The 109698-nt window shown below is 67.5% G+C and carries 104 protein-coding genes, 1 tRNA gene and 17 pseudogenes (2 of these 122 cut by a window edge); 52 read left to right on the forward strand and 70 right to left on the reverse strand.

Annotated features, from left to right (window positions below):
* Together ACFJIX_RS29090 and ACFJIX_RS29095 are read right to left on the reverse strand one after the other, a co-directional pair.
* A protein-coding gene (locus ACFJIX_RS29090) for an ATP-binding domain-containing protein (protein ID WP_377156316.1) crosses the window boundary here: on the reverse strand, positions 1 to 822 show its 5' portion. 303 nt of this gene lie to the left of the window's left edge; only the first 822 of its 1125 coding nucleotides appear in the window; it begins with the start codon at positions 820 to 822; its stop codon lies off the left edge, out of view.
* A 60-nt stretch (positions 823 to 882) separates the two neighbouring features.
* The gene (locus ACFJIX_RS29095; RefSeq protein ID WP_377156317.1) at positions 883 to 2301 is read right to left on the reverse strand and encodes a protein kinase; all 1419 of its coding nucleotides are present in this window, start codon (positions 2299 to 2301) and stop codon (positions 883 to 885) included.
* A 532-nt stretch (positions 2302 to 2833) separates the two neighbouring features.
* Between ACFJIX_RS29095 and ACFJIX_RS29100 the strand changes: the two are divergent.
* The 5 genes and pseudogenes from ACFJIX_RS29100 to ACFJIX_RS29120 form a co-directional block, all read left to right on the forward strand.
* Positions 2834 to 3100, forward strand: a pseudogene (locus ACFJIX_RS29100) (alpha/beta fold hydrolase); the annotation flags it as partial.
* Between the two features lie 19 nt (positions 3101 to 3119).
* Positions 3120 to 3704: an alpha/beta hydrolase gene (locus tag ACFJIX_RS29105; RefSeq protein ID WP_377162134.1), complete on the forward strand. Its 585-nt coding sequence runs from the start codon at positions 3120 to 3122 to the stop codon at positions 3702 to 3704.
* Positions 3705 to 3793: 89 nt separating this feature from the next.
* Entirely contained in the window at positions 3794 to 4408 is a 615-nt protein-coding gene (locus ACFJIX_RS29110; protein ID WP_377156319.1) for a Dps family protein, read from the forward strand.
* Positions 4409 to 4430: 22 nt separating this feature from the next.
* A complete protein-coding gene (locus ACFJIX_RS29115; protein ID WP_377156320.1) occupies positions 4431 to 5315 on the forward strand; it encodes an exodeoxyribonuclease III in 885 nt (294 codons plus the stop codon).
* A gap of 154 nt (positions 5316 to 5469) precedes the next feature.
* Positions 5470 to 7041, forward strand: coding sequence for a hypothetical protein (locus ACFJIX_RS29120; protein ID WP_377156321.1), 1572 nt, complete (start codon positions 5470 to 5472; stop codon positions 7039 to 7041).
* A gap of 103 nt (positions 7042 to 7144) precedes the next feature.
* Here ACFJIX_RS29120 and ACFJIX_RS29125 read toward each other — a convergent pair whose 3' ends face one another.
* A complete protein-coding gene (locus tag ACFJIX_RS29125; RefSeq protein WP_377156323.1) occupies positions 7145 to 8056 on the reverse strand; it encodes a LysR family transcriptional regulator in 912 nt (303 codons plus the stop codon).
* Between the two features lie 210 nt (positions 8057 to 8266).
* Here ACFJIX_RS29125 and ACFJIX_RS29130 point away from each other — a divergent pair, with 210 nt between their 5' ends.
* The 6 genes from ACFJIX_RS29130 to ACFJIX_RS29155 all read left to right on the forward strand — a co-directional run bounded on the left by ACFJIX_RS29130 (position 8267) and on the right by ACFJIX_RS29155 (position 12705).
* Positions 8267 to 8620: a cyclophilin-like fold protein gene (locus ACFJIX_RS29130; protein ID WP_377156325.1), complete on the forward strand. Its 354-nt coding sequence runs from the start codon at positions 8267 to 8269 to the stop codon at positions 8618 to 8620.
* Between the two features lie 71 nt (positions 8621 to 8691).
* Positions 8692 to 9246 (forward strand): alpha/beta hydrolase, encoded by a 555-nt coding sequence (locus tag ACFJIX_RS29135; RefSeq protein ID WP_377156326.1) that lies wholly within the window; start codon positions 8692 to 8694, stop codon positions 9244 to 9246.
* The gene (locus tag ACFJIX_RS29140; protein ID WP_377156327.1) at positions 9135 to 9791 is read left to right on the forward strand and encodes an alpha/beta hydrolase; all 657 of its coding nucleotides are present in this window, start codon (positions 9135 to 9137) and stop codon (positions 9789 to 9791) included. Before ACFJIX_RS29135 ends, ACFJIX_RS29140 begins: the two co-directional genes overlap by 112 nt.
* Positions 9788 to 11011 (forward strand): MFS transporter, encoded by a 1224-nt coding sequence (locus ACFJIX_RS29145; RefSeq protein WP_377156329.1) that lies wholly within the window; start codon positions 9788 to 9790, stop codon positions 11009 to 11011. Before ACFJIX_RS29140 ends, ACFJIX_RS29145 begins: the two co-directional genes overlap by 4 nt.
* Positions 11012 to 11240: 229 nt before the next feature.
* Positions 11241 to 12038, forward strand: coding sequence for a hypothetical protein (locus tag ACFJIX_RS29150; protein ID WP_377156331.1), 798 nt, complete (start codon positions 11241 to 11243; stop codon positions 12036 to 12038).
* A 37-nt stretch (positions 12039 to 12075) separates the two neighbouring features.
* Positions 12076 to 12705 (forward strand): hypothetical protein, encoded by a 630-nt coding sequence (locus tag ACFJIX_RS29155; RefSeq protein WP_377156333.1) that lies wholly within the window; start codon positions 12076 to 12078, stop codon positions 12703 to 12705.
* Between the two features lie 79 nt (positions 12706 to 12784).
* Here ACFJIX_RS29155 and ACFJIX_RS29160 read toward each other — a convergent pair whose 3' ends face one another.
* The 3 genes from ACFJIX_RS29160 to ACFJIX_RS29170 form a co-directional block, all read right to left on the reverse strand.
* The gene (locus ACFJIX_RS29160; RefSeq protein ID WP_377156335.1) at positions 12785 to 13198 is read right to left on the reverse strand and encodes a hypothetical protein; all 414 of its coding nucleotides are present in this window, start codon (positions 13196 to 13198) and stop codon (positions 12785 to 12787) included.
* Positions 13199 to 13328: 130 nt separating this feature from the next.
* Entirely contained in the window at positions 13329 to 13496 is a 168-nt protein-coding gene (locus ACFJIX_RS29165; RefSeq protein WP_377156337.1) for a hypothetical protein, read from the reverse strand.
* Positions 13497 to 13532: 36 nt separating this feature from the next.
* Positions 13533 to 14228 (reverse strand): LysR family transcriptional regulator, encoded by a 696-nt coding sequence (locus ACFJIX_RS29170; protein WP_377156339.1) that lies wholly within the window; start codon positions 14226 to 14228, stop codon positions 13533 to 13535.
* A 146-nt stretch (positions 14229 to 14374) separates the two neighbouring features.
* Between ACFJIX_RS29170 and ACFJIX_RS29175 the strand changes: the two genes are divergently transcribed.
* Positions 14375 to 15124, forward strand: coding sequence for an SDR family NAD(P)-dependent oxidoreductase (locus ACFJIX_RS29175; protein WP_377156341.1), 750 nt, complete (start codon positions 14375 to 14377; stop codon positions 15122 to 15124).
* A gap of 136 nt (positions 15125 to 15260) precedes the next feature.
* Entirely contained in the window at positions 15261 to 16391 is a 1131-nt protein-coding gene (locus tag ACFJIX_RS29180; protein ID WP_377156343.1) for an SDR family NAD(P)-dependent oxidoreductase, read from the forward strand.
* Here the strand turns inward: ACFJIX_RS29180 and ACFJIX_RS29185 are convergent.
* Together ACFJIX_RS29185 and ACFJIX_RS29190 are read right to left on the reverse strand one after the other, a co-directional pair.
* Positions 16354 to 17217 carry an alpha/beta fold hydrolase gene (locus tag ACFJIX_RS29185; RefSeq protein ID WP_377156345.1) on the reverse strand — a complete coding sequence of 288 codons (864 nt, stop codon included), beginning with the start codon at positions 17215 to 17217 and terminating at the stop codon, positions 16354 to 16356. The two genes, ACFJIX_RS29180 and ACFJIX_RS29185, sit on opposite strands and share 38 nt — an antisense overlap.
* A 74-nt stretch (positions 17218 to 17291) precedes the next feature.
* Entirely contained in the window at positions 17292 to 18293 is a 1002-nt protein-coding gene (locus tag ACFJIX_RS29190) for an alpha/beta fold hydrolase (protein ID WP_377156346.1), read from the reverse strand.
* A 228-nt stretch (positions 18294 to 18521) separates the two neighbouring features.
* Here ACFJIX_RS29190 and ACFJIX_RS29195 point away from each other — a divergent pair, with 228 nt between their 5' ends.
* From ACFJIX_RS29195 to ACFJIX_RS29205, 3 genes and pseudogenes are all read left to right on the forward strand, one after another.
* Positions 18522 to 19595 carry a LysR family transcriptional regulator gene (locus ACFJIX_RS29195; protein ID WP_377156348.1) on the forward strand — a complete coding sequence of 358 codons (1074 nt, stop codon included), beginning with the start codon at positions 18522 to 18524 and terminating at the stop codon, positions 19593 to 19595.
* A gap of 163 nt (positions 19596 to 19758) precedes the next feature.
* Positions 19759 to 20253, forward strand: a complete 495-nt coding sequence (locus tag ACFJIX_RS29200; protein WP_377156350.1) for an Ohr family peroxiredoxin — start codon at positions 19759 to 19761, stop codon at positions 20251 to 20253.
* Between the two features lie 85 nt (positions 20254 to 20338).
* Positions 20339 to 21776, forward strand: a pseudogene (locus tag ACFJIX_RS29205) (catalase).
* An 82-nt stretch (positions 21777 to 21858) separates the two neighbouring features.
* Here ACFJIX_RS29205 and ACFJIX_RS29210 read toward each other — a convergent pair.
* Together ACFJIX_RS29210 and ACFJIX_RS29215 are read right to left on the reverse strand one after the other, a co-directional pair.
* The gene (locus tag ACFJIX_RS29210) at positions 21859 to 22365 is read right to left on the reverse strand and encodes a hypothetical protein (RefSeq protein WP_377156351.1); all 507 of its coding nucleotides are present in this window, start codon (positions 22363 to 22365) and stop codon (positions 21859 to 21861) included.
* Positions 22366 to 22416: 51 nt separating this feature from the next.
* A pseudogene (locus ACFJIX_RS29215) lies at positions 22417 to 22897 on the reverse strand (carboxymuconolactone decarboxylase family protein).
* A 217-nt stretch (positions 22898 to 23114) separates the two neighbouring features.
* On the opposite strand from ACFJIX_RS29215, the gene ACFJIX_RS29220 reads away from it, so the two are divergent.
* From ACFJIX_RS29220 to ACFJIX_RS29245, 6 genes are all read left to right on the forward strand, one after another.
* Positions 23115 to 24095 carry a LysR family transcriptional regulator gene (locus ACFJIX_RS29220; protein WP_377156353.1) on the forward strand — a complete coding sequence of 327 codons (981 nt, stop codon included), beginning with the start codon at positions 23115 to 23117 and terminating at the stop codon, positions 24093 to 24095.
* Positions 24096 to 24265: 170 nt separating this feature from the next.
* Positions 24266 to 24745, forward strand: a complete 480-nt coding sequence (locus ACFJIX_RS29225; protein WP_377156354.1) for a carboxymuconolactone decarboxylase family protein — start codon at positions 24266 to 24268, stop codon at positions 24743 to 24745.
* Positions 24746 to 24843: 98 nt separating this feature from the next.
* Positions 24844 to 25599: an SDR family oxidoreductase gene (locus ACFJIX_RS29230; protein ID WP_377156356.1), complete on the forward strand. Its 756-nt coding sequence runs from the start codon at positions 24844 to 24846 to the stop codon at positions 25597 to 25599.
* A gap of 191 nt (positions 25600 to 25790) precedes the next feature.
* Positions 25791 to 26423, forward strand: a complete 633-nt coding sequence (locus ACFJIX_RS29235; RefSeq protein WP_377156358.1) for a glutathione S-transferase family protein — start codon at positions 25791 to 25793, stop codon at positions 26421 to 26423.
* A 13-nt stretch (positions 26424 to 26436) separates the two neighbouring features.
* The gene (locus ACFJIX_RS29240; RefSeq protein WP_377156360.1) at positions 26437 to 27198 is read left to right on the forward strand and encodes a CDGSH iron-sulfur domain-containing protein; all 762 of its coding nucleotides are present in this window, start codon (positions 26437 to 26439) and stop codon (positions 27196 to 27198) included.
* A complete protein-coding gene (locus ACFJIX_RS29245) occupies positions 27195 to 27926 on the forward strand; it encodes a peroxiredoxin-like family protein (protein WP_377156362.1) in 732 nt (243 codons plus the stop codon). Before ACFJIX_RS29240 ends, ACFJIX_RS29245 begins: the two co-directional genes overlap by 4 nt.
* A 175-nt stretch (positions 27927 to 28101) precedes the next feature.
* Here the strand turns inward: ACFJIX_RS29245 and ACFJIX_RS29250 are convergent, their stop codons facing one another.
* The 8 genes and pseudogenes from ACFJIX_RS29250 to ACFJIX_RS29285 form a co-directional block, all read right to left on the reverse strand.
* On the reverse strand, positions 28102 to 29289 hold the full coding sequence (locus ACFJIX_RS29250; RefSeq protein ID WP_377156364.1) for an alpha/beta fold hydrolase: 1188 nt from the start codon (positions 29287 to 29289) through the stop codon (positions 28102 to 28104).
* Positions 29290 to 29301: 12 nt separating this feature from the next.
* Positions 29302 to 29685 (reverse strand): OsmC family protein, encoded by a 384-nt coding sequence (locus tag ACFJIX_RS29255; protein WP_377156366.1) that lies wholly within the window; start codon positions 29683 to 29685, stop codon positions 29302 to 29304.
* Positions 29686 to 29794: 109 nt separating this feature from the next.
* Entirely contained in the window at positions 29795 to 30676 is an 882-nt protein-coding gene (locus ACFJIX_RS29260) for a glutathione S-transferase family protein (protein WP_377156368.1), read from the reverse strand.
* Between the two features lie 49 nt (positions 30677 to 30725).
* Positions 30726 to 31175: a cupin domain-containing protein gene (locus tag ACFJIX_RS29265; protein ID WP_377156370.1), complete on the reverse strand. Its 450-nt coding sequence runs from the start codon at positions 31173 to 31175 to the stop codon at positions 30726 to 30728.
* A 184-nt stretch (positions 31176 to 31359) separates the two neighbouring features.
* On the reverse strand, positions 31360 to 31803 hold the full coding sequence (locus tag ACFJIX_RS29270; protein ID WP_377162039.1) for a CocE/NonD family hydrolase C-terminal non-catalytic domain-containing protein: 444 nt from the start codon (positions 31801 to 31803) through the stop codon (positions 31360 to 31362).
* Between the two features lie 436 nt (positions 31804 to 32239).
* Positions 32240 to 32746: pseudogene (locus tag ACFJIX_RS29275) on the reverse strand (CocE/NonD family hydrolase); the annotation flags it as partial.
* 139 nt (positions 32747 to 32885) lie between these two features.
* Positions 32886 to 33320: pseudogene (locus ACFJIX_RS29280) on the reverse strand (hypothetical protein); the annotation flags it as partial.
* A complete protein-coding gene (locus ACFJIX_RS29285) occupies positions 33317 to 36142 on the reverse strand; it encodes an ATP-binding protein (protein ID WP_377156372.1) in 2826 nt (941 codons plus the stop codon). The pseudogene ACFJIX_RS29280 and the gene ACFJIX_RS29285, both read right to left, overlap by 4 nt.
* Before the next feature lie 136 nt (positions 36143 to 36278).
* On the opposite strand from ACFJIX_RS29285, the gene ACFJIX_RS29290 reads away from it, so the two are divergent.
* The 4 genes from ACFJIX_RS29290 to ACFJIX_RS29305 all read left to right on the forward strand — a co-directional run bounded on the left by ACFJIX_RS29290 (position 36279) and on the right by ACFJIX_RS29305 (position 40002).
* Complete coding sequence (locus tag ACFJIX_RS29290; protein ID WP_377156374.1) at positions 36279 to 37274, forward strand: LysR family transcriptional regulator; 996 nt, start codon at positions 36279 to 36281, stop codon at positions 37272 to 37274.
* A 99-nt stretch (positions 37275 to 37373) separates the two neighbouring features.
* Positions 37374 to 37991 (forward strand): glutathione S-transferase family protein, encoded by a 618-nt coding sequence (locus ACFJIX_RS29295; protein WP_377156375.1) that lies wholly within the window; start codon positions 37374 to 37376, stop codon positions 37989 to 37991.
* Positions 37992 to 38001: 10 nt separating this feature from the next.
* Positions 38002 to 39060: an acyltransferase family protein gene (locus ACFJIX_RS29300; protein ID WP_377156377.1), complete on the forward strand. Its 1059-nt coding sequence runs from the start codon at positions 38002 to 38004 to the stop codon at positions 39058 to 39060.
* A gap of 72 nt (positions 39061 to 39132) precedes the next feature.
* Complete coding sequence (locus ACFJIX_RS29305) at positions 39133 to 40002, forward strand: hypothetical protein (protein ID WP_377156379.1); 870 nt, start codon at positions 39133 to 39135, stop codon at positions 40000 to 40002.
* A 42-nt stretch (positions 40003 to 40044) separates the two neighbouring features.
* Here the strand turns inward: ACFJIX_RS29305 and ACFJIX_RS29310 are convergent.
* A pseudogene (locus ACFJIX_RS29310) lies at positions 40045 to 40463 on the reverse strand (acyl-CoA thioesterase).
* A gap of 168 nt (positions 40464 to 40631) precedes the next feature.
* On the opposite strand from ACFJIX_RS29310, the gene ACFJIX_RS29315 reads away from it, so the two are divergent.
* From ACFJIX_RS29315 to ACFJIX_RS29345, 7 genes and pseudogenes are all read left to right on the forward strand, one after another.
* Complete coding sequence (locus tag ACFJIX_RS29315) at positions 40632 to 40916, forward strand: hypothetical protein (protein WP_377156381.1); 285 nt, start codon at positions 40632 to 40634, stop codon at positions 40914 to 40916.
* Between the two features lie 68 nt (positions 40917 to 40984).
* Positions 40985 to 41524: a M20/M25/M40 family metallo-hydrolase gene (locus tag ACFJIX_RS29320; protein WP_377156384.1), complete on the forward strand. Its 540-nt coding sequence runs from the start codon at positions 40985 to 40987 to the stop codon at positions 41522 to 41524.
* A gap of 39 nt (positions 41525 to 41563) precedes the next feature.
* The gene (locus ACFJIX_RS29325; RefSeq protein ID WP_377162041.1) at positions 41564 to 42400 is read left to right on the forward strand and encodes a M20/M25/M40 family metallo-hydrolase; all 837 of its coding nucleotides are present in this window, start codon (positions 41564 to 41566) and stop codon (positions 42398 to 42400) included.
* Entirely contained in the window at positions 42397 to 43332 is a 936-nt protein-coding gene (locus tag ACFJIX_RS29330; RefSeq protein WP_377156386.1) for a LysR family transcriptional regulator, read from the forward strand. The genes ACFJIX_RS29325 and ACFJIX_RS29330 overlap by 4 nt, the downstream gene beginning before the upstream one ends.
* A 72-nt stretch (positions 43333 to 43404) precedes the next feature.
* A pseudogene (locus tag ACFJIX_RS29335) lies at positions 43405 to 44387 on the forward strand (Bug family tripartite tricarboxylate transporter substrate binding protein).
* Between the two features lie 11 nt (positions 44388 to 44398).
* Entirely contained in the window at positions 44399 to 45637 is a 1239-nt protein-coding gene (locus ACFJIX_RS29340; protein WP_377156388.1) for a CaiB/BaiF CoA transferase family protein, read from the forward strand.
* Positions 45638 to 45709: 72 nt separating this feature from the next.
* Complete coding sequence (locus ACFJIX_RS29345; protein WP_377162043.1) at positions 45710 to 46459, forward strand: enoyl-CoA hydratase/isomerase family protein; 750 nt, start codon at positions 45710 to 45712, stop codon at positions 46457 to 46459.
* A 380-nt stretch (positions 46460 to 46839) separates the two neighbouring features.
* Here ACFJIX_RS29345 and ACFJIX_RS29350 read toward each other — a convergent pair whose 3' ends face one another.
* Entirely contained in the window at positions 46840 to 47847 is a 1008-nt protein-coding gene (locus tag ACFJIX_RS29350; protein WP_377156390.1) for a hypothetical protein, read from the reverse strand.
* 80 nt (positions 47848 to 47927) lie between these two features.
* Here ACFJIX_RS29350 and ACFJIX_RS29355 point away from each other — a divergent pair, with 80 nt between their 5' ends.
* Positions 47928 to 48824 (forward strand): hypothetical protein, encoded by an 897-nt coding sequence (locus ACFJIX_RS29355; RefSeq protein WP_377156392.1) that lies wholly within the window; start codon positions 47928 to 47930, stop codon positions 48822 to 48824.
* 10 nt (positions 48825 to 48834) lie between these two features.
* Here ACFJIX_RS29355 and gcvA read toward each other — a convergent pair whose 3' ends face one another.
* The gene (gene gcvA, locus ACFJIX_RS29360) at positions 48835 to 49746 is read right to left on the reverse strand and encodes a transcriptional regulator GcvA (protein WP_377156394.1); all 912 of its coding nucleotides are present in this window, start codon (positions 49744 to 49746) and stop codon (positions 48835 to 48837) included.
* 157 nt (positions 49747 to 49903) lie between these two features.
* On the opposite strand from gcvA, the pseudogene ACFJIX_RS29365 reads away from it, so the two are divergent.
* A pseudogene (locus ACFJIX_RS29365) lies at positions 49904 to 50678 on the forward strand (SDR family NAD(P)-dependent oxidoreductase).
* A gap of 204 nt (positions 50679 to 50882) precedes the next feature.
* Here ACFJIX_RS29365 and ACFJIX_RS29370 read toward each other — a convergent pair.
* The 3 genes from ACFJIX_RS29370 to ACFJIX_RS29380 form a co-directional block, all read right to left on the reverse strand.
* Complete coding sequence (locus ACFJIX_RS29370) at positions 50883 to 51533, reverse strand: YceH family protein (protein WP_377156396.1); 651 nt, start codon at positions 51531 to 51533, stop codon at positions 50883 to 50885.
* Positions 51534 to 51549: 16 nt separating this feature from the next.
* Entirely contained in the window at positions 51550 to 52332 is a 783-nt protein-coding gene (locus tag ACFJIX_RS29375) for an SDR family oxidoreductase (protein WP_297525207.1), read from the reverse strand.
* A gap of 90 nt (positions 52333 to 52422) precedes the next feature.
* Positions 52423 to 52836 carry an OsmC family protein gene (locus ACFJIX_RS29380; RefSeq protein ID WP_377156398.1) on the reverse strand — a complete coding sequence of 138 codons (414 nt, stop codon included), beginning with the start codon at positions 52834 to 52836 and terminating at the stop codon, positions 52423 to 52425.
* A gap of 267 nt (positions 52837 to 53103) precedes the next feature.
* Here ACFJIX_RS29380 and ACFJIX_RS29385 point away from each other — a divergent pair, with 267 nt between their 5' ends.
* Positions 53104 to 54789 carry an electron transfer flavoprotein-ubiquinone oxidoreductase gene (locus ACFJIX_RS29385; RefSeq protein WP_377162045.1) on the forward strand — a complete coding sequence of 562 codons (1686 nt, stop codon included), beginning with the start codon at positions 53104 to 53106 and terminating at the stop codon, positions 54787 to 54789.
* Positions 54790 to 54895: 106 nt separating this feature from the next.
* Here ACFJIX_RS29385 and ACFJIX_RS29390 read toward each other — a convergent pair whose 3' ends face one another.
* The 12 genes and pseudogenes from ACFJIX_RS29390 to cysS form a co-directional block, all read right to left on the reverse strand.
* Positions 54896 to 55171: a hypothetical protein gene (locus ACFJIX_RS29390; RefSeq protein WP_377156400.1), complete on the reverse strand. Its 276-nt coding sequence runs from the start codon at positions 55169 to 55171 to the stop codon at positions 54896 to 54898.
* Positions 55172 to 55626: 455 nt separating this feature from the next.
* Positions 55627 to 56238 (reverse strand): hypothetical protein, encoded by a 612-nt coding sequence (locus ACFJIX_RS29395; RefSeq protein ID WP_377156402.1) that lies wholly within the window; start codon positions 56236 to 56238, stop codon positions 55627 to 55629.
* A gap of 71 nt (positions 56239 to 56309) precedes the next feature.
* Positions 56310 to 56588 carry a hypothetical protein gene (locus ACFJIX_RS29400; protein WP_377156404.1) on the reverse strand — a complete coding sequence of 93 codons (279 nt, stop codon included), beginning with the start codon at positions 56586 to 56588 and terminating at the stop codon, positions 56310 to 56312.
* Positions 56589 to 56591: 3 nt separating this feature from the next.
* On the reverse strand, positions 56592 to 57269 hold the full coding sequence (locus ACFJIX_RS29405) for a hypothetical protein (protein ID WP_377156406.1): 678 nt from the start codon (positions 57267 to 57269) through the stop codon (positions 56592 to 56594).
* 48 nt (positions 57270 to 57317) lie between these two features.
* The gene (locus ACFJIX_RS29410; RefSeq protein ID WP_377156408.1) at positions 57318 to 57959 is read right to left on the reverse strand and encodes an FMN-binding negative transcriptional regulator; all 642 of its coding nucleotides are present in this window, start codon (positions 57957 to 57959) and stop codon (positions 57318 to 57320) included.
* A 134-nt stretch (positions 57960 to 58093) separates the two neighbouring features.
* Positions 58094 to 58186: transfer RNA gene (locus tag ACFJIX_RS29415), tRNA-Ser, on the reverse strand.
* A gap of 69 nt (positions 58187 to 58255) precedes the next feature.
* On the reverse strand, positions 58256 to 59527 hold the full coding sequence (locus ACFJIX_RS29420) for an aspartate kinase (RefSeq protein ID WP_067269429.1): 1272 nt from the start codon (positions 59525 to 59527) through the stop codon (positions 58256 to 58258).
* Between the two features lie 38 nt (positions 59528 to 59565).
* Positions 59566 to 60324 (reverse strand): TilS substrate C-terminal domain-containing protein, encoded by a 759-nt coding sequence (locus ACFJIX_RS29425; protein ID WP_377156410.1) that lies wholly within the window; start codon positions 60322 to 60324, stop codon positions 59566 to 59568.
* Positions 60325 to 60437: 113 nt separating this feature from the next.
* Positions 60438 to 60944 (reverse strand): annotated as a pseudogene (gene tilS, locus ACFJIX_RS29430) (tRNA lysidine(34) synthetase TilS); the annotation flags it as partial.
* 92 nt (positions 60945 to 61036) lie between these two features.
* Positions 61037 to 62007 (reverse strand): annotated as a pseudogene (locus ACFJIX_RS29435) (acetyl-CoA carboxylase carboxyltransferase subunit alpha).
* Positions 62008 to 62009: 2 nt separating this feature from the next.
* A complete protein-coding gene (locus ACFJIX_RS29440; RefSeq protein WP_377156412.1) occupies positions 62010 to 62663 on the reverse strand; it encodes a DNA-3-methyladenine glycosylase family protein in 654 nt (217 codons plus the stop codon).
* A pseudogene (gene cysS, locus ACFJIX_RS29445) lies at positions 62663 to 64058 on the reverse strand (cysteine--tRNA ligase). The gene ACFJIX_RS29440 and the pseudogene cysS overlap by 1 nt, the downstream one beginning before the upstream one ends.
* A 153-nt stretch (positions 64059 to 64211) precedes the next feature.
* On the opposite strand from cysS, the gene ACFJIX_RS29450 reads away from it, so the two are divergent.
* The 5 genes and pseudogenes from ACFJIX_RS29450 (at position 64212) to ACFJIX_RS29470 (ending at position 67545) form a co-directional block, all read left to right on the forward strand.
* On the forward strand, positions 64212 to 64757 hold the full coding sequence (locus ACFJIX_RS29450; protein WP_377156414.1) for a tetratricopeptide repeat protein: 546 nt from the start codon (positions 64212 to 64214) through the stop codon (positions 64755 to 64757).
* 73 nt (positions 64758 to 64830) lie between these two features.
* Positions 64831 to 65406 carry a peptidylprolyl isomerase gene (locus ACFJIX_RS29455; RefSeq protein ID WP_377156415.1) on the forward strand — a complete coding sequence of 192 codons (576 nt, stop codon included), beginning with the start codon at positions 64831 to 64833 and terminating at the stop codon, positions 65404 to 65406.
* A gap of 12 nt (positions 65407 to 65418) precedes the next feature.
* A pseudogene (locus ACFJIX_RS29460) lies at positions 65419 to 65921 on the forward strand (peptidylprolyl isomerase).
* Positions 65922 to 65938: 17 nt separating this feature from the next.
* The gene (locus ACFJIX_RS29465; protein ID WP_377156417.1) at positions 65939 to 66757 is read left to right on the forward strand and encodes a UDP-2,3-diacylglucosamine diphosphatase; all 819 of its coding nucleotides are present in this window, start codon (positions 65939 to 65941) and stop codon (positions 66755 to 66757) included.
* Entirely contained in the window at positions 66754 to 67545 is a 792-nt protein-coding gene (locus ACFJIX_RS29470) for a zinc-dependent peptidase (RefSeq protein ID WP_377156420.1), read from the forward strand. The genes ACFJIX_RS29465 and ACFJIX_RS29470 overlap by 4 nt, the downstream gene beginning before the upstream one ends.
* A gap of 183 nt (positions 67546 to 67728) precedes the next feature.
* On the opposite strand, the gene clpA is transcribed toward ACFJIX_RS29470, so the two are convergent.
* Entirely contained in the window at positions 67729 to 70053 is a 2325-nt protein-coding gene (gene clpA / locus ACFJIX_RS29475) for an ATP-dependent Clp protease ATP-binding subunit ClpA (protein ID WP_377156422.1), read from the reverse strand.
* Entirely contained in the window at positions 70050 to 70415 is a 366-nt protein-coding gene (clpS, locus tag ACFJIX_RS29480; protein WP_377156424.1) for an ATP-dependent Clp protease adapter ClpS, read from the reverse strand. Before clpS ends, clpA begins: the two co-directional genes overlap by 4 nt.
* A 164-nt stretch (positions 70416 to 70579) precedes the next feature.
* On the opposite strand from clpS, the gene ACFJIX_RS29485 reads away from it, so the two are divergent.
* A complete protein-coding gene (locus ACFJIX_RS29485; protein WP_377156425.1) occupies positions 70580 to 70894 on the forward strand; it encodes a cold-shock protein in 315 nt (104 codons plus the stop codon).
* A gap of 225 nt (positions 70895 to 71119) precedes the next feature.
* Here the strand turns inward: ACFJIX_RS29485 and ACFJIX_RS29490 are convergent, their stop codons facing one another.
* Positions 71120 to 71989: an OmpA family protein gene (locus tag ACFJIX_RS29490; protein ID WP_377156427.1), complete on the reverse strand. Its 870-nt coding sequence runs from the start codon at positions 71987 to 71989 to the stop codon at positions 71120 to 71122.
* A 32-nt stretch (positions 71990 to 72021) separates the two neighbouring features.
* A complete protein-coding gene (locus ACFJIX_RS29495) occupies positions 72022 to 72429 on the reverse strand; it encodes a hypothetical protein (protein ID WP_377156429.1) in 408 nt (135 codons plus the stop codon).
* A 551-nt stretch (positions 72430 to 72980) separates the two neighbouring features.
* Between ACFJIX_RS29495 and ACFJIX_RS29500 the strand changes: the two genes are divergently transcribed.
* Together ACFJIX_RS29500 and ACFJIX_RS29505 are read left to right on the forward strand one after the other, a co-directional pair.
* The gene (locus ACFJIX_RS29500; protein WP_377156431.1) at positions 72981 to 73796 is read left to right on the forward strand and encodes a hypothetical protein; all 816 of its coding nucleotides are present in this window, start codon (positions 72981 to 72983) and stop codon (positions 73794 to 73796) included.
* Positions 73748 to 73945 carry a hypothetical protein gene (locus ACFJIX_RS29505; protein WP_377156433.1) on the forward strand — a complete coding sequence of 66 codons (198 nt, stop codon included), beginning with the start codon at positions 73748 to 73750 and terminating at the stop codon, positions 73943 to 73945. The genes ACFJIX_RS29500 and ACFJIX_RS29505 overlap by 49 nt, the downstream gene beginning before the upstream one ends.
* Before the next feature lie 148 nt (positions 73946 to 74093).
* Here ACFJIX_RS29505 and icd read toward each other — a convergent pair whose 3' ends face one another.
* The 3 genes from icd to hemN all read right to left on the reverse strand — a co-directional run bounded on the left by icd (position 74094) and on the right by hemN (position 77702).
* The gene (icd, locus tag ACFJIX_RS29510) at positions 74094 to 75347 is read right to left on the reverse strand and encodes an NADP-dependent isocitrate dehydrogenase (protein WP_279759129.1); all 1254 of its coding nucleotides are present in this window, start codon (positions 75345 to 75347) and stop codon (positions 74094 to 74096) included.
* 109 nt (positions 75348 to 75456) lie between these two features.
* Complete coding sequence (locus ACFJIX_RS29515) at positions 75457 to 76179, reverse strand: sulfite exporter TauE/SafE family protein (RefSeq protein ID WP_377156435.1); 723 nt, start codon at positions 76177 to 76179, stop codon at positions 75457 to 75459.
* A 20-nt stretch (positions 76180 to 76199) separates the two neighbouring features.
* Positions 76200 to 77702, reverse strand: a complete 1503-nt coding sequence (hemN, locus tag ACFJIX_RS29520) for an oxygen-independent coproporphyrinogen III oxidase (RefSeq protein ID WP_377156437.1) — start codon at positions 77700 to 77702, stop codon at positions 76200 to 76202.
* A 92-nt stretch (positions 77703 to 77794) separates the two neighbouring features.
* On the opposite strand from hemN, the gene ACFJIX_RS29525 reads away from it, so the two are divergent.
* Positions 77795 to 78601, forward strand: coding sequence for a cyclic nucleotide-binding domain-containing protein (locus tag ACFJIX_RS29525; RefSeq protein ID WP_377156438.1), 807 nt, complete (start codon positions 77795 to 77797; stop codon positions 78599 to 78601).
* Between the two features lie 97 nt (positions 78602 to 78698).
* On the opposite strand, the gene ACFJIX_RS29530 is transcribed toward ACFJIX_RS29525, so the two are convergent.
* The 10 genes and pseudogenes from ACFJIX_RS29530 to ACFJIX_RS29575 all read right to left on the reverse strand — a co-directional run.
* Positions 78699 to 78971: a hypothetical protein gene (locus tag ACFJIX_RS29530; RefSeq protein WP_377156440.1), complete on the reverse strand. Its 273-nt coding sequence runs from the start codon at positions 78969 to 78971 to the stop codon at positions 78699 to 78701.
* Between the two features lie 66 nt (positions 78972 to 79037).
* Positions 79038 to 80474 carry a cytochrome c oxidase accessory protein CcoG gene (ccoG, locus tag ACFJIX_RS29535; RefSeq protein ID WP_377156442.1) on the reverse strand — a complete coding sequence of 479 codons (1437 nt, stop codon included), beginning with the start codon at positions 80472 to 80474 and terminating at the stop codon, positions 79038 to 79040.
* A pseudogene (gene ccoP / locus ACFJIX_RS29540) lies at positions 80471 to 81374 on the reverse strand (cytochrome-c oxidase, cbb3-type subunit III). The gene ccoG and the pseudogene ccoP overlap by 4 nt, the downstream one beginning before the upstream one ends.
* Positions 81367 to 81540: a cbb3-type cytochrome oxidase subunit 3 gene (locus ACFJIX_RS29545; RefSeq protein ID WP_377156444.1), complete on the reverse strand. Its 174-nt coding sequence runs from the start codon at positions 81538 to 81540 to the stop codon at positions 81367 to 81369. The pseudogene ccoP and the gene ACFJIX_RS29545 overlap by 8 nt, the downstream one beginning before the upstream one ends.
* Before the next feature lie 12 nt (positions 81541 to 81552).
* Entirely contained in the window at positions 81553 to 82179 is a 627-nt protein-coding gene (gene ccoO / locus ACFJIX_RS29550) for a cytochrome-c oxidase, cbb3-type subunit II (RefSeq protein ID WP_377156446.1), read from the reverse strand.
* Positions 82180 to 82200: 21 nt separating this feature from the next.
* Complete coding sequence (gene ccoN, locus ACFJIX_RS29555; RefSeq protein ID WP_377156447.1) at positions 82201 to 83673, reverse strand: cytochrome-c oxidase, cbb3-type subunit I; 1473 nt, start codon at positions 83671 to 83673, stop codon at positions 82201 to 82203.
* A gap of 76 nt (positions 83674 to 83749) precedes the next feature.
* Positions 83750 to 83896, reverse strand: a complete 147-nt coding sequence (gene ccoS / locus ACFJIX_RS29560) for a cbb3-type cytochrome oxidase assembly protein CcoS (RefSeq protein WP_067269376.1) — start codon at positions 83894 to 83896, stop codon at positions 83750 to 83752.
* A 14-nt stretch (positions 83897 to 83910) separates the two neighbouring features.
* Positions 83911 to 84174 carry a hypothetical protein gene (locus ACFJIX_RS29565; protein WP_377156449.1) on the reverse strand — a complete coding sequence of 88 codons (264 nt, stop codon included), beginning with the start codon at positions 84172 to 84174 and terminating at the stop codon, positions 83911 to 83913.
* Positions 84168 to 86042 carry a heavy metal translocating P-type ATPase gene (locus tag ACFJIX_RS29570; protein WP_377156450.1) on the reverse strand — a complete coding sequence of 625 codons (1875 nt, stop codon included), beginning with the start codon at positions 86040 to 86042 and terminating at the stop codon, positions 84168 to 84170. Before ACFJIX_RS29570 ends, ACFJIX_RS29565 begins: the two co-directional genes overlap by 7 nt.
* A 19-nt stretch (positions 86043 to 86061) precedes the next feature.
* Positions 86062 to 86256: pseudogene (locus tag ACFJIX_RS29575) on the reverse strand (heavy-metal-associated domain-containing protein); the annotation flags it as partial.
* A 166-nt stretch (positions 86257 to 86422) separates the two neighbouring features.
* Between ACFJIX_RS29575 and ACFJIX_RS29580 the strand changes: the two are divergent.
* Entirely contained in the window at positions 86423 to 86782 is a 360-nt protein-coding gene (locus ACFJIX_RS29580; RefSeq protein ID WP_377156452.1) for a DUF192 domain-containing protein, read from the forward strand.
* A 132-nt stretch (positions 86783 to 86914) separates the two neighbouring features.
* On the opposite strand, the gene ACFJIX_RS29585 is transcribed toward ACFJIX_RS29580, so the two are convergent.
* Together ACFJIX_RS29585 and xseA are read right to left on the reverse strand one after the other, a co-directional pair.
* The gene (locus ACFJIX_RS29585; protein WP_377156454.1) at positions 86915 to 87499 is read right to left on the reverse strand and encodes a superoxide dismutase; all 585 of its coding nucleotides are present in this window, start codon (positions 87497 to 87499) and stop codon (positions 86915 to 86917) included.
* A 116-nt stretch (positions 87500 to 87615) separates the two neighbouring features.
* Positions 87616 to 88980 carry an exodeoxyribonuclease VII large subunit gene (gene xseA, locus ACFJIX_RS29590; protein WP_377156456.1) on the reverse strand — a complete coding sequence of 455 codons (1365 nt, stop codon included), beginning with the start codon at positions 88978 to 88980 and terminating at the stop codon, positions 87616 to 87618.
* Between the two features lie 328 nt (positions 88981 to 89308).
* On the opposite strand from xseA, the gene ACFJIX_RS29595 reads away from it, so the two are divergent.
* The 6 genes from ACFJIX_RS29595 (at position 89309) to ACFJIX_RS29620 (ending at position 94117) form a co-directional block, all read left to right on the forward strand.
* Positions 89309 to 90013, forward strand: a complete 705-nt coding sequence (locus ACFJIX_RS29595) for a MotA/TolQ/ExbB proton channel family protein (protein ID WP_377156458.1) — start codon at positions 89309 to 89311, stop codon at positions 90011 to 90013.
* Entirely contained in the window at positions 90010 to 90423 is a 414-nt protein-coding gene (locus ACFJIX_RS29600; protein ID WP_297530697.1) for a biopolymer transporter ExbD, read from the forward strand. The genes ACFJIX_RS29595 and ACFJIX_RS29600 overlap by 4 nt, the downstream gene beginning before the upstream one ends.
* Positions 90424 to 90460: 37 nt before the next feature.
* Entirely contained in the window at positions 90461 to 91699 is a 1239-nt protein-coding gene (gene lpxK, locus ACFJIX_RS29605; protein WP_377156460.1) for a tetraacyldisaccharide 4'-kinase, read from the forward strand.
* Complete coding sequence (gene kdsB / locus ACFJIX_RS29610) at positions 91696 to 92454, forward strand: 3-deoxy-manno-octulosonate cytidylyltransferase (RefSeq protein ID WP_377156462.1); 759 nt, start codon at positions 91696 to 91698, stop codon at positions 92452 to 92454. The genes lpxK and kdsB overlap by 4 nt, the downstream gene beginning before the upstream one ends.
* A 147-nt stretch (positions 92455 to 92601) precedes the next feature.
* On the forward strand, positions 92602 to 93255 hold the full coding sequence (gene adk / locus ACFJIX_RS29615; protein WP_377156464.1) for an adenylate kinase: 654 nt from the start codon (positions 92602 to 92604) through the stop codon (positions 93253 to 93255).
* Between the two features lie 103 nt (positions 93256 to 93358).
* Positions 93359 to 94117: a 3-hydroxyacyl-CoA dehydrogenase gene (locus ACFJIX_RS29620; RefSeq protein ID WP_088405199.1), complete on the forward strand. Its 759-nt coding sequence runs from the start codon at positions 93359 to 93361 to the stop codon at positions 94115 to 94117.
* A 137-nt stretch (positions 94118 to 94254) separates the two neighbouring features.
* On the opposite strand, the gene ACFJIX_RS29625 is transcribed toward ACFJIX_RS29620, so the two are convergent.
* The 15 genes and pseudogenes from ACFJIX_RS29625 to ACFJIX_RS29695 all read right to left on the reverse strand — a co-directional run.
* Entirely contained in the window at positions 94255 to 95052 is a 798-nt protein-coding gene (locus ACFJIX_RS29625) for a hypothetical protein (RefSeq protein WP_377156465.1), read from the reverse strand.
* 521 nt (positions 95053 to 95573) lie between these two features.
* The gene (locus ACFJIX_RS29630; protein WP_377156467.1) at positions 95574 to 96023 is read right to left on the reverse strand and encodes an ExbD/TolR family protein; all 450 of its coding nucleotides are present in this window, start codon (positions 96021 to 96023) and stop codon (positions 95574 to 95576) included.
* A gap of 12 nt (positions 96024 to 96035) precedes the next feature.
* Positions 96036 to 96464 carry an ExbD/TolR family protein gene (locus ACFJIX_RS29635; protein ID WP_377156469.1) on the reverse strand — a complete coding sequence of 143 codons (429 nt, stop codon included), beginning with the start codon at positions 96462 to 96464 and terminating at the stop codon, positions 96036 to 96038.
* A gap of 74 nt (positions 96465 to 96538) precedes the next feature.
* Positions 96539 to 97344, reverse strand: a pseudogene (locus ACFJIX_RS29640) (MotA/TolQ/ExbB proton channel family protein).
* 101 nt (positions 97345 to 97445) lie between these two features.
* Entirely contained in the window at positions 97446 to 97583 is a 138-nt protein-coding gene (locus ACFJIX_RS29645) for a hypothetical protein (RefSeq protein WP_377156471.1), read from the reverse strand.
* Position 97584: 1 nt separating this feature from the next.
* On the reverse strand, positions 97585 to 98085 hold the full coding sequence (locus tag ACFJIX_RS29650; RefSeq protein ID WP_377156473.1) for a hypothetical protein: 501 nt from the start codon (positions 98083 to 98085) through the stop codon (positions 97585 to 97587).
* Between the two features lie 585 nt (positions 98086 to 98670).
* Complete coding sequence (locus tag ACFJIX_RS29655) at positions 98671 to 99384, reverse strand: 2OG-Fe(II) oxygenase (protein ID WP_377156475.1); 714 nt, start codon at positions 99382 to 99384, stop codon at positions 98671 to 98673.
* 76 nt (positions 99385 to 99460) lie between these two features.
* A complete protein-coding gene (locus tag ACFJIX_RS29660) occupies positions 99461 to 100789 on the reverse strand; it encodes a TonB-dependent receptor domain-containing protein (RefSeq protein ID WP_377162047.1) in 1329 nt (442 codons plus the stop codon).
* Entirely contained in the window at positions 100743 to 101282 is a 540-nt protein-coding gene (locus tag ACFJIX_RS29665; protein WP_377156477.1) for a hypothetical protein, read from the reverse strand. Before ACFJIX_RS29665 ends, ACFJIX_RS29660 begins: the two co-directional genes overlap by 47 nt.
* Positions 101249 to 102145 carry a TonB-dependent receptor plug domain-containing protein gene (locus ACFJIX_RS29670; RefSeq protein ID WP_377156479.1) on the reverse strand — a complete coding sequence of 299 codons (897 nt, stop codon included), beginning with the start codon at positions 102143 to 102145 and terminating at the stop codon, positions 101249 to 101251. The genes ACFJIX_RS29665 and ACFJIX_RS29670 overlap by 34 nt, the downstream gene beginning before the upstream one ends.
* A gap of 518 nt (positions 102146 to 102663) precedes the next feature.
* Positions 102664 to 104610, reverse strand: a complete 1947-nt coding sequence (locus ACFJIX_RS29675) for a dipeptide ABC transporter ATP-binding protein (protein ID WP_377156481.1) — start codon at positions 104608 to 104610, stop codon at positions 102664 to 102666.
* 13 nt (positions 104611 to 104623) lie between these two features.
* Positions 104624 to 106106: pseudogene (locus tag ACFJIX_RS29680) on the reverse strand (ABC transporter permease).
* Positions 106107 to 106151: 45 nt separating this feature from the next.
* Entirely contained in the window at positions 106152 to 107135 is a 984-nt protein-coding gene (locus tag ACFJIX_RS29685; protein ID WP_377156482.1) for an ABC transporter permease, read from the reverse strand.
* Positions 107135 to 109388, reverse strand: a pseudogene (locus tag ACFJIX_RS29690) (ABC transporter substrate-binding protein). Before ACFJIX_RS29690 ends, ACFJIX_RS29685 begins: the two are co-directional and overlap by 1 nt.
* A 210-nt stretch (positions 109389 to 109598) precedes the next feature.
* Positions 109599 to 109698: the final stretch of an LD-carboxypeptidase gene (locus ACFJIX_RS29695; RefSeq protein WP_377156484.1), read on the reverse strand. It continues 911 nt past the right edge of the window; only the last 100 of its 1011 coding nucleotides appear in the window; its start codon lies beyond the right edge, outside the window — the gene reads right to left on this strand; it ends in the stop codon at positions 109599 to 109601.

A 109698-nucleotide genomic window follows, 5' to 3' on the forward strand; every position in this document is an offset into this window, starting at 1 on the left:
GTCCGTCTTTTCAAATCGCTCCTTCAGCTCGGCAATTGTCGCCTGAGTCCCGGAAAAAACTCCGATGCTGTCGTCCTTGAACGCAATCAACTGAACCCTTATCAACGTCTCCATTTCTGAAAACTGCTCATCTCGACTCTTCAATGACACCAACTTCGCCGTTGAAGTACCCTGAATCTTAGGGTTGTAATTCGCTGTTGCCTCAAGCCCAAGACTCCCATCCAAAGGTGGCATTAGCTTATCGGCAACTTGAGCAATCCGTTGCCCAATTCGAAAGTGACTCGTGAGAGTGTGCGGCGTTAAATTCAGCTTTTCGGCGACGGCAAGCCCGTCCTGTTCGTAAATACCTTGACGCCCATCGCCGCAAATACACACCTTATCACTGAGACAGAGCAGGAGCTCCAATTCACCCACCGAAAGATCTTGCGCTTCATCCACGAATATAGCGCTGTACACCTTTGATGTAGCCAACCTAGCATTCGCCTCTTTTAGTTTAGCGACAATCTCAGCCCGCCTTGCGTCATCGAATTGGCCATTCGTCGGACTGGCACCAAAACCAAGATGGTCAACAATATGACCACCTGCCCAAGAATGAAACGTCTTTACTTGATCTGCAGAAATCAAGCCACTCTTTCCAATCCCCGAGCGTATAAAATCCGAGAGCGCTCGACTGTAAGTAACAATCAGCACATTTTTCTCTCCCGTGCCGGCAATATACTGAGCCCGGAGAAGAAGAAGATTCGTCTTTCCAGATCCGGGTGGTCCCACTAGAGAATACCTCCCTTGAACAGGCAACTTGATGAACTCTGCCTGTTCTGGCACCAGCTCGTTCTTCGACCTCCACCAGCTTGTCCTCATAGTTCCCCCCTTGATTTTGCGCCCTTATATGGCGGCGTCATACAGCGTATCGACTGCCGCATTTGCCGCCTCGATTCGAGACAAAGCTGTAGCAATCAACTCCGCCAAGTTATTGGAGATGGCAGCCACCACCTCATCATCAGCCCCACCGATGGTGGCTTCAAAAACCGGCTTGAACTCCACGGCAATTGTCGAGTCAGCTGAACCGGGCGCCAAAAGCTTCGCTCCGATGAGAATATGCGCGCGCTTCTCGTATGGATTTGCGCCCCAATCGGCTCTGCAGACAAGGCCGAGTCCAATGAATTTATTAGGCGTGAGCAGAAAAACAATATCGGATCCAGCGCCCGCCCAATCCGCCTTCATTGCCAGCGGCAACTGATTACTGCAAGCCTCCAGCAATTCGGTTCTAACACGTTCGAAGATTCTCTTAAGGTAAGTAGAACGCTCGAAGTCAAGACGTGCGGCTGCAGCCTGTTGTGAATTACTACCCAGATGCGCCACACCCTTGGCCAGCCGACTTTTAAGAGCACTTAATGCACTGTTCGAATTATCAAACTGAAAATCTTCCCACCCCACAAGGGATAGCCTAGTATCCAAGTCTTTTGTCAAACATCGCAAAGCAACAGATTTCTCAAGTGCGAGCCTCTTTGTATCGGGATCCGAAAATGATAGGGGTTTAGTCAAGACTGCTCGAGCGACGAGCCAGCGGTTACCTAGCGCCACTTCGTGCTGGAACAGCGGCTCTTTCTTGATCAGATCGTGAAGCACGGCTCCCACCTGATAGAAGTTCAATCCTCGCCACAACTTTTGAGTGGGCTGATCGAGCCGGAAAAGATACTCGGGAGAGCTATATTGAGCGGTAGCTAAGAAGGGGCGTCGAGCTCCAGCATCCGTAACCGCAGCATCGTTCTCTTCCTGTAAATCAAATTCCCGCGCAACGCCAAGGTCAAGTAACGTGAGTCGCTTGTAGTCTGGCGAGACATGGATGTTCTCGGGCTTAATGTCACGATGGACAATGTTCAGACTCTCTAAGAATCTGACCGCTTCTACGAGCTGGCTCATAAGCGGGCCTACGGCATCGTCGGGCACGAGGCTCAAACATTTTGTTAGCTGGGGCCATTCAACGAATTCCATCTCGATGAATGCCGTGCCTTCAGCTTCCATCGCAAAGTATGTCTGGATTAGGCTTGGACACCCATGCCCAATTAGCCTCCGCTGCACATCCAACCGCCGCCTGCTAGCGGCAGCAGACTCACCTTGAAACAGCGCCGGGTCAAAAACCTTGACCGCGCGTAGTCCACCCTCGCGACGAACCTTGAACACAGCAGCGGACCCTCCCGCGTCAAGGAACTTCACGGCCTCTTCAGCCCCTCCTGTCGATACCAGAAAGCGCTGCAGGCGTCCCTCGAGATCTTGGATGATCTTTGCGTCTAGAGCTGGCATATGTCCCCCTTCCCGAAACATACCAGCAACTGGGAAATTTATGCCACCCCGTTCATCGGGGACTTCGATCTTGAAACTCCCAGTGCATTGGCATATTGGTCAGGACCTCGCTAACGGTCACCGTATAACGGAATTCGCGCACAAAACCCGACATCCCATTACCCTTGGTTTTCCCTAAGAAACCAAATGCGTAGTGAACTGCTGGCAGGGTGGGCAACAGGTTTGCATCGAAGAGGCGACTTCTGCACCGTCGCGCTCTGCCACGCGGTCGTGGCACGACCTGAGGCTTAGCAACGTCAGGCCCGTTGAGCGACTCCAACGTGACCATCTTTGTCGTAGCTAGAGTGCCCTGGCTTTGAACCGAATTTGCCTCTCCAGATCTCGCACGGATCGCGCCGCGACCACGGTTCCCCGCATCTGTTGATGCCTGCAAGACAACATGCCGGTGCTTCCCGCAGCCTATCCGTTGGCCAGTCACGTCCCTAGCATCGGCAACGCTGATCCAGCGATTGCCCCGTGCCTGAAGGACGCCATGATTTCCCAACAACATACCGCGCACGTCAACGGCGTGCGCCTGAACTACGCCGTCGCCGGACAAGGCGAGCCCGTGCTGCTCTGGCATGGCTTTCCGGGCACCTCACAGTCATGGCACAAGGTCGTGCCCCTGCTCGCCCGGACCCACACCGTGATCGTTCCCGACATGCGCGGGTTTGGCGATTCCGACAAGCCGGCTCACGGCTATGACGCGCACACGCTGGTCGGGGACTTCCGCGCGCTGCTGCGGGAACTCGACATCGGCCCCCTCCACATCGTGGCCCATGACATGGGGCGCACCGGCGGCGTTGGTCTGGGCCGGCCACCATCCCGACGAGGTGCGCACGCTGGCCTATCTGGACGAGCCCATCATCACCGCCGAGAGTCTCGCGCGACTGATGCAGTTCACGCCGGAAGGCACCGCACGCGGCGGGCTCTGGTGGTGGCCGCTGGCGTTCGCGCCTGGACTCGCGGAGACGCTGTTCTCCAGCCATGAACGGGAGGTGCTGTCCTGGTTCTATGACAACTACTGCGCCAACCCCGGCGCGGTCAGCCAGGCGGCGTTCGACGAGACCATGCGCACCTTCGCCGCGCCGGGTGGCGTGAGCGGTGTGCTCGGCGTCTACCGCGCGATCTTCGAGACGCAGGCGCAGACGGAGCGCTTCCTGCGCGACAAGGTCCGCGTCCCGGTGCTCGCGCTGGGCGGCGACGCGAGCTTCGGCGACAAGACCCGCGAGCTGCTGACGACCGTGGCCGAGAACGTCCAGGGCGGCGTGGTCGCCCACTGCGGGCACTTCATCCCCGAGGAACAACCCGATGAGCTGGTGCGCCTGCTGAAGGCGTTCTGGGACGGCGCCGCGCAGCGGTAGTCCGTCGCGCATCGGCCCGGCCGCCGCGCGCAATGCGGGATCGGCAATTGCCTGAGGCCGAGGTCTTTCCCACTGTTCTGGAGTTCCGCATGGCTACCAAGAAGAAGTCTTCCCCGAAGGCGGGTCGCGTCGACGCCGCCCACGCCGCCACGACCCCGACGATCGACAAGTCCGTCAAGACCCAGTCGCAGGAGACCCAGCGCTTCGGCGAGGTCATCAAGATGCCGCACGGGCTGCCCGAGGCGGTCGTCAAGAAGAGCGTGAACTCGCTCAACCAGGTGCTGGCCGACACCATCACGCTGCGCGACATGTACAAGAAGCATCACTGGCAGGTGGTCGGGCCGACCTTCAATCAGCTGCATCTGCTCTTCGACAAGCATTTCGAAGCCCAGGTCGAGCTGGTCGACCTGCTGGCCGAGCGCATCCAGATCCTCGGCGGCGTGTCGCTGGCGATGGCCGCGGACATCGCGGAGGAGACGCGCATCCCCCGCCCGCCGCGCGGCCGCGAGCCGGCCACCGTGCAGCTCAGCCGCCTCATCGAGGCCCACACGATGATCCTGACCTACGCGCGCGAGCAGGCCGAGAAGGCCAGCGACGCCGGCGACTCGGGGACGGACGACCTGCTCGTCAGCGACGTCGTGCGGACCAACGAGCTGCAGGTGTGGTTCCTGTCCGAGCATCTGGTGGCCGCCTCGCCGATCTGACGCCTCGTGATGCGGTGACGCCGTGATCGTCGCGACCTGGAACGTCAACAACGTCCGGAAGCGACTGGACCAGTTGCTCGACTGGCTGGCGCGGCGCCGACCCGACGTCGTCGCGCTGCAGGAGCTGAAGACGCCCACGGAGGACTTCCCGGTCGACGCCCTCCGCGAGGCCGGCTACGAGTCCGTCGTGGTCGGCCAGAAGACGTGGAACGGCGTCGCCCTCCTCGCCCGCGGGCATGCACCGCTGCCCGTGATGAAGGCGCTGCCCGGCGACGCCAAGGACCGACAGGCGCGCTACGTCGAAGCCGCCATCAACGGCGTGCTGGTGGCCGCGATCTACCTGCCCAACGGCAATCCGTTTCCCGGCCCCAAGTTCGACTACAAGCTGGCGTGGTTCGAGCGGATGCGCCAGCGCGCCGATGCCCTGTGGAAGGAAGGCCATCCAACAGTCCTCCTGGGCGACTGGAATGTCGTGCCCACCGACGCCGACATCTACAAGCCGGACACGTGGAGAGACAACGCGCTGCTGCAACCGGAAGCACGTGAAGCCTTCGCGGCCATCCTGGAACAGGGCTGGACCGACGCGCTGAAGACGGCGCACCCCAAGGACACACCGTTTACCTTCTGGGACTACCGCCGCAAGCGGTGGGAGCGGAATGCAGGTCTGAGGATCGACCACATACTGGTGAGCGCCGCGTTCAAGGTCGTGGCCGCCGGCGTCGACCGCGAAGAGCGCGGGACGGACAGCCCCGAGCGACCACGCGCCTGTGTGGGCGGAGCTCGCTGCGTCGAAGCCGAGGAGGAAGAAGACAAGCAAGGCCGCCGTTTGAAGGCAAGCCCTGACCCCGGCCTCTCAACATCCGTCGTTGGCGTTGACACCGCAGACTTCCAGCCTCCTGAAGGATGAATCTTCCAAGAGGCGAATGACGCCGTCGCCGTGTTCTCGAATGCCGCGACGGGCTCGGCATCTCGGCGCCCCGAAATCAGCAAACCACTGATGGACCGTGGGAAGCGCGGCCGAAAAGATGGCGGCGGACAGTCCCTTCCGCCGGAGATTCGACATGCCACGTCTTCCACGCACCGGCCACGACGCGCCTGCCATCGTCCCGGCCGCCGAGCGCGACGGGCAGATCGCCGGATCGCCGTTGCAGCACACGCCGGCCAAGGACGCCTGGTCCGCCCAACTTCAGGGCAGCGCGCGGATGCGCGAGGAACGCGCGCTGCACCAGCGCCTGTTCGGCGCCGCCGCTGAGGGGTCAGTGGCCCAACGCACCATCCACCAGTACAAGGACAGCGAATGGTGGATCCGAGAACGCGGCACGAAAGGCGGACACCCGCTGCCCGTCGACGACAGCAAAGGCGCCTTCTTCAACGACGTGACCGGCGTGAACGGAGCCACGTTCGAGGCTGTGCGCGCAGGGCTGGTCGACCGGATGATGGAAAGCGGCGGCTTGACGGAGCTGCCGCAGGAGCAGGGCGAGCTGGACAGCAGCTGGTCGCAGCTGTCCGCCAAGCTGGCCGCCTATGCCAAGGTGAACCTGAAAGCCATCGACGAGAACAAGAAGAGCGAGAAGGACCGCATGCTCACCGTCGGCAACATGTACCTCTGGTACGAAGGCGACGATCTGATGTCACGCAGCACGGCTCACGACGACATCAAGAATGAGAAGACCCTGGCCGGAGAGACTGAGGATTTCGTCTTCGATCTGATGGCGGCGAACAATCAGCTCGCGTTCATCGAGCAGCAGGACTGGTTGAAGAACGGCTACCACGTCTGCATCGAGATGAACTACTACTACAACCGTCCGATGTCGGATGACGGCGCGCTGAGCATGCACAAGGACACGGGCGGCGACAACCTGTTCGTCAACCTCGTCTTCGACAACGAGGAAGACACGCCAGCCACCGAGTGGACCCAGGACCGGGCGCCCATCGACGGCGCCAAGCGCGAGGTGATGACGGACCACTATGCGCTGCCCGACTCGATGCTGACCAACATCGACGCCGCCAAGCAGAAGCTCGGCGAAGCCGACAACCGGGCCGCCGGCAAGGCAAAGATCAAGGGCGGCGTGATGCCCCGTCATGCCTACGTCTCGTGGGTGGACGAACTGGTCTGGCATTCGACGCCGACCCTCGCGAACCGGACCCGCTTCGCCAAGGGCAACGGGAACTGCGAGTACGTGCGCCGCGTGCTCAACAAGACCGGCAAGATCACCGCCTACGGGATCTTCTTCGACGTGATGATCGCCTTGCGCGAGACCTTTCCCACCTCGGTGCTGCACAAGATCAACCTCGACGCGGCTCGCGTGGAGGCCAATCCCGAGGCCTTGCGCAAGTGGCTGGACGACAACATCACGTCAGAGGATGTGGCGAAGCTCAACCTTGAACTCGACGCGCTGATGGAGCTGGGAACGGTCAAGTCCAGCGGCCGGGCCGGCAACGAACTGGACGAAGACGGCGACAAGCAGACGAAGAAGATCTACAAGCCCACCGGCGTTGCCGGGCGCAGCCGCTCGAACAGCGCGGCCAGCAAGCTCCAGGCGGTGAAGGAGGCCGCGGCACGCCAGAAGTTCCGGTCGTTCATCCGCACGTGGGTGCGCATCATGAAAGGCGCCAAGCCCGACGGGTTCTAGGGCTTGTTCGTGCCGCGCAAGCCGCTCGGCGATCAGACCCCGGCAGAGATGTTCAAGCGATGTGTTGCATCGACAGGCTGAATCCGCCAGCGAAAGCGGTCATTCATTTCCTCGACATCGATCGACCGTCGAAGCGCAGGGCGTTCAAGACCAAAGAGAACGCAGGTGAAGGCTGGCGTCGGCTTGGATAGTAGAGGTGGTAGCCCGCAAAGGGTGGGCACCAATCCTCCAGCACGCGCACCAGGCGCCCCTCTTCGACGTGAGACCCCAGCTCATCCTCAGGCAGCAGGGTGATGCCCATACCAGCCAGCGCTGCGTCGACCTGCGGCGGGGCTGTGTTGAAGATCAACGGACCATCGACACGCACGTTCACCTGTTTGCCCTTCTTGGCGAAGTCCCAGACATACAGGCCACCCGAAGTGGGCATGCGCTGGTTGATGCAGCGGTGCTCAGTGAGGTCCTTCGGCGTCCTGGGTATGGGGTGTGAGGCAAAGTAGGCTGGAGAAGCCACAACGGCCATGCGCAGCGGTGGGCCGATGGGTACGGCGATCATGTCCTTGTCGATGGTGTTGCCCAAGCGCACCCCTGCGTCGAAGCGGTCGGCCACGATGTCCCTGAACCCATAGTTCATGTCGAACTCGAGGGTGATGTCCGGGTTCTCCTTCAAGAGCGGCATCAACTTCGGCAGCAGCACCGCATGCATGACTTGGTCACCACAAGTGATGCGCACTGTGCCGGCGGGCTTGTCTCGCAGTGCCGTCAGCGCATCCAGTTCGGCCTCAATCTCGTCAAAGCGGTGTCCTATGGCCTGAATGAGCCGCTCTCCGGCCGGCGACGCCGAGACGCTGCGGGTGGTGCGCGTGAGCAGCCTGATCTTCAGACGTTCCTCGAGCGCTCGAATCGTCTGGCTCAGCGCCGACTGGGTCACGCCCAACACCGCGGCACCCCGGGTGAAGCTGCCTTCACGAGCCACCGTGACAAAGGCCATCAGGTCATCGAGATTTCGCTTCGCCATGGTGCGCACACGTCGATTGATTAGAAATTCTAATAAGCATTATCGCTATTCATTATCTAGTCAGCAAAGCGGCCGATCAGCAAACTTCCAGGCATGCAACGCACCCCACGCACCGACACCCTTGGAAGATCGACGCGAGCATGCCTCGCGGCACTGGTCGGCCTGGCCGGGGGCCTAGGGTCATTCACAGCATCCCCGCAAGGAAAACCCATGAAAGTTCGCCTGACTGTCGACGGACAGGTCGCGATGGCCACGCTGGACGACACCGCCGTTGCGCGCGACTTCGCGGAGTTGCTGCCTCTGACCTTGACGCTGAAGGACTACGCACGCATTGAGCGCATTGCCGACCTGCCGCGCAGGCTCTCGGTGGTCGGCGCACCCGCCGGGCACACACCCACAGCGGGCGAACTGACCTATTACGCGCCCTGGGGCAATCTGGCCATCTTTCTCGAAGGCAACGTGCACGCGCAAGGGCTCGTGCGCCTCGGCCAGGTCGACAACGGACTCGCGGCGCTTCAGCGCCCCGGCCCGTTCAAGGTCCGCATCGAGCGAGCCTCTGACTGACGCAGGAAGCTCGGTCGCGGGGAGCTCATCCCCCCACCCACATCACCCTATCCCTCACAGGAGCCATATCCATGCACGCAATTCCGGAAGAAGGCCAAGCCTCTGATCGACGCGACTTCCTTGTCCAAGCAGCCTCCGGTGCCGCCGCCCTGGGCTTGCTGGTGGCAACCGGAGGGGCTCAAGCCGCACTACCCGCGGTCGCCGGAGCCGACAACTTCTATCGCAGTGACAAGGTCACGGCGCGGAAAGTCGTTTTCAAGAACCAGTACAAGATGAGCGTGGCGGGCAACCTGTTTATGCCCAGAGCTCTCGGGGAAGCTGTCAAAGCCCCCGCGCTCGTCGTCGGACACCCGATGGGCGCTGTGAAGGAGCAGAGCGCCAACCTGTATGCGACGAAGATGGCGGAGAGAGGCTTCGTCACCTTGTCCCTGGACCTGTCGTTCTGGGTGAAAGCGATGGCGAACCGCGCAACGCTGTCGCGCCGGACATCTACGCCGAGGATTTCAGTGCTGCAGTGGACTTCCTGCGCGCACAGAGCTTCGTCGACCGCGAGCGCATCGGCGCCATCGGCATCTGCGGCAGCGGCAGCTTCGTCATCAGCGCGGCCAAGATCGACCCGCGCATGAAGGCCATTGCCACCGTCAGCATGTACGACATGGGTGCAGCCAATCGCAACGCACTCCACCATTCGCAGACGCTTGAGCAGCGCAGACAGATCATCGCCGCCGCCGCAGCTCAACGCGACGGTGAGTTCGCAGGTGGCGCCACGCAATACACGAGTGGAACGGTGCACGAGCTCACCTCCGATACCCACCCCATCCAGCGTGAGTTCTACGACTTCTATCGCACGCCTCGCGGGGAGTACACGCCCAAAGGCGCTTCGCGGCTGACCACCACACATCCGACGCTGAGCAGCAACGCGAAGTTCATGAACTTCTACCCGTTCAACGACATCGAGACCATCTCTCCGCGGCCGCTGCTCTTCATCACTGGCGACCAGGCTCACTCCAAGGAATTCAGCGAGGACGCCTTCAAGCTTGCGGCTGAACCCAAGGAGCTGCACTACGTTCCGGGAGCGGGCCATGTCGACCTGTATGACCGGGTCCATCTGATTCCCTGGGACCGGCTGACCGCCTTCTTCAATCGGCACCTCGCCAAGGCCGGCGTATGACGGCTGCATCGCTCGACGCCGACGCACGCGGCGTGGACGGCAATGGTTCGGAAGCACGACCCGAAAGGTGGGCCGGGGTGTTTGCGATGTCTCTATGCGTCTTCGCACTCATCGCCTCCGAGTTCATGCCCGTCAGCCTGCTGACGCCGATGGCCGCCGATCTTGGCGTCAGTGAAGGTGTCGCAGGACAGGGCTTGGCCATCTCCGGTGCCTTCGCGGTCCTCGCCAGCCTGAGCGTGGCTTCCCTGGCCGGCCGGCGGGACCGTAAAGCGCTGCTGCTCGGCCTCACCGCGCTGATGTGCCTCTCCGGCGGCATCATCGCGCTCGCCGGGAACTTCGCTACCTACATGGCGGGCCGAGCGCTGATCGGCGTCGTTGTCGGTGGCTTCTGGTCCTTGTCCGCCGCCACGACGTTGCGGCTCGTTCCGACAAGCAAGGTGCCCAGGGCTCTTGCCATCCTGAACGGTGGCAACGCGCTGGCCACCGTGTTGGCGGCGCCTCTGGGCAGCTACCTCGGCAGCGTTGTCGGATGGCGAGGAGCCTTCTTCTGCCTGGTGCCGATCTCACTGCTCGCCCTGGTCTGGTTGTGGATCAGCCTACCCGCCTTGCCGGCGCAGGGTCAGGCAACCCGCAACGCGAACCCGGTGAGGCTTCTTCGCGTCGGTCGCGTTGCTCTGGGCATGCTGGCGGTCGGTGTCTTCTTCTCCGGGCAGTTTGCGCTGTTTACCTACCTTCGACCGTTTCTGGAGACCGTGACGCGAGTGCACGCTGCACAGCTGTCCGCCATCCTGTTGGTCATCGGCGTCGCGGGACTTGCGGGGACCCTGCTCATCGGCGCGGTGCTCAAGCACGGGCTGTACCGCACCCTGCTGGCCGCGCCGGTGCTGATGGCGGTGACAGCTGTGGGACTGGCGTTGTCCGGAACGGCAGTCCTCCCCGTCACAGGGCTACTTGCAGCATGGGGCTTCGTGGCGACGGCAACACCAGTGGGTTGGTGGATGTGGATCGCTCGCACGATGCCGAAGGACGCAGAAGCAGGCGGCGGTTTGATGGTCGCGGTGGTCCAACTGGCCATTGCATCCGGCTCGACCCTGGGAGGGGTGCTCTTCGACCATCACGGCCATCTCGGCACGTTCATCGCGAGTGCGGCTCTGCTGTTGGCCTCTGCGCTGCTGGTCTTCGTGACAGCCCGGGCCGACAGGCGTAGCGGCGCCCGATAGGGGCAGACGTTCCCGGTGCGCGCGCGGGCGGACGAATCAGCAATCGACCGATAGCCCGCGCGGTCGGCGCCCCCTATCGTGGCGCCTGCACGTCAACCCTAGCGAGGACGCGTCATGAAGCTCCACGAGGGCCACGCCCAAGCGGCGCCGCGCCAGCCTGCCGCCGACACGGCGCGCAAGACCGGGGGAAACGCCGACCCCGCAGGCTCGGATCGACCAGTCCCCCCGGATGGTCGCGCAGCGCAATGGCCTGCAGGCCCTCCGCGGTGATGCGGTGCGACGCCGGGAGACGCCGACCACGCAGGCTCGGGTCGACGAGTCGCCCCGGATGGTCGCGCAACGCGGCATCCTGCAGGCTCTGCGCGGCGACGCGGTGCAGCGCCGGGGCGCGCCGGTGATCCAGCGCTACGTGACCTTCGACAAAGCCCAGGAGCTACCCGTGGTCCTCGGGCACCAGGGCCCGGAGAGCTATGACCTCAGCACCTCGGAGAAGCTGCTCACGACACTCTTTGGCAACGAGCCGACGGACTCCAAGACCTTCGATACGCTGGGCCCCTTCCTGACCGAGGCGCAACACATCTGCTTCAACAGCGTCGGCAGCGCCGTCAATTGGATCCTGGCGCAGCGCGGGGTGCCGGAGAAATCCAGTGAGCCACGGGAAGAAAAAGAGGAAGAGAAGAAGACGGCGAGCGCGAAGGGCGGGGGCATCGTGTGGGCGTACCGGATGGAGGGCGCCCCCAAGAGCGACAAGCAGCGCTCCGACGTGGCGAAAAATGTCACGCCGCAAGCCGCCCTTGAGACGATCTTGTCCGAGATGGGCGAGAAGCTCGAGGGCCAGGAGAAGCTGATCGTCGGGCTGCGCGAGAAATGGTCCGAGGTTGCGCTGGAAGAAGCCCCCAAGAAACGCGCAGACCTGGCGACCAAGCTGCAGAAGCAGCTGCGGAGCAAGACGCTGGACATGAAGAAGCTCCTGCTGGACGTCTACGCGAAGAAGGGACCTGTTCGACGCCCAGTCCGCGACCGGTGAAATCTTCGCCTCGCGCATCTACCTCGACGGCACGAACATGATCCCGGCGGGCAAGGAAAGCGGCCGGGTGACCGGCCTGCACACGTGGTTCAACTTCAGCGTCGGCTCGGCAGACCACGCCTCGTATTTCGCCTCCACTTTCGGCAGCGACGGCAGCGGCATCGTGATCCGCTTCGCGCTGGAAAAGGGCCTCTGGCGCAAGTGGAAGACGGAGCAGACCGGCCCGCAGGAGCGCCGCCTCGGTCCGAGTTCGCCGAACACGACCACCACGCTCAACGACGTGGGCCAGCCGGGCGTGAAATACGAGATGTCCAGCCCGCAGACGAAGACGTTCTTCGAGGAAGTGGTGGTCAAGGACATCCCGGCGCAGGTGACTCCGCTCGCGCCGGTCAGCGGCGTCTGGAAGCCATCCGACGAGGACGTCGCGCGCACCGTGCAACGCTTGGCCAAGGCGCAGAAGAAACTCGAACAGGAACTCGTGGGTCTCGAGCCGTCGGCACCCGAGTTCGCGACCGAGCGGGCGCAGAACGCGACCGCCACGGAACAGCTCCAGAAAGAGTGGAAGGCGGGGCCGCTCGAGCAGATGAAGGCCCTCTACACGGCCATGAGCCTGACCAAAAATGCGCTCCATTCCGTGCGCCGGAAGAAGGGACCGCAGAACCAGTGAGCCGCCCTCGGGACGTGCGAGTGAATCCGGCGAGCCGGAGAGGGGCGTCAAAAGGCGTCCGATCACAGCCCCAACCGCCCTACTCCTGGCCACCGCGCGACGCGAGCCTGCACGACACCGCCTGTCTCTTCCTCCGATCCGACACCGTGCCTTCGAGCCTGTCCGACCGCGTGCGCAGACGCCAGTGACGTCCCTCGATGTCCTTGAAGGTCCAGCCTTTCAAGCCATCGCCTCGCACCTCGACCACGCCTACCCGTCGGCCCTGCTCCGTCAGCAGCACGCCCTCGGTCATCGGCGCGGTGACGAGCCGACAGGCTTCTCCATCGCAGCCTTCCGCCGCGCTGACCTGACGCCAGTGCATCAGCATGACCCATCCGGTCGCCCGGCAGTGCCATCTGGACTCGGGCATCTCGCCATGGGGAGCCGCCTGGAGGCCCGTCGCAGCCACCAACGCCGGCAGCCCCAGGGCACGAAGAATGGCGCGAGCGTTCATGCGAGTTCCTTCAGATCGATTGCGCCGTGAAGGCCATGTCTGAATGCTAGGAAGCCGTCCGCTCGTCCGGTAGGTCCGCCAGACTCAACACGTCGTTGAGCGGCGCACACCCGTCGACCGCGGTGCCGCATCAGTCCGGCGCCGTGCCGTCGAACCACTCGACGAGGAAGTCGATGAACCGCCGCACCCGTGCCGGCGTGTGCCGCCCGAAGGCGTGCAAGGCATGGACGGGCACCGAGGGCATCGGCAGCTCCGGCGCCGCCTGCAGCAGGCGCCCCTCGCTCAAGTCCTCGCGCACCGACCACGCGAGGATCTGGGGCGACGCCCAGTCCGCTCAACGCCGCCGTCCGCAGGACGTCGCCGAGTCCGTGTCGAACACCGGCGTCGGCTCGAGCTGCCGACCATCCCCGAGCACGATCGGCTGCGGTCGACCGTTCAGCACGTAGCGCAGATGCGCGTGGCGTGAGAGTTCGTCCACCGACGTGGGGCGACCATGCGCCGACAGATAACCCGGCGAGGCGACCAGCACCAGCGACATCCGCGCCAGCAGACGGGCATTCAGCCGGTCGTCCTCCACCTCGCCCACGCGGATCGCCACATCAATGCCTTCGCGGATCAGGTCGACGGGCCGGTCGGTGACGCTGAAATCCAGGTGCAGCGCGGGATGTCTGGGCGCGAACTCGCGCAGGATCGGCAGCGCCAGGACGCGGCCCAGGACCGCTGGCGCCGACACGCGCAGCGCGCCTTGCACGGTGTCGACGGCGCGCACGGCCTCGCCCGCTTCATCGAGCGCGCGCAGCAAGGGCGCGACACGCTCGAAGAAGGCGCCACCCTCCTGCGTGGGGATCAACGCGCGCGTCGTGCGTTGCAACAGACGGACGCCCAGGCGCTTCTCCAGGCGTCCCACGGCCTTGGATACCGCAGAGGGCGTGGCCCCGAGCGCGCGCGCCGCCGCGCTGAACGATCCCATCTGCACGCTGCGTACAAAGGCCAGCAAGCCCTGGGTCTGGTCGGGCGTCGGCATCACCATGGATTGCCCCCTTTCAGGAACAGCGCTTGTGCCTCTCCACCGGCTAGTGGACGGGCATCCCGCTGTCTAGAGTGATCGCCATGCCGCGCGGCCTCGAAACGTCCGCGGTCGTCCTCAAGCAGCACCACACCGGAAAGGAATCCCCCGTGAAGAAACTGGAAGGCAAAGTCGCCGTCGTGACCGGCGGCAACAGCGGCATCGGCCTGGCCACCGCGCAGGCGTTCGTCGAGGCCGGCGCGTCCGTCGTCATCGTCGGCCGCCGCGCGGACGCCGTCGACGCCGCACTGACCCGGCTCGGCCCGCGCGCCACGGGCGTCGTCGGCGACGTCGCCGACCTGGCGACGCACGACCGCGTGGTCGACCACATCGCGCGGACCCACGGCCGCATCGACCTCTACGTCGCCAACGCCGGGATGGCCGTGCTTCAGCCTTCGTCCGCGGTGACGCCGGAGGACTTCGATGCGCACTTCGCCACCAACGCGCGCGGCGTGTTCTTCGGCGTCACCAAGGCCGTGCCGCTGATGGCCGACGGCGGCGCCATCGTGCTGGTCAGCTCCATCGCCGGCACGAAGTACATGGAGAACCACGTCGTCTACGCCGGCAGCAAGGCCGCGATCGAGGCCTTCGCGCGCAGCTGGTCCATCGAGCTCAAGGACCGCCGCATCCGCGTGAACGTCATCAGCCCCGGCCCCGTCGACACGCCCATCCTCGAGAAGCTGGGCGTGGATCCGCAGAACAAGGCCGAGTTCGAGAAGACCGTGTCCGCGGCGATCCCGCTGGGACGATTCGGACGCCCCGAGGAACTCGCCCGCGCCGCGCTGTTCCTCGCGAGCGAGGACAGCAGCTTCATCACCGGCGTCAACCTGCTGGTGGACGGCGGCATGAGCCTGCTCTGATCCCAGACACCGATGGATACGGGGCCGCGCACGGACACCAGGCCGTGCGCGGCCCCGTTGCGTGTCACGACTGTGTTGCCGCGCACGCACCAATGCGAGCGCCTGCGACCAGGCCCCGACTTCCACAATTCCCGCCATGACAAACCCCTTGCAATTCCCACCTTCTCGCGTGGCCGCCGTTGAAGGCGCCAACGGCCTCAACGTCTTCGACGCCCGCTCCACCGCCGACGACGTGCTCGGCGACCTCGACCTGCGCGGACGTCACGTCCTGCTCACCGGCGCCTCGTCCGGCCTGGGCATCGAGACCGCCCGCGTGCTCGTCGCCCGCGGCGCGCGCGTCGTCGGCGCGGTGCGCTCGCCCGACCAGGCCGCCGCCGCGACCGCCGTCGTGCGCGAGGCCGCTCGCGATGGCGGCGGGCTCGACCTGGTCCCGCTCAACCTGGCCTCGCTGGCCAGCGTGCGCGGCTGCGCGCAGGCCCTGCTGCAGCGCGAGCAGCCCTTCGACGTCGTCGTCGCCAACGCGGGCGTGATGGCCACGCCCTTCGCCCGCACCGACGACGGCCTCGAGATGCAGCTGGCGACGAACCACCTCGGGCACTTCGTGCTGATCAACCGGATCGCGTCCCTGATGGGCACGGGCAGCCGGCTGGTCGTCGTCGCCTCGTCCTCGCATCGCGCGGCCGACGGCGACTTCGACGACCTCAACGTCGAGCGCTCGGACTACCACCCGCAACTCGCCTACGCCCGCTCCAAGCTCGCCAACGTGCTGTTCGCCGTCGAGTTCGACCGGCGCCACCGCGATCGCGGCGTGCGCGCCGCGGCGGTCCATCCCGGCACGATCCGCACCGGGCTGGGCCGACACATCGGCCAGGACGTCATGGATCAGGCCGTGGCGCAGATCAGCGCGAGCCTGACGGCGCAGGGCGAGCCGCCCTTCCAGTGGAAGAGCGTCGAGCAAGGCGCCGCGACGTCGGTGTGGGCGGGCTTCGTCGCGCCGGCCGACGAGGTCGGCGGCCGCTTATTGCGAGAACTGCCACGTGTCCGACGTCGTCGATGCGTCCGCGAGCCCGCTGGCCGAAGGCGTCAGCGCGATCGCACTCGATCCCGCAACCGCCGCGCGGATGTGGCGTCACAGCGAAGCGCTGGTCGGCGAACGCTTCTGAGCCCACGGCCCGGGACCTCGCGCATCGCGGGTCCCGGGTTCCCGAGGCACCGGGATCCGCGGCCCCTCACCCGCCGCGCGCCGCCTGGACGATCACCTTCGTGACCGTCTCCGGATGGCTGATCATCGGCACATGCGAGGCCGAAGGAATGGACACCGTGCCGCGTGAGTTCGCGCGTTCGGCCATCCACGCCAGCGCGGCCGACGGGATGTTCCTGTCGTCGGTGCCGAAGACGAAGTACGACGGCAGCGTCTTCCACGCCGAGCCGATCTCGCCGGTGGGCTCGTTCAGCGCGGCATCGGTGATCGGGCGTTGACCGACCGCCATCAGCAGCGCGTCGCCTTCCGGCACGTCCGCGGCGAACTGCTGCCAGAAGCGGTCCTGCCGGATGTAGAGATCCGAAGCGCCGCCGTCCTGCGGCACCGCCGCGGCCAGCGCGCCGCCCAGCGTGCTGCCGGGGAACTTGCCCGACAACGAGGCGCAGCTCTCGCCGGCGTCCGGCGCGAAGGCCGCCACGAACACGAGCGCCTTCACGTTGGGCTTGCCCACGGCCGCCGCGCTGATCACCGAGCCGCCGTAGGAATGACCGACCAGCACCACGGGACCGCTGATGCCGTCGAGCACGCGGGCCGTGTAGCGCGCGTCGCTGGCCACGCCGCGCAGCGGGTTCGCGATGGCCGTCACGGCGTAACCCTGGCCGCGCAGACGACGCGCCACGTGGTTCCAGCTGGACGCGTCGGCGAAGGCGCCGTGCACCAGCACGATGGTCGGGCGCGGCTCGGCGGTCTTGCCGGACGGCTCCGACCTGGCGCCCTTGGCGGTAGCGGCAGCTTCAGCGCGCAGCGGGAGGGCCAGCATCGCGGCCAGCGCCCCGAGCACCAGCAGCGCCGGGATCGAGAAGCCCCGCAGGATTTGGGAAGTGGTGTTCATGATCGTGAGGAAATGAGGAGAAGAAGAGACGCGGCAGGAGACTCGGCACGGCCGCCGGGGCGGCCGATGTCCGATCACGACTGGATGAAGCTCAGCAGGTCCGCGTTGAGCCGGTCCGCATGCGTCTCCGCCAGACCGTGCGGCGCGTCCGTGTAGACGATCAGCTTCGCGCCCTTGACGAGTTGCGCGGTGCGACGGCCGCCGACGTCGATCGGCACCACCTGGTCGTCGTCGCCGTGCACCACCAGCGTGGGCTTGTCGAACTTCTTCAGGTCCTCGCGGAAGTCGGTTTCCGAGAACGCCTTGATCGAGTCGTACACAGCCTTGTGGCTGCCCTGCATGCCTTGCAGCCACCAGTAATCGATCATCCCCTGCGACGGCTTGGCGCCCGGACGGTTGAAGCCGTAGAACGGGCCCGACGGGACGTCCTTGAAGAACTGCGCGCGGTTCTTCAGCAGCGCGGCGCGCGACTCGTCGAAGGCCGCGATCGGCACGCCGTCCGGATTGGTGGGGCCCTTAGCCATCAGCGGCGGCACGGCCGAAATCAATGCGATCCTGGCCACGCGCTTCGTGCCATGACGGCCGATGTAGCGCGCGACTTCGCCGCCGCCGGTCGAGAAGCCCACATGCACCGCGTTGCGCAGGTCCAGCGCTTCCACCACCGCCGCCAGGTCGTCGGCGTAGTGGTCCATGTCATGACCGTCCCACGGCTGGCTGGAGCGGCCATGGCCGCGGCGGTCATGCGCCACGACGCGGAATCCGCGATCGGCGAAGTACACCATCTGCGCATCCCAGCTGTCGGAGCTCAGCGGCCAGCCGTGGCTGAAGACGATGGGCTGGCCGGTCTTCGGCCCCCAGTCCTTGTAGTACAGCTGCACGCCGTCCTTCGTCGTGATGTACGACGAGGACCCGGCGGCCCCGCCGGAGCTCTGGCTGGAGCCCGAGCCGCCGGCGGCGGATGCGCCATGCGCGGCGGCCATCGTCAGCGCCGCCGCGGCCAGCGCGGTCGTGCCGCTGCCGATCAGCAGACGGCGGCGGGACGCGCCGCCGGACAGGTCGATTTCGTTCGTGATCATGGGTGGATTCCTTGTGGGTGATGGAGGGATCGCACATCGCCTGGCCCCGTCCTTCATCCGATGACGACGGAGCAGGCGTCGATGTGACGTGAGAAATGTAGGAATCCGGTCCGATCGCGGCCAGCCCTCGGCGAGTCGTCTCTGTGTTGCCCGACGAACACCAATCGCGGCGGCGGCATCCCGCATAGTGGCGCGGCCCAACGACACGCAGTACAGGTCCGAGACGCCATGTCAGCTCCCTCCTCCACCGCCTCTTCCTCGTCGACCCTGTCGGCCTCATCGACCTCATCGACCTCGCCGGACGCGCTCGCGTCCAGCTTCGCCACGAGCTATGCCGGCGTCGTCGCCTTCATGACCGTCGTCGCCGAGGGCAGCTTCGCCAAGGCCGGCGACCGGCTCGGCATCGGCCGTTCCGCGGTCAGCCGCGCCATCCAGAAGCTGGAGACCCAGCTGGGCGCGCGGCTGCTGAGCCGCACCACGCGCAGCCTGGCGCTGACGCGCGAGGGCGAGCTCTTCCACGGACGCTGCCAGCCCGGCGTGGCGCAGATCTCGCAGGCGCTCGAGGACCTGCGCGAGCTGCGCGACGGACCGCCCAGCGGGCGGCTGCGCATCTGCGCCACGGTCGACTTCGGCCGGCGCATCGTGGCGCCGCTGCTGCGCGAATTCAGCGCGCGTTATCCCGACGTCACGCTGGACCTGGTGCTCAGCGACGCGCCGGCGGACTTCACCTCGGACCGCGTCGACGTCGCCTTCCGCAACGGCCGCATGGAAGACAGCCAGATCATCGCGCGGCAGATCGTGCCGATGCAGCTGCTGGTCTGCGCCTCGCCGGCCTACGTCCGCGCGCGCAGCATGCCGACGTCGATCGAGGCGCTGGCGCAGCACGACTGCGTGAACTTCCGTGCCGCCTCGGGCCGGGTGTTCGAATGGGAGTTCAAGGTCCAGGGCGAGCTGCGCAAGTTCGCGCCGCAGTCCCGCATCACCTTCAACGATGCGGACCTCGTGCTGCAGGCTGTGCTGCAGGGCCAGGGGCTGGCGCAGCTCGCCGGCTACCAGGTCTGCCAGCTGCTGCGCGAGGGGCGCCTGCTCGTCTGCATGCCGGAGTACGCGCCCGACGACCGCGGCCACTACATCTGCTACCTCAGCCGGCAGCACCTGCCGTCGCGGATCCGCGTGTTCGTCGACCACATGACCGCGGCCATCCGCGCGTCGGAGCTGCAGTGCGCGGACGGTTTCCTCGACCTCGCGTCGCTGCCATCGGCGACATCCGCCGCCATTGGTGCGGCGCAGTCAACAGTGTGATGGCCCCGGGATGGCTGGCGCGTGGGCATCGCCGTTCCTAGCATTCATCGAACGCCCCGCACCGCCCGCCCCGCGTGCCCTGCATGCCTGCGTGCACGCCTGGCACTCGCTGCATTCCTCGCATTCCTCGCACTCCTCGCATTCCTCGCACCGAAACAACATCGTGACCGACCTGCGCCCTCCGCCGACCAGCCTGCTCGACGCCTACCGCGGCGCCGAGTTCCAAGCCCTGTATGTGACCACCGTCCGCGTCTCGGGCGGCGAGGCGCGCCACGCGCGCGCCTCCGGGTGCATCCGGTCGGACGACGGCGCGCTCGACATCGTGCTGCGCCTGCCCGAGGAGATGGGCGGCGACGGCGGCGGCACCAATCCCGAGCAGCTCTTCGCCGCCGGCTACGGCGCCTGCTTCCACGGCGCGCTGAACCTGCTCGCCGCGCGGCACGGCATCGCGATCGACGACTGCGCGGTGCACGTGACCGTCGCCTTCGGGCGCGATCCGGTCGACGGGCGGCACACCATCACCGCGGACCTCGTCGTGAAGCTGCCCGGCCACGACCGCACGTCCGCCGAGCGCCTGGTGCGCGAGACCGAGCGCATCTGCCCCTACGCCAAGATGGCCCGCGAGGGCATCGCCAGCACCGTCCGGGTCGAGACCTGACCCCCGGGTCCGATCCGTTTCCACCCCTGCCCCGCGACGGAGGCGGCCATGAGCGCTTCCGCCACGGGCTCTCAAGCAGCCCCACATGAAGAAACTCACCCACGCCAACGGCGCGCCGGTCGCCGACAACCTCAACATCGCCACGGCCGGTCCGCGCGGTCCCGCGCTCCTGCAGGACCTCTGGCTGATCGAGAAGCTGGCCCACTTCGACCGCGAGGTCATCCCCCGAGCGCCGCATGCACGCCAAGGGCTCGGGCGCCTACGGCCACTTCACGGTCACGCACGACGTCCGGCGCTTCACGAAGGCCCGGCTGTTCTCCGAGATCGGCAAGCGGACCGAGGTCTTCCTGCGCTTCTCGACGGTTGCCGGCGAGCGCGGCGCGGCCGATGCCGAGCGCGACATCCGCGGCTTCGCGATGAAGTTCTACACCGAGGAAGGCAACTGGGACCTGGTCGGCAACAACACGCCGGTCTTCTTCATGCGCGACCCGTTGCGCTTCCCGGACCTGAACCATGCGGTCAAGCGCGATCCGCGCACCAACCTGCGCAGCGCGCAGAACAACTGGGACTTCTGGACGCTGCTGCCCGAGGCGATGCACCAGGTCACGATCGTGATGAGCGACCGTGGCCTGCCCGACGGCCATCGCCACATGCACGGCTTCGGCAGCCACACCTTCAGCCTGATCAACGCGCAGGACGAACGGGTCTGGGTCAAGTTCACGCTCAAGACGCAGCAGGGCATCCGCAACCTGACCGACGCGCAGGCGGCCGAGATCATCGCCAACGATCGGGAGAGCGCGCAGCGCGACCTCTTCGACGCGATCGAGCGCGGCGACTTCCCGCGCTGGACGATGTTCATCCAGGTCATGACGGAGCAGCAGGCGGCGCAGAGCCCCTTCCACCCGTTCGACCTGACCAAGGTGTGGCCGCATGCCGACTACCCGCTGATCGAGGTCGGCGTGCTGGAACTCAACCGCAACCCGGAGAACTACTTCGCCGAGGTGGAGCAGGCGGCGTTCTCGCCGGCCAACCTGGTGCCGGGCATCGGCGTGTCGCCGGACAAGATGCTGCAGGCGCGGCTGTTCAGCTACGGCGATGCGCAGCGTTACCGCCTGGGCGTCAACGCGCATCAGATCCCGGTCAACGCGCCGCGCTGCCCGTTCCACACCTACCACCGCGACGGCGGCATGCGCGTGGACGGCAACAAGGGCCGCATCCCGGGCTACGTGCCCAACAGCATGGGCGAGTGGGAAGACAGCCCGCTGCAGTCCGATCCGCCGCTGGCGCTGCACGGCGAGGCCTGGCATTGGGACCACCGCGTGGACGAGGATTACTGGTCGCAGCCGCGGGCGCTGTTCCAGCTGATGTCGGCGGAAGAGCGTCAGCGCCTCTTCGACAACACCGCGCGCTCGATCGCCGGTGCGAGCGAGGCGGTGCGGCAGCGCCACGTCGTCAACTGCACGACGGTGGATCCGGACTACGGCGCCGGCGTCGCCGACGCCCTCGAGCGGATCGGGAAATGAAGGAAGCCCCGCCGAGGCGGGGCTTCGTGTCGCGCTGACCTCAGCCTCGGCTTCGGCCCTGGCTTCGGCCTTGGCTTCGGACTCAACCTCGGGCGATGAACCGGTCGGCGCGCGCCGCCTCGACCACGGCGGCCGGATCGCTCCGCAGCAGATCGAGCGGCCAGTGATCGTCGATCCAGCAATTGGGTTGGACGAACCAGTCGGCGACCTCGCGATCATCGAAGGCACCGTTGAGTTCGTCGAGCACCTGGCGGACGACGACGAGCACCTCGCCCGTGTCGGCGTCGAACTGGAACAGCGGCACCAGCAGCGCGCCGTGCCCGGCCACGACGACGATGTCGCGACCGACGATCCAGCGCGCCAGCCGGGAGATCGGCTGGTCGCAGCGCTCGCGCAGGTGCAGTGCGAGCGCGTTGGCCTCGATCAGCCCGCCGCTGCGGCGATAGCTCTGGACGAGGTCGTCGAGCCGCTGCGCCTCGATGCGGCGGAAGGCCGCCTCGACGAAGCAGCGCGCGCGCTCGCTCACTGCCGCGGCCGCGCCTGGCGCGAAGTCCGCGGGCGTGTGGAGGAAGAAGGGCCAGGCCAGCATCGGAGGCTCCTGCGTGGGCGGGGCCCGGCGAGGCTCGCCGGGCCGGTGCGCTTACTTGAGCTTGGCCTTGTCCAGACCGAAGGTCTTGTCCCAGGCACCCGGAGGAATGCGGAAGGCAACATTGGCGCGATTCCAGGCATTGATCAGCATCACGAGGTAGGTCAGGTCGACGATCTCCTGCTCGCTGAGCTGGGGTCCGCACGCGTTCATAGACGTCGTCGGGCACGCCGCCGTCGGGCAGGCGGGTGAGGAATTCGGTCCAGGCCAGGCTGGCGCGCTCGCGCGGCGAGAACAGCGCCGACTCGCGCCAGGTCGCGACGTGGTGCAGGCGCAGCTCGCGTTCACCGAGCAGATGAGCCTGCTTGACGTGCATGTCGACGCAGAAGCCGCAGCCGTTGATCTGCGAGGCGCGCAGCGCGATCAGTTCGTTGATCTCCGGTTCGATCGAGCCGGCGTGGGCGGTCTGCGCGAGCTCGACCAGTTTCTTGAACAGCTCGGGCGACTGCTTCATGTAGTTGATGCGTTCGGACATGGGTGCTTCCTTGGTGGAGAGGGACAACCGGTCCCGCCACCATCGGCGAGACGCAGACGGATGCTAGGAATCCCCCTCCCGCGCGGTAGCCCGCCGCGCGTCCCCACAGCGTTGCTCCGCCGGAACCAATGCGACGTCCGAGCGTGGATGTCACAACCGGGCGCCCTGCGTCGTCTTGTCGGTAGCGGCGATCTCTACCTCACGCCGCCCCACCGCCATGGATGACCCGTCCGCCCACGATCCGCTGTCCGCTTCCTTCTCGACGAGCTACGCGAACGTCGTCGCCTTCATGGCCGTCGTCGTCGAGGGCAGCTTCGCGAAGGCGGCTTCCCGCCTCGGCGTCGACCGCTCCGCGGTCAGCCGCAGCGTGAAGCGGCTGGAGGAGCATCTCGGCGTGCGGCTGCTGCGTCGCACGACGCGCAGCCTGTCCCTGACATCGGAGGGCGAGCTGCTGCATGACCAATGCCGACCCGGGATCGAGCAGATCGGCCAGGCCTTCGAGCTGCTGCGCGAGCTGCGCGACGGCCCGCCGCAGGGCACCTTGCGCATCGGCGCGGAGGTCGACTTCGGCCGTCGCGTGATCGCGCCGCTGCTGCCGGCCTTCCAGTCGGCGTATCCGGGCATCGGACTGGACGTGGTCCTCGACGACATGCCGGTCAACTTCATCGATGACCGCATCGACGTGCGCTTCCAGCGCGGCCCGCTGGCCGACGGCCACGTGGTCGCGCGACGCCTGATGCCGCTGGACCTGACCGTCTGCGCCACGCCGTCCTACTTCCACTGGCACGGCGTGCCGTTGACGCCCGAGGACCTGCGGCGGCACCGCTGCGTCGGGCGCCGTCTACCCAACGGCCGGCTGCAGGACTGGGAATTCAGCGTCCAGGGCCGGCTGCTGCGGCAGCGCGTGACGCCCCGCCACATCGTCAACGACGACGAACTGCTCGCGCGCGCCGTCGGCGAGGGCCTGGGCATCGGGCAGCTGCCCGGCCATCTGGTGCGCGACCGGCTGGCCGACGGCTCCCTGGTGCGCTGCCTGGAGGACCACGCCGTCGAGGACGCTGGCTACGAACTCTGCTACCCGCGCCGCACGCACATGCCAACCCGCGTGCGCGTGTTCATCGACCACATCGCCGCAGCGCTGCCCTCGCGCGGCGGCGGGATCGGACGCATTCGTGAATCGCAGGCAACAGTGCGTTGATGCCTGGCCGGCTACCGGCGCGGCGACGCGATCCCTAGCATCCGTTCCGTCGGTCACCGCACCGCGACGCACACCGGACCGATCGCCCGCGATCGCCCGGATCCCCGATTCCATCGGCCTCATCGAGCCATCGACCCCGTCGACCTCATCGGCCGTCACCAGGACCCATCATGACCCAGCGCATCAACTTCATGCAGCAGTCGCCCGAGCTCTTCAAGAAGTACATCGAGTTCAACAACGCCGTGAAGGCGGGCGCGATCGACGAGACGATCCGCAACCTGGTCACCGTGCGCATCTCCCAGCTCAACGGCTGCGCCTTCTGCCTGGACATGCACGTCAAGCAGGCCCGCATCGCCGGCGAGCGCGAACTGCGCCTGCACCACCTGGCCTCGTGGCGCGAGTCCACGCTGTTCGTGCCGCGCGAGCGCGCCTCGCTGGCCTGGGCCGAGGTGCTCACCCGCATCCCCGAGCAGGGCGTCTCCGACGAGATCTACGAGCGCGTGCGCACGCAGCTCAACGAGCAGGAGATCGTCGACCTCACCTTCCTGGTCATGTCCAGCAACGCCTGGAGCCGCCTGAACATCGCCTTCAAGGCGGTGCCGGGCGCGTCCGACGCGGCACTCGGCCTGGACAAGGCCGGTCTGGCCTGACCCGTTTGAATCAAAGGGGTTCCCACCCCTTTTCCCGCGGGCGCCGTCGCGGAAGCCGCCGCAAGCCCCGCCCTTTTTCCCACCAGCAGGAGTCTGAAATGAAAGTTGTCGTCATCGGCGGAACCGGCCTGATCGGTTCGAAGCTCGTCGCGCGCCTGAAGGCCGCGGGCCATGAGGTCGTCGTGGGCTCGCCCAACACCGGCGTGAACACGATCACCGGCGAGGGCCTCGATGCCGCGCTGGCCGGCGCGAGCGTCGTGGTCGACGTCGCCAACTCGCCGTCGTTCGCGGACGAGGCCGTGATGACCTTCTTCACCACCTCGGGCCGCAACCTGCTGGCCGCCGAAGCCAAGGCCGGCGTCAAGCACCACATCGCGCTGTCGGTCGTCGGCACCGAGCGCCTGCAGGCCAGCGGCTACTTCCGCGGCAAGCAGGTCCAGGAAGAGCTGATCAAGGCCGCGAAGATCCCCTACACGATCGTGCACTCGACGCAGTTCTTCGAGTTCGCCGGCGGCATCGCGCAGTCGTCGACCGTCGGCGACGAGGTCACGCTGCCCACCGCGAAGATCCAGCCGATCTCCTCGGACGACGTCGCCGACGCGATGTTCGACGCCACCGTCGGCCAGCCGCTCAACGGCACGCAGGAGATCGCCGGTCCGGAGGCCTTCCGGCTGCACGAGCTCATCGCGCTCTACCTCGACGCCAAGAAGGATCCGCGCCACGTCAAGGGCGATCCCGCCGCGCTGTACTTCGGCGCCGCGCTGGACGACGCGACGCTGGTCCCCACGGCCGGCAGGACGCCGCGCCTGGGCAAGGTCACCTTCCGCGACTGGCTCGCCACGCAGACGGCCTGAGTCCACCCATCAATGCCTCCTGCCCGTCGCGACGAAGATGACGGGTGTCAGTTCGTCGAGGCGGCTGTAACGGGCGTGCACTTTCCATCCGTTCGTGCACGGGACCAACCCACGCTGGCGCGGCGTCCCCGCAAATGCCGGTCAGCCACACGACGAATGCGCGGGCGGGAGGCACCCCCACGGAGTGCCCCATGAAGCTGTACTACTTTCCCGGCGCCTGCTCGCTTGCCGGCCACATCGTGCTCGAGTGGATCGCGCGTCCGTACGAGACCGTGCGCATGAGCCTGGCGAGCATCAAGACGCCGGACTACCTCGCCATCAATCCCGGCGGCACCGTGCCGCTGCTGACGCACGACGACTTCTCGCTGACCGAGAACGTCGCCATCCTCGGCTACCTCGGCGACCTGCATCCCGAGTCCGGCCTGCTGGGCGACGGCAGCGCTCGCGGACGGGCCGAGGTGATGCGCTGGCTGGCCTTCCTGAACTCCGACGTGCACAAGGCCTTCAAACCCATCTTCCAGCCCGGGCGCTTCCTGGAGGACGCCGACGCCGCCGGGCCGCTCGCAGAGAGGGCGCGCGTCCACGTGCGGCACTACCTGGAACGCCTGGATGCGCAGCTCGAGGATCGCGACTGGCTCACGGGTGAGCGCTCTGTCGCCGATCCCTACCTCTTCGTGCTGATCCGCTGGGCCTTGTCCAAGGGCATCGACCTCTCGGACCTCGGCAACCTGCGCGCGTTCCGCGCCCGCATGCACGAGGACCCGGCGGTGCAACGCGCGCTGGCGGCCGAGGAAGGCGAGCAGTCGCTGAAGTTCGTGCTCTGACGGGAGCGCCGCCATGGACACGCCCCTGCCCGCCCAGCCCGCCGCGCCGGCGCTCCCCGTGACGGCGCCGGAGACCGCGGCGCCCGCCGGGCCGCATCCGGTCGAGCGCGCCTGCAGCGCCTGGCTCGAAGTGCGCTTCGACGGCAACCGCTGCATCCATGCGCGGCAGTGCGTCACCGGCGCGCCGGCGACCTTCCTCGCGGACGTCGAGGGGCCGTGGATCCGGCCCGCGATGACGCCGTTGCAGGACCTGATCGCCGTCATTCGCAACTGTCCGTCGGGGGCCTTGAGCTATCGCCGCCTCGACGGCGGCGCGCCCGAACAGGCACCACCGGTCAACCTGCTGTCGGTGCGGGAGAACGGCCCCTACGCCGTGCGCGCGCGCATCGTCCTCGACCGCGACGAGACCACGCCCGTCGCCCCGATCGCCACGGCGATCGGCTACCGCGCCACGCTGTGCCGCTGCGGCCACTCCCGGCGCAAGCCCTTCTGCGACAACTCGCACCGCCGCATCGGCTTCGAAGCCACCGGTGAGCCGATCAGCGGCAACACGGCCGCGCTGGCGGTGCGGGACGGTCCACTGGAGATCTCCCCGCAGATCGACGGCCCGCTGGAGATCCGCGGCGCGCTCGAGATCATCAGCGGCACCGGCCGCACCGTCGAACGCTGCACCTCGGCCACGCTGTGCCGCTGCGGCGCCAGCCGCAACAAACCCTTCTGCGACGACAGCCATCTGCGCATCGGCTTCCGCAGCACCCACGAGGCATCGCCATGAACTCCCCGATTTCGCCCCCCGCTCCTTCCTCCACTTCGACGATCACTTCCATCCCCTCCTCCTCTTCCTCCTCTTCCTCTTCCTCTTCCATCCCGGCGCCCGCAACCACGGCGCCTCAAGCCACCTTCGGCAGTCCCTATGCGGCGCCCGATGCGGCGGCCGAGCTGCTGCGCTCGACCGGCATCGGCGTTCGTGCGCTGCGCGCCGGTGACGCGGCGCCGTATGGCGCGCTGCTCGACGCGCGCGGCGGGACGGTCGCGTTGCCGGACGCCTGGCGCAATGGCCCGGCGATCGTGCTCTTCATCCGGGGCGGCTGGTGCCGCGCCTGCAGCCTGCTGCTCCGCCACTGGCGCGAGTACGGCGACGAGCTGCGCGCGCTGAACACGACGCTGATTGCGGTCTCGCCGCAATCGCCGGAATTGACGGACCGCACCGTGGTCGACAACGGCGTGGACTTCGCCGTGCTGAGCGATCCGGAGCTGGCTGCCGCGAATGGTTTCGGCATCTCGTTCACCTTGTCGCCCGATGCGGTGGACCTGTACGCGGCCAACGGCATCGACGTGCCGGTGCTCAACGGCAATGGCCTGTGGGTGCTGCCTGTGCCGGCGACCTATGTGGTCGGCCCCGATGGCGTGATCCGCTACGCGCATATCGAGGGCGACCCCACGCCGGCACCGAAGCCGGAGGATGTGCTCTTCGAGGTGGAGGAGCGTTTCGGCTGGCAGTAACTCGTCGCAGTCCGCGACGGCCCATGACAGTCCGCCACTGCCTGGTGGCAGTCCGCCATTGCCTGGTGGCAGTCAGCGACTGGTTGGGGACGGAGATGCTTGGGGTTTTGCCGCTTGCCGGCAAGGCCCCATGCATCTGCGGCCAACGCCCCGGACTTCGCAGGCAAGGCATTCCTCAGCTGTCGATCGTCGGCTCACTGAACACCGCGCCTGCTTCCAGCGTGCGGTGAACCGGGCACCGCTGCGCGACCTCCACCAACCGTGCGCGCTGCTCGTCATCGAGCTCGCCCTCGATCGTGATGCGCCGGGAGAACTCATCGGCCGGCGTGCCGTCCTTTCGCTTGCGATGGCTCACGCCCGTGCGGATGCGTCCGATCTGCCATCCCTTGAGCTCGGCGAAGTGGCGGATCGTCATCGTCGTGCAGGCCGCAAGCGCCGACGACAGCAGGTTGTAGGGCGACGGTCCCGACCCGAGGCCGCCGACCGACTCCGGCTGATCCGCCAGCCACCGCGAGCCGCCCGACTGCAGTGCCAGCTGGAACTTGCCGAGTCCGGTTTCCTCTGCCTCGGCGTCGGGCGACGGTACTGCCATCGGCTGCGGATCGTGGAGGTAGCGGATCGCCCAGGCCGCGACGCAGGCGCTCGCGTGCACGGCATCGGCGTGGTCGCGCATCAGATGGTCCGCCTTGTCCAGCGAGACGAAGCTCTTCGAATGGTGGGCGGCCAGGAAGATGCGACTCGCGTTCTCGATGTCGACGACCTGGTCCATCGGGCTGTGCAGGATCATCAGCGGCACCTTCAACTCGGCCAGCCGCCGGCCGGCATCGTGCAGACGCAGGTCTTCGACGAAGGCCTTGCCGATGCGCACCGGAAACCCGCCGAGCAGCAGCTCGATCGCGCCGTGCTCGTCGAGCGCCCGCAGGTCCTGCGCGGTCGCATGGCCGAGCAGATGCGACGCGTCGAACGGCGCGCCGATCGTCGCCACCGCGCGCACCGACGGCATCCGCGATGCTGCCGTCAGCACCGCCGTGCCACCGAGGCTGTGCCCGATCAGCAGCGCCGCCGGCATGCCCGCCTCGGCCATCGCCTCGCCGGCGGCGACGAGGTCCTCCACGTTGAGCGTGAAGCTCGTGTCGTCGAAATGGCCATCGCTGCCGCCGACGCCCGAGAAATCGAAGCGCAGCACCCCGATGCCCTGCGCAGCCAGGCCGCGCGCCAGCGCGACCGCCGTGCGGCTGTCCTTGCCGCAGCTGAAGCAGTGCGCCAGCAGCGCCCAGCCGCGCACGACGCGCTCCGGCATCTCCACCTTGCCGGCCAGGCGCTGGCCGTGCGCGTTCACGAAACTGAAGCCGCGGGTCGGCATGTCGCTCGCGCCTCAGCCGAGGTAGGTGTCGATCGAGACGCCGCCCAGCAGCGTCAGCGTGACCGGCGTGCGTTCGGCGATCTCGGCGAGGCGCTCGCGCTGCGCCTCGTCCAGGCCCGCGATGCGCAGCGTGCGCACGACGCGGGGGCCGTCCTCCTCCTGCCGCCATTGCAGATCGACCTCGAGCGACTCGAGGGGCCAGGTCTTGCGGTCGGCGTACATGCGCAGCGTGATCGCCGTGCAGGCGCCGAGGCTGGCCAGCAGCAGGTCGTAGGGCGCGGGACCGGCGTACGCGCCGCCGAGCACTTCGGGCTCGTCCGCGACGAGCGTGTGCGCGCCGAGCTCGATGTGGGTGCGATAACGATCCTGCCCGATGCGGGCGATTCCGTGGGCCATGGCCGTGCTCCGAAAGAGTGGAAGGGAGAGAAGAAGGAAGGAACGAGACAGAGACAAGGAAGAAACCAGGAATGCGCGGGGCGGACCCGCGCCGCGGGTTCGCGAACGATCAGACGCGGATCGCGCCGTCGCCGAGGTAGCGGGTGAACAGCGCGAGCGGCATCGCCGCCTGACCGCGGTACTGCTCGTCGCTCCAGGAGATCACGACGTCGGCCTCGCCGACGACGACCTCGACCGCGCCGCGGCGGAGCTCCTGCGGCACGCCCTCGCCTTCGCGGTACTCGACGACGCCGACGATCTCCGCCAGCAACGAGCCCCTGCCCGGCGCCGGCAGACTCACGTCCGGCCGGCCCGGCGCAGGCACGCCGGCCAATCGTTCCTCGACCGCCAGCGCGGCGCGCACGCCCCGGTCCTCATGCAGCCGGCGCAGGAAGGCGGCCAGGTCCGGGAACTCCGCCAGGCCGATCTTGGTCGTCAGCGCCCAGCGCAGCATCACGAACAGGTAGGCGTCGGCGATCGAGCGCTCGCCGGTCAGCCAGGACAGGCCCGCGAGCTGGGACTCGATGCGCCCGAGCAGCGTGCGCACGCGATCGCGCGCGACGGCGGCGATGTCATCGACGTTCGCGTCGGCGTTCGCGACACCGAAGCGGAAGCGCTCCGGATAGAAGATCGGCGCGAAGGCCTTGTGCACTTCCGAGTTGAGGAAGGCCAGCCACTGCAGCGTCCTTGCGCGGCCGCTCGCACCGGTGCCGCCCCACAGGCCAGCGGCCGGGTAGACATCGGCGATGTGCGCCAGGATCGCCACGCTTTCCGTCAGGCACAGGTCCTCATCCAGCAGCACCGGCACGGTGCCCATTGGGCTCAGCACGAGGAACTCCGGCGAGCGCAGCCGCGACCGCGTCATGCGCACGGCCTCGTAGCCGCCGCCCGCCCACTCCAGCGCGATGTGGCTCGCCAGCGAGCCGGCGCCGGTCATGTAGTACAGCTTCATCATGGCCTCCTGCCCGTCGCGGGCCCGTCATGGCGTGCCGGGTGCGGCATCAGTGCGCGGGCAGCACGGCATCGACGCCCTGCTTCTTGACCAGGAAGACGACGAACTTCGCCGGCTTGGTCGTGCTGGCGTTGCGGCCGACGGTGTGGATGTCGGCGGGGCCTTCGTAAAAGGTCTCGCCGGGGCGCAGCGTCACTTCCTTGCCGCCCTTCACGCCCATCACGATCGAGCCTTCGAGCACGTAGATGAAGCCGTGCGCGTCATGGCGGTGGACCGGGTCGGCGCCGCCGGGCGGGTACTCGACCACCAGCATCAGGCCTTCCTGGCCGGGCAGGTTGCCGAGCGGCTTGTTCATCAGCGCCGAGACCTTGGGTTCGGGCGGGGCAGCGTGGGCGTCGTTGACGATCAGGCCGGTGGACAGCGTCGCGCAGAACGCGACGGCGAGCACGGACAGCACCGAGCGGCGCAGCATGCCGCGAGGGGAGCGGATTCGGAACATGGGCTTCTCCTTGGAATGGATGTCCCCATGCTAGGAATCGCGCGGCGGCGGCGGAAGCCATGCCGCGGTTCTCACCGTGTTGCCGGCGGGGCACCAATGCGGGCGTATCGGCACGCGCCGCCTGGTCCGCACACCTGCCCGCCAGTCCCCGTGGGCACGGGGACGCAGGGCAGGTGCCGCCTCGTCAGTGCGGGGAGCCGGCCAGCGGATCCGGCCGGCACGGCTGCATCAGCAGCGTGCCGCAGGCGGGGCGTTCCGCGGGGCCGCGCACGCCGTCGAGCACGCCCAGCCGCAGGACCGAGTCGTGGCGCGCGTTGTGCAGCACGTGGAGGCGTTGGCGCAGCGAGAACGGAGCGAAGACCATGCCGCCGGACTGCGCCGGCGTGTCGATCCACAGCCGCAGCCGCGATCCCTTGCGGAAGAAGTGGCCCATCTTCTGCACCTCGACGCGCGCGAGCACCGGCCGGTTGGGCAGCAGCGGGGCGATGTCCTGGGGCCGCTCGCCGTGCCACGGCAGCAGCCGGGTCGAGCGCGCCGGATCCAGCGTCCGGTTGGACAGCCGCAGCCATCCGCGTTGTACGTAGGTTTCCTGGCCGTCGGGCCGCAGCTCGGTGACGGTGACCTGCAGGTCCGCGTCGCCGCCGGTGGCCGCGACCCAGAGGTCCCGCGCTGCCGGGACCGTAGACCAGCAGGTCCTCGCCCAGCGGCGCGGAGGTGTAGGCCAGGCTCGTCGACTTCCAGTCCGCCGGCAGCGGCCCCCAGAACGCGTTGCCGAGGATGTCGTTCACCGCGACGCCCGTGCCCGGCGCGTCGAAGCCGTCGGCCGCGCCGCCGCCGGTCTGGTCCGCCAGCACGCCGCCCTCGGCGAGGTGGAAGTCGCGGATCCGCAGGTCGGAATCGCGGATCGCCTCGCGGTTGATCGTCCAGCCCGCCCGCGCCCACGCGCCGCTCTGCTGGTCCTTGGCCGCGCCCCCGGTCGTCTCCATCCACAGCGACAGCCGCGGCGTGTCGCGCTCGAAGCCGTTGTCGACGCCCTTCACGAAGCGGTCGACGAAGCGCAGCGCCGTCGCCTGGAAGGCCGGTGCATCGTAGAAATCATGCGCGCCGTTGGACTGCACGTGCCACAGCAGCTTCGGGTCCAGCCGCGCCTGGTAGTGGCTGCCGCGCGGCGTGAGCGCCTGGTCCTGGAAGGCTTCCGTCGACAGCACCGGCACGCGGATCCAGTCCATGCCGCGCGACAGGTCGAAGCCGTTCATGTATTCGTCGCGCAGCGGATGCGCGGTGAAGAACTGCATGATCGAATGCGGCTCCTCGTTCTCGAGGTTGCGGGCGACTTGGCGGACGCAGGCGGCATCGCCCTCTTCCTGCGCGGTGCGCAGAACGACGGTCTGCCACCACGCGCGGAAGACGACGCGGAAGCCGGTGATGAAGCCGGGCTGCGGCACGCCGCCGGGGTTGAGCGCCTCGCGGTAGTCGACCAGCGGCGCGCCGGGCACGATCGCGCGCAGGTGCGGCGGCTGGAACTGCGCCGTCGCCAGCTGCGACGAGCCGCTGTACGAGAACCCCATCATCCCCACGCGGCCGTTGGACCAGTCCTGCGCCGCGGCGAACTCGACCGCCTCCCGCGCCGTGCCGGCCCAGTTGCGGGCGGATGTATTCGAGCGTGCCGGTCGAGCAGCCGGTGCCGGCGGGATTCAGGCCCATCACGGCGTAGCCGGCCTCTAGCAGCTTGCGGTCCAGCGCCAGCCGCTGCGCGGTCTGGCCGCGCCGGTAGGGCATCCCGCCGATCGAGCCGGCGTCGTAGCCGTTGATGAAGAGGATCACCGGCACGCGTTCGGCGCCGGTGCGCTTGGGTAGCAGCACGCTGTAGCGCAGGCGCTCGCCGTCGGCGGTGGTGAGGTAGCCGGTGCGGCGCTCGGCCCAGAAAGGATCCACCGCAGGCGCGGCGGGGAACTCGAAGGCCGGCGCGGCCGGCAGGCCGGTGTCCGGATCGAGCGCCGGCGCGGATGCCGGCGCGGGCGTCGCCGCCTGCGCCCACAGCGCCGGCGTCGCGAGCAGTCCCGATGCCATCACGGCGGCGGTCGCCAGCCTTGTCTTCATGCGGATCGTCATCAAGATCGTCCTCCCTCGGTTCATCGTCGTCATCGTGATGGTGGTGATTCGTTGGACGGGCCGCGGCCCGCGGCGTCGAGCAGTTCCTGCGCCTGCGCGGCCTTGCCCTGCGACGCCCACAGCGCCGCGAGGCTGCCCGCCGCGCGGCGTTCCCATCCGCGCGTGCCCTGCTCCCGCGCCACGTCGACGGCACGGCGGTAGTGGCGCTCGGCGTCTTCCAGCCGGCCCGCCCGCTCGTCGCGCCAGCCCGCGGCGCGCCAGATCTCCGGCGCGCACCAGAGGCCCTCGCCGAGCGCGAGCCGCTCGACCAGCGCGTCGTCGAACCACTCCGCGCAGAAGGTCACCAGCATCTCGCGTCGCGGCGCGTCGTAGCCCGGCAGCTCGGCGCGGACCGACTCGATGTAGGCCGCGCGATCCGGCTCCTCGGCCAGCCGCAAGCCCTGCCAGAACCACTCCGCGTAGCGCAGCCAGCCGGTCAGTCCGCGGCGGCGGGCCTCGTCGGTCATCAGGCGGATCCAGCGCGCGGCGAGCTCATGTTCCCCAGCCCACAGGGCGACCACGCAGGCGCCGTAGAGCGCCGAGCACATCGATACCGAATGTCCCATCGCCTGCGCCCGGTCGACCGCCTCGGTGGCGAGGGTCAGCGCGCCGGCGGCGTCCCCCTGGATCCACGCGGTGCGGCAGAACAGCGCCTTCGTGGCGACGACCGAGTCCGGCCCGACGAGGTTGGCGTTGGTGCGACGCGGCGTCGCCGCGGCGAGCGCGGCCTCGCTGTGACGGCGCGACTCGTCGAAGCGGCCGCAGAAATGGTGGGCCATCGCGCAGACCCGGTGCGACAGGATCAGCGCCGCCGGGTCGGCCCAGGCCGTCGCCGTCGACGCCAGCGTGTGGGCGTGACGCAGGGCCGCGCTGTACTCGCCGCGGAACATGTCATGCGTGCACCGTCCCCACCGCGCCCGCAGCTCCAGCGCCGACGAGCCGATCGCCAGCGCGCCCGCGAGCGCGCGGTCGCAGGCGTCGTTCAGCTCCTCGACGCTGCCGCCGGTGTGCAGCAGCGCGGTGATCAGCACCGTGTAGAGCGAGGTCGCCGTCTCGACGTCGGGTTCGGCCTGCTCGTCGACCAGCCGCAGCGCGGCCTGCACCCAGTGCTGGTACTCGGCCACCAGCGACAGGTGGAACCACAGCGGCGCGGATGCGATGACCAGCGCATTCGCGGACTTGGCGTCGGTCTCCTGCACCAGGCAATGCTCCAGCGCCGAGCGCACGTCGTTGAGCCGCCAGGCGTGGCGATCGTCCCAGGCCTGCTCGCTGAGTGTCTGCAGGTCCGCGGTCGCCGTCTTCATCACTTCCACCATCACCGTCGCGTGACGGTGCAGCAGCGCGGCCCGTTCGTCGCTCTGCGCCAGCAGCGCCGACGCGTAGCTGCGCGTGGTGTCCAGCAGCCGGTACGGCGCGAACGCATCCTGGCTGTCGAAGAACACCAGCGACTTGGCCGCCAGCGCGATCAGGGTCTCGAAGGCCTCCTCCGGATCGGCGTCCAGCGCGACGCCCAGCGCCGACTCGACGTCGAAGCGCCCGCGGAACACCGACAGCCGCCGGAACATCGTCAGCTCGGGCTCGCTGAGCAGCGCGATGCTCCAGTCCAGCGCCGCCGCCAGCGTGCGATGGCGCGGCAGCGCGCTGCGGTTGCCGATGGAGAAGAGCCGGATGTGGTCGTCCAGGCGCAGCGCGAGCTCGCTCACCGACTGCACCGCCAGTCGCGCGGCCACCAGCTCGATCGCCAGCGGGATGCCGTCGAGCTGCCGCGCGACCCGCGCCAGCAGCGGCCCTTGCGCGTCCTGGAACGGTCCGGCGCCGGCCGCGCGCGCGCGGCCCACCAGCAGTTGCACCGCGGGCGCGCGCAAGGCTTCGGTGAGCGACGGCGCGTCCTCCGCCGGCACCGCCAGCGGCGCCAGCCGCAGCACCAGTTCCCCGGGCACGCGCAGCGCCTCGCGGCTGGTGGCGAGGATGCGCAGACCCGGCAGAGCGCCCAGCAGCCGCAGGACCGGCGCGGCCAAGGTCTCGATCACGTGCTCGCAGTTGTCGATCACCAGCAGCACGTCGCGGCCGACGATGGTCTGCGTGATCGCCTGGATGGTGTCGGGCATGTCCGGCGCGGCGCCCAGCGCCCGCGCCATCGTGCTGAGCACGTGGTCCTGCGAGATCAGCGGCGCCAGGTCGACGAAGGCCACCGGCACGCCCTGGCGCTGCTGGAGGCATTCCGAGGCGCGGGTCGCGACGCTGGTCTTGCCGATGCCGCCCGCCCCGACCAGCGTCACGAGCCGGTGGCCCTCGAGCGAGCCGAGCACCGTGTCCACGTCGGCGTCGCGGCCGATCAGCTCGGTCAGCAGCGTCGGCGGCGCGGCGAAGGTGCGCGACGCGGCGCGCAGCCGGACCGGGGCCGGCGCGGCGTCGCCCTCGACCGCCTCGCGCCGCACCCGCCCGTTGAAGCGGTAGCCGCGCTGCGGCACCGTGGAGATCCATTCATGGCAGCCGTCGAGCTCGCCCGGCTCGCCCAGCGCCTTGCGCAGCATGGACATGTGCACGCGGACGCTGGCCTCCTCCACCACCACGCCGGACCAGACGGTGGCCAGCAGTTCCTCCTTGGCGATGTACTCGCCGGCGCGGCGCACCAGGTGCAGCAGCAGTTCGAAGGACCGCGGACCGATGCGCACGGCCTGTGCGCCATCCGCCCCGGCGCCTGCCGGGTCGGTGCGCTCGAGACGACGTTGCATCTCCCAGAGCACGAAGGCGCCGAAGAACCAGCGGTAGTCGGCGGCCGGCGCGTCGATCGGCGCCGCGGGCGGTGCTTGCATGGCGGACGGACCTTGTTGTTGGGCGGCCGAGTATGTGCGGAACCGCGCACGGCGGTAAAGGCGGCGGCCCGGCTCCGGCCTCAGCTTTAACGCGCTTTAACTCGCCCTCGCGCGCAGCTTCGACCAGAGTTCGTCCATGACTTCACCGGTCCCCGCCATGATCCCGTCCGGCCACCCTGATCCCCTCGCGTCGAGCTTCGCCACGACCTACGCCGGCGTGATGGCGTTCATCGCCGTGGTCGCCGAAGGCAGCTTCGCCCGCGCGGCGGAGCGGCTGGGCATCGGCCGCTCCGCGGTCAGCCGCAGCGTGCAGCGGCTGGAGGACCAGCTCGATGTCCGGCTGTTCACGCGCACCACGCGCAGCACCTCGCTGACGCGCGAGGGCGATCGCTTCTACGCCAACTGCCATGCCGGCGTGGATCGGATCATGCAGGCGGTCGAGGAGATGCGCGATCTGCGCGAGGGGCCGCCGCGGGGGCATCTGCGCATCGGTGCCTCGGTGGGGTTCGGCCGCCGCGTGGTGGCCCCGCTGCTGAACGCCTTCCAGGACACCTATCCCGACGTCGCCATCGAGCTGCTGCTCAGCGAGCGGCCCACGGACTTCATCGCCGACGGCGTGGACGTGGCCTTCCGCCACGGCCGCATGGAGGACGCGCAGATCATCGCCAAGCAGATCGTGCCGATGCAGATGCTGGTCTGCGCCTCGCGCGAATACGCGCAGGTGCACGGCCTGCCGGCGAGCGTCGAGGAGCTCGACCGCCATCCCTGCATCAACGTGCGGGTGCCGTCGGGGCGCATCGTCGACTGGGAGTTCCAGGTCGACGGCCAGACCCGGCGCGTGCTGCCCAAGGCGCGCCTGACCTACAACGACGCGGACCTGGTGTGCCAGGCCGTGCTGGACGGCCAGGGCCTGGCGCAGATGCCGGACTTCATGGCCTGCGACGCGCTGCGCGACGGCTCGCTGGTGGCCTGCCTGCCGCAGCATGCGCCGGTCGACCAGGGCCATTACATCTGCTTCCTGAGTCGGCAGCACCTGCCCTCCCGAATGCGGGTGTTCATCGACTTCATGACCGCGCGCATCCGCGAGCGGGACCTGCGCTGCCCGGACACGATCCCGGCCGCGCATTCGTGACCTCCGGGCAACAAGGTGTTGCGCGGGCGTCGCCTAGCCGGAGAAGGGCGTGGCTTCTAGCATTCGCCCCCGTTCCCGGGTCGAGGAGAGGACCGATCGATGATGCAGCTCTACTACCTGCCCGGCGCGTGCTCGCTGGCAGATCACATCGCGCTCGAATGGACGGGGGCGCCGTATGCCGCCGTGGCCATGACGCCGCGCGCGCTGCGCGCGCCGGAGTACCTGGCGCTGAACCCCGGCGCCAACGTGCCGTTGCTGCGCGACGGCGACCTGCTGCTGACCGAGAACGTCGCGGTGCTGCACTACCTGGCCGAGTGTTTTCCCGAGGCCGGGCTGCTGGGCGACACGCCGCGCGCGCGGGCCGAGACGATGCGTTGGCTGGCCTTCATGAACTCGGACGTGCACGGGGCGTTCAAGTCGGTCTTCGCGCTCAAGGCACTCGACGAGGGCGACCCGCACGCCGCGCTGCGCATCAGCCCCGCACAGCGCCAGGTGCGGGCCTGCCTGGAGCGGCTGGACCGGCAACTGGCCGGCCGCGACTGGCTGACCGGGACGCGCTCGATCGCCGACCCCTACCTGTTCGTGATGTTCCGCTGGGCGGTGGGCGCCGACGTCGGGCTGGACGGCCTGCGCAACCTGACCGCCTTCGCCCGGCGCATGTACCTGGACCGCGGCGTGCGCGCCGCGCTGTTCACCGAGGAGGGCCTCGCCCTATGATTTCCCCGCCATGAGCTCGCCCAGCCTGCCCTACAACCCCGCGCTGGACGGCCTGCGGGCGCTGTCCATCCTGGTCGTGATCGCCTTCCACTGCCTGGTGCCGGGCTTCGGCGGCGGCCACATCGGCGTCGACCTGTTCTTCGTCCTCTCGGGGTACCTGATCACCGCGCTGCTCGCGGCCGAGGTCCGCCAGGGCGGCATCGCGGTCGGCCGCTTCTACGCGCGCCGGCTGCTGCGCCTGTATCCGCCGCTGCTGGTCCTGGTCGTGGCCTACCTCGCGCTCGCGCCGCTGCTGTTCCCGCAGGAGCCGCGCTGGACGATGGCCATCCTGGCGCTGACCTACGTGATGGACTACGCCATCGCCTTCAACGTCCTGCCGCCGACGCTGGGCGTCACCTGGTCGCTGGGCATCGAGGAGAAGTTCTACCTGCTGTGGCCCGTGCTGCTGCCGATGCTGCTGCGCGCGCGGCGGCCGATGCACTGGCTGCTCGGCGCCTTCCTCGTGGTGACGGCGTGGCGATACGCGGTCGCCGTGCAGTGGGGATGGGGACAGGCCTACTTCCGCTTCGACACGCGCGTGACCGGCATCGTGCTGGGCGTGATCGCTGCGCTGCGACCGACCGCGATGCCGCGGTGGGTCGTCCTCGCGGCCTGGGTGGCGATGGTCGTCAATCTCGCGCTGCCCTCCTTGCCCTTCCAGTGGCTCACCGCCGGCGCCACGGTGCGCGTCACGGTGGCGGAGATCGCCGCCTTCGTGCTCGTCAGCCACGCCGCCGCGCACCCGACTGGATCGTGGCTCGCACAGCCGTTGATGGCGTGGCTCGGCCGCCTGTCCTATGGTCTCTTCCTGTGGCATTTCGCGGCGATCAGCGCATTCGGTCGCGGCCACGGGCCCTGGGTCCTCCTGGCCGTCGCTCTGCCCTTCGCCCTGGCCATGGCGATCGTGTGCCACTACCTCATCGAGCGGCCGGTGAGCCGATGGAGCCGCCGCCGCTTCATGCCGGACAGCCCGGGCGGCTCCTCGACGGCGGCCACGGACATTCGTGTCCGCCATTCAACAGGCCGGTGATCGGGACGCGCCTGTCGAGGCGGGCCTTGCCCGTCTAGCATCCAGCGATATCCCCCCAGTCCTGGAGCTTTCATGCGAGTCCTTCTTCAAACCACGATCGCCGCGGACCCGGACGATTGGTCCATCGCGCGGTTCAGTCTGCTCAAGGAGTTTCTGGCGTCGCGTCGCGATGGCGACGGCCGCCCGCTGTACGAGGTCACCGCGCGGGACCGCGACCCCGGCCCCGGGCCGGACGCCGTGCTGCGCAGCCTGGACACCTCGTCCTTCGATCAGATGTGGCTGTTCGCGGTGGACGTGGGCAACGGCCTCACGCCCGAGGACTGCGACGGCATCCGGCGCTTCCACGAGCGCGGCGGCGGCCTGATGCTGACGCGCGATCACATGGACCTGGGGTCGTCGCTCTGCGGGCTCGACGGCTGGCTGGGGCGGGCGCACCACTTCCACTCCCGCAACGAGGAGCCGGACGAGCAACGGCGCTGCGTCGACGACACGTTCACGTCCTCGATCCTGTGGCCGAACTATCACTCCGGGGCCAACGGCGACTATCAGGAGGTCCGGGTGGTGGAGCCCGCGCATCCGGTGCTGCGCGACCCGCTGTCCGAGACCGGCCTGCTGCGTTATCTCCCCGCCCATCCGCATGAGGGCGCGGTGTGCTCGCCGGGGGACGACGGTGGCGCCCGCGCGATCCTGCAGGGCACCAGCCGCGTGAGCGGGAATCGATTCAACCTGGCCGTGGTGAGCGAACGTTCGGCGGAAGGCGGACCGGTGCTGGCGCAATCGACCTTCCATCACTTCTGCGACTTCAACTGGGACGTCAGCAAGGGCTCGCCGTCCTTCGTCAGCGAGCAGCCGGGGGACGGGATGCAGCGCCATCCGGAGGCGCTGCGGTCGACGCAGCAGTATGTGCAGAACGCGGCGCGGTGGCTGGGGGGCAAGGACTGACCCCGGGAGCCCGAGCGCCCCGTCAACCATCCGCGATCGCCATCACTCCAGATGCTGCCGCAGCCAGTCCGGCAACGGCACGGACCTCTGGATGGTGGCGTCCTGCCACACGGTCGTGGCGCCGCCCGAGGCGTAGATGACGCCGGGCTCGTCGAGGCGCTCCAGCGTGATCCAGGTGTCGAAGCTGGAGCGCCCGGGATTCGAGACGTAGTGCTTCGCCAGGATTTCGCCTGGATAGGCGAGCTGCCGGTGGAAGTTGCAGAACGCGTTGACGATGACCGGGCCCTGACCGTCCGGGCTCGGCGGATGGCCGAGGCTGGCTGCCACTCCACGCGCACGATCTCCAGGTAGCGGAAGTAGACCGTGTTGTTCACATGGCCCATCGCGTCCATGTCGCCCCAGCGGATCGGGATGCGGGTTTCATGGACGAGCTTCTTGGCGTCGGGGAGTTCGAATCGCATGGTGGTCGGACGTGTGGGGCGACCCGCCCATTTCAGCACTGATCGACGACGCGGATCGTCGCGATCGCGACCCTTGTCACGCCGCGACTTCACGGTCACTTCACCGCCAGCCTTCATGCTCCTCACCACCGCGCACGAGGCCGTGCGTCCCGCAACGAGGAGCCGCCGATGAACCATCCCACCCGCCGATCACCGTCGTGGCGCATAGCCCTCTGGGGCGGTGCCCTGCTCCTGCTCGTGCTGCCCTGGGCGGCCATGCAGGTCACCGCCGAGGTCCGCTGGGATCTGGCCGACTTCCTCGTGTTCGGCGCCATGCTCGCCGTGGCCTGCGGGGCGTTCGAAGCGGCGGTGCGTCTTACCGCCGACCGGCGTCGCCGCTGGTGGGCGGGCGCCGCGATCCTGGTCGCTTTCCTGCTCGTGTGGGCGGAGCTGGCGGTCGGCATCTTCAACTGACAAGACCGGGCGTCTTCGAGTTTGGCTCGGGCGTATCCTTCGCGCGCCACCACCGAAGGGAGACGCCCATGACCCGTGCCTGGTCGACGCTCGCCGTCGCGCTCGCGATCCTGATTCCCCGCGCCGAGGCACTCGCCGCGGACGCCACGCCGCCGCGCGAGCTGCGTCGCTTCCACGAGATCTTCAAGGAGCTCGTGGAGACCAACACGACGAACTCCTCGGGCAGTTGCACCGTCGCCGCCGAGGCGATGGCCCGGCGCCTCAAGCAGGCCGGCTATGCGGACGGCGACATGCAGCTCATCGTCCCGCCCGACGCGCCGACGAAGGGCAACCTCGTCGTGCGCTTGAAGGGCAACGGCGAGAAGCGCCCGCTGCTGCTTGTCGCGCACCTCGACGTCGTCGAAGCGAAGCGGGAGGACTGGGTCCGCGATCCCTTCAAGCTGATCGAGGAGAACGGCGTCTACTACGGCCGCGGTACCTCCGACGACAAGTCGCAGGTCGCCACGCATGTGAGCAACCTCATCCGCTACAAGGAAGAGAAACTCGTCCCGAAGCGCGACATCATCATGGCGCTCACCTGCGACGAGGAGATCATCCCGTCGAAGTAGGACGGCCTGGACTACCTGCTCAAGCACCACCGCGCGCTGATCGACGCCGAGCTCGCGCTCAACGAGGGCGGCGGCGGGACGCTCGACAAGAACGAGCAGCCGGTCTCGTACAGCCTGCAGATCGGCGAGAAGGTCTTCGTCGGCTATGAGCTCGAAGTAACGCACCCCGGCGGCCACAGCGCCGTCCCCGTGCGGGACAACGCAATTTACCGCCTCGCCGAAGGTCTCGCGCGTCTGTCGAAGTTCGACTTCCCCATCCAGTTCAACGACACGACGCGCGCCTACTTCGAGCGCGTCGCCCAGCTCGACGGCAACAAGGACATCGCGGCGGACCTGCGCGGACTGCTCGCGAAGCCGACCGACACCGCGGCGCTGGAGCGCCTGTGGGCGAAGTCGCCGGTCTACAACTCGAGCGTGCGCACGACCTGCGTGGCGACGATGGTCGAGGCCGGTCACGCGACGAATGCGTTGCCGCAGCGCGCCCGCGCGACGGTGAATTGCCGCATCCTGCCGGGCCAGTCGGCCGAGGAGGTGCAGAAGACGCTCGTGAAGGTGATGGCCGACGAACGCATCACCGTGCGCGCGACCAACGAGGCGCTGGCCTCGCCGCAGCCGCCGATGTCGCCGCTCGTGATCCAGGCGGTGAAAAGCACCGCCGCGGAGTTCTGGCCCGGCGTGCCGGTGATCCCGACGATGCTGGTCGCGACGACCGACGGCCGTTTCCTCAACAACGCCGGCATCTGGACCTACGGCGTCGGGACCTTCTCCGGCGTGGAGCCGAGCGGCGTGCACGGACTCAACGAGCACATCCGGGTGAAGTCGCTGAACGACTTCCAGGAATTCATGTATCGCCTCGGGAAGAAACTGTCGTCATGACGCTGAAGCTCCCCGCCCGTCCGCACTTCGATCTCACGACGGTGCACCTGTTCATCGCCACCGCCGAGCTCGGGAGCGTCACGCGTGCGGCGGAGCGACTGCACATCGCGCCGGCGGCCGCCTCACGGCGCATCGCCGAGCTGGAAGCGCAATTCGGCCTGCCGTTGTTCCTGCGTCGCCCGCACGGCATGGCATTGACCGACGCGGGCCGCGCGATGCTGGCCCATGCGCGCAACATCACCCACACCGTGCTGCGTATGCAGGACGACGCCGCGTCCTTTGTCGGCGGTGCGCAGGGCGTCGTGCGGCTCGCCGCACCGAAGTCGGCCGTGCTGCAGTTCGTCCCCGCCGACATCGAACGCTGCGCCGCCGCGTGTCCCGGCGTGAGCATCGACCTGCAGGAGATGAACAGCCTCAATGTCCAGCAGGCGCTGACGCGCGGCACCGCCGACATCGGCATCTTCGAATCCTCGCTGGGCGCCGTCGATCTCCCGACGATGCCTTATCGGGCCGATGAACTCGTGCTGGTCGCGCCGCGCGGTCATGCGCTGTTCTCGCACGCGCCCGCCACGCTCGACAACATCCTGTCCTGCGACGTCATCGGCCTGGGGGAAGGCTCCGCGATCTTCGCCCTGCTCGAGCGGCTGGCCAACGAGTCCGGCCGCCTGCTGCGCATGCGCATGCGCGTCGGCGGCTTCGACAGCATCGCGGCGCTGATCGCGCAGGGACTCGGCGTCGGCGTGATGCCCAAGGCCGTGGCGAAGACCGTCGCGGGCGGTGCGCACTTCCTGCGCGTGGCGATCCCCGAGCCCTGGGCGCATCGCCAGTTCGTCCTCTGCTGCCGCCCCGCCGACAGCCTGTCGCCCGCGGCGGTCAGCGTCGCCGAGGTCTTCGCGCGTACGAATTTCGCGAAACCAGATCCGCCGAATTAGCGATGGCCGGCAGGCCCCTCGTTGCTCAATAGTCGTCCTCACGGAATTTCACGAGAACGACAGGAGACAACGATGCGCCGCAGAACCTTCACCCGCGCCGGCCTCTGTGCCGGGATGGGCGCCCTCGCCCTCCCCTCGCTGCTGCGCGCGGCCCCGCTGCCGACGTCCCCCGTGCGGATCATCGTCGGCTTCGCCGCCGGCGGCGGCACCGACGTGCTGGCACGCGTGCTCGCGCAGAAGCTCACCGGGATGTGGGGCACGCAGGTCCTCGTCGAGAACAAGCCGGCGCGACCGGCGTCATCGCCGCGGACTACGCCTCCAAGCAGCCGGCGGACGGCACCACGCTGCTGATGGCGCACGTCAACAGCAACGCCATCGCACCGGCGTTGATGCCCAACGTCAAGTACGACCCGCGCCGCGACTTCTCCCCCATCGTCATGGTCGGCGTCACGCCCAACGTGCTGACCTGCGTGGACACGCAGAAGGTGCGCACGGTGCCGGAGATCGTCGAGCTCTGCCGGAGCAAGCCGGGCCAGGTCTCGTTCGGCTCGTCGGGCATCGGCTCGGCGCAACGCCTGGCCCTCGAGATGTTCCTGCTCGCGACCAAGGTCAAGGCCACGCACGTGCCCTACAAGGGCTCGTCGGCGCTGCTGGTCGACCTGATGGGCGGCCAGATCGACTTCGCCTTCGACACGATGACCGCGGCCACGCCCTTCATCAAGCAGGGCAAGGTCACCGCGATCGCGCAGACCCGGCTCAAGCGCGCCAAGAGCTATCCCAACGTCCCCACGCTGGCGGAGTCGGGATGTCCCGGCCTGGACGCGGCATCGTGGTACGGCCTGGTCGGCCCCAAGGGCATGCCCGCCGAGATGGTCCAGCGCATGAACCAGGACGTGAACAAGGTGCTCGCCCTGCCCGAGATCGCGGCGAAGCTCGATGAATTCGGCGCGGAAGACGCCGGCGGCAGCAGCGAGAAGTTCGGCGCCTACATCCAGGCCGAGTGCACGAAGTGGGCCAAGGTCGTGAAGGACGCGAACGTCCACGTCGAAGCCTGAAAGGAGTACCGATGACCGCATCGACCGCATCCACCCGCCCGTTGCCGCTCAAGGGCGTGCGCGTCCTCGACGTGAGCCAGGTCATGGCCGGCCCGTACGCCTGCATGCTGCTGGCCGACCTCGGCGCCGACGTCGTGAAGATCGAGCCGCCCGAAGGCGATCAGACGCGCGGCGCGATGGGATTCAAGATGAAGGGGCCCGACAGCATGGGTTTCCTCAACATGAATCGCAACAAGCGCAGCGTGACGCTCGACCTGAAGTCCGAGGCCGGCAAGCAGGTGCTGCACCGCATGGCCAAGGAGGCGGACATCCTCGTCGAGAACTACCGGCCGGGCGCGATGAAGCGGCTCGGCATGGACTACGAGACGCTCAGCCAGATCAACCCGGCACTGGTGTACGTGAGCATCTCGGGCTTCGGACAGTCGGGGCCGTGGTCGGAGCGGCCCGGCTTCGACCTGATGGCGCAGGCGATGTCCGGCGTGATGAGCGTGACGGGTTATCCGGGCGGTCCGCCGGTCAAGGCGGGCGTGCCGGTGGCCGACATCGGCTGCGCGCTGTTCGCGGTCTACGGCGCGCTGTCGGCCTACATCGGCGCGAAGGCCAGCGGGCGCGGGCAGTACGTGGACGCGTCGCTGTTCGACTCGGCGTTGGCGTTCTCGGTCTGGGACACCTGCGAGTACTGGGGCACCGGCCGCGAGCCGACGCCGCTGGGTACGTCCAATCGCATGAGCGCGCCGTACCAGGCGGTGAAGGCCTCGGACGGCTACTTCGTCATGGGCGCGACGAATCAGAAGCTGTGGCAGAAGCTGTGCGGGCTGCTGGAGCGTCCCGACCTGCTGGCCGAGGAACGCTTCGGCTCCGTGGCCGCGCGGCTCGCGAATCGCGAGGAACTCATCGAGTCGCTGGAGCGCAGCTTCGCCGCCGACACCACCGAGCACTGGATCGATCGGATGCTGGCCGCGGGCATTCCGGCGGGTCCGATCCTGACGTATCCGCAGGCGTTCAACAGCGAGCATGGCAAGCACCGCCAGATGCGCATCGAGATCGATCATCCGAACGAAGGCAGCGTGCCCAACATCGGCTTCGCGGTGAAGCTGCTGGGCACGCCGCAGGAAGTGCGGCATCCGCCGCCGCTGCTGGGGCAGCACATCGACGAGGTGATGGCGGAATACGGCATCGGCGCGGCGGAGTTGAGCAAGCTCGCCGAGGCCGGCGCCTTCGGTGAACAGCGTGCGAAGGTAGCCCCATGAGCGAGGGGACCAACGAGGCCACGAACCAGGGCACGAGCGCGGGCTGCGTGCGCCTGAGTCGGCGATGGCGCGATCGCGACGATCACCTTCGACCGGCCCGAGGCCCGCAACGCGATGACCTGGGAGATGTACGGGCAGCTCGCGGCGCATTGCGAGTCGCTCTCGCGTGATCGCGAGATCCGCGTCGCGGTCTTTCGCGGTGCAGGCGGACAGGCGTTCGTCGCCGGCACCGACATCGCGCAGTTCCTCGCGTTCCGACATGGGGCCGATGGCGGCGATGACGGCGTCGCCTACGAGCAGCGCATCGACCACGGCGTCCAGCTCGTCGAGCAACTGCCGATGCCGACCGTGGCGGTGATCGAAGGCTGGGCCGTGGGCGGCGGACTGGCGATCGCGACGGCTTGCGATTTCCGTATCGCGACGACGGATGCGAAGTTCGCGGTGCCCATCGCACGGACCTTGGGCAACACGCTGTCCGCGGCCAACATCGCGCGGCTGCAGGCGGCGTGGGGACAGCAGCGCGTGCGGCGCATGCTGCTGCTGGCGGAGTCGTTGCTGGCGGATGAAGCGCTGGCGTGCGACTACCTGCACGCGGTCTGCGCCGCTGATCAACTCGACTCGACGCGAGACGCGCTCTGCGAGCGCTTGAGCCAGTTGGCACCGGTGACGCAGGCGGTCAGCAAGGAAATCCTGCGCCGGCTCAGGTCGAGCAATCTGCCCGACGTCGACGACCTGGTCCGGCAGTGCTACGGCAGCGCGGACTTCCGTGAAGGCGTGGGGGCGTTCACCGAGCGGAGGAAGCCGACGTGGCGAGGGGAATGACGCAGCATTAGTACGTGCACGCCAGACACGATCGATCGACGCACCCGAGCACACTTCGTCTCGGCGTGAGGTCCTGGTCAATCGTGACCCAGTGACTTCAGCACTCGCCCAGTCTGCTTCCGACGGCGCAGCGAGCGAGGCCTCTTGACGATGAGGTGCGACCTGAACAGGGCTGCGATGATCAAGACCGCAAGAAGCAAAGATGCGAATGGGTGCGCCTCTATCGCAGCGAGATAACTTGAGAGATCCTCTCCTGAAGGGATTGGCATTGAAGGCATGACTGTTGTGAGGTTGCAGTCGCCCCAAGCTTGCATGCAGATTGGACGTTCCGATCCCGGCTTGCCCCGTTCCCGCTGCGATGAGCCTCCTTGCCGTTACGGCTACCCGCCTTGCCGGGACACACTTCGCAGCGAGCGCAGCGCCTCGTAGATCAAGCGCTCGGGATCTGCGGAGACGTTGTGGAATCGCTCGGGCAAGTTGCGCGCCAGTTGACGCGCATTTTCAATGTCCGATCCGCGCAGCGACCGTGCCTCCGCAACTGCCCAAGACTTAAGTTCACGACTCGCTTGGTGACGTAAGGTTCCTCCACGCTTTCCCGCGTGTTTCGCATCGTCCCTACGCGTTTCCTCAAGCCCGTCCCAGCCGGACTGAAAGCCTGCCTGCCACATCGCATTTGCGGCCAGAGCCAGGAGCCCCATCGCTCGCATGGGATCGGCCATCGCAATGGCGAGATCCAACGCATGCAAAGCTGCGCCACACATCAATTCGGAGACCGTCGGTTGATCCAGAGCCGCGCCAGGGAAAACACTGTGTAGTTCTGCTGCATCTAGAACAGGCCTGGAAACACCTCCGAGCCAGTTGTACAGATCGTCGGCTGAAGACTCGGATGCGCCGATGATGGAGAGGGGGCGAAAGCCTCGGCATAGGACCGCCTCGCTGCTGTGCCAATCAATGGAGAGGACCTCGTCGACAAAGCGCTGGGCGGCTTCTGGTCTGTGTTTCCTATAGATGTCGAGCCTGGCGCCAAACCAGAGCACTAGCTGGAGTTGTGCTCGGACATACTCCACGCTGGCTAGAGCCGCACAGAGGAGACCTCTGTCTGGATTTTCAGCGCCGCCCACCCCATTCCAGGAATGCTTCGACAACGCCATCAGCTCGCCAGCAAGACTCATTCGCGGCGTCAGACAAAACACAGGCACGTCTGACGTGTTATGTCTGACTCTTTCCTGGAGAAAGCTGCTCAGCCGCTCACGCGGTTTCACAATGAAGCTACCGATTACTTCGTTGCTCCATGCATCGAACTCATCTGTAGTCTCATTAAACTCGAGAGCCTTGTTCAATAGGTGCTCGATCTCGCCCTGGGCTGCCATCTGCGACACCGCGGTCAAAGTTGCAATCCGTTCTTGTACCTCAGGTTCATATCGGCGGCAGGGCCGGATTGCATCGCTAGCTGCTGCGAGTTTTAACAATGTTCGACAAAGCCTTTGCCCCCTTGCCGATGGATCACGACTCGGAACAGTCTGATGTTCGTGCTGATCTTGACGCGCTGCGTCGCGCGATCATCATGTTTGCAAGAGAGCATAGGAGACGGCCATTCGGCGTCCTGCGCGAGGTAGGCGTTCAGGCAGCCCTGAAACGCCTTGCCGATCAGTGCCTTGGATCAAACAGCTCCGTAGATGCCGCGGTAGTCGACCAAGGAGGATGGGCCGACAGGGACGAAAGAAGTGGCGACTTCAGAATCGTCAATACGGATCGCATCAGGCTTGAGGCAAAGATTCAACGTGCTAGCGGCTCCGAAAGCTCCAATTACGACGCTCTTGCCGACTCGTTCGAACAATTGTCCGAGCCAACTGCAGCAGGCTTGGAAGAGGGCCCAAGTCATGATCGAACCGACCTCTTGCTATACAAAAGACACGGAGTGCAGTTGTTCAGATGCGCGAACGGACCTGGGGATGTTGTGTATCGATCCCTCTTAGCTTCTGTTCTTGCGGCTGTGGAAATCAAAGCAGATCCATCTCACACAGCTGCGCAGAAGCACGGGTACGGAAGGGATATCGCGCGTCTGCTCGCGCTTCGCGAGTTCGGCGTCGTGGGCCTTTTCGTAGTCCTCGACAAGTCGTCGCCATTCTATGGAAAGTTTGATCGTCAGCGCCCGCTCAATTGCATCAACTGGGAGCCCACCAAGAATGGGGCGACCGCCCTCAGCGAAATCCTGCGCGGAGGATCAAAGACCAAGTTGGACCATGGTGCCTGGGATGACATCATGGTGAGCCGAAAGCGACCGAGATACCCGACGTACATCGAAATCTTCAACGTCTCTGCAGTGAAGCCTCAGCGGCTTCGCTACTTCGCATACAGGAGATAGAAGTTGACCGTCACGGCCCTACCTCCCCCGTCAACCAGGCCTTGAACGCCGCCACCTTTGGCAGCGCCGCGCACTCGGGGCGATAGACCACGAAGTAGGCGAGCTCCGACTCGACAGCGATCTCCGGGAACAGCCGCACCAGGCGTCCGGCATCGATGTCATCGCGCGCCATCACGCTACGCGCGAGCGCCACGCCGTGTCCATCGATCGCGGCCTGCAGCACCGCCGCGGAGCTGTTGATCTTCATGCCGCGCTTCGCGGGCACCTCGGTTGCACCCGCCGTGCGCAGCCAGTTCGCCCATGAGGGGAAGCCGGCATCGGCGTCCATCGACAAGTCGTGGATCAAGGTCTCGCGCGCGAGGTCGGCCGGCTTCCGGAGCCGGCCTCGCTCGCGCGGCAACGCCGGTGAACACACGGGGAACACGTCCTCATCCATCAGGTGCTCCGCCGAAAGCCCTGGCCAGACGCCCTTGCCGTAGCGCACGCCGACATCGATCCGCTGCACCGCGAAGTCCACCGGCTTGAGGCTGGTGTCGAGGCGCACGTCCAGGTCCGGCCATGCGGTCTGGAAGCGATCGATGCGTGGCAGCAACCACTTCGACGCGAAAGCCGGACTGACCGTCACGGTCAGTACGCCGCCCGTCGTGTCTTCCTTGAGCCGTGCCAGGCCCGAGGCCAATCGGTCCAGGCCGATGCGGATGTCGGGGAGCGCGCGCTCCGCCGTCTCGGTCGGGACAAGACGGGCACGGCCCGCGCTGCCGCGCACGAACAGCGGCGTACCGAGCCAGTCCTCCAACGTCCGCACCAGTTGACCCACGGCCGCCGGCGTGACGTGGAGCTCTTCGGCGGCGGCAGAGAAGCTCTGATGTCGCGCGCTGGCCTCGAAGGCTCGCAGGGCGTTCAGGTGGGCGAGAGACTTCATGACGAAGAAGTTTTTCTATCAATCAGGAACACATTATCTGGTTTGTCTGCTTCGCTCGCTCATCAAAGAATTCCATTCATGCGCGGCCGGGCAAGTTTTTCTTCCCCGTCCGATTCGTTCACACGCTACCGCCATCGCGCGGTTGGAGAGACTTCGCATGAGCCAATCATTCAAGGGCAGGAAGCTGCTGGTCGTCGGCGGCACCAGCGGCATGGGACTGGAGACAGCACGCCTCGTCCTCGCGGGCGGCGGCAGCGCCGTGATCGTGGGGCATCGGGAGGACAAGACTGAAGCGGCGCGTCAGGCGCTGGCGGCGACGGGACCGGTCTCTGCAGTGACGGCGGACCTCACCAGCGACGAAGGCCATGCGGCGTTGATCGCGGCCATCGATGCGCAGCACCGCGATGTCGACCTGCTCGTCAATGCGGCCGGGGTCTTCTTCCCGAAGCCCTTCCTCGAGCACGGCGAGACGGACTACGACCCGTACATGGCGCTGAACAAGGCCGTCTTCTTCATCACGCAGAAGGTCGCCGCCAACCTCGTCGCCGCGGAGCGTCCGGGGGGCGATTGTCAACATCGGCTCGATGTGGGCGAAACAGGCCATCGCGGCGACGCCGTCGTCGGCGTACTCGATGGCCAAGGCGGGACTGCATGCGCTCACGCAGCACCTCGCGATGGAGCTGGCGCCCAAGGGCATCCGCGTGAACGCGGTGTCCCCGGCCGTCGTGCAGACGCCGATCTATGAAGGATTTATCCCGAAGGATGAGGTCCACGGCGCGCTGCAGGGCTTCAACGGCTTCCATCCGATCGGGCGCATCGGCACGCCGCAGGATGTGGCCGAGACCGTCGCCTTCCTGCTGTCGGACAAGGCCGGCTGGGTCACCGGCGCGGTGTGGGATGTGGATGGCGGGGTGATGGCGGGAAGGAACTGAAGGCTGAAGCACTGCCACCGCCGCTGGCCCTCACCCCCACCCTCTCCCGCAAGCGGTAGAGGGAGCAAGAAGGGTGGCGCCATCAGGCGGTCAGCTCAGTGCACTCTCACTCCCTCTCCCGCTTGCGGGAGAGGGCGGGGGTGAGGGCCAGCGGCCTCGCGGAGGCAGAGGAAGAACGGTGAGGTGACTCCGCGGGGAATCGGGTCAATCGGAAATGCCGAGTTCCGATTGGATACGGGCGACGATCGCCTTCAGCTGATCGACCTCCGCGCGCAGCGCCGCGATCTCTTCGTCGCGCGCGCTGTTGGAGGAAGAACTCGCGCTCGACGACGCCGCCGACGCCACGTACACGGGAACCGCCGGCTCGCCGCTCAGCAGATGCGCCCATCGCGCCTCTCGCGCGCCGGGCGCCTTCGCCAGCTTCACCGCCAGCGCGGGCTCGCGCGCCGCGAGTTCCTCGAGGAATCCCTCCACCGACGACACGTCCGCGAAGCGGTGCAGGCGCTCGCAGTTCAGCCGCAGTTCCGCCGAGGTCTGCGGGCCGCGCAGGATCAGCACCGTCAGCAGCGCCTCCGCCTGCCCCGGTACACCCAGCACGCGCTTCATGTTGTGCTCGAAACGCGCCACGCGGCTGCCGCTCACCGTGTTGACCAGGCTCATCGCCTTCAACTCGTCCAGCACCGCGGCCACGTCGGACTCGCTCGCGTTCATCACCGGATCGCGCGCGGTCTTCTGGTTCACGCCCAAGGTCAGGCTGTTCAGCGACATCGGGTAGCTGTCCGGCACCGTGGATTCCTTCTCCACCAGCACCGCCAGCACGCGCGCTTCCAGCGCGCTCAGTTCTCTCACAGCCATCGACTCGTTTCTTTCCTCAAACTCCGAATCCGTCGTCCGCCTGGATGACCGCGCCGTTGATGAAGCGGCTTTCCTTCGCGCACAGCATCAGCAGCGTCGTGTCCAGGTCCTGCGGCGTGCCCACGCGCTTGCGCGGCAGCAGCTCCACCAGCTTGCGGCCCTGGTCGGTCTGCCAGTGGTGATGGTTGATCTCCGTGTCGATGTAGCCGGGGCAGATGGCGTTGACGTTGATGTCGAACTTGCCCCACTCCAGCGCCATCGCCTTGGTCATGTGGATGACCGCCGCCTTGCTCATCGCATAGACGCCGATCTGCGACAGCACGCGCAGCCCCGCCATCGACGCGATGTTGACGATGCGCCCGCCCGTGTAGGTGCCCGGCGCGGCGCCGCGCGCCCGCGCCAGCATGCGCTTGCCCACTTCCTGCGCGACGAAGAACGCGCCGCGCACGTTCGTGTCCATCACGAAGTCGAAGTCCTCCGGCGACACGTCGACCAGCCGCTGCGTCGTGCTCACGCCGGAGTTGTTGATCAGGATGTCCAGCGTGCCGACTTCCGTCTCCGCCCGCGCCACCGCCGCGGCGATGCTCTCCAGGTCGGTGACGTCCATCTGCACCACGTGCGCGTCGCCGCCGCCGGCCTCGATCTCCGCGCGCAGGTCCTTCAGGCGGTCCACGCGTCTGGCGGCCAGCACCACGCAGGCGCCCGACTTCGCCAGGGTCCTGGCGAACTGCGCGCCCAATCCGCTGGACGCGCCCGTGACGAGGGCCACGCGGCCCTCCAGATCGATGCTGTAGCTCATGGCAAGGTCTCTCGCAAAAACTTCTCGTGTGACCGGACAGGTGCCGATCACGATAGCACGCAAGACCCGCCCCGATGATGATCCCGGGCCTCAGCAGGCCATCAACCGGCCATCACGGTTTCGATCTCCGTCTTCACCTGCGTCATCAGCTTGTGCACCGGGACACTTGTCCGCCACCGCCAGCAGCTGCTGGCGTTCCTCGTCACTCAGGGTGCCCACGAAGGTCAGCGACGCCTTCAGCTTGTAGAGCCCTTGCCGCTCCTGCGAGCGGTCGCTCTCCACGTCCACCAGCACGTCCTCCAGCGCCATGCCTTTGCGCCGCGCGTACCAGAGCACCGTCAGCGCCTTGCACGAAGCCAGCGCGGCGTCGTAGAGCTCGTGCGCATCGGGGCCGGCGTCCTCGCCGCCACCTTCGACCGGCTGGTCCGCCGTCAGCACGTGCTTGCGGATGCTCACCGTCTGGCGCATCGGGCCGGTCTTGTCGCGTTGAACGTGAATGCTCATGAGGGTCCTCGGTTCGAAGGCTTGGAAGATGAATCGCTTCGCAGCCATGGTACGGCGCGTGCCCCTGGCACAGGAGCCCCATTCGGGTCGGCCCGCATGCAGGTCGCGCTATCGACACCCCTCTCTACTTCATAAAAAGCACGACCGTTCTTTTTTCCCTTCACGCGGCTAGAATGCGCCGCAAACCGCCCAGCCAGACAGCGAGCCGGCCCCCGCCGATCCGCGCGTGCACGGCCAGGACTCCGACTAGAACGAGCAAGGATGACCATGACCTCCGAAGAACTCATCGCCCAGTACGGTCCGCGCGACAGCATGGAATACGACGTGGTCGTCGTCGGCGGCGGTCCCGCCGGCCTGGCGACGGCGATCCGGCTCAAGCAGATCGCCGCGGAGAAGGGCCAGGAGATCTCGGTGGTGGTGCTCGAGAAGGGCTCGGAGGCCGGCGCGCACATCCTGTCGGGCGCGGTCATGGACCCGCGCGCGATCACCGAGCTGTTCCCCAACTGGAAGGAACTCGGCGCGCCGCTGGACCAGCCGGTCACCGGCGACCAGGTGCTGTTCCTGAGCGAGTCCGGCCACACCGACACGCCGCAGGCGCTGATCCCCCGCTGCTTCCACAACCACGGCAACTACGTCATCTCGCTGGGCAACGTCACGAAGTGGCTGGCGCAGCAGGCCGAGGCGCTGGGCGTGGAGATCTTCGCCGGCTTCGCCGCCGCCGAGGTCGTCTACGACGAGCAGGGCCGGGTCAAGGGCGTCGCGACGGGCAACGTCGGCCTCGGCAAGGACGGCGAGCCGCATGAAGGCTTCCAGCTCGGCATGGAGCTGCACGGCAAGTACACGGTCTTCGCGGAAGGCGCGCGCGGCCACCTGGGCAAGCAGCTGATCGCGAAGTTCCAGCTCGACGCGGGCAAGGATCCGCAGACCTACGGCATCGGCATCAAGGAGCTGTGGGAAGTGCCGGCCGACAAGGCGCAGCCCGGCCTGGTGGTGCACACGGCCGGCTGGCCGATGGACAACTCGACCTACGGCGGCGGCTTCCTGTACCACCTCGAGGGCAACAAGGTGACGCTGGGCTTCGTGGTCGGCCTCGACTACCAGAACCCGTGGCTGTCGCCCTTCGAGGAGATGCAGCGCTGGAAGACGCACCCCGCGATCCGCAAGCACATCGAAGGCGGCAAGCGCCTGGGTTACGGCGCGCGCGCGATCACCGCCGGCGGCCTGTTGAGCCTGCCCAAGCAGGTCTTCCCGGGCGGCGCGCTGGTCGGCGACGACGCCGGCTACCTGAACGCCGCGCGCATCAAGGGCAGCCATGCCGCGATCAAGTCCGGGATGATGTGCGCCGACGCCATCGCCGAGGCGCTGGCCGCGGGCCGCTCGTTCGACGAGCTGAGCGCCTACCCGGCGGCCTTCGAGAAGAGCTGGCTGCGCGAGGAGCTGGATCAATCGCGCAACTTCAAGACCTGGTTCAAGAAGGGCACGACCGTCGGCGCGCTGATGACGGGCATCGAGCAGTGGCTGCTGCCCAAGCTGGGCATCAAGAGCCCGCCGTGGACGCTGCATCGCGACAAGCCCGATCACGTCTTCCTGCGCCCCGCGTCGGAGATGCCGAAGATCGAGTACCCGAAGCCGGACGGCAAGCTGACCTTCGACCGGTTGTCGTCGGTGTTCGTGTCCAACACGAACCATGAAGAGAACCAGCCGGCCCACCTGACGCTGAAGGACAACAGCATTCCCGTGCAGGTCAACCTGGCGAAGTACGCCGGCCCCGAGGCCCGCTACTGCCCGGCCGGCGTCTACGAGTTCGTGAAGACGGATGACAACGTCGAGCGGCTGCAGATCAACGCGCAGAACTGCGTGCACTGCAAGACCTGCGACATCAAGGACCCGACGCAGAACATCGTCTGGGTCACGCCGGAAGGCGGCGGCGGGCCGAACTATGTGAGCATGTGATCGAGGGCGGCTCCAACGCCGCCTCGCCCAACAAAGAGAAGGCCCGCTTGCAGCGGGCCTTCGTTTTTGGCCACCGTTGTTTCAGTTCACGGCAGCGGTTGACGGATCAATGAGCAAGGATCATGGCGGGCTGCCTGCGGAAGCAGCCGCCGCCCACGGCCCCGGCAAGCGTGAGCCCCCCGAAGGTCCCCGCAAAGATGAGCGGGTTTGCCATCGAAAGACCGGCCACCAAGCCTCCGATCATTCCGCTGAAAACGCCGTCGGTACATGAACTGTGACCGGACCCCTTGTCCAGCGGAGACACCTTCATCGGGCCGCCACCGCCATTGCCCATGCCACCGGACACACAGTCAATCTCTTCTTCAGTCAGCACTTCAAACATCATTCTCTCCATTGATTTGATCGCCCTTCGAGCCGGATGGCCGATGAGCCTCATGACGGCAATGCCGCCACACGCGATACAACAAGTCAAAGAGCGGAATGACGCAAAAGACCGCGCCCATCGTGACCACATAGTTCGGAATCCTTTCACCGAACCCCTGCGAGCTTCAGCATGAACGCGACGAAGAAGCTCCCGGCAAAGCGCAAGAGAAATCTCCATGCCTCTCGCCGCGCCCAATCCTTGTTTTCTTCCTCTGTCACGTCACCATCTCCTTGCGTTGTTGCAGAGCGCAACGTTAGGAGGACGCGTCTCGAAGATCACTGACCCAAAGTTGCTGGGCGTGTTCGGGGAAGTCCTAGATGGCAGACCGGGCGCAAATTGGCAAGACCTGACCCCGAGAACGATTGCCAGTCCAGAAAGGTGGCTGGACAGAAGCGACTCGAACCAATTCTTGACTAGCTCGACGTTGGCGACTCCGTGAGGATTTCAGCCAACGGCTGCGCCAGGCTCACGCACGCCACGCCGCACACTTCCAGCACGGTCATGTAGTAGCTCAGCGCCTCGATGAACGCGTCGCGGCCCAGCCCTTGCCGGTACAGGCCGACGCCGTGTTCCAGGCGCAGTTCGAAGATCTCGTAGGCGTCGGCCACGATACGGAAGAGCGCCTCGCTCTCGACCGCACGACCGGTGCCGATCAGGATCTTGACGTTCAGCGTCCACTGCTCCTCGAACAGGAGCTTCGGTTGCACCAGCATGCACAGCACACCCGTGTCCAACGGGATCGAGAGCGACACCAGACGCTCTTTCGCATCCCAGCGAGGCGTCATTCGGGCGGACATCTCCGGCATCACCGCGGCGGCCAACTCGCCCACCAGCTTCAACATGCCGCGGCCTTGAACCGCCGTCTCGAGCGGAGGCGGAAGGAGATTCGGCAAGGCCGTCGCGACAAAGGAGGCGGCCATCCGCAGGCGCTGCGGCTTCATCACGCGTTCCCGGTAGTCGTCCCAGGAATGCGTCGAGCGCCAGCGTTGCTCCGCGGGACCGATCGGCACGCTGCCCGAGATCACGCAGGGGGCGGCAAGGATGCGCTCCTTGCCGTCGATCAGCAGGCTCGTGGCGCCGTTCCGGACCGCATCGATCAGCGGACTGCCGAGGTGGCTCCCTCACCCGTCGTCGGGTTGTAGATGCCGATCCAGCCGAAAGCCTCGCGGCGGAAGGCGGCGTCGATGGCGAGGTCGATGTCGGCTTGCGGGTCCCCGTCCGATGTGGCTAGGTGGAAGGGCAGCAGGCGGTGCGACTGCAAGCCGAGGCGATCGAGCGCTCTACAGGTCTCGTCTGCGAAGCGAGGAAATCCCGCCGCCATCGATCGGCCCAATGCCAGCCGACCGTCGACTCCCAGAACCGTCCGAACCGTCATCGTTCAGAAGTACGGCTGGTAGCCGAGAAACTTCAGGCGGTCGATCTCGCCCTCGAAGGTCAGCGCGCCGATGGACTGGTTGTCGACGCAGCTCGATCGCACGTGCACGCCGAAGTGGGTCGGACTTCCGAGCATCGCGGGAATCTTCGAGAGGTCGCCGATCGTCGACGGCGTTTTGGGTTGCCCCCGGCAGAAGAAGAGATCCTTCCCCAGGACCTTCTCGTTCAGCATCGCCGCCGCTTTGGGATACACCACCGCAAACTCCGCGGGCGTCAGGCCCATTGCCGACACGTAAGCGTCGCTGCCCGGCTCGGGGCAGCCGTCGCCGGCGACGGCCATGTAATCGACCGACATCCGGTCGTGGTCAGTCCAATGGCCCGTCTTCGCGTCACGCATGGCCATGATCACGCGAGTGATGCAGACCTGACCCTCTCGCCGGGCTGCGAAATGGTAGAACTCGAGCGCATCGGGCGAGCCATCGTAGACGCACGATCGTCCGACCACCGCTTTCTTCACAGGATCGCTCGCCTGGGTCATGTCGATCGCGGTGCAGACGATCGACCGGGAGAGTTGGCTGGCCTGCGATGGCGCCGGCATGAGCGCCATCAAGAACAGCGCCGCCGCAATGAGTCGAGCGAAATGAAGCATCACGAAAGTATCCGGATTCAATCGTGACAGCACGCTGAGGATTCGATGACGGCCAGGCACTCCGGCGTCTGCCGCCGGGCGTCAACGCGGCGCGAGTTCGCGCACCCATCTTGCCAGGATCTGCTCCTCCAGCGAGCCGTGATGCTCCTGATGCGCCAGGATGCGCTCGCGCTCGGCGGCGCTGCGGTTCTGGCTGATCTTGGCCTTCATCGTCCAGCGCTCGACCGGCACGCGGAAACCGACGATCGCGCCCAGCATCTTGCGTTGGAAGTCTTCCGGCAGACCGCGCCATTGCGCGGCGTAGTCGGGTTCCTGCGTCGCGATCAGGCGCTTGAGCAGCGCGTCCTTCGCGTGCTCCTCGTCGATGATCTGCACGCGGCCATGGACCTGCAGGGTCAGGTAGTTCCACGTCGGCACCGACAGCGGCGTGTCGTAGTGGCTCGGCGAGATGTAGGCGCCGGGACCGTTGAACTGCACGAGCACTTCGCCCAGCTCCGGCGACTTCAGCGCGGCCACATGCGGGTTCGCGCGCGCCAGGTGGCCTTCGAGCCACCAGCCTTCGCCATCGGCGGGATCGGTCGGCGCACCCCAGATCATCGGCACCGGCGTCGCCGACAGGCCGTGCGTCGGATCGATCAGCATCAGCGTGGACAGCGGATGCTCCTGGATCATCAGCCGGGCATGCGACAGGTCCGGCAGGTCGAAATGCTTGGGCGTGTACATGCGATGACTTTAGGACACATCGCCCGAAGACCGCTGAAAGTTTTCCTGACCCACTGCAGTAGTCTGGAATGCATTCAGTCGCCCCAGAATCGAAAAACCCCCGCAACTTGCGCTGCGGGGGTTTCACATCTGGTTGGCGGAGACGGAGGGATTCGAACCCTCGATGCAGGTTTTGCCCACATACTCCCTTAGCAGGGGAGCACCTTCGGCCACTCGGTCACGTCTCCAACCGGAGAAGCAGCGACTATAGCATGGCTTCTCGCGCGCTCAAGTGAAACGCAGGCGTCATTCCTTCATCAGGCCTCGATGTCCTGATCCAGATCGAACGCGCGATGCAAGGCGCGCACAGCCAGCTCCATGTACTTCTCGTCGATGACGACGGAGGTCTTGATCTCGCTGGTCGTGATCATCTGGATGTTGATGCCCTCTTCCGACAGCGAGCGGAACATCTTCGACGCCACGCCCACGTGCGAGCGCATGCCGATGCCCACGATCGACACCTTGCAGATGCGCTGGTCGCCGGTCACCTTGGCGGCCTGCACCGCCGGTCCAACGACCTTCTCCAGCAGCTCCATCGCGCGCTGGTAGTCGTTGCGGTGCACGGTGAACGAGAAGTCGGTCTTCCCGTCCTGCGACACGTTCTGGATGATCACGTCGACGTCGATGTTGGCGTCGGCCACCGGGCCCAGGATCTGGAACGCGATGCCGGGCTTGTCCGGCACGCCCAGCAGCGTCACCTTGGCCTCGTCGCGGTTGAATGCAATGCCGGAGACGACGGCTTGTTCCATTTGTTCGTCCTCTTCAAAAGTGATCAGGGTGCCGGACTTGGCTTCTTCGTCGATGTCGATGTCCCAGGGCGTGAAGCTGCTCAGCACGCGCATCGGGACGCGGTACTTGCCGGCGAATTCCACCGAGCGGATCTGCAGCACCTTGGAGCCGAGCGAGGCCATCTCCAGCATCTCCTCGAAGCTGATGGTGCTCATGCGGCGCGCTTCCGGGACGACGCGCGGATCGGTCGTGTAGACGCCGTCGACGTCGGTGTAGATCAGGCACTCGTCGGCCTTGATCGCCGCGGCGATCGCCACCGCCGACGTGTCCGAGCCGCCGCGGCCCAGCGTCGTGATGTTGCGGTCCTCGTCCACGCCCTGGAAGCCGGTGATGACGACCACGCGGCCGGCGTCGAGGTCGGCCTTGACCTTGGCGTCGTCGATGCTCTCGATGCGGGCCTTGGTGTAGGAGTTGTCGGTCGACACGCCGACCTGCCAGCCGGTGTAGCTGACGGCGTCCATGCCCTCGGCCTGCAGCGCGATCGCCAGCAGGCCGACGGAGACCTGCTCGCCGGTCGAGGCGATCATGTCGAGTTCGCGCATCAGCGACGGCGACGAGCTGCCCGGCGACAGTTCCTTGGCCAGGCCGAGCAGGCGGTTGGTCTCGCCGCTCATCGCCGAGGGGACCACCACCATCTGGTGACCCGCCCGCGCCCATTTGGCGACGCGCTTGGCCACGTTGCGGATGCGGTCGGTCGACCCCATCGAGGTGCCGCCGTACTTGTGAACGATCAATGCCATGGGAGTGTCAGAGGCCTGCTGCGGGTGGATCGGCGATTCTAAGACCCGCCCTTGCCCGCAACGTCGCTGTCCATGCGGGATCCGCATGCCTCGGGCACCCAGCGCAGTGCCATTTGTGCTTCATCGGCCGGCGCGATCCAGCGCGCGTCGATGCCCAGACCGGGCGCGAAGAGCAACGCGCCATCGACGTAGATCAGCGGGCCTTCCCTCTGGACAGCGGGGATTCCGGCGGTCTGCCAGCACTTCCTGAGCGAGCGGGCCAGGCCCTTGGCATGCGCCTGGAACTGCTCGCCGCCTTCGCGCGGGCGCAACTCGACATTGCTGAGCGCAGAAAGCGAAACACCCCCCGTGGTCACGGGTTCGACATCGAATGCGCCGCCCCATGCCGCCACCGGGTGGCGCCCGGGGCGGGTGAGGTCGATGCGCATCGTCGTGTCGGCCACGGCGGCGGTGACCCCGAGTCCCAGCAGCGATGCGGGCAATGTCTCCGCTCGAGCGGGACTTCGCACCCGCGGTGGCGCTTGCACGAAGAACCTGCCGCGATAGAGATGCAGCTCGGCGTCGCCCAAGGGCCAGCGCGCCACGGTCGCGGCCGGTGCCTCCGCCATCAGACGACGAATCAGGGTCGCGGGTGCTGTCCGTCCTGTCGCGCGATGCAGCCAGGCGCGCAATGCGTTGGACGCGCGCGCCGGACTGAGCGTGCCCAGCATGGCCTGCGACAAGCCGTCGTCATCGGACCAGCGGGCCAGGTCCTCCTCGGCGATCTCGCGCTGGAGTTCCGCCGCTTCCGCGCCCATGCGGCGGCCTGCGCCAGCGCGGCTTCCGCGCCGGGAGCCTCCGCAGTCAGCGCGGGCCATGCCTGCAGGCGAAGCCGGTTGCGGGCGAAACGCGCGTCGCCGTTGCTGTCGTCTTCGATGAAGCGCAAGCCATGTTCGGCGACATAGGCCTCGATGGATTCGCGCCGACGATCCAGCCACGGGCGAGCCCAGCAGACGCCATCGCGCCACTGCGTGCGCGGCATGGCGGACAGTCCGGCCACGCCGGCGCCGCGCATGGCCTGCAGCAGGAAGGTCTCCGCCTGATCGCGCCGGTGATGAGCCAGCAGCAACAGATCGGCGCCGGCCGCGAGGGTCAGGCGTTGCAACGCCTGATGTCTGCCGGCACGAGCCCAGGCCTCGATGCTGTCGCCGGGTCCGGGCGCGCCGTCCAACCGCTCATGCACGAGCGACACGGGCAGGCCTTCAGCCGCCCAGCCCTCGATCTGCGCCTGCAGATGCGTCAGCCACGCGTCGGCGTGATCGCTCAACCCATGATGGATGTGCAACGCCACCACGTGCAGCCCGAGCGGACGGGCGGCAACAGCGGTGGCGTGGAGGAGCGCCGTCGAATCGCGGCCGCCCGCTGGTGGCGACCGCAATCACGCGGCGGGAGGCGTCGTCGGAGCCGGCTTGAGCACCGGGCTGGTCGCCGGTAGCAGCACCGGCGTCGACGCCGGCGTCGGAGCGCAGATCAGCGGCTCTTGGTGTCGCCGAATCGACCATAGGCCTGCAGACGCTCGTAGCGGCGGTCCAGCAGTTCCTTGGTCTTCAGGTCGGAGACCTGGCGGAGCGCATCGCCGAGCGCGCGCTTCAGGTTGGACGCCATCTGCTTCGGATCGCGATGCGCGCCACCGACCGGCTCGCTGACGATCTTGTCGATCAGGCCCAGCGCCTTCAGGCGGTGCGCGGTGATGCCCAACGCCTCGGCGGCCTCGGGGGCCCGCGCCGCCGTCTTCCACAGGATCGACGCGCAACCTTCCGGCGAGATCACCGAATAGGCCGAGAACTGCAGCATCAGCACCTGGTCGGCCACGCCGATCGCCAGCGCGCCGCCGGAGCCGCCCTCGCCGATCACGGTCGCGATGATGGGCACTTCCAGTTGCGCCATCTCGAAGATGTTGCGGCCGATCGCTTCGGACTGGCTGCGCTCTTCCGCGCCGATGCCCGGGTACGCGCCCATCGTGTCGATGAACGTGAACACCGGCAGACCGAACTTCTCGGCCAGCTTCAGCAGGCGCAAGGCCTTGCGGTAACCCTCGGGGCGCGGCATGCCGAAGTTGCGCAGCGTGCGCTCCTTCGCGTCGGAACCGCGCTGATGGCCGATGACCATGCAGGCCTGGCCGTTGAAGCGCGCGAGACCGCCGACGATCGCGGCGTCATCCGCGAAGTGGCGGTCGCCATGCAGCTCTTCGAACTCGGTGAAGACCTCCGCGCAGTAGTCCAGCGTCTGCGGACGTTGCGGATGGCGCGCGACCTGATAGACCTGCCACGGCAGGACATTCGAATAGATGTCCTTCGTGAGCTGCAGGCTCTTCTTGCCGAGGCGGTCGATCTCTTCCGAGATGTCCACCGCGGACTCGCTCTGCACGTAGCGGAGCTCGTCGATCTTGGTTTCAGCTCGGCGATCGGCTGCTCGAATTCGAGGAAGTGTTTCTTGCTCATTCTCAGTAATCCACGGGTAGCGGATCGAGGCTCCGCCAAATGTACCATGTGGCCACCGAGCGATACGGGGCCCAGCCCTCGCCCAGCTCTCGGGCCTCCGCGCGCGACACGGGTTCGTCGCTGAAGTAATGCTGGCTGATGCCTTTCAGCAGTCCCAGATCGTCCAGCGGCAGCACGTTCGGCCGCATCAGGTGGAAGATCAGGAACATCTCCGCCGTCCAGCGACCGATGCCGCGGATCGCGACCAGCTCGTCGATGATGGCTTCGTCTTCCATCTGCGCCCATTGACGCACATGGACCTGACCGGTTTCGAAATGCTGGGCCAGGTCGCTGAGGTACTCGACCTTGCGCACCGACAGCCCGACAGCGCGCAGCGCGGTCTTGTCGAGGCTCAGCACCTCGGTCGGCTTGATGCGGTTGGACGGTCCCGAGGTCAGCTCGGCGAACTTGTCCCACACGCTCTGCGCCGCCTTCACCGAGATCTGCTGGCCGACGATGGAACGCGCCAGCGTCGTGAACGCGTCGCCGCGGCTCTGCAGCCGCGCCTCGCCGAATTGCGGGATCAGCTTCTTCATCACCCGGTCACGCTTGACCAGATGTCTGCAGGCTTCGTCCCAATAGTCCGGGGTCACCCCGGCGGTCGCCACACGCGCCATCAGGCCTGCTCTCCAACCTTCGATGCGCGAACCCAGGTCGTGCCGGTGGGGAATCCTTCAGCTCGATGCCTTGTTCGGCGAGCGCCTTGCGGATGCGGTCGGCCTCGGCGAAATCGCGGCCGGCCTTGGCGGCGGCGCGCGCGGCGATCTGCGCGTCGATCGCGGCCTCGTCCAGGCCCGCGCCGGCTTGCAGGAAGGTCTTCGGCGCCTGCTGCAGCACGCCCAGCACGCCGCCCAGCGCCTTCAGCAGACCGGCGTCCTGCGCGGACCGGTCGCGGTTGACCTGATTGGCCAGTTCGAACAGCACGGCCAACGCGCCGGCGTATTGAAGTCGTCGTCCATCGCGGCCTTGAACGCCACCGCCGGACCTTGCGTCCAATCGATGGTCACGTCCGCCGGCGCGACCGCGTCCAGCGCCGTGTACAGCCGGCGCAGCGCGGTGCGCGCATCGTCCAGGCTGACATCGCTGAAGTTGAACGGGCTACGGTACTGCGTGCGCAACATGAAGAAGCGGATCGACTCGCCGTCGAACTTCTCCAGCACTTCCTGGATGGTGAAGAAGTTGCCCAGGCTCTTGGACATCTTCTCGCCGTCGATGTTCAGGAAGCCGTTGTGCAGCCAGTAATTGACGAAGTGGCCGAAGGCGCCTTCGCTCTGTGCGATCTCGTTCTCGTGGTGCGGGAACTGCAGGTCCATGCCGCCGCCGTGGATGTCGAAGCGCTCGCCCAGCAGCGCGCAGCTCATGGCCGAGCACTCGATGTGCCAGCCCGGGCGGCCTTCGCCCCAGGGGCTGGCCCACTTGGCCTCGACGGGTTCGTCGGCCTTGGCCGACTTCCACAGCACGAAGTCCAGCGGATCGCGCTTGCCGTCGTCGACCGCGACGCGTTCGCCGGCGCGCAGCTGGTCCGGCGACTTGCCGCTGAGCTTGCCGTAGCCGTCGAACTTGCGCACCGCGTAGTTCACGTCGCCGCCGCCGTCGGCCTGGTAGGCCAGGCCCTTGGTCTCGAGCCTGCCGATGATGTCCAGCATCTGCGGGACGTACTCGGTGGCGCGCGGCTCATGCGTCGGCTTGGCGATGCCCAGCGCGTCGAAGTCGCGATGCATCGCGGCGATGGTGTCGCTGGTGAGCTGGCCGATCGTGATGCCGCGTTCGAGCGCGCGACGGATGATCTTGTCGTCGATGTCGGTGATGTTGCGCACGTACGTGACGTCGAACCCGCTGGCCTGTAGCCACCGGTAGACGACGTCGAACGCGATGTTCATGCGCGCATGGCCCATGTGGCACAGGTCGTAGACCGTGATGCCGCAGACGTACATGCGGACCTTGCCCGGCTCGATCGGTTGGAAGTCCTGGAGCTGGCGGTCCAGCGTGTTGTAGATGCGCAAGGAAGACATACGGGGCTCGCGCCGCGCTGGCGACGGGTCGCGAGGGGCGGCGCAATCGACAGTTCGGACGGTGCGGTGCGGGTGGGCCGGAGAGCCGGCCGGGAGGCGAGCGGGAGACGAAAGCTCGCTCTAGAATGCCCGGCAGTATAGCGGCCCGACCCCATGCCAAGACTTCCGTCAAGACTTCCCGCCCTGATCCGCTTCTGCTGCGTCGCCCTGGCGCTGACCGGCGCGACCCTGACGCATGCCGCGACGCTCGACGACGCGCAGGCCCTGTGGGCCGCCGGCAAACGCGACCAGGCGATCCAGACCGCCGAGACCGGCCTGAAAGCCACGCCCGACGACCCGCGCCTGCGCTTCGCGCTGGGCACGATGCTGCTCGAGCAGCAGCAGCTCGAGCGCGCCCGCGCGCTCTTCACCGGCCTGACCGAGGACTTCCCCGACCTCGCCGATCCGTACAACAACCTGGCCGTCATCCACGCCGCGCGCGGCGAGTACGAGGCGGCCCGCCAGGCGCTGACCCGCGCCCTGGACCTGCAGCCCGACCACGCGCAGGCGCAGGAGAACATGGGCGACGTGCTGATGCGCCTGGCCCAGCAGTCCTACGAACGCGCACTGAAGCAGGCGCTCGGCGACGACACCGCGCTGAAGGTCAAGTTGCAACGCGTCACAGCGTTCAACAACGCCAAGGGCGTCCAGGCGCGATGATCGCGGGCGGCGCGCCGACGGCGCGTCGTCGAACACCGCCCCTTCCACCGTTCCCCACACAGACATCAGGACCATGCGGACATCCAAACTCCTGCTCGCCGCCGGCGCCGCCGTGCTGGGCCTCGCGGCCTCGTTCGCCCAGGCCCAGGTCGTCAAGCTGAGCACCACCGCCGGCGACATCACGATCAAGCTGGACGCGGAGAAGGCGCCGAAGTCGGTCGCCAACTTCCTCGCCTACGTGAAGGCCGGCCACTACAACGGCGTGATCTTCCATCGCGTCATCGGCGACTTCATGATCCAGACCGGCGGCTACACGCCCGACCTGAAGCAGCGCCCGACGCGCGCGCCGATCCCGCTGGAGGCCGGCAACGGCCTGATGAACATCCGCGGCTCGATCGCGATGGCGCGCACGAACGACCCGAACTCGGCGACCTCGCAGTTCTTCATCAACACCGTGGACAACCCGGGACTGGACCCGGGCTACGCGTCCGATGGCCGCGGCTACGCCGTGTTCGGTTATGTCACCGAGGGCATGGACGTCGTCGACAAGATCCGCGCGGTGCCGACCGCGCCGTCGCCGAAGAACCCGGCGTTCCAGAACCTGCCCAACACCCCCGTCCTCATCAACAAGGCCACCGTCGAGAAATAAGGAGTTGACGACATGAGCAAGAAAGTCGAACTGCACACCAACCATGGTCTGATCACCGTGGAGCTGGATGACGCGAAGGCCCCCAGAGCGTCGAGAACTTCCTGGCCTACGTGGCCAAGGGCCACTACGACGGCACGATCTTCCACCGCGTCATCAAGGGCTTCATGGCCCAGGGCGGCGGCTTCGAGGAAGGCATGAAGCAGAAGCCGACCGACGCCCCGATCCAGAACGAGGCCAACAACGGCCTGAAGAACGACAAGTACACGCTGGCGATGGCGCGCACGAACGCGCCGCACTCGGCCAGCGCCCAGTTCTTCATCAACACGGTCGACAACGACTTCCTGAACTTCAAGAGCGAAAGCCCGTCGGGCTGGGGCTACGCGGTGTTCGGCAAGGTCGTCGGCGGCCAGGACATCGTGGACAAGATCGAGAAGGTCAAGACCAGCCGTTCGGGCTTTCACGACGATGTGCCGGTCGATCCGGTGATCATCGAGCGCGCCGTCGCGGTCGAGTGAGTCCCGGGTCCGTCGCCTTGCCGCTGCCCCGTGCGGTGGTGCCCCTGGTACCGCTGCGGGCGGCGGGCGGCTGGCGGCGGATCGACCTGCTCTCCGACCTGCACCTGTCGCCGGACATGCCGGCGACGCTGGCGCGGTTCCGCGCGCACCTGGCGGCAACGCCGGCCGACGCGGTCTTCCTGCTCGGCGACATCTTCGAGGCCTGGATCGGCGACGACGCGCGCTGGCAGGCCGGGACCTTCGAGCAGTTCGCGCTCGATCTGCTGCGCGAGGTGTCCTCGCGCAAACCCCTCTTCTTCATGCATGGCAACCGCGACTTCGCGCTCGGCGAGGCGATGGCGGCGGATGCCGGCATGCGGCTGCTCGGCGATCCGACACGCCTGGAGGCGTTCGGACGTTCGTGGCTGCTGAGCCATGGCGATCAGCTCTGCCTGGGCGACGTCGGTTATCTGAAGGCCCGCGCGGTGGTGCGCCGGCCCGACGTGCTGGCGGCGCTGCGCGCGATGCCGCTCTTCGCGCGGCGCGCGTTGGCGCGCCACCTGCGCGCGAGGAGCCGGATGCATCAGTCCGATCCGTCCACCTGGGCGGATGTCGATGACGACGCGGCGCGCGCGTGGCTGCGCGCCTCGGGCTGCGACACGCTGATCCACGGCCATACGCACCGGCCCGCGGTGCACGATCTCGGCAACGGGCTCACGCGCGCCGTGCTGTCCGATTGGGACTACGACCATGGCAGCGCTGGCAGCGGCCGCGGCGACGTCTTCGTCCTCGATGCCGACGGCCTGCGCCGGATTGCCCCGATGACATCGGCCATCGAGGTCACCCTCGCATCATGATTGGCGGCCTGCTCCAACGCTGGCGCGATCGCCGCGAGCGCAAGCTGCTCGATCAGTTCGCGATTCCCGACCCGCTGTGGGAACTCACGCTCACGCAGTACCCCTTCATCGCCCGCCGCAGCGATGCGGATCGCACCGAGCTGCGCCGGCTGTGCTCGCTCTTCCTGGCGGCCAAGGAGTTCCACGGCGTCAACGGCTTCGAGGTGACCGACCAGGTCGCGGTGGCGGTGGCCGCGCAGGCCTGCCTGCCGGTGCTGCGCCTGGGCCTTGAGTGGTACGACGGCTTCGTCGGCATCGTGATGCACGAGGGCGAGGTCATCGCGGCGCGCGAGACCATGGACGAGGACGGCGTCGTCCACGAGTACGACGAGACGCTCGCCGGCGAAGCCATGGAAGGCGGGCCGCTGATGCTCGCCTGGAGCGAGATCGCGCCTGAGGCCACCGAGCGCGTCGAGGGCCACGACTCCGTCTACAACGTCGTGATCCACGAGTTCGCGCACGTGCTCGACATGCGCGACGGCGAACCCGACGGCGCACCGACCATCGACGATCCCGCGCTGCGGCTGCAGTGGGGCGCGACGATGGAAGCAGAATGGAATTGGTTCTGCGATCAGGTCGACGCGGGCGTCGCGACGCTCATCGATCCCTACGGCGCGGAAGCCCCGGAAGAGTTCTTCGCCGTCGCCGTCGAAGCCTTCTTCGTCGCGCCTCGCGAGCTGCTCGCAGAGCAGCCGCGCCTCTATCGCCTCCTCGCCGGGTTCTTCAGGCAAGACCCGGCACACGGCTGAGCAACATCAAGGGAACCCGGGCCCCGTCTCCTCCGTCTCCCTCCTTTGTCGGCCGCCCCGGCCGACAAATTCCCTCCTTAAGCTGCGGAGACGGGGCCCGGGTTCCCTTGATGCGATACATCGAGCACCACACCAATGAAAAAGCCCGCGTGAGCGGGCTTTGGGGTCAGGCGTTGACTAGCGTCAGTCCGCCGTGGCAGGCTCGGACTTGGGCTTGTTGTCCTTCTTGTTGGGCGTGATGTCCAACTGGACCTCGCCCTTGTCGTCGACGTCCACGCTGAGGCGACCGCCGTCGATCAGGCGACCGAACAGCAGTTCGTCGGCCAGGGCGCGACGGATCGTGTCCTGGATCAGGCGCTGCATCGGGCGGGCACCCATCTGCGGATCGAAACCCTTGGCGGCGAGGTGCTTGCGCAACGCGTCGCTGAAAGTGACCTCGACCTTCTTCTCGGCCAGTTGGCTTTCGAGCTGCAGCAGGAACTTGTCCACCACCCGCAGGATGATGTCCTCGTTCAGCGCGCCGAAGTTGACGATCGCGTCCAGACGGTTGCGGAACTCCGGCGTGAACAGGCGCTTGATGTCGGCCATCTCGTCGCCCTGCTCACGCTTGGTCGTGAAGCCGATCGTCGACTTGGTCATCGCCTCCGCGCCCGCGTTCGTGGTCATGATGATGATCACGTTGCGGAAGTCGGCCTTGCGTCCGTTGTTGTCCGTCAGCGTGCCGTGGTCCATGACCTGCAGCAGCACGTTGAAGACGTCCGGATGCGCCTTCTCGATCTCGTCGAGCAGCAGCACCGCGTGCGGCTTCTTCGTGATCGCCTCGGTCAGCAGACCGCCCTGGTCGAAGCCCACGTAGCCCGGAGGCGCGCCGATCAGGCGGCTGACGGCGTGACGCTCCATGTACTCGGACATGTCGAAGCGGATCAGCTCGATGCCCAGGATGTAGGCCAGCTGCTTGGCGACTTCCGTCTTGCCCACGCCCGTCGGGCCGCTGAACAGGAAGGAACCGATCGGCTTGTCCGGCTTGCCCAGGCCCGAGCGCGCCATCTTGATGGCCGCGGCCAGCGCGTCGATGGACGGATCCTGGCCGAAGACCACGCTCTTGAGGTCGCGGTCCAGGCTCTTGAGCTTGCCGCGATCGTCCGACGACACCGAGGCCGGCGGAATGCGCGCGATCTTGGCGACGATGTCCTCGACCTCCGCGCGGGTGATCGTCTTCTTCTGCTTGCTCTTCGGGAGCACGCGCTGGGCGGCGCCGGCCTCGTCGATGACGTCGATCGCCTTGTCGGGCAGGTGACGGTCATTGATGTACTTGGCCGAGAGCTCCGCAGCGGCCTGCAGCGCGGTCAGCGCGTACTTGACGCTGTGGTGCTCCTCGAAGCGCGACTTCAGGCCCTTGAGGATCTCGACGGTCTGGTCAACGGTCGGCTCGACCACGTCGATCTTCTGGAAGCGCCGCGACAGCGCCGCGTCCTTCTCGAAGATGCCGCGGTACTCGCTGAAGGTCGTCGCGCCGATGCACTTCAGCTGACCCGACGACAGCGCCGGCTTGAGCAGGTTGCTCGCGTCCAGCGTGCCGCCCGACGCCGCGCCGGCGCCGATCAGGGTGTGGATCTCGTCGATGAAGAGGATCGCGCCGGGCTGGTCCTTCAGCTGCTTGATCACCGCCTTGAGGCGCTGCTCGAAGTCGCCGCGGTACTTGGTGCCCGCCAGCAGCGCGCCCATGTCCAGCGAATAGACCACCGCCTCGGCCAGCACGTCGGGCACCTGGCCCTCGGTGATGCGCCAGGCCAGGCCTTCGGCGATCGCGGTCTTGCCCACGCCGGCCTCGCCCACCAGCAGCGGGTTGTTCTTGCGGCGGCGGCACAGCACCTGCACCACGCGCTCGACCTCGAGCTCGCGGCCGATCAGCGGATCGATCTTGCCGTCGCGCGCCAGCTGGTTGAGGTTCTGGGTGAACTGCTCGAGCGGGCTGCCCTTGCCGCCGCCCTGGCCCTGGCCGCCCTCGCCTTCCTCGCGCTCGGACTCGCCGCTGTTGCCTTCCGGACCCTTCGGGGGCTCGGGCGGCTCGCTCTTCTTGATGCCGTGGGCGATGAAGTTGACGACGTCCAGCCGCGTCACGCCCTGCTGGTGCAGGTAGTAGACGGCGTGGGAGTCCTTCTCGCCGAAGATCGCGACCAGCACGTTGGCGCCGGTCACTTCCTTCTTGCCGTTGCCGGTCGACTGGACGTGCATGATCGCGCGCTGGATCACGCGCTGGAATCCCAGCGTGGGCTGGGTGTCCACCTCGTCGGTGCCGCCGACGGTCGGCGTGTTCTCCTTGATGAACTGCGCAAGCGACTTGCGCAGGTCCTCGATATTCGCCGCGCATGCGCGCAGCACCTCCGCCGCGGACGGGTTGTCCAGCAGCGCCATCAGCAGGTGTTCCACGGTGATGAACTCGTGGCGCTGCTGGCGCGCTTCGACAAACGCCATGTGCAGGCTGACTTCAAGCTCTTGCGCAATCATGCGGCCTCCATAATGCACTGCAGGGGGTGACCGGCGCGCCGTGCGGCCGCCAGCACCATTTCGACCTTGGTGGCCGCGACATCCTTGGTGAAAACACCGCAGACGCCACGACCGTCGTGATGGATCTTCAACATGATCTGGGTGGCCGTATCCAGGTCATGGCGGAAGTACTCCTGCAAGACCATCACCACAAACTCCATCGGTGTGAAGTCGTCATTGAGCATCAGCACCTGGTACAGGCGCGGCGGCTCCGTCTTCTGAGCGACACGCTCCAGGGTGGTCGAATTCCCACCGTCCTCCGGACCCGGCGGCTGAGGGCCGGGCGGTCCCGCGGGTGGGGGCTGTTGGGCAAACAATGGCATGAACCGATTCTATAAACAGCGGGAGCACCCTACATGGGGACAGGCTTCCGCCTGTCGATGCCCCGAGTTTGTCACCTTCGCGGCTCCGTACCCCGGGGAGTTCCTCAATTGACACTGACTTGACACGGATTTGAGAATCCGCCCGGTGCGAGAAAGACACCGGGATGGAGAAGAACATGGCAACAGGCACGGTCAAGTGGTTCAACGATGCCAAAGGGTTTGGCTTTATTGAACCCGAACAAGGCGGAGGCGACGTTTTCGCGCACTTCTCAGCCATTCAGATGGACGGCTTCCGGACGCTCAAGCAAGGCGGCAAGGTGAGCTATGAGCTGGTGCAAGGCCCCAAGGGCCAGCTGGCGCAGAACATCCGTCCCATGGACGGTGGCGACGGCGGCGACGCGATCGAGGCGCCCCTGGACGCGCCGATCGGGATTCCGCTGATGGCGGACGCCCACGCCGGGCAGCAGGCAGCGGCCTGAACAACCCCCGCTGATCTGGATCGCACCGCAAGAAAGCCCGCGCAAGCGGGCTTTCTGCATTCCGGCCGCGGGCGGCCACCGGCCGACCGAGCAGCGCGGTTGGCGGCCGGCCCGACGACCGGGCCACCCTGTGGTCAGAAGGAAACATCGACCCAGGATCGGTCAAGGACTCGCTCGAGAAACCAGGCGCCGGGACGCCCGTTTCCCCGCCCGGACCTACCGATTTCAACGTACCCGGGCAAACGCGCCGCGTTCGTCGGAGAACACGATCTCCACGCGCCGGTTCTGCTGGCGCCCGGCGGCGTCAGCGTTGGAGGCTACCGGGCGCGCTTCCCCGTTGCCGCGGACATCGACCCGCCCGGCGGCGACGCCGCGCTTCACGAGCGCATCCCGCACCGACTCTGCCCGCGCCCGGGACAGGGCGAGGTTGCTCTCGGCGCTGCCCGTGCTGTCGGTGAAGCCCTCGATCAGGATGCGGCGTTCCGGGTGGTTGCGCAGCGCCGAGGACAGGGTGTCGAGGCGGCTGTAGGCGCCTTCCTTCAGCGTCGCCCTGCCGGTGTCGAACAGGACGTCCTGCAGCATGACGACGAGGCCTTGCGGCGTCGGCTTGGCCTGGATCTCCGCGAGCTCGCGTTGCAGGCGGTTGGCGCGCTCGGAAGCAGCCATGGCGGCGGCCTCCGCAGTGGCCGCCTGACCTTGCGCCACCTGAGCCTGACTTTGAGCCACCTGGGCCTGACGGGTGCGGACCTCCGCGCGCAGGCGCTCGCGTTCGAGCCCGGCCGATTCGACCTTGGCGTCGGCGGCGCGCGCGGCGCCCAGGTTGATCGCCGTCTGGGCACGTTGGGAAGCGACGGTGGCGGCGCTGTCCAGCTCAGACGGGTCCTTGCGCTCCCGCCAGGCGAAGTCGGCCCGGTCCAGGGACTCCCTGGCCTTGGCGAGCTCCGTCGCGGCGTAGCGACTGGTGTTCGGATCGCTGCTCGCTTGCGCGTAGTCGCGCTTCGCTGCCTCCAGGCCCGCGTGGGGAACGGGCATCGACGAGCAGGCGGCGAGCGCCAGGGCTGTGAGTCCGCCAGCGAAATTCCAATATCGATTCATGATGTCTCCTCAGAGTGGAAGTCGCTGACAGGTCAACGGTTGGGCGCGGCAGAGGCCGGACCTCGGTTGAGCTCCTCGCGCAAGGTCGAGAGGCTGCGGTCGAGTTCGGCAGCGGCCTTCTCGGAGCGGTCGCGCGCGGACTTGGAACGCGCCAACGAGGCGGCGGCCTCGGCTTCGTCGGCCTTGCGGCGGGCGAGCGCGTGGTCGCCCTTCTTCTGGGCTTCCTGGGCTTCAGCCAGGCGTGCGCGGGCCACGACCAGGTCGGGCGAATCGCCGGCACCGATGCTGGTCTGCGCGGCATCGAGGGCACCGCGGCTCTCGCCGACCTGCGAGGCGGTCTCGACCTTGTTGGTCGAGCATCCGGTCAGCGCGGCGACGGCGAGAACGCCCGCGGCGATGAGGACGCTCCTGGGCGAGCGGAGTAAGGGTTGGTGTCGCATGAACAGTCCTTTGATGTCTGGATGTTCATGGACAGGCAAGCGCGGGTCCCGCGCCGACGGTCAGGCCACCGTCTTCAGGAAGCAGAACCCCGTCAGCCAGCTCCACTGCGGATGCGTGGCATCAATAGTTCCTCCCGGGTCATCCGCAGATGCCGCGTTCTCGCTGCAGCCCCGCTGGGGCGCCAGGATGTTGGTGCAGGAGCGGCTGATGCGTCCGCACGAACCAAAGATCCAGCCGAATGCTGGATTCGCCTCCTCGTAGCCAGCTTCGCGTGCGCACGACAGTGCGCTCCGAAAGGCCGACACCATGAGGCAAGACCATTTGCCCCGGGGGCACTTCAATGAAGCTTCACAGTGACGCGCCAACGACGAGCCCTCAGATTGGCCAGACTCAGCAATCGAATCCGCTCAATCGCTCGCCATCCGGAGAAGCTGGCGCTGCCCGGCCACCAGGCTCATATGAACTGTCGGGCCTTGCCGCAGCCCCCAGTCGCAAGCCATCCCTGCCGCTGTCCGCCGGCTCGCCCGCGACAAAGCGCCTGGCTGATGACATGGACATGGCGGCGGATCAACCGGCGAAGCGAATGAGACAGAACGCCGTCCTGCCACCCCGCACCGAGCACCTGGCATCAGCCACGACGGCACAGGCATCGCAGATCGGCGCCATCTCATCGCATGCCGCCGGAGCCAGCCAACTCGGCGGAAAGGTGATCGACGTTCCCGGTCTTCCGATGTACTCGCGGGTTCCGACCAAGGGGCAGGCCACGGAGATCGAATCGACAATCAAGGACGCGTTGCAAGGCCAGCACGGGCCTGTCCAAGTGTTCGGCTATCACGTCACCACTCAGGAAAACGCCGACGCGATCCGGAATCAAGGCTTTTCTGCCGATGCAAATCACGGCCTGGGTGGCGGCGTTGCCGGAATGAACATCCACGGATCCGGGCTCTACACGTCCATCCGTCCCGTCGACGACTACGTCAAGCCCGACAAGACTAATGTCATGTACGCCGTGGTGGCACCGCAAGGCGCCGGGTTCAAGGAAGGAACGCGCGGAACAGGAAAGTCGTGGGACGCCGCGAGCAACGCTGCCAGTGCCCACGATGGGGATTTCGTGAATAGCATGAGTGGCGACCGCAAGGTCAACCCAGGCGCCATTTCCAAGGTGGCTCTGGTCCCAATCGCGACGATTCCCCCTCGATGCCGTCGGCGCTTCTCGCCATGCAGGCTGGCACTTCGCATAGGCCGGCACCGGCGAAGACAGTGTCTCCCGAACTCCATGACTTCATTTCCGGTGCAGTCGAGAAACATCAGGAGGCCGTGCAGGCCATCCACGACCAGCCGGATCCCGATAAGAAGCTCGACCTGATAGACGCCCTCAAGAACAAGATCATGGCCGACGGTGGCATGCCTGAAGGCGCCACTAGCCGGCTTCTGATGATGGATCTCAAGCCACGCTATCTGCGGGACGACCGAAAGCTGAGCCACTTTTGCCTGCGGCCGGTCGTCAACACCTGACCCTGGCCGCGCCTGACCCGCTCTGACTCGATCCTGACGAGGGAGAGCGCGTGAGCCCACCGATCGTCTCGACATGAAAAAACCCCAGGCGCTTTCGCGCACTGGGGTTTTTAACCGGAGCCCGGCGAAGCCGCCGGGCCTGCAACGATCACATGTTCTCGATCATCACCTGACCGAAGCCCGAGCACGACACCTGCGTCGCACCGTCCAGCAGGCGGGCGAAGTCGTACGTGACCTTCTTCGACAGGATCGACTTCTCGATCGACGAGATGATCAGGTCGGCCGCTTCGGTCCAGCCCATGTGACGCAGCATCATTTCAGCCGACAGGATCTCGGAACCGGGGTTCACGTAGTCCTTGCCCGCGTACTTCGGCGCCGTGCCGTGGGTGGCTTCGAACATGGCGACGGAGTCGCTCAGGTTCGCGCCCGGGGCGATGCCGATGCCGCCGACTTGAGCCGCCAGCGCGTCGGAGATGTAGTCGCCGTTCAGGTTCAGCGTCGCCACGACCGAGTACTCGGCCGGACGCAGCAGGATCTGCTGCAGGAACGCGTCAGCGATGCTGTCCTTGACCACGATGTCCTTGCCGGTCTTCGGGTTCTTGAACTTGCACCACGGGCCGCCGTCGATCAGCTCGGCGCCGAATTCCTTCTGGGCCAGCGCGTAGGCCCAGTCACGGAAGCCACCTTCGGTGAACTTCATGATGTTGCCCTTGTGGACGATCGTGACGCTCGGCTTGTCGTTGTCGATCGCGTACTGGATGGCCTTGCGGACCAGACGCTCCGTGCCTTCGCGCGACACCGGCTTCACGCCGATGCCCGAGGTCTCCGGGAAGCGGATCTTCTTGACGCCGAATTCCTCTTGCAGGATCTTGATCAGCTTCTTGGCCTTCTCGCTCTCGGCTTCGAATTCGATGCCGGCGTAGATGTCTTCCGAGTTCTCACGGAAGATGACCATGTCCGTCTTGTGCGGTTCCTTGACCGGCGACGGCACGCCTTCGAACCAGCGCACCGGGCGCAGGCAGACGTACAGGTCCAGTTCCTGGCGCAGCGCGACGTTCAGCGAGCGGATGCCGCCGCCGACCGGCGTCGTCAGCGGGCCCTTGATCGAGACCACGTAGTCCTTCAGGACCGTCAGCGTCTCTTCGGGCAGCCACACGTCGGGGCCGTAGACCTTCGTCGACTTCTCGCCGGCGTAGATCTCCATCCAGTGGATCTTCTTGGCGCCGCCGTAAGCCTTCGCCACGGCCGCGTCCACCACCTTGATCATCACCGGGGTGATGTCGAAGCCGGTACCGTCACCCTCGATGTAAGGAATGATCGGGTTGTTCGGAACGTTGAGCGAGAAGTCGGCGTTGACCGTGATCTTCTGGCCGCCCTCGGGCACCTTGATGTGCTGGTACATGGAGTCGTCTCCGCGAGTCGCGTGGGTGGTTTGGGGTAAACCGGAAGCGCCGATTCTATGACAGCGAAACTTTCAATCGGCTGATGCCCGGACCATGTCCCTGGGACGGTCAGCCGCAGAACGCGCGGATCTGCGCCCACAGGCCGTGACCGAGCGCCCAGAGCGACCCCGCCGCCAGCATCGCGCCGGACAGACGGGTTGCCATTCGCACACCCGAGCCGCCCGCGGGACCGCCCCGCATCCCCGCGCCGCCCAGGCGGGCCAGCAGCCAGGGACCGGCGAGCAAGCCCGGCGATGAGCCGAGCGCGAAGGCCGCCATCACGCCGGCGCCCTGCCAGGGGCCCTCCGCGAGCGCCGCGACGGTCAGCGCGGCATGCAGCAACCCACAGGGCCAGGCCAGCCAAGCCAGTCCGGCCAGACCGGCGCCGGCCGTGCGCACGGGAGACAACGCGACGGCGCCTGCGCCGAGCGACGCGACCGGAATCCCGACCGCCGCCGGCGCCCGGGTCGTCCAGAGTCGCAGCACCCACCGCGGCGGCTCCGCGCGCCAGAAGAGGAACGCCCCCATCGCCAGCGCCGCGAGATGCACCATCAGCCACAGCGGCCGCAAGGCCCCGGAGGTCGCCTCCCAACGCAGCAGGCCGCCGACGCTGGCCGCGACCATGGCCCCGGCGGCCGCGTAGCCCAGCAGCCTCCCCGCGTGGAAGGCGGCCATTCCGCCGCGCCGGCCGCCGGTCACCGCCGCACACGGCGCGACGCACATCGCCGCGCAATGGAGGCTGCCGGCGGCGCCCATCACGAGCGCGGTCCCGGCAAGCGCGAGCGACAGCATCCCGTATCCGTCCTTCGACTTCAGAAGATGCGCGAGAAACGCACCGGCGACTCGACCGACGCGCCATCGGCGGCGCTCATCGCATCGGCGGCGCCCATCGGCGGCGTCGCCGAGGTCGCCGAGGTCGCGAACGATGCGCCCGCGGTGCTTCCCGGCCTCAGGTACCGGTCGAACACCATGGCGACCGCCCGAACGAAGAACCATCCCATCGGCGTCACCTGCACCGCGCTCGGCTCGATCGTGACGAGTCCGTCCGCCGCCATCTGGCGCAGACGATCGAGCTCCCCCGCGAAGTACTCGGCCGCGACGATCCCGTGCGAGCGCTCGATCGGCTCGAAGTCGAGCCGGCCCTGGCACATCAGCGCCATGATCGCGTCGCGCCGCACGAGGTCGTCCTGGTCTAGGGCCAGACCGCGCTCCACCGGCAGCCGGCCCTCGCGCAAGGCCGCGTAGTACTCGGGCAGCGTCTTCACGTTCTGCGCGAACGAGGCGCCCAGCTTCGAGATCGCCGAGACGCCCAGCGCCACGAGGTCGCAGTCCGGCTGCGTGCTGTAGCCCTGGAAGTTGCGATGCAGGCGCCCTTCCCGCTTCGCGACGGCGAGCGGATCGTCCGCGAGCGCGAAGTGGTCCATGCCGATGTAGCTGTAGCCCCGCGCGAGAAAGCCTGCGATCGCGCCGGACAGCATGCGCAGCTTGTCCCCGGGCGGCGGCAGCGCGGCGGGCTCGATGCGCCGCTGCGGCTTGAAGCGGTGCGGCAGGTGCGCGTAGCCGTAGAGCGCGATGCGATCGGGCCGCAGCGTCGCCACCTGTTCGATCGTGCGCGCGAACGAGGTCGGCGTCTGCAGCGGCAGGCCGTGGATCAGATCGACGTTGATCGAGCGGAACCCCAGGTCGCGCGAGGCGCCGATCAACGCGGCAACGCTCTCCAGGCTCTGCTCGCGATGCACGGCGCGCTGCACGTCGGGGTCGAAGTCCTGCACGCCGAAGCTCAGCCGGTTGAAGCCCAAGGCGCGCAGATGACGCAGCCGCGCGACGTCGATGGTGCGCGGGTCCACCTCGATCGAGATCTCGGCATCCGCGGCCAGGCGGAAATGGCGACGCAGCAGCGCCATCAGCATCGACAGCTCGCGATCGGCAAGGAAGGTCGGCGTGCCGCCGCCGAAGTGCAGCTGCGACACCAGCGCGCGATCGCCGAGCCGGCGATGCACCAGGCCCATCTCGACCTCGAGTGCGTCGACGTAGGCCGCCGCGCGCTCACGGTGCCGCGTGACCACCTTGTTGCAGGCGCAGTAGTAGCAGACCGATTCGCAGAACGGGATGTGCACGTAGACCGACATCGGCTGCCGCGCCGCGGGGCCGAAGGCGCGCAGCGCCAGCATCTCGCCGTGGCGCTCGGCATCGAGGCCCGCGTGGAAGCGGTCCGCCGTCGGGTACGAGGTGTAGCGGGGTCCCGCGATGTCGAAGCGGCGCAGCAGATCGGCATCGGGGATGCTGCAGTCCCAGGGGGTCGGGTCAGGGCACATGGGCGCCATCCTCACCCTTTGTTGGCAAAGCGTCATTGATTGATGTCATTGCCGGCGTCGATGCCCCGGCAAAGAATCCGCCGCTTCCTCGCATGTCCGACGAACTCATGCCGAGCGCCACCACCTTGCCCGCCCCACCCCCTCCTCCCGCTTCGGCGCCCGCGCCTGCGCGGCCCGTGCTGTCCGCGCCGCCCGACACGACCCGGATCACCTGCGCGACCTGCACGGTGCGGCAGGTCTGCCTGCCGACGGGACTGCCGGCCGCCGACGTCCATCAGCTCGAGCGCATGGTCTCGGACCGCCGCCATGTCACGCGGGGCACGGTGCTGTTCAAGCCCCGCGATCCGTTCGACGCCCTCTACATCGTGCGCACCGGCTTCTTCAAGACCTCGGCCTCGGCGGAGGACGGCCGCGATCAGATCACCGGCTTCCACATGGCCGGCGAGATGCTCGGCCTCGACGGCATCTTCAGCGGCGCCTACGCCAGCCAGGCGGTGGCGCTGGAGGACTCGCACATCTGCGTCGTGCCCTACGGCCGCATCGAGGACATCACCCGCGAAGTCGACCGGCTGCGCCGACAGTTCCACCGCCTGATGAGCCGCGAGATCGTGCGCGACCAGGGCGTGATGATGCTGCTCGGGTCGGTGCGCGCCGAACAGCGCGTGGCGACCTTCCTGATCAACCTGATGCGGCGGCTGCGGGCGCGCGGCTTCTCGTCGTCGAGCGTCGTCCTGCGGATGACCCGCGATGAGATCGGCAGCTACCTCGGCCTGACGCTGGAGACGGTGAGTCGCACCTTCTCCCGGATGCAGGACGATGGCCTGCTCGAAGTGCGGGCGCGCGAGGTCCGCGTGCTCAAGCCACGACAGCTGCTGCAGCTGGTCCGGCGCACCGCCTAGCGGCGCATCGGCGACGTCGGCGACGTCGGCGACGTCGGCGACATCGCCAACGTCATCCACGTCATCCACGTCATCCACGTCATCGAGCATGGCGACCTCAGCGCGACTGTCCGCCCGTCGCCGCATGGTTGCGTGCCTTCAGCGCGGGCGTCGTGGCAGGGTCGCTGATCTCGTCCGCAGCGACGCCACTGCGATCGACCGCACTCGTCGAATGCACCACCGGGTCGGGATGCACGATGGCGAGCGTCAGCGTCGCCATCGAGGCCACCACCACGATGCTCGGGCCGCCGACGACCAGCCACATCGTCGGATGTCGCCACCAGGGACCGCTGGCAGGGAGATCGGCGTCGTTCAGGCGTGTGGGGGTCATATCCGCTCCTGATGAAGAGGCAAAGAGAGAACGGGAAAAGAGGGGGAAAGGGGAAGGCGGCCGCGCTCATCGCGGCACGACGAAGGTCGATTTCTCGAGCAGCTCGCGCTCCGTGGCATCGACGGGGCCCATCGACGCGCCAGACGGCGCAACCCGTCGGACGGCGAAGCGCATCGGATGCGCGCCGGGACCGAGTTCACGCGCGACCTCAGGCGGCAGACGCAGCGCGACGGTAACCCAGCGCGCCTCCGCGGGCCCGAGCGCCAACTCCCCGGACGGCGAGGCCACGCGAAGGCCATCGATGCCCCGCACATCCACGACGAAGCGCTGCGTCGATTCCGCGGCGTTCATCAGCTGCAGGCGGTAGAGGTTCTCGACCACGCCGTCGTCGACCTCGCGCGCGAGCGTCGCACGATCGCGCACGACGTCGACCTTGAACGGCAGACGGACGGCCAGGCTCCAGACCAGACCGCCCGAGACCAGCAGCAGGATCGCACCGTAGACCAGCACGCGGGGCCGCAGCACGCGACGCCACTGCTGAGCCGCCGTCCAGCGATGGCGCATGCCGTTCTGCGTCGCATAGCGGATCAATCCGCGCTCGTAGCCGAACTTGTCCATCACGTCGTTGCAGACGTCGATGCACGCGGCACAGCCGATGCATTCGTATTGCAGCCCCCGGCGGATGTCGATGCCGGTCGGACAGACGTGGACGCACTGCTGGCAATCGACGCAGGACCCGAGGCCCATGACCGACGGGTCTGCCTTCTTCGAACGCGGGCCGCGCGGATCGCCGCGCGCGGTGTCGTAGCTGATGATCAGCGTGTCGCGGTCGAGCATCGCGCTCTGGAAGCGCGCGTACGGGCACATGTACTTGCAGACCTGCTCGCGCAGGTAGCCGGCGTTGCCGTAGGTCGCCAGGCCGTAGAACAGCACCCAGAAGAGCTCCCACCCGCCGAGCGCGAACGCGGCCGCGTTGCCGCCCAGCGCGCGGATGGGCTCGAAGTAGCCCACGAAGGTGAAGCCCGTCCACAGCGACACCGCCAGCCACGCGGCGTGCTTGCCGCCCTTGCGCAGCAGCTTCTCCAAGGTCCAGCCGGCGCGGTCGAGCCGGATGCGCGCGGCGCGGTCGCCTTCGGTGTGGCGCTCGATCCAGAGGAAGATCTCGGTGTAGACGGTCTGCGGACAGGCGTAGCCGCACCACAACCGTCCCGCCACCGCCGTGAAGAAGAACAGCCCGAATGCCGACACCACCAGCAGCGCCGTCAGGTAGATGAAGTCCTGCGGGTAGAGGATCAGGTCGAAGATCAGGAAGCGGCGCGCCTCCAGATCGAACAGCACCGCCTGGCGTCCGTTCCACTGCAGCCACGGCAGACCGTAGAACAGCAGTTGCGTGGCCCACACCAGCGCCCAGCGCCACACGGCGAACCAGCCGTGCACCGCGCGGGGGTAGATCTTCGCTTCGGCTTCGTAAAGCGAGACCGCCCGCCGTTCAGGGCCGCTCATGGCCGCTCATGGGACAGGCCCCAGACATACGCGGCGAGGACGCGGATCTGTTCCGGGCTCAGGCGCGAGCCGTGCTCGGGCATGTGGCTGTGCTTGCCGTTGTTGACCATGGCGACGATGGCGGAGCTCGCCCCACCCGTGCAGCCAGACCTTGTCGGTCAGGTTGGGCGCGCCCAGCGCCTGGTTGCCCTTGCCGTCCATGCCGTGGCAGGCCGCGCAGGCGCTGAACTTGGACTTGCCGAGCGCCGCCGCCACCGAGTTGTGCGGACTGCCCGACAGGCTCAGCACGTAGTGCGCGAGGTTGCGCACGTCCTCGCCATTGCCGACCGCCGTGGCCATCGGCGGCATCGTGCCTTCACGCCCCTGCGTGATGGTCTGGACGATCGTGTCGCCGCTGCCGCCGTAGAGCCAGTCGTTGTCGGTCAGGTTGGGAAAGCCCTTCGAGCCCTTGGCATCGGAACCGTGGCACGTCGCGCAGTTGTTGGCGAAGAGCCGCTCGCCGATGGCCTGGGCCTGCGGATCCGCCGCCAGCGACTCGACCGGCTTGCCGTCGAATCTCGAGTAGATCGTGTGCATGGCCACGCGCGCCTGTGCCTGCTCGGCCTCGTACTGCCCGGTGCTGGACCAGCTCAGCGAGCCCGCGTACGCACCAAGGCCCGGATAGAGCGCCAGGTAGAGCCCCGAAAACACCACCGTCAGCACGAACAGCACCATCCACCAGCGCGGCAGCGGGTTGTTGAGCTCGCGGATGTCCTCGTCCCAGACGTGGCCGGTGGAGTTGTCCTCGGCCATCACCTTGCGGCGGCTGGCGATGATCAGCAGCGCCAGGCACAGCACCAGGCCGAGCACGGTCGCCGCGGCGACGAACAGCGACCAGCCGTTTGAAACGAAATCACTCATGACGACCTCCTCGCGGCGCGTCCTCGCCCGTCAGGACGAGCGCGCCCAGGTCTTCGAAACGTTCGCGGTTGTGCCGGGCATAGGCCCAGACGACGATGCCGACGAACACCAGCAGCGACACCACGGTCACCGCCGAGCGCAATGCATTCAGATCCATGTCGGGCATGGGGTCCTCCGATCAGGGCTTGAGCGCGGTGCCCAGCACCTGCAGGTAGGCGACGACCGCGTCCATCTCGGTGTGTCCCTTGACCTCGTCGCCCGCCTGGGCGATCTGCTCGTCGCTGTAGGGCACGCCGACGATCCGCAGCCCGCGCATCTTGGGCGCCAGCTCTTTCGGATCGAGCGCCGCGCCCGCCAGCCAGGCATAGGCGGGCATGTTGGACTCGGGCACCAGGTCGCGCGGGTTGGTCAGGTGCAGGCGGTGCCACTCGTCGCTGTACTTGCCGCCGACACGCGCGAGGTCCGGCCCGGTGCGCTTGCTGCCCCACTGGAAGGGATGGTCGTAGACGAACTCGCCGGCCATCGAGTAGTGGCCGTAGCGCAGCGTCTCCGCGCGCAGCGGCCGGATCATCTGCGAGTGGCAGTTGTAGCAACCCTCGCGGATGTAGACGTCGCGACCGGCGAGCTGCAGCGCCGTGTAGGGCTTGAGGTGTTCGACCGGCTGCGTGGTCGAGCGCTGGAAGAACAGCGGGACGATCTCCACGATGCCGCCGACGATCACCGTCAGCAGCACCAGCACGATCATCAGGAAATTGCTGGTCTCGATGCGCTCGTGACCGGCGGGGCGGGCATGGGTGTTGGCCATGGCGTGCTCCTGTCGATGCGATCAGGCGGCGGCCGCGAGCGCGGCGCCGGGGATGGGGTGGCGGGCCGGCCGGCCGGCGCGGACCGTCATCACGACGTTCCAGGCCATCAGGCACATGCCGCCCAGGTACAGCAGGCCGCCGAGCAGGCGCACCACGTAGAACGGATAGGTGGCCTTGACGCCTTCGGCGAAGGTCCAGGTGAGCGTGCCGTCCGGGTTCACCGCGCGCCACATCAGGCCCTGCATCACGCCGGCGATCCACATCGCGGCGATGTAGAGCACGATGCCCAGCGTGGCGATCCAGAAGTGCAGCTCGATGGCGCGCTTCGAGTACATGTCGATGCGGCCGTACATGCGCGGGATCAGGTGGTACAGCGCCCCCATCGAGATGAAGCCCACCCAGCCCAGCGCGCCGCTGTGCACGTGGCCGACGGTCCAGTCGGTGTAGTGCGAGAGCGCGTTGACGGTCTTGATCGACATCATCGGTCCCTCGAAGGTCGACATGCCGTAGAACGACAGCGCCACGATCAGGAACTTCAGGATGGGGTCGTCGCGCAGCTTGTGCCACGCACCGCTCAGCGTCATGACGCCGTTGATCATCCCGCCCCAGCTCGGCGCCAGCAGCACCAGCGAGAACAGCATGCCCACGCTCTGCGCCCAGTCGGGCAGCGCGGTGTAATGCAGGTGGTGGGGCCCCGCCCACATGTAGGTGAAGATCAGCGCCCAGAAGTGGACGATGGAGAGCCGGTAGCTGTAGACGGGCCGGTTGGCCTGCTTGGGGATGTAGTAGTACATCAGCCCGAGGAAGCCCGCCGTCAGGAAGAAGCCAACCGCGTTGTGGCCGTACCACCACTGCACCATGGCGTCCTGCACGCCGGCATAGGCGGAGTAGCTCTTCGTGAGCGAGACCGGGATCTCCGCGCTGTTGACGATGTGCAGCAGCGCGACGGCGATGATGAAGGCGCCGAAGAACCAGTTGGCGACGTAGATGTGGCGCACGCGCCGCACGCCGATCGTGCCGAAGAAGACGATCGCGTAGGACACCCAGACGACGGCGATCAACAGGTCGATCGGCCACTCGAGCTCGGCGTATTCCTTGCCGGTCGTCAGTCCCATCGGCAGCGTGATCGCGGCAAGCACGATCACCAGCTGCCAACCCCAGAAGGTGAACCACGCCAGGGCCGGCACGAAGAGCCGCACATGGCAGGTGCGTTGGACGACGTGGAAAGCCGTGGCCATCAGCACGCAGCCGCCGAAGGCGAAGATCACCGCGTTCGTGTGCAACGGCCTCAGCCGGCCGTAGCTGAGCCAGGGGATGCCGAAGTTCAGTTCCGGCCAGGCGAGCTGCGCGGCGATGATCACGCCGACCAGCATCCCCACCACGCCCCACAACACCGCGGCCAGCGAGAACGCGCGGACCACGCCGTCCTCATAACTGGGCGCATCACCGGCCGTGATGGCGCGTCCTCCCTCCGACCCTGATCTGCTTGCCATGCTGGCTCCTCGAGGCGCTGGCTGCGCCGATGGCAAGGATTGTTCGGCGCCACTCCGAAGCGCGTGTTGATACGCGTCAAGCTTGCGCGTCGTCCTCGAGGATTCGTTGACCTTCCCGGTCCAGCGACTCGAGTTGACCGTCCTGCACGGCCCAGCCGAACACGGCCAGCACCAGCAGCACGAGCACCACCGACAACGGGATCAGCAGATAGAGGATGTCCATCGCGGCAGCGTCCTTCAGGTGTCGATCGATCGGGGGACGATCACCGCGGACCCCGTCGCATCGCGGCCCAGTCGGGCCGCATTGGCGACGACGAGCAGCGAGCTCGTGGCCATGCCCAGGCCCGCGGCCCACGGCGGCAGCCAGCCGATCAGCGCCATCGGCACGCACACGGCGTTGTAGAGCGCCGACCAGGCCAGGTTCTGGCGCACGACGCGGCGCGTGCGTCGCGCCAGGGTCAGCGCGACGGTGATCACGTCGAGGCGATCGGCAGTCAGCACCGCGTCGGCGCGCGCTTTCGCGAGGTCGGCGCCCTGCCCATCGCGATCGATACCTGCGCCCGCGCGAGCACGGGCGCGTCGTTGATGCCGTCGCCGATCATCAGCACGCGATGGCCGCACGACTGCAACGCGATCACGTGCTGGTGCTTGTCCTCCGGCGTGGCGCCGCCGCGCCAACGCGCGATCCCGGCCTGCTTCGCGACGGCTTCGACGCGCGCGGGCGCATCACCCGACAGCAGTTCGACCGTGGCGCCCCATGGCCTGCCATCCGGCGATCGCCGCCGTCGCGCCAGCACGCAGGTGTTCATCGACGTGCCAGGCGGCGCGGACGACACCGTCGCAGGCCAGGACGATCTGTGCGTCGAACGGGTCCGGTGTCGGGCCTGGTGTCGGTCCTGATGTCGGTCCTGATATCTGGCCCGCCTCGACCGCCCAATGCGGCGATCCCAGCCGCCATCGATGTCCGCATGCGTCACGGCCTTCGACACCCCGGTTGCTGAACTCTTCGATCGCCCACCCGTCATCGATCGGGGATGGCTCGGCGAGCGACGCTGCCAGCGCGCGCGACAGCGGATGATGAGAGGCTGCGGCCAGCACCGCGGCCGCCGTCTTGGCTTCCTCCTCCGCATCAGGATCGGCATCGGCATCGGCATCGGCATCGGCATTCTCAGCATCGGGCCGCACGCGTCGCAGACAGGGTGCGGGTCCGTCAGCGTGCCGGTCTTGTCCATCACGATGCGGTCGACGTCGGCGAGCGCCTCGATGGCGTCGAGCCGCGACAGCAGCAGACCGCGCCGCGCCAACGCGCCGGCGGCCGCGACCCAGGCCGCGGGTGCCGCCAGCGACAGGGCGCAGGGGCAGGTCACGATCGGCACCGACACCGCCACCGCGACCGTCCGCGACGGATCGACGAACTGCCAGCCGAGCGCGGCCACGCCGGCGAGCAACAGGACCGCCGCGAGGAACCAGCCCGCGACGCGGTCCGCCGTGCGCAGCATCGCCGGCCGGTCCTGGAACGCCTGCGCCATCAACTGGCGGATGCCTGCCAGACGAGTCTGGTCGCCGACGTGGCGCACGCGCAGCGTGAGCACGCCGGAGAGATTCAGACTGCCGGCGAGCACGGCATCGCCCGGCGCTTTCGCCACCGGGCGCGCCTCGCCGGTCAGCAGCGACTCGTCGGCCGCGCCGTTGCCGGCCTCGACGACCGCATCGGCCGGCACGCGCTGCCCCGCGGCGACGCGCACCCGGTCGCCGACCGCAAGCGCCTCGATCGCCACACGTTCCGCCGTGCCGTCCGGCTCCAGCCGTTCGACCTCCTCCGGCAGCGCTTCCGTGGCCTGTTCGATCGCCGCCGCCGCGCGATGACGCGCGCGCAGTTCCAGATATCGCGCGCCGAGCAGGAAGGTCACGAACATCGTGATGGAGTCGAAGAAGACCTCGTGCCCGAACGGGCCGCCGGGATCGAGCGTCGCGCCGCTGCCGGCCACGAAGGCGACGGCCAGGCCCAGCGCCACCGGCACGTCCATCCCCAGGCGCCGTCCGCGCAGCTGACTCAGCGCCGCGCGGAAGAACGGTCCTGCGGCCAGGAGCATCACCGGCAGCGTCAGTACCCACTGGCCCCAGCGCAGCAGCGCGGCCTGGTCGGGCTCAAGCTCCCTGACGCGGCGATGTAGGGACGGCCACGCCAGCATCATCACCTGCATCATCAGGAAGCCCGCGACGAACAGGCGCCAGAGCGCCTGGCGATGCTCGCGCCGCCGCAGGTCGCGCGCCGGCCCGGCGACGTCGGGCACGAAGTCGTAGCCGGCGGGCGCGAGCGACTGCCGCAGCTGCTCGAGCGTCACGAGCGCCGGTCGCCAGTCCAGCACCAGCGTCTCGGGTCGACGGCTGGACCTCGGCCGATCGCACGCCCTGCTGCGCGAGCAGGAGGGACTCGACCAGACCCGCGCAGGTCGCGCAATGCAGGCCCGACAAGCGGAACCGGGCGCGCGTCAGCGCTGCGTCGGGACCGGGGCGATTGGCGCGTCCGGCATCGGCGCCCAGGGCACCGGCGGACACCGAGGCGGCTGGGGCGGGCAACATGGCCGCGATAATCCGCCAAACCTTGAGGTGACAACATGCTCAATATCAAACAAGCGGCATCGTCCGTCGTTCTTTTCGACCCTCCTGTCGACCGTGTTGTCGATGGCCGCCCTGACGGCGGCCGGTCCGGCGGCGGCCCCAGCAGATCCCCCAGACCGGACTGCCGGTGGTCGAGCTCGGCGCCGGCATGCACCTGATCCATGCCGAGGTCGCCCGCACCGACGAGCAGCGCGCCATCGGCCTGATGGCCCGCAAGGAGATGGCTCAGAACGCCGGGATGATCTTCATCTTCGAGCAGCCGTCGCAGCAGTGCTTCTGGATGCGCAACACGCTGATCCCGTTGTCGGCCGCCTTCGTCGCCGACGACGGCACCATCGTCAACGTCGTCGAGATGCAGCCGCTGTCCGACACCTCGCACTGCTCGACCAAGCCGGTGCGCTACGTGCTCGAAATGAACAAGGGCTGGTTCGACAAGCGCGGCCTCAAGGCCGGCGCGAAGCTGCGCGGCGGCCCCTGGCCCAAGTGATCGCGCCGCCGGCCTCGAGGGGCGACTCCCGCGGCGTCGGATCCCCTGCGATCCGGACGCTGAAATGACAACGGCCCGGGAGCGATCCCGGGCCGTTCCTTCATCGGCTCCCGCGGAGCGGGCGCCGGTGGGTCAGTTGCCGAAGTTGGCCTGGGCGAAGTCCCAGTTCAGCAGGCTCTTCAGGAAGGTCTCGACGAACTTCGGACGCGCGTTGCGGTAGTCGATGTAGTAGGCGTGTTCCCACACGTCGATGGTCAGCAGCGGCGTGTCGCCGGTCGTCAGCGGGGTGCCGGCGGCGCCCATGTTGACGATGTCGACCGAGCCGTCGGCCTTCTTCACCAGCCAGGTCCAGCCGGAACCGAAGTTGCCGACGGCGCTCTTCTGGAAGGCTTCCTTGAAGGCGTCGACGCTGCCCCACTTGGCGTTGATCGCGTCGGCCAGCTTGCCGGTCGGCGCGCCGCCGCCGTTGGGCTTCAGGCAGGACCAGAAGAAGGTGTGGTTCCAGATCTGCGCGGCGTTGTTGTAGATGCCGCCGCTGGAGGTCTTGACGATCTCTTCCAGCGTCTTGTTCTCGAACTCGGTGCCCTTCTGCAGGTTGTTCAGGTTGTCCACGTAGGCCTTGTGGTGCTTGCCGTGGTGGTACTCCAGCGTCTCGGCGCTGATGTGCGGCTCCAGCGCCTTCTTGTCGTACGGCAGCTCGGGCAGGACGTGTTCCATGAGGGACTCCTAATCGGTGGTTGGTGGTGGGACGGGTGTCGCGGGCGATTGTAGGCAGCGAAATCATGCCCCTGACGGGAGCGCGCATACCGCGCCACAGAGGGCGCGGACCGCCCTCAGACCTCTCGGCGAACGACGCGCCCGACTGTCAGATCGGCCTCGCCGTCGGACAGGACGGCGCGCAAGTCCTGACCCTCGCGGAGCTGGTCGACCGAGCTGAGCGCCCGACCCTGCCCGTCGTCCAGCCAGGCGTAGCCACGGGCCAGCACCTGGCGCGGATCGAGCGACTGCAGGCGCGCCTCGAGCGCGTCCAGCCGGTGTGCGCCGCGCTGCGCCTGCTGCGGGAGCGCGCGGTCGAGCCGCTCCGCGAGATGTCTCAGCCGCTGCGTCTGCAGCGCCGCGGCGCGGGGTGCGATCTGGTTCAGCCGCTGTTCCAGGTGACGCAGACGTTGCGATTCCAGGGAGACCGTCTTCGGCGCCACCTGACCCAGCCGCTGGGACAGCAGATCCAGCCGGCGCCGCTGTCTCGCCAGGGCGTCGCCCGGCCGCGCGAGCCGCAAGGCCAGCCGGTCGAGCCGCTGCGCGGAGGCGTCCAGGCGCTGTTCGACCCGGCGCGTCAACTGGCGTTCCAGCGCGTCCAGCGTCTCCAGGCATTGTTGGCGCGAGACCGTGGCCAGCTCCGCCGCCGCCGTCGGCGTCGGGGCGCGCAGGTCGGCCGCCAGATCCGCCAGGGTGATGTCGGTCTCATGACCGACGCCGCAGATCACCGGCAGCGGCGATTCGGCCACCGCTTGCACGACGCGCTCGTCGTTGAAGGCCCACAGGTCCTCCAGCGAGCCGCCGCCGCGCACCAGCAGCAGCACCTCGGCGTCGGCGCGCTCGTTGGCCGTGGCCAGCGCCCGCACGATCGCCGGCGGCGCCTCGGCGCCCTGGACCAGCGTCGGATAGAGGAAGACACGCGCGTGCGGTGCTCTGCGGCGCAGCGCGGTCAGCACGTCCTGCAGCGCGGCCGCACCGGTGGAGGTGATCACGCCGATCCGCCGCGCGTACGTCGGCGGCTGGCGTTTGCGATCCGCGTCGAAGTAGCCCAGCGACTCCAGCTTCGCCTTCAGGCGCAGGAACTGCTCGTAAAGCGCGCCCTCGCCGGAGCGGCGCATCGCCTCGACGAGGAACTGCAGTTCGCCGCGCGGCCCGTACAGGTCGAGCCGGCCGCGCAGCTCGACCGTCATCCCGTCCCGCGGCGCGAAGTCCACCATCGACGCCGCGCGCCGGAACATCGCGCAGCGCAGCATCGCCGGCTGGCCTTCCGCGTCCTTCAGGCTGAAATAACAGTGGCCGCTGGCCGCGCGCGTGAAGCCCGACAGCTCGCCCTGCACCGTGATGACGGGGAATCTGGCCTGCAATGCGTCGGAGAGGGCCGTCAACAGGGCCGCGACCCCCCAGACCATCCGTGGTGATGCGGGTTTCGGGGCGTCAATCATGCGCAAACCCAATGCCGGCGCGGGTCCGGAACTCCACAGCCGCGTCAATGCTGGCTCCGCGGGCCATATTGGCCGTCATGCCCGCGTCACAGATCGATAAGCGCTTGTTTTTCAAAAGCTTTTTCCTGCCTTTTTTTGGAGCAGCCTAATCCTTGCCGTTTGGCGACGGGGCCTGGCGCGGTTCCGAGACCAGTTGCCCACAAAGTTATCCACAGGAACGGTGGATGTTTGTAAGGGCTTGTGATGAGGGTCCGGAGTGGTCGGCGCCAGCGTTGCGGGGCGCCATAATGCGCCGCCGGGCCGGAGATGCCCGTACGGAGGGAAAGCCTTGTTTTCGATCATACAAGCCGCCGGCTGGCCGATCTGGCCCTTGCTGCTGTGTTCCGTCGTGGCCCTGGCGCTGATCATCGAGCGCGTCGTCAGCCTGCGTGCCGCGCGCGTCGCGCCGCCCAGCCTGATCGAGGAAGTGCTGGGCGTGACCCAGCTGCAGATCCCGAGCGGTGAAGTCGTCGGCAAACTGGCCGAGAACTCGCTGCTGGGTCAGGTCCTGGCCGCCGGGCTGCGCACCTCGCAGGCCGATCCGCGCGCCGGCGAGACCCGCCTGCGCCAGTCCTTCGAACTGGCCGGCCGCCATGCGATCCACCAGATGGAGCGCTACCTCAACACGCTGGGCACCATCGCCGCGGCCGCGCCGTTGCTCGGCCTGCTGGGCACCGTGGTCGGCATGATCGAGATCTTCGGCAGCCAGAGCCCGGGCCCCGGCGGCAACAACCCGGCGCTGCTGGCGCACGGCATCTCGATCGCGCTCTACAACACCGCCTTCGGCCTGGTCGTCGCGATCCCGTCGCTGATGTTCTACCGCTACTTCCGCGGTCGCATCGAGTCCTACGTCGTCGACATGGAGCAGGCCAGCGAGCGTCTGCTCACCCACCTGGTCAACCGCGCGATGCCCGGCGTCCACGCCGTGAACGCCGGACCGGCCACGGTTCCGCCGCCGGTGGCCGCGCCCGCCTCGGGGAAGGCCAAGGCATGAAGTTCCGCCGTCGCCAGGGCGAGGAACCGGAGATCAACCTGATCCCGTTCATCGACGTGCTGCTCGTCGTGCTGATCTTCCTGATGCTGTCGACGACGTACTCGAAGTTCACCGAGCTTCAGCTGACGCTGCCGACCGCCGACGCCCAGCAGCTCAAGGAGCGGCCGGCGGAGATCATCGTGGCGATCTCGGCGGACGGCCGCTATTCGATCGACCGCAACGCCGTCGAGGGCCGCAGCGTGGACCTGCTGACCGCCGCGTTGCTGCAGTCGGCGCAGGGCAAGCAGGAGCCGGTGGTGATCATCTCCGCCGACGCGGCCACGCCGCACCAGGCGGTGGTCAACGCGATGGACGCGGCCCGCCGCGCCAACCTCACGCGACTGACCTTCGCGGCCAACAAACCTCAATGATTGCCGCAATGAGCGCGGCCATGGCCCGGGACCGGACATGACCCGGCCGGCCCTCGAGGACCGGCTGCAGCGCGCCTGGCGCGATGACGACCGCCTCGCCCACCTGCTGCGGCCCTTGGCCGCGCTGCATGGCGCGGTGCTGCGGCTGCGCGTGGCGCTGTACCGCTTCGGCCTGAAGAAGGCCGAGACGCTCCCCGTGCCGGTGATCGTCGTCGGCAACTGGGTGGTCGGCGGCGCCGGCAAGACGCCCACGACGCTCGCGCTGCTGGACACGCTCCGGCGCATGGACATCCGCGCCGGGGTCATTTCGCGCGGCTACGGCCGTGCGGATGACGCGCAGGTCCGCGTGATCGCCGACGGCGATCGCGCCGAAGACGTCGGCGATGAACCCCTCCTGATCAAGCTGCGCGCGGGCGTGCCGGTCGCGGTCGGCCGCGACCGCATCGCGGCGGCGCGCGCGCTGCTCGACGCCTGCCCCTGGATCCAGGTGCTGGTGTCGGACGACGGCCTGCAGCATTGGCGGCTGCCGCGGCAGCTCAGCGTGCTTGTGTTCGACGAACGCGGCCTGGGCAATGGCCGCCTGCTGCCGGCCGGGCCGCTGCGCCAGGCGCGGGCCCTGCCGCCGCCGCCGGGGTCCTCGCCGGACACGCTGGTGCTCTACAGCACCGGTCGGCCGAGCACCGCCCTGCCCGGCTACGTCGGCACCCGCCAACTGGCCGGGGCCGTCGCGCTGGCCGACTGGTGGCGCGGCGAGCCGGGACGCCTGGAGCGGCTGCACGCGCTGCGCGGCAAGCCGCTGCTGGCCGCGGCCGGACTGGCGAGGCCGCAACGCTTCTTCGACATGCTCGGCGAGCAGGGCCTGAACTTCCGCGCGCTGGCGCTGCCCGACCACGCCTCGCTGGACCCGTTGCCCTGGGCCCGCACCGACGAGGTCGTCATCACCGAGAAGGACGCCGTCAAGTTGCGTCCGGAGGCGCTGCAGGGCTGCCGCATCTGGGTGGTGGCGCTGACTTCCGCCCCGAACCCGCTTTTGAAGAGGCGTTGCAGCGCGAGCTGCGGCGGCTGCTCCCCCATGGACCATCGACTGATTGAGATGCTGGTGTGCCCCGTCTGCAAGGGCCCGCTGGACGACCGCCGCAATGCCCCGGGCACCGGCCTGCCGGACCGCGAACTGCTGTGCCCGGCCGACCGCCTGGCCTTCCCGATCCGCGACGGCATTCCGGTCATGCTGGCCAACGAGGCCCGTTCCACGGACGCCGAAGGCGACGCCGCGTGAACACCGGCTTCCACATCGTCATCCCGGCCCGGCTGGCGTCGACACGCCTGCCCAACAAGCCGCTGGCCGACATCGCCGGCGCGCCGATGATCGTGCAGGTGGCGCGGCGCGCGGCGCTGGCCGGCGCGGCGCAGGTCGTCGTCGCGACGGATGCCGTCGAGGTGAAGGCCGCCTGCGAGGCCCACGGCGTCCGCGCGCTGATGACGCGCGCCGACCACGCCAGCGGCAGCGATCGTTTGGCGGAGGCCGTCGAGCTGCTCGGACTGCCGGATGACGCGCTGGTCGTAAACGTCCAGGGCGACGAGCCGCTGATCGCGCCGGAAATGATCCGTGCCTGCGCCGACCTGCTCGCCGCGAAGCCGCAATGCGCGATGGCGACGGTCGCGCACGCGATCGACGACGACGCCGAGTTCGCGAACCCGAACGTCGTCAAGCTGGTCACCGATGCCCAGGGCCTGGCGCTGTACTTCTCCCGCGCGCCGATCCCGTGGTGGCGCGACGCGCCCGGCGGCGGCGCCCGCGTGAAGCCCGAGGCCGTGCTGCGACACGTCGGGCTGTATGCCTATCGCGCCGGTTTCCTGCGCCGCTTCCCGACGCTGGCGGTGTCGCCGCTGGAGCAGATCGAGGCGCTGGAGCAGCTGCGCGTGCTGTGGCACGGCGAGCGCATCGCGGTGCATGTCAGCGCCGAGCGGCCGGGGCCGGGCGTGGACACGCCCGAGGACCTCGAACGCGTCAGAAGGCTGATGACAAGCTGAATCGCGGCCCGGCCCGACAGGGTTACACCGCAGTTCATTCGCCTGCCGCGTCAGCGGGCCGTAGGCCAGCGCGTGCTATTCTCGCCCGCAGTTTTCGAGGGCGCGTCGACCCGTGCGGCGCGCCCTCTCCCTATATCGAGGAGACCCATGCGACTGATTCTTCTGGGCGCCCCCGGCGCCGGCAAAGGCACTCAGGCCTCTTTCATCTGCCACAAGTTCGGCATCCCGCAGATCTCCACCGGGGACATGCTGCGTGCCGCCGTCAAGGCCGGCTCCGAACTCGGCGTCGCGGCCAAGAAGGTCATGGATGCCGGTGGCCTGGTCAGCGACGACATCATCATCGGCCTGGTCAAGGAGCGCATCGCCCAGCCGGATTGCGCCAAGGGTTTCCTGTTCGACGGTTTCCCGCGCACGATCCCGCAGGCCGACGCGATGAAGGCCGCCGGCGTGAAGCTGGACTTCGTGCTCGAGATCGACGTCCCTGACAGCGCCATCATCGAGCGCATGAGCGGACGGCGCGTGCATGTCGGCTCGGGCCGCACGTACCACACCAAGTTCAATCCGCCCAAGGTCGAGGGCAAGGACGACGTCACCGGCGAGGACCTGATCCTGCGTGACGACGACAAGGAAGAGACCGTCAAGAAGCGCCTGGAGGTCTATCAGGCCCAGACGCGTCCGCTGGTCGACTATTACTCCAGCTGGGCCGCCAGCGGTGACGCACAGGCGCCGCAGTACCGTCGCATCGAAGGCATCGGCACGGTCGACGAGATCACCGGCCGCGCCCTCGCCGCGCTGAGCTGAACTCACTCCGACCCGTGATCATGGCGGCCCGCGTGGCCGCCATTTTTTCGTCGACAATTGACGTTTACGTCAACGGCAACCAACAACTCGGAAGGAGACATCCATGGACATCGCGAACAAGGTCTTCATCGTCACCGGCGGCGCCTCGGGCCTCGGCGAAGGCACGGCCCGCATGCTGGCGCGCGAAGGCGCGACGGTCGTCATCGCCGACCTGCAGGTCGAACGCGGCGAGGCGCTCGCCAAGGAGCTGAACGGCGCCTTCGTGAAGTGCGACGTCAGCCAGGAAGCCGATGCCCAGGCTGCCGTCGCCAAGGCGGTCTCGCTGGGCAAGCTCATGGGCCTGGTGAACTGCGCCGGCATCGCGCCGGCCGCCAAGACCGTCGGCAAGGACGGCGCGCATGCGCTGGCGACCTTCTCGAAGGTGATCACGGTCAACCTGGTCGGCAGCTTCAACATGATCCGCCTCGCCGCCGAGGCGATGAGCAAGAACGAACCGGAAGCCACCGGCGAGCGCGGCGTGCTGATCTCGACGGCCTCGGTGGCCGCCTACGACGGTCAGATGGGTCAGGCGGCCTATGCGGCCTCCAAGGGCGGCGTCGTCGGCATGACGCTGCCGATCGCGCGCGACCTGGCGCGCAACGGCATCCGCAACATGACGATCGCTCCCGGCATCTTCGGCACGCCGATGCTGTTCGGCATGCCGCAGGAGGTGCAGGACGCGCTGGCCGCCAGCGTGCCCTTCCCGTCGCGCCTGGGCCGTCCGGAGGACTACGCCAAGCTGGTCCACCAGATCGTCACCAACGACATGCTCAACGGCGAAGTGATCCGCCTGGACGGCGCGATCCGCATGGCGCCGAAGTGACCCTGGTGTCGACGCCGACGAGCCGCTGATCCAAGGATCAGCGGCCCACGAAAAAGGCCTCCCGGCGCAAGCCGGGAGGCCTTCTCACTGGATCGCGCCGATCGCGACCCGGCGGACCGGATCGCGAGGTGCAGGGATCAGTGCTTCGCGCTGCGCGCGTAGACCGACCACAGGCCGGCCAGATCGGCCGAGCCGTCGGTGCCCTTGACGGTGCGCCAGGTGGCCTGCGCCTTGGCCTTGTCGCCGCCCAGGAACTGCGCCAGGCCCAGGTAGAGCTTGGCGTCATCCGGACGCTTCAGGTTGCCCTTGGCGATGCCTTCTTCCATCAGCTTGATGCCGGCGGCGGCCTGGCCGCGCTGCACCTGAGCGAAGCCGACCTTCACCAGCTCGTCGCCTTCCCGGGCGCCGCGGGCAGCCTTCTCGGCTTCGGCTGCACCCGCCTTGGCTTCGGCGATGCGCTTGTCCAGCAGATCGGCCAGACGCTTCGGACGAGCATTGTCGTCGGTCGGCTTCAGGACGCCGGCGGCGAAGCCCTTGTCCAGCACCTTCTTGCCTTCTTCCGGATAGCCAGCAGCACCGGCGAGCTGGGCCAGCTCCATGTAGTCGTTGGCACCCGTCATGTTCTCGGTGACCAGACGCAGACGCAGCACGTCGACCTGATAACGACCGGCCGCGAAGCCCTTCTTGGCCTGCAGCGTGCCCAGCGACTGTGCCCACAGCTGCTTGGTCGGGTAGTAGTTCAGCAGCTTCTGGATCAGCACCGATTCCGTGCCGCCGTCGCCCTTCTTGTTGGCCGCCCACAGCGCCGTGTTCAGCTTGTCCTGGGACGGCACGCGACCCGCCTTCTCGTCGGCGGAGATGTCGGCCAGCGTGTCCTTGAGGATCGTGGTCACGTCGCCCGAACGCAGCTGCGCCGCGGCCTGGACCTGCTTCATCGCCGGGCTGTTGCCGCCCGGCGGCGTTGTACTTGTTGACCCACTCCAGCGCCTTGGCGCCGTTGCCCGCGCGCAGGTAGGTACCGGCGATGGCTTCCATCGTCGGCAGCTTGTTGGCGGCCGGCAGCTTGCCGGCGGCGCTCAGCGCGTCATAGGCCTTGACCATGCCGTCGGCATCGCCCAGGCGCGATGCGGCGGACAGGCGCAGACCTTCCAGCGTCGCGTTCTCGTCCGCGTTGCGGCCGGGCACGGCCTCGGCTTCGCGGATCTTGGCCATCGCTTCCTGCGCCTTGCCCGCCTTCAGCAGATCGGACGCGGCCTTCAAGGCGCCGCCGACTTGCGGACGCACCTGCGCGGCGGCTTGGGACAGGACGCTCAGGCTGCCTTCGGGCGTGGAGCCCAGCACCAGCGCAGCGGCGCCGACAGCGGCGGTTGCCAGCAGTTTGAGTTTCATTCGCTTGCTCTCCAAAGAAGAAAAACGCGCCGCCCTTTCGGGCAGGCGCGTTCTGGTCAGACACCGATCAGGCGGTCATCCGGCTCAGTTCAGGGAACTGTTCGTTCCCGACCATCGCCATTTTCTTGACGCCCAGGCGCTGCGCCGACGCCATCACATTGGCCACGTAACCGTACTCGGCCAGCTTGTTCGGCTTGATGTGCACTTCCGGCTGGTCCGGCATCGCGGCGATCTCGGATATCCTGGCCTCCAGCGCCGCGTGGTTCGGCACGGCGGCGCCGTCCCAGAACACCGTGCCGTCGAAGTCGATTGCCACTTCGTGGACGACCGGCTCGTTGGGCGGCGGATTGTTGTTCGGCGGCGGCATGTCCAGGTTGACCGAGTGCAGCTGGATCGGGATGGTGATGATCAGCATCACCAGCAGCACCAGCATCACGTCGATCAGCGGCGTCGTGTTGACGTCCAGCATGGTTTCCGGCTCGTCGCTGCCGCTGGAGCTTCCAACGTTCATACCCATGTTTGAGCTCCTTCAGCCACCGCGAGCCGGCGGCTCGGTGACGAACTTGATGGACATGATGCCAGCACGCTGGCACGCCACCATGACCTTGCCCACGTTCTCATAGCGGGACTTGTCGTCGCCGCGGATGTGAACTTCCGGCTGAGGATTCGGAACCGCCACCTTCTTCAGGCGCGCCACCAGCGTTTCCACGTCGGGAACCGGCTGCACGCCCCAGTAGATGTCGCCATCCTTGGTCACCGCGATTTCGATGTTCTCCGGCTTCGTGACGCGGACGACGTTCGTCTCCTTCGGCAGGGTCACCCCCACCGACTGCGTCACCACCGGCACGGTGATCAGGAAGATGATCAGGAGCACCAGCATCACGTCCACGAGGGGCGTGGTGTTGATGGTCGAGACCACTTCGTCGTCGCCACCGGACGAACCTACGTTCATCCCCATATTGCGTCTCCGGAAACTGCGGTGCGGATTAGCGGCCTGCGACCTTGCGGCTGCCCATCAGGACGCCGTGCAGGTCAGCAGCGAAGGCACCGGACCTGGCCCATCACCGTCTTGTTGCGGTTGACCAGCCAGTTGTAGCCCAGCACGGCCGGAACGGCGACGGCCAGACCGATGGCGGTCATGATCAGCGCGGCGCCCACGGGGCCGGCCACCTTGTCGATCGAAGCCTGACCGGCGACGCCGATCTGCGTCAGCGCCTGCAGGATGCCCACACCGTGCCGAACAGGCCGATGAAGGGGCTGGTCGAGCCGACGGTCGCCAGGAAGCCCAGGCCGCCTTGCAGACGGGTGTTGACTTCGCTCACGGCGCGGTCGATGTTCATCGTGACCCACGTGTTGTGGTCGATGTTCTCGGTCAGGGCGCCTTCATGGTGCTCCGAGGCTTCCACGCCGGTCTGGGCGATGAAGCGGAACGCACCGGATTCGCTCAGGCTCTTCAGGCCTTCCTGCAGGGAAGCCTTCTTGAAGAACGACGCGCGGACGTCCTTGGCTTCACGCGAGATCTTGGAGGTGTCCCACAGCTTCGTGAACAGGATGTACCACGAGCCCATGGACATGATGGCCAGGATGGCCAGCACGGCCTGGTCGACCACGTTGCCGTGGGCGACGATGTTGCCCAGGCTGTAGGGGTTGTCGACCGGCTTGGCGGCGGCCGGCTCGGAGACGGCGGCAGGAGCGATGTCGGCAGGAGCGGGGGCGGTGTCAGCGGCGGAGGCGGCGGCCGAGGCAGCCTGGTCCTGCGCTTGGGCGGCCAGCGGGGAGACGGCCAGGGTCGCGGCGCAGGCGACGGCCGCAAACAAGGCAGACAGACGAGAGATCATGGAGGGTGCTCCTACGAGAAAAGTCTTGAACTCAGGTTGAGAGGTCGGGGCGCGTCAGGCGCCCCGTGTTCGATCGATCGCGGGTGGGACAGTCCCGCGGATCATTCCATGTTGAACACGAATTCCTGTTCGAGGATCGCGTCCGTGCACTGGTATTCCGTCAGCGCCGCCTGGATGGCGTTCTTGAGCGCGCGTTCGGCCTTGCGGTCGTTGGCGCCGCGCAAGGCGGTGAAGGTCACGTCAGCCACCTTGCCGCCCTTGACGGTGAAGGTCGCCTTGTAGCTGGCGGTACCGCTCCAGTTGAGGGCCGGCATTTCGGGCTTGGCCATCTTGGTGCAGTTGCCGATCGCCGAGCGCGGGCGGTCCGACGGCGGAGCCGGCGGCGCGGGCGCCGGTTGCGGCGGCGCCGGACGGAATTCCTGCGCCGGGGGGCGGCGTCGTCGACTGCACGGCCACCGTCTGCGTCGGCGGCGGCGGAGCCGTCACGACCACTTCGGGCGGGGGCACGAACGGCGGCGGGGGCGCCTTGATGTCCGGCGGGGGCGGCACGACCTTGTCGGGCGGCGGCGGCGGCTTGACCTTTTCCTCGACGACCTTGACGTCGATCGGGCCCTTGACGGCCTCCTTGATCTTGGTCGCCAGACCGCTCGCCAGCGCCCAGATGATCAGGGCGTGGATGACGATGACGATGCCGATGCCAGTCACGCGCGATGACCCAGCTTTATCCTGCGCAAAGTTCATGCGCGCTCCTTCATCAAACTGCGAATTTCTTTCATCGAAGCTACAAGGGGAGTTCGACTCAACACAGCGTCTGGTCGGATCAGGGCGTTCGCGCCGCAACCTGGGGTCAGCAGCGCCTGTCTTGCCGGCTGTGCGAGCGGCGGAGACGACCGGTGCCACATCGCCGAAGCGCCACGGACCGCCGCCCCGCCGAAGGCAGGAGGGACACACGAAGACTCGAAAACCCAGGGCACGATACGAACCCGACTCAACAAAAATGCCCGTCAGCTTGTGGCCGCGGGCGTCTCGAGGATCAGTCAAAATTCTGTAGCAAAACTCAGAATTCGACCACCTTTCACGACCTTGATCATAAACGACATGCACAAGCCGCAAGCCATGGGGTTTGCCCGAGCATGCGCGCATCGCCCATCGCACGAATCACCTGCGGTTACAGCGGGTGCGCCGTCCAACGGTCAAGTGCATCGACCCTGGTATTCTACTGGTATGCCCCCTCGCCCCCTCCCTGGAGTCCTAGGGCTAACCCGCAAAGCCGTTACCAGACGAACTGCTCTGCGTACGAGGCAATCCTTGTGCCAGCCGGCGTCCTCACGCCGCTTTCGGAGCGGCAATCAGCCAGCCGGTGATCGCCTGGCGTTCGGCCATGGCGAATGGCGGCACATAGGAGACAAAATGTCGCCGAGGCACTGTGAAGAGCGACAGTGAGTTGAAGTGCGGGAAGTAGGTATCCAGTACCGAACCGTCCTCCGCCGTGAAGTGGAGCATCCCGCCCCAGTCCGGACGCCACCGCCGGGTGAGGTTGATCACGTAGGCGATGCGACGGTCCTCGCGGTCCACATGATCGTCGTGGGTGGTCAGGAAGTTACCGCGCGAGTACATCGTCGCCTGTGCGTAGACGCCATTGATTTGAGGGTCACCGCTCAGATCCCGCATGCGCGACAGGAACTCGTCTCCCGCCATCCAGCGCATGAAACGCGCCAGCAGGTCCTCGCGTCCGGCGTGGACCGCCTGCACCAGCGAGTCCGAGAAGAACGAGAACTGGAAGCTCTCCCGCGCCACCGAATGGATGCCTTCGGTCAGTTGCATGCGCTGCTGCGGCGTCAGGCTGCGAAGCTGCTCGCCCGTGAGGCGGCGGTCCCCGTTCAGGTCGCGGTAGACGAGTTCCCAGTCGATCGCCTGCAGCGCCCGGTCAAGCGCGTCGGCCACCTCGGGCGCGAAGAAGTCGCGGATCTGCACCCGCCCATCGGCGCGCAGCGTGCGGCCGAGGGCGGCGTAGTCGAGCGTGGGATTCAGATAGTCCATGGAAGCCTTCTCTTGCCCGCCCTAACGAAAGCAGGCCCCGAAGGGCCTGCGGAGTCAGGTCAGGATACCCGCGGGATCAGAAGCGGTAGGTGCCGCGCAGATAGAAGGTGCGGCCCTTGACGTCGGCGTACGTCGGGTCGAAGCCGACCTGGAAGTAGTCTTCCTGGACGGTCGACGGCGGCTTCTTGTCGAACAGGTTGCGCAGGCCGACCGTGAAGACCATGTTCTTCACGCCCTTGTACGTGCCCTGCAGGTCAGCCAGGCCGTAGGCCTTGACCTTCTTGACCTCGTCGTAGTCCTCGTAACCGTTCTGGCGGTAGTAGCGGGTGCCGATGCCCCAGTTGCCCAGGTCCCAGTCCAGCGTGAAGGTCTGCTTGAAGCGCACCACCGGACCGCCCACGGCGTACTTGCCGAGGTTGTCGATGGTCTCGCCGGAGATGATGTTGGTCTCCGTGCTCTTCGTCAGGATCGTGCCTTCCCAGCCCGGCGTGAAGTTGCCGAACTCGGTGCGCAGACGGGTACGGGCGTTCAGGTCGAAGCCGCTGACGCGCGCCTGGCCGACGTTCTCCAGCGAGGCGTTGACGTAGTCCAGATAGCCGGTGACCGGATCACGAACGAGTCGGTTCGCGAAGACCGAGGAACTGGTCGTCGGGCCGGTCTGGTTCTTGAACCAGTCCTTCAGGATGTCGTCGCCGGTCAGCGCGCGGATGCCGTTGGTGATCTTGATGTCGAAGTAGTCGATGCCGAAGCTCGTGTCCTTGATCATCTCGAAGACCAGGCCCGCGGTGAAGGTCTTGGACTTCTCGGGCTTCAGGCCCGGGTTGCTGTTGTTCACCGCGGTCAGCTGCGTGGAGCAGTGATCGGTGTTGGGGAAGGCCTGGCAACCGCGGATCGAGTCGTAGAACGGGTCGGTGTAATTGCTGCCCGTGTTCGTGCCGGCGGACGGCGCGTACAGGTTGTCCAGCGCCGGGGCGCGGAAGCCCTTGCCGGCGGAGGCACGGAACAGCAGGCCGGCCATCGGGGTGAAGCGGACCGAGAACTTCGGGCTCGTGGCCGACAGGTTCGGCGAACTGAAGGAACCGTCGCGCGAGTTGCCCTTCGTGCCGCTGTACTTGTCGTAGCGGACCGCCGCGTTCAGCTCGAGCGACTTGAGCACCGGGAAGTTGGCTTCCGCGAACACGCCGCTGACGTCGCGCTGACCCGTGACCGCGCCGGCATTGCCGGAGCCGCCCACGATGTCGCCCGAGCCGGCGATGTCCGAATAGCCGTCGGTGTACTTTTCCTTGCGGAACTCGCCGCCGAAGGCCACGCCCATGTTGCCGCCGCCGACGTTGAACAGCTCGCGCGACAGCGTGAAGTCACCGCCGGCGTTGCTCGTCTTGGACTTGCGGTTGTTGCCCGACAGCTCGGCACTCTCTGAGCGCGGCCAGGCCGGCCGCGTCGTTCGGACCGAACGGGTTGATCAGGCCCGTTGCCAGCGCCTGCACCAGGCGGGCATCCGAGAAGATGCCGCTGACGAAGTCGTCGCGCGCCTTGCCTTCGGCGTAGACAAAGGCGGCCTTGTAGTCGAAGCCGGCAAAGGTGCCTTCCGCGCCAGCGACGCCGCGCAGCACTTCGTTGGTCACCTTGTCACGACGCTGGCCGCCGTCGACCATCCGCCAGGAGATCCGCAGCGGGCCACGATAGCCGGGCAGCACCGCGTCGACGGCTGCCGTCGGGTACCACTTGCCGCCGCCGGGGTACAGGTAGGCCGGCTTGCCGGTCGTCGTCGACGGGGTCTGCGAGGAGCCCAGCACGATCTCGTTGCGGCTGTAGACCGCCTCGGCGAACAGGGTGTGGTCCTGCGACGGGGCGAAGGTGGCCTTCACCAGCGCGCCGTAACGATCCTGCTCGGGCACCAGGTCGATGTAATGCGTGTAGTCGTAGCGGCAGTTGGTGGCGCCGGATACGAGAAGCTGTCAGGCGGTGCGCAGTTGGGGAAATTCGCCGCCAGCGGCACATACTGACCGGTGCTCGGGATCACCGCGTTGGCGGGGAAGGTGTTGCCGGAATCCTTGATGATGCCCAGGTCCGGACGATTGCCGGTGGCCGCGTAGCCGCGGTCCATGGCGCGGATCGGGTCGTACTTCTGGTAGTTGAAGGTGCCCAGGATGTTGAACTTGTCCTTGTTCAGGTCGCCCACGCCCAGGCCGCCGGACAGCGAGAACACGTCGCCGACCTTGTGCGGCGTTTCCAGGCCGATCGACAGCTCGCCACCGCGCCAGTCCTTGCGGGTGATGAAGTTGATCACGCCGCCGATGGCGTCCGAACCGTAGGTCGCCGAGGCACCGTCACGCAGCACTTCGACGCGCTCCACGGCCGCGAGCGGAACGGAGTTCAAGTCGACGCCCTGGCCCGAGAACGGGTAGGTCGGCAGGCGACGACCGTTCAGCAGCACCAGGGTACGGGCACGGCCCAGGCCGCGCAGCGACGCGCCGGTCTGGCCGGTCGCCGAGGAGTCGCCGATCGACTGCCCCAGGGCAATGCCGCCGCCGTTGTTGTAGCTCAGGCGATCGACCAGTTCCTGCACGTTGGACGCGCCGCTCTTGTCGATGGTGTCGCGGGTGATGACGCTCACCGGCAGCGCCGTCTCGGCATCAATCCGCTTGATCGAGGTACCGGTGATTTCCACGCGGTCGAGCTGTTGCTGGGCAACTGCCGGCAGCGCAATGGCGCCCAGCGCGAGGAGCGCAGCGGCGTTGATGCTCTTTCGTTTGAACATGAGGACTCCTTATCCAGAAACACTTGTGACTTGTTCCCGGGAACACGGGCGGCCGGGGTTTCGGCCAGCGCCCTCCGAGCGGTGTTCCCGGGTCAGGGCCGGGCCAGTTTCTTGTCGGCTGCGAAAAGGAATCCCCCGTAATCTCCCTATGCAAGTCGTGACTAGCCTGTTTCTGGCAGGAAAACGCGGGTAAACACGAAAGTGCGCATTGCGACACGCGTTGCGGCGGCGCGACGCGCGCTCAGCGCCCGAAACGAGGTATTGACCGCTGCAAATGACCAAGAAATGCACCATTTGTGCGCATGACATCGAATTTCCCACTCACCAATCGCCCCGCCGCACGGACGGCGTGCAAATGAATGCCAGCGCCTCAAGGCCACCGCACGCCGTACGCGGAAACATGGGTTCACGACGCTGCCTCAGCACCAGAACAGTGCGAACGCCCAGCGACTGGCCGACGCCATGAAAAAGGGCCGCAAGAGCGGCCCCGAGGTGAGGAGGATCGGTCGGATCAGGGATCAGGCGATCGTCCCTCGTTCGACGCGGGGAACGGCGGCGAGCAGCGTGCGGGTGTACGCCTCCCGCGGGGCGCCGAGCACGGCGTCGCAAGCGCCCGACTCGACAATGCGGCCCGCCTGCATCACCGCCACCTCGTCGGCGATGTATTCGACGACGCCGATGTTGTGGGTGATGAACAGGTAGGACAGGCCGCGGCTGCGCTGGAGTTCGCGCAGCAGGTTCAGGATCTGCGCCTGGACCGACACATCCAGCGCCGAGGTCGGCTCGTCGCAGACGATCAGGCGCGGCTCGACGGCCAGCGCGCGGGCGATGGCGATGCGTTGGCGCTGACCGCCGGAGAACTCGTGCGGGAAACGGGCCAGCGCGTCGCGGCGCAGGCCCACTTGGTCGAGCAGATCGTGCAGCAGCCCCTGGCGTGCTGGCGCGTCCAGTTCGGGGCGCAGCGCCAGGAGGCCCTCCTCGAGCACCTCCTGCACCCGCAGCCGCGGGTTCAATGATGCGAACGGGTCCTGGAAGATGATCTGCACCTGACGCCGGGCCTCCCGCAGGGCCACGCCGTCGAGATGGAAGAGATCCGTCGGCGCCCCGCCCTGCCCAGCCGGACCGGCGGTCGCGGCGGCGGGCGGATGCAGCAAGGCCTGACCCTCGATGACCGCGACGCGGCGCAGCAACTGGACGATGGCCTTGCCGGACGTTGTCTTGCCGCAGCCCGATTCCCCGACCAGCGCCAGCGTGCGGCCCGCCTCGATCGAGAACGAGACGCCGCCCACCGCGTCGAACCAGCGCTTCGCGCCGCCGAAGAACCCGCGCGACATCGGATACCGGACGTGCAGATCCTTGACCTCGAGCAGCATCGCCGGCGACTGCTCGGAGCCGGCGGCGCCGGTGCCCCTCGGAGCGAATGCCGAGCGTGAGGAGGCGATTGAGCGCAGAGGGGCACCGGCGCCGCCGGCGCCCTCGGACACTGCCACCGGCTCCCTGCGATCCGTGTAGAGCAGGCACCGGACTTCATGCGCCGCGGCCCCGCCCGCGACCGAGGCCAGCACCGGCGGTGTCGATCCGCAATGGACCATCGCCCGGTCGCAGCGCGGCGCGAAGCGGCAACCTTCGAAGGTCTGCCAGAGCGGCGGCACGGTGCCCGGAATCGCGGCCAGCGGCTCCCCGCGGCGCTGCGCGTCCGGCAGTGCCTGCAGCAACAGCCGCGCATACGGATGCTTCGGCGCGGCGAAGAACTCGGCCGCCGGCGCCACCTCGACGATCTGCCCCGCGTACATCAGGGCCACCTGATGCGCCATGCCGGACACCACGCCCAGGTCGTGCGTGATCAGCAACAGGCCCAGGCCCCGCTCGCGCTGCAGGTCCTTGAGCAGGTCCAGGATCTGCGCCTGGATGGTGACGTCGAGCGCGGTGGTCGGCTCGTCGGCGATCAGGAAGTCGGGCTCCGCCGCCAGCGTCATCGCGATCATGATCCGCTGCTTCTGCCCCCCCGAGAGCCGGAACGGGTACTCGTCGATGCGGCGCTCGGGCTCGGGGATGCCGACGCGGCGCAGCCAGTCGATGGCCTTCTTCCGGGCCGCCTCGCCGCGCAGCGGCGTGTGCGCCTCGATCGCCTCGACGATCTGCGCGCCGACCTTCATCACCGGATTCAAGCTGGTGCCGGGCTCCTGGAAGATCATGCCGATGCGCCCGCCGCGCACGTCGCGCATGCGCGCCTCGCTCAGGTCGAACAGGTCCTGGCCGTCGAGTTCCAGCCGGCCGCCGGCGATGCGGCCGTTGTCGGGCAGCAGCCGCATCAGGGCGAGCGCCGTCATGCTCTTTCCGCAGCCGGATTCACCCACCAGCGCGAAGGTCCGGCCCTGCGCCAGCGTCAGCCGCATGCCGTCGATGGCGCGCACCAGGCCGGCGTCGGCGTCCAGGTGGACGTGGAGGTCGTCGATCTTCAACATGTCGCGGCGTCCCTCACGAAGCCTTGGCGGCCTTGCCGGCCGGACCGACGGGCTCGCCGGTCCTGTTCTTCTTCAGCGACAGCACCTGCGGCCGCAGCTTGCGCGCGCGTGGATCGAAGGCGTCGCGCACGCCGTCGGCGAACAGGTTGGCCGCCAGCACCAGGCTCACCATGAAGCCGAAGGCCGCCACGAAGCTCCACCACACGACCGGGTCGCGGCTCATTTCCGAGCGCGCCAGGTTGATCATTCCGCCGAAGCTGTTCATGCCCGGATCGACACCGACGCCGACGTAGGTCAACACCGCCTCGTAGAGGATCAGGTCGGAGAAATTCAGCACCAGCGAGATCAGCACCAGGTGCATCACGTTGGGCACGATGTGACGGACCATGATCGTCGTGTCACGCACGCCGAAGGCCGTGGCGGCCTGGACGAAGTCGGCCTCGCGCAGCTTGAGCGTCTCGCCGCGCACCAGCCGGCACAGCGTCGCCCAGCCGGTGACGCCCAGGATCACGCACAGCAGGAAGATCTTCAGATCCGCGCGCTCGGCGCCGGTCTCGAAGGCCTCGGGATGCTTGTCCAGGAAGACCTGCACCATCAGCACGCAGGCCGCGATCAGCAGCACGTTGGGCACCGAGGTCAGCACCGTGTAGAAATACTGGATGACCTCATCGACCCCAGCCCTTCAGGTAGCCGGCCAGGATGCCCAGCACCAGCGCGAAGGGCAGCGTCGCCAGCGTCGACAGCGCGCCGATGACGAAGGCGGTGCGGATGCTCTTGAGCGCCTGGTAGAGCACGTCGTTGCCGGTCTGGTCGGTGCCGAACACGTGGTAGTGGCCCATCAGCGCGATCACCGGGCCGGCCAGCAGCGCGATCACCGACAGGGTCGCGAGCGCCGCGCGCCACGGATAGTGCGTGCGATCGCCCAGCAGGTCCTTCAATCCCTGACGGAAGCCGCCGTGATGCGGCGCGAGCACCGCCCCCATCAGCAGCGCCATCAGCACCGACGCGACGGCGCCCAGCGCCAGCCCCGTCAGCGCGCGTCGCGCCAGGTCGCCATGCCAGTCGCGCTGCGGATCCTGCAGATGCGCGCCGCCGAAGGCCAGGCGCGGGAACTCGCGCACGATCTCACTGCCGTGCGCCACGCTGTCCAGCGTGAAGCCCTGGTACGCGAGCGGCGCCGAATAACTGGTCTCGCGCATCTCGATCTGGCGCGCCAGCAGCAGGTCCAGCACGGACTCGGTGCGGGTCTCGTAGAACTGCTGGCCGGCGGGACTGTCGGCCAGCGCGCGGCGGAAGTGCAGGCTGTCCAGCGCGGTGACGCCGAGGAACAGCACCAGCACCACGCCCGCGCTCAGCGCCGCCGGATCACGCAGCACGCGCTGCCAGTTGGCGCGCAGGTGCGGGCGGCGGACCAGCCGCACGATGTAGAGGACCAGCGCCGCGAACATCGCCCACAGCGCCACGTCGGTCCAGAGGAAAACGACCTTGAATCCCATGTCGACTCTCGTGTCCTGTCTCGAATCCCGAACGCGCCGGGCGCGTCAGGTCAGCCTCACGCGCGGATCGACCCAGGTGTAGATCACGTCGATCAGCGCGTTGCTCGCGATGTAGAGGAGCGCGCCCAGGAACACCATGGTGCGCACGATGGCGAAGTCCTGCCCGGTGATCGCCTCGATGACGAAGGCGCCCAGGCCGGGGATGCCGAAGAAGCTCTCGAACACCAGGCTGCCCAGGAACACGTACGGCAGGTAGGCGCCGGCGCTGGTGATGATGGGGATCAGCGCGTTGCGCAGCACGTGGCGCATCAGCACGCGCGGCTCGGACAGGCCCTTGGCGCGGGCGGTGCGCACGTAGTCCTTGCCGACCTCCTCGAGCAGCATCGCGCGGTACAGCCGCGCCTCGCCGCCCAGGCGCGACAGCAGCGACAGCGCGATCGGCAGCGCCAGGAACTTGATCGCGTCCAGGCCCGGCTCGTAGCCGTTGATCGGCACCAGCCGCAGGATGCGGGAGAAGAAGAACTGGCCGACGATGATGTAGAACAGGCTGGAGATCGACAGCATCAGCACGCACAGCACGACGCCCCAGAAGTCGATGCGCGAGTTGCGGAAGAAGGTGAGCAGCAGCGCGAAGGCGACGCTCACGATCAGCTGCAGCACGAAGATCGGCACCGCCAGCTGCAGGCTGACGCCCATGCGGGTCTTGATCTCGTGGCCGATGTCGACGGCCTGGCGCGCGTCGGAGCGGCCGAACTCCAGCAGCATCAGCGAGACCGAACGCTCCCAGAACACCGTGTGCGTGACCTGCTCCGTCCCGGCGCGCGACGCGTCCCAGTACAGGGGCTTGTCGTAGCCGCGTTCGGCCTTCCACTTGTCGATCTGCTCCTGCGACACGCGCTTGCCGCCGATGTTCAGCCGGGCCATGTCGTCCGGCGTGTTGACGGTGAAGAACAGGAAGAAGGTCAGCAGGTTGACGCCGACGAGGATGGCCAGCCCGTAGACCAGGCGGCGGGTGAGGTACTTGAACATCAGTCGGCTCCCCGCGGAGCGCTCGTGGCGGATTCTGCGGAACGGGCGGCCGGCGCGGCCGTGCCGCGCGCGGTGGCGGTCTCGCGCTTCTGGAAGCTGCGGCGCGTCATCCAGACGATCGCCACGCCGCCGATGGCCAGCACCAGCAACGGCCACCAGACGGGCCGGTTCCATGCGCCCTGCAGTTGCGCGCGCTGCTGCGGATCGATGCGGTAGTAGCGCACCGGATCGCGGATCACGATGCTGGGCTTGCCGTTATGCACCCAGCTCTGGTACGCCTGACCGGTCCAGGCCCAGTAGCCGAAGGCCCAGGGCGAATCCTGCTGGACGATCTCGACCATGCGATCGATCACCTGCTGCTTGGCGGGGCCGTCGTCCAGCACCTGGATCTGCTTGAACAGGCGGTCGTACTCGGGGTTCTCGTAGTTGGCCGAGTTCTCGCCCTCATGCAGCGACTTGCTGTTGGGACCGTACAGCAGGAACAGGAAGTTCTCCGCGTCCGGGTAGTCCGCGAACCAGCCCCACCAGAACACCTGGTGCTTGCCTTGGTGCAGTTTCTCCTGGAACTGGTTGTAGTCGGTGGCGCGCACGTCGAGCTGCACGCCCAGCTTGGCGAACTGCTTCACCAGCCAGTCGTTCTCGGCCTTCACCTCGGGCGTGACCGTCCGCATGAAGTCGTAGTTCAGCACCAGCGGCTGGCCGCTCTTCGCATCGCGGCCGTCGGGGTAGCCGGCCTCGGCAAGTAGCTGCTTCGCCTCCTCGATCGAGCGGCGCTCGATCCTGCCGTCGACCCGCTTGTGCGTGACCGGATTGAAGAAGCCCGGCTGCGCCTCGCGCGAGCCGAACACGCCCGGCGGCACCGGTCCGAACGCGGCCACGCCGCCGCGGTTCTTAAAGATGCGGCCGTAGCCCTCCTCCCAGTCGATCGCGATGGACAGCGCCTGGCGCAGCTTGCGATGACGGGTCTCGTCCTCCGGCGTCTTCCCCTTGCCGATCACCGGATCGAGCATGTTGAAGCCGAGGTACCAGTTGTTCGGGTCGGTCGATCGCGGGAACGCGAAGCCGCGCTGCTTGAAGAAGGCGTCGGTCTCCGCGGAGTCGCTGGCATCGGCGTAGAACTCCACGCCCCAGTCGCCGCGCTCGAGGTCGGGCACGTCCAGGTAGCCCTGCTTGAACATCTCCTTGCGCGGCACCTTTTCCTTGATGAGCGTGGCCACGATCCTGTCGATGAAGGGCAGCGGCTTGCCGCAGTCGGCCAGGCGGCCGGCGGGACCGTCGTCGGGCATGCCCTCGCAGGGATAGAGATCGTCCTTGCGGTAGTTCGGGTTGCGCGACATCACGTGACGGCGGTCCTGCTGGTACTCCGTCATCATGTAAGGCCCCGTGCCCACGGGCCACTGGTTCCAGGACAGGCCGTGCTCGGCCATGCCGGGCTGGGCGTAGAACAGGTCCACCTCCCACGGGATCGGCGCGACGAAGGTCGTCGACAGCCAGTACGACCACTGCGGGTACTTGCCCTTGATGCGCACGCGCAGCAGGTGCTTGTTCACCGCCTCGGCGCCGGCCAGCGGCCACTTGCGGAAGTCCAGGAACGGCTTGTCGGGCGAGCTCTCGGGCAGGCCCTTCAGCAGCTTGGCGTTCTCCTCGCGGATCAGCGCGCCGTACTCCTTCAGCCCGACGACGTGCTCGGAGAACAGGCCGTAGATCGGCGCCTCGACGCGCGTCGTCGCGTGGCGCTTGAGCGCGTAGACGAAGTCCTCGGCCTCGATCTCGCGCGTGCCCAGGTGCTCGAACTGCCACGGCGAGCGCTTGTCGCCGAGGTCCTTCGCGCTCAGGTGGTGATAGAGGTAGTGCCCTTGCGCGTCCTTCGCGAACGCGGGGCTGGGCGCGTACTTCACGCCTTCACGCAGGGGCACGTCGTAGACGCTCTGCGCGATCTGCTCGACCGGCGCATCGTCGGGCAGGCGCTTGCCCTGCGCATCGACGTAATACGGCTTGACGACGGCCGCCGCGGCGCGCGGGATCAGCTCGTAGGGCCGCTTCAGATAGTGGTAGCCGTAGGGCGGCTCCATGATCTGGTAGGTATAGACCGACTCCGGCGAGGTGTAGGACGCGGTCGGGGTCGAGATAACGCGGCGAGCGCTCGTCGAAGGACAGGTAGAGCGTGTTGTCCTTGGCCGCGCCGGCCGGATACGGGCTGTTGTTGCAGGCGGCCAGGAGCACGGCGGCGAGCAGCCCCGCCATCCGGGCCATCGGGGCCACCCACGTCCCGCGCCAGCCTTCAGCCGCGTGCAGCGACGCGTTCCACAGCCCCGACGACATCGTCATCCTTCCAAAAAGCAAACGCCGCATCCTGAGGATGCGGCATTGCCAGATTGTTGCCAAGGCCGCTCCTCGCGCAGAGGCCGGCCGATGCCGGGGCGGATCATAGCGGCCCGGTTCGCGGGGCGCGTGTGACGTCAGTCAGTGGTCGTGAGGCCCGTGGTCATGGTCGTGGCCGTCGTGACCATGATCATGCGCGTGTCCATGGCCGTGGCCGTGGTGATCGTGGTGGTCGTGGCCG

This window comes from Roseateles sp. UC29_93 (assembly GCF_042695725.1).
GTDB lineage: Bacteria > Pseudomonadota > Gammaproteobacteria > Burkholderiales > Burkholderiaceae_C > Roseateles > Roseateles noduli_A.

Excerpts from the sequence above, each read along its gene's own strand:
- ACFJIX_RS29110 (WP_377156319.1), top strand. The coding sequence starts at position 3,794 with ATGGCTACCAAGAAGAAGTCTTCCCCGAAGGCGGGTCGCGTCGACGCC.
- ACFJIX_RS29410 (WP_377156408.1), bottom strand. The coding sequence starts at position 57,959 with ATGTACACGCCCAAGCATTTCGACCTGCCGGACCTGTCGCATGCCCGG.
- ACFJIX_RS29390 (WP_377156400.1), bottom strand. The coding sequence starts at position 55,171 with ATGTTTGAAGTGCTGACTGAAGAAGAGATTGACTGTGTGTCCGGTGGC.
- ACFJIX_RS29210 (WP_377156351.1), bottom strand. The coding sequence starts at position 22,365 with ATGCTGGCCTGGCCCTTCTTCCTCCACACGCCCGCGGACTTCGCGCCA.
- ACFJIX_RS29245 (WP_377156362.1), top strand. The coding sequence starts at position 27,195 with ATGAACTCCCCGATTTCGCCCCCCGCTCCTTCCTCCACTTCGACGATC.
- ACFJIX_RS29470 (WP_377156420.1), top strand. The coding sequence starts at position 66,754 with ATGATTGGCGGCCTGCTCCAACGCTGGCGCGATCGCCGCGAGCGCAAG.
- clpS (WP_377156424.1), bottom strand. The coding sequence starts at position 70,415 with ATGCCATTGTTTGCCCAACAGCCCCCACCCGCGGGACCGCCCGGCCCT.
- ccoS (WP_067269376.1), bottom strand. The coding sequence starts at position 83,896 with ATGGACATCCTCTATCTGCTGATCCCGTTGTCGGTGGTGCTCGTGCTG.
- ACFJIX_RS29195 (WP_377156348.1), top strand. The coding sequence starts at position 18,522 with ATGTCAGCTCCCTCCTCCACCGCCTCTTCCTCGTCGACCCTGTCGGCC.
- ACFJIX_RS29485 (WP_377156425.1), top strand. The coding sequence starts at position 70,580 with ATGGAGAAGAACATGGCAACAGGCACGGTCAAGTGGTTCAACGATGCC.
- ACFJIX_RS29250 (WP_377156364.1), bottom strand. The coding sequence starts at position 29,289 with ATGCCGACCCGCGGCTTCAGTTTCGTGAACGCGCACGGCCAGCGCCTG.
- ACFJIX_RS29525 (WP_377156438.1), top strand. The coding sequence starts at position 77,795 with ATGTCCGACGAACTCATGCCGAGCGCCACCACCTTGCCCGCCCCACCC.
- ACFJIX_RS29130 (WP_377156325.1), top strand. The coding sequence starts at position 8,267 with ATGAAAGTTCGCCTGACTGTCGACGGACAGGTCGCGATGGCCACGCTG.
- ACFJIX_RS29385 (WP_377162045.1), top strand. The coding sequence starts at position 53,104 with ATGACCTCCGAAGAACTCATCGCCCAGTACGGTCCGCGCGACAGCATG.
- ACFJIX_RS29420 (WP_067269429.1), bottom strand. The coding sequence starts at position 59,527 with ATGGCATTGATCGTTCACAAGTACGGCGGCACCTCGATGGGGTCGACC.
- ACFJIX_RS29295 (WP_377156375.1), top strand. The coding sequence starts at position 37,374 with ATGATGCAGCTCTACTACCTGCCCGGCGCGTGCTCGCTGGCAGATCAC.
- ACFJIX_RS29095 (WP_377156317.1), bottom strand. The coding sequence starts at position 2,301 with ATGCCAGCTCTAGACGCAAAGATCATCCAAGATCTCGAGGGACGCCTG.
- ACFJIX_RS29340 (WP_377156388.1), top strand. The coding sequence starts at position 44,399 with ATGACCGCATCGACCGCATCCACCCGCCCGTTGCCGCTCAAGGGCGTG.
- ACFJIX_RS29530 (WP_377156440.1), bottom strand. The coding sequence starts at position 78,971 with ATGACCCCCACACGCCTGAACGACGCCGATCTCCCTGCCAGCGGTCCC.
- ACFJIX_RS29600 (WP_297530697.1), top strand. The coding sequence starts at position 90,010 with ATGAAGTTCCGCCGTCGCCAGGGCGAGGAACCGGAGATCAACCTGATC.
- ACFJIX_RS29400 (WP_377156404.1), bottom strand. The coding sequence starts at position 56,588 with ATGACGGTTCGGACGGTTCTGGGAGTCGACGGTCGGCTGGCATTGGGC.
- ccoO (WP_377156446.1), bottom strand. The coding sequence starts at position 82,179 with ATGGCCAACACCCATGCCCGCCCCGCCGGTCACGAGCGCATCGAGACC.
- xseA (WP_377156456.1), bottom strand. The coding sequence starts at position 88,980 with ATGATTGACGCCCCGAAACCCGCATCACCACGGATGGTCTGGGGGGTC.
- clpA (WP_377156422.1), bottom strand. The coding sequence starts at position 70,053 with ATGATTGCGCAAGAGCTTGAAGTCAGCCTGCACATGGCGTTTGTCGAA.
- ACFJIX_RS29240 (WP_377156360.1), top strand. The coding sequence starts at position 26,437 with ATGGACACGCCCCTGCCCGCCCAGCCCGCCGCGCCGGCGCTCCCCGTG.
- ACFJIX_RS29500 (WP_377156431.1), top strand. The coding sequence starts at position 72,981 with ATGGACATGGCGGCGGATCAACCGGCGAAGCGAATGAGACAGAACGCC.
- ACFJIX_RS29425 (WP_377156410.1), bottom strand. The coding sequence starts at position 60,324 with ATGGGCGCGGAAGCGGCGGAACTCCAGCGCGAGATCGCCGAGGAGGAC.
- ACFJIX_RS29135 (WP_377156326.1), top strand. The coding sequence starts at position 8,692 with ATGCACGCAATTCCGGAAGAAGGCCAAGCCTCTGATCGACGCGACTTC.
- ACFJIX_RS29225 (WP_377156354.1), top strand. The coding sequence starts at position 24,266 with ATGACCCAGCGCATCAACTTCATGCAGCAGTCGCCCGAGCTCTTCAAG.
- ACFJIX_RS29305 (WP_377156379.1), top strand. The coding sequence starts at position 39,133 with ATGCGAGTCCTTCTTCAAACCACGATCGCCGCGGACCCGGACGATTGG.
- ACFJIX_RS29185 (WP_377156345.1), bottom strand. The coding sequence starts at position 17,217 with ATGAACACCACTTCCCAAATCCTGCGGGGCTTCTCGATCCCGGCGCTG.
- ACFJIX_RS29370 (WP_377156396.1), bottom strand. The coding sequence starts at position 51,533 with ATGGCTGTGAGAGAACTGAGCGCGCTGGAAGCGCGCGTGCTGGCGGTG.
- ACFJIX_RS29105 (WP_377162134.1), top strand. The coding sequence starts at position 3,120 with ATGACATGGGGCGCACCGGCGGCGTTGGTCTGGGCCGGCCACCATCCC.
- ACFJIX_RS29630 (WP_377156467.1), bottom strand. The coding sequence starts at position 96,023 with ATGGGTATGAACGTTGGAAGCTCCAGCGGCAGCGACGAGCCGGAAACC.
- ACFJIX_RS29625 (WP_377156465.1), bottom strand. The coding sequence starts at position 95,052 with ATGAAGCAGGTCCAGGCCGCGGCGCAGCTGCGTTCGGGCGACGTGACC.
- ACFJIX_RS29585 (WP_377156454.1), bottom strand. The coding sequence starts at position 87,499 with ATGGAACACGTCCTGCCCGAGCTGCCGTACGACAAGAAGGCGCTGGAG.
- ACFJIX_RS29230 (WP_377156356.1), top strand. The coding sequence starts at position 24,844 with ATGAAAGTTGTCGTCATCGGCGGAACCGGCCTGATCGGTTCGAAGCTC.
- ACFJIX_RS29255 (WP_377156366.1), bottom strand. The coding sequence starts at position 29,685 with ATGGCCCACGGAATCGCCCGCATCGGGCAGGATCGTTATCGCACCCAC.
- ACFJIX_RS29685 (WP_377156482.1), bottom strand. The coding sequence starts at position 107,135 with ATGTTCAAGTACCTCACCCGCCGCCTGGTCTACGGGCTGGCCATCCTC.
- ACFJIX_RS29285 (WP_377156372.1), bottom strand. The coding sequence starts at position 36,142 with ATGCAAGCACCGCCCGCGGCGCCGATCGACGCGCCGGCCGCCGACTAC.
- ACFJIX_RS29355 (WP_377156392.1), top strand. The coding sequence starts at position 47,928 with ATGTTCGACAAAGCCTTTGCCCCCTTGCCGATGGATCACGACTCGGAA.
- ACFJIX_RS29120 (WP_377156321.1), top strand. The coding sequence starts at position 5,470 with ATGCCACGTCTTCCACGCACCGGCCACGACGCGCCTGCCATCGTCCCG.
- lpxK (WP_377156460.1), top strand. The coding sequence starts at position 90,461 with ATGACCCGGCCGGCCCTCGAGGACCGGCTGCAGCGCGCCTGGCGCGAT.
- ACFJIX_RS29160 (WP_377156335.1), bottom strand. The coding sequence starts at position 13,198 with ATGAACGCTCGCGCCATTCTTCGTGCCCTGGGGCTGCCGGCGTTGGTG.
- ACFJIX_RS29290 (WP_377156374.1), top strand. The coding sequence starts at position 36,279 with ATGACTTCACCGGTCCCCGCCATGATCCCGTCCGGCCACCCTGATCCC.
- hemN (WP_377156437.1), bottom strand. The coding sequence starts at position 77,702 with ATGTGCCCTGACCCGACCCCCTGGGACTGCAGCATCCCCGATGCCGAT.
- ACFJIX_RS29670 (WP_377156479.1), bottom strand. The coding sequence starts at position 102,145 with ATGTTCAAACGAAAGAGCATCAACGCCGCTGCGCTCCTCGCGCTGGGC.
- ACFJIX_RS29515 (WP_377156435.1), bottom strand. The coding sequence starts at position 76,179 with ATGCTGTCGCTCGCGCTTGCCGGGACCGCGCTCGTGATGGGCGCCGCC.
- ACFJIX_RS29315 (WP_377156381.1), top strand. The coding sequence starts at position 40,632 with ATGAACCATCCCACCCGCCGATCACCGTCGTGGCGCATAGCCCTCTGG.
- ACFJIX_RS29180 (WP_377156343.1), top strand. The coding sequence starts at position 15,261 with ATGACAAACCCCTTGCAATTCCCACCTTCTCGCGTGGCCGCCGTTGAA.
- gcvA (WP_377156394.1), bottom strand. The coding sequence starts at position 49,746 with ATGAAGTCTCTCGCCCACCTGAACGCCCTGCGAGCCTTCGAGGCCAGC.
- ACFJIX_RS29455 (WP_377156415.1), top strand. The coding sequence starts at position 64,831 with ATGCGGACATCCAAACTCCTGCTCGCCGCCGGCGCCGCCGTGCTGGGC.
- ACFJIX_RS29490 (WP_377156427.1), bottom strand. The coding sequence starts at position 71,989 with ATGAATCGATATTGGAATTTCGCTGGCGGACTCACAGCCCTGGCGCTC.
- ACFJIX_RS29655 (WP_377156475.1), bottom strand. The coding sequence starts at position 99,384 with ATGGACTATCTGAATCCCACGCTCGACTACGCCGCCCTCGGCCGCACG.
- icd (WP_279759129.1), bottom strand. The coding sequence starts at position 75,347 with ATGTACCAGCACATCAAGGTGCCCGAGGGCGGCCAGAAGATCACGGTC.
- ACFJIX_RS29235 (WP_377156358.1), top strand. The coding sequence starts at position 25,791 with ATGAAGCTGTACTACTTTCCCGGCGCCTGCTCGCTTGCCGGCCACATC.
- ACFJIX_RS29125 (WP_377156323.1), bottom strand. The coding sequence starts at position 8,056 with ATGGCGAAGCGAAATCTCGATGACCTGATGGCCTTTGTCACGGTGGCT.
- ACFJIX_RS29300 (WP_377156377.1), top strand. The coding sequence starts at position 38,002 with ATGAGCTCGCCCAGCCTGCCCTACAACCCCGCGCTGGACGGCCTGCGG.
- ACFJIX_RS29155 (WP_377156333.1), top strand. The coding sequence starts at position 12,076 with ATGATCCCGGCGGGCAAGGAAAGCGGCCGGGTGACCGGCCTGCACACG.
- ACFJIX_RS29330 (WP_377156386.1), top strand. The coding sequence starts at position 42,397 with ATGACGCTGAAGCTCCCCGCCCGTCCGCACTTCGATCTCACGACGGTG.
- ACFJIX_RS29260 (WP_377156368.1), bottom strand. The coding sequence starts at position 30,676 with ATGAAGCTGTACTACATGACCGGCGCCGGCTCGCTGGCGAGCCACATC.
- ACFJIX_RS29495 (WP_377156429.1), bottom strand. The coding sequence starts at position 72,429 with ATGCGACACCAACCCTTACTCCGCTCGCCCAGGAGCGTCCTCATCGCC.
- ACFJIX_RS29265 (WP_377156370.1), bottom strand. The coding sequence starts at position 31,175 with ATGTTCCGAATCCGCTCCCCTCGCGGCATGCTGCGCCGCTCGGTGCTG.
- ccoG (WP_377156442.1), bottom strand. The coding sequence starts at position 80,474 with ATGAGCGGCCCTGAACGGCGGGCGGTCTCGCTTTACGAAGCCGAAGCG.
- ACFJIX_RS29150 (WP_377156331.1), top strand. The coding sequence starts at position 11,241 with ATGGTCGCGCAGCGCAATGGCCTGCAGGCCCTCCGCGGTGATGCGGTG.
- adk (WP_377156464.1), top strand. The coding sequence starts at position 92,602 with ATGCGACTGATTCTTCTGGGCGCCCCCGGCGCCGGCAAAGGCACTCAG.
- ACFJIX_RS29145 (WP_377156329.1), top strand. The coding sequence starts at position 9,788 with ATGACGGCTGCATCGCTCGACGCCGACGCACGCGGCGTGGACGGCAAT.
- ACFJIX_RS29650 (WP_377156473.1), bottom strand. The coding sequence starts at position 98,085 with ATGAACTTTGCGCAGGATAAAGCTGGGTCATCGCGCGTGACTGGCATC.
- ccoN (WP_377156447.1), bottom strand. The coding sequence starts at position 83,673 with ATGGCAAGCAGATCAGGGTCGGAGGGAGGACGCGCCATCACGGCCGGT.
- ACFJIX_RS29380 (WP_377156398.1), bottom strand. The coding sequence starts at position 52,836 with ATGAGCATTCACGTTCAACGCGACAAGACCGGCCCGATGCGCCAGACG.
- ACFJIX_RS29170 (WP_377156339.1), bottom strand. The coding sequence starts at position 14,228 with ATGGTGATGCCGACGCCCGACCAGACCCAGGGCTTGCTGGCCTTTGTA.
- ACFJIX_RS29635 (WP_377156469.1), bottom strand. The coding sequence starts at position 96,464 with ATGGGGATGAACGTAGGTTCGTCCGGTGGCGACGACGAAGTGGTCTCG.
- ACFJIX_RS29320 (WP_377156384.1), top strand. The coding sequence starts at position 40,985 with ATGACCCGTGCCTGGTCGACGCTCGCCGTCGCGCTCGCGATCCTGATT.
- ACFJIX_RS29440 (WP_377156412.1), bottom strand. The coding sequence starts at position 62,663 with ATGGCGCGTGTGGCGACCGCCGGGGTGACCCCGGACTATTGGGACGAA.
- ACFJIX_RS29620 (WP_088405199.1), top strand. The coding sequence starts at position 93,359 with ATGGACATCGCGAACAAGGTCTTCATCGTCACCGGCGGCGCCTCGGGC.
- ACFJIX_RS29220 (WP_377156353.1), top strand. The coding sequence starts at position 23,115 with ATGGATGACCCGTCCGCCCACGATCCGCTGTCCGCTTCCTTCTCGACG.
- ACFJIX_RS29545 (WP_377156444.1), bottom strand. The coding sequence starts at position 81,540 with ATGCCCGACATGGATCTGAATGCATTGCGCTCGGCGGTGACCGTGGTG.
- ACFJIX_RS29450 (WP_377156414.1), top strand. The coding sequence starts at position 64,212 with ATGCCAAGACTTCCGTCAAGACTTCCCGCCCTGATCCGCTTCTGCTGC.
- ACFJIX_RS29375 (WP_297525207.1), bottom strand. The coding sequence starts at position 52,332 with ATGAGCTACAGCATCGATCTGGAGGGCCGCGTGGCCCTCGTCACGGGC.
- ACFJIX_RS29675 (WP_377156481.1), bottom strand. The coding sequence starts at position 104,610 with ATGTTGAAGATCGACGACCTCCACGTCCACCTGGACGCCGACGCCGGC.
- ACFJIX_RS29190 (WP_377156346.1), bottom strand. The coding sequence starts at position 18,293 with ATGATCACGAACGAAATCGACCTGTCCGGCGGCGCGTCCCGCCGCCGT.